The organism is Salinimicrobium maris (assembly GCF_049680855.1).
Classification (GTDB): Bacteria; Bacteroidota; Bacteroidia; order Flavobacteriales; family Flavobacteriaceae; genus Salinimicrobium.
Genome location: NZ_JBMPGS010000007.1, coordinates 1 through 115343, shown reverse-complemented (window position 1 = coordinate 115343; position 115343 = coordinate 1). Strand labels below are relative to the sequence as shown.

94 protein-coding genes, 1 tRNA gene and 1 pseudogene (1 of these 96 running past the window's edge) are annotated in these 115343 nt (G+C 38.6%); 61 read left to right on the top strand and 35 right to left on the bottom strand.

Annotated elements, in window-relative coordinates; genetic code table 11:
* Positions 1-660, bottom strand: the 5' portion of a protein-coding gene (gene acs, locus ACOV1Q_RS15765) for an acetate--CoA ligase (protein ID WP_424495360.1). 1251 nt of this gene lie to the left of the window's left edge; only the first 660 of its 1911 coding nucleotides appear in the window; its start codon is at positions 658-660; its stop codon lies beyond the left edge, outside the window.
* A gap of 213 nt (positions 661-873) precedes the next feature.
* On the opposite strand from acs, the gene ACOV1Q_RS15760 reads away from it, so the two are divergent.
* From ACOV1Q_RS15760 to ACOV1Q_RS15750, 3 genes are read left to right on the top strand one after another with little or no spacing between them, the layout of a single operon-like run.
* A complete protein-coding gene (locus ACOV1Q_RS15760) occupies positions 874-1806 on the top strand; it encodes a DnaJ C-terminal domain-containing protein (RefSeq protein ID WP_424495368.1) in 933 nt (310 codons plus the stop codon).
* Positions 1796-2089 (top strand): chaperone modulator CbpM, encoded by a 294-nt coding sequence (locus ACOV1Q_RS15755; RefSeq protein ID WP_424495359.1) that lies wholly within the window; start codon positions 1796-1798, stop codon positions 2087-2089. The genes ACOV1Q_RS15760 and ACOV1Q_RS15755 overlap by 11 nt, the downstream gene beginning before the upstream one ends.
* A 60-nt stretch (positions 2090-2149) precedes the next feature.
* Positions 2150-2449, top strand: coding sequence for a hypothetical protein (locus ACOV1Q_RS15750; RefSeq protein WP_424495358.1), 300 nt, complete (start codon positions 2150-2152; stop codon positions 2447-2449).
* A gap of 75 nt (positions 2450-2524) precedes the next feature.
* Here the strand turns inward: ACOV1Q_RS15750 and ACOV1Q_RS15745 are convergent, their stop codons facing one another.
* Positions 2525-3472 carry a phosphoribosylaminoimidazolesuccinocarboxamide synthase gene (locus ACOV1Q_RS15745; RefSeq protein ID WP_424495357.1) on the bottom strand — a complete coding sequence of 316 codons (948 nt, stop codon included), beginning with the start codon at positions 3470-3472 and terminating at the stop codon, positions 2525-2527.
* Positions 3473-3572: 100 nt separating this feature from the next.
* Positions 3573-4526: a PhoH family protein gene (locus tag ACOV1Q_RS15740; protein ID WP_424495356.1), complete on the bottom strand. Its 954-nt coding sequence runs from the start codon at positions 4524-4526 to the stop codon at positions 3573-3575.
* A gap of 107 nt (positions 4527-4633) precedes the next feature.
* On the opposite strand from ACOV1Q_RS15740, the gene ACOV1Q_RS15735 reads away from it, so the two are divergent.
* The 5 genes from ACOV1Q_RS15735 (at position 4634) to dnaN (ending at position 9603) form a co-directional block, all read left to right on the top strand.
* Entirely contained in the window at positions 4634-5464 is an 831-nt protein-coding gene (locus ACOV1Q_RS15735; protein ID WP_424495355.1) for an SAM hydrolase/SAM-dependent halogenase family protein, read from the top strand.
* Positions 5465-5475: 11 nt separating this feature from the next.
* Positions 5476-5772 (top strand): putative quinol monooxygenase, encoded by a 297-nt coding sequence (locus tag ACOV1Q_RS15730; protein WP_424495354.1) that lies wholly within the window; start codon positions 5476-5478, stop codon positions 5770-5772.
* Between the two features lie 71 nt (positions 5773-5843).
* Entirely contained in the window at positions 5844-6575 is a 732-nt protein-coding gene (gene gldF / locus ACOV1Q_RS15725) for a gliding motility-associated ABC transporter permease subunit GldF (RefSeq protein WP_424495353.1), read from the top strand.
* Positions 6572-8248, top strand: coding sequence for a gliding motility-associated ABC transporter substrate-binding protein GldG (gldG, locus tag ACOV1Q_RS15720; protein WP_424495352.1), 1677 nt, complete (start codon positions 6572-6574; stop codon positions 8246-8248). Before gldF ends, gldG begins: the two co-directional genes overlap by 4 nt.
* Positions 8249-8484: 236 nt before the next feature.
* Positions 8485-9603, top strand: coding sequence for a DNA polymerase III subunit beta (gene dnaN / locus ACOV1Q_RS15715; RefSeq protein ID WP_424495351.1), 1119 nt, complete (start codon positions 8485-8487; stop codon positions 9601-9603).
* Between the two features lie 192 nt (positions 9604-9795).
* Here the strand turns inward: dnaN and ACOV1Q_RS15710 are convergent, their stop codons facing one another.
* Entirely contained in the window at positions 9796-10134 is a 339-nt protein-coding gene (locus ACOV1Q_RS15710; protein WP_424495367.1) for a DUF4870 domain-containing protein, read from the bottom strand.
* A gap of 220 nt (positions 10135-10354) precedes the next feature.
* Between ACOV1Q_RS15710 and mnmE the strand changes: the two genes are divergently transcribed.
* The 4 genes from mnmE to ACOV1Q_RS15690 all read left to right on the top strand — a co-directional run bounded on the left by mnmE (position 10355) and on the right by ACOV1Q_RS15690 (position 13830).
* Complete coding sequence (mnmE, locus tag ACOV1Q_RS15705) at positions 10355-11758, top strand: tRNA uridine-5-carboxymethylaminomethyl(34) synthesis GTPase MnmE (RefSeq protein ID WP_424495350.1); 1404 nt, start codon at positions 10355-10357, stop codon at positions 11756-11758.
* A gap of 221 nt (positions 11759-11979) precedes the next feature.
* The gene (locus ACOV1Q_RS15700; RefSeq protein ID WP_424495349.1) at positions 11980-12282 is read left to right on the top strand and encodes a hypothetical protein; all 303 of its coding nucleotides are present in this window, start codon (positions 11980-11982) and stop codon (positions 12280-12282) included.
* A complete protein-coding gene (locus ACOV1Q_RS15695) occupies positions 12252-13121 on the top strand; it encodes a tyrosine-type recombinase/integrase (protein ID WP_424495348.1) in 870 nt (289 codons plus the stop codon). The genes ACOV1Q_RS15700 and ACOV1Q_RS15695 overlap by 31 nt, the downstream gene beginning before the upstream one ends.
* Positions 13111-13830, top strand: a complete 720-nt coding sequence (locus tag ACOV1Q_RS15690; RefSeq protein ID WP_424495347.1) for a hypothetical protein — start codon at positions 13111-13113, stop codon at positions 13828-13830. Before ACOV1Q_RS15695 ends, ACOV1Q_RS15690 begins: the two co-directional genes overlap by 11 nt.
* A 599-nt stretch (positions 13831-14429) precedes the next feature.
* Here ACOV1Q_RS15690 and ACOV1Q_RS15685 read toward each other — a convergent pair.
* From ACOV1Q_RS15685 to ACOV1Q_RS15635, 11 genes are all read right to left on the bottom strand, one after another.
* Positions 14430-15770 (bottom strand): NAD(P)/FAD-dependent oxidoreductase, encoded by a 1341-nt coding sequence (locus ACOV1Q_RS15685; protein ID WP_424495346.1) that lies wholly within the window; start codon positions 15768-15770, stop codon positions 14430-14432.
* Complete coding sequence (ggt, locus tag ACOV1Q_RS15680; RefSeq protein ID WP_424495345.1) at positions 15712-17433, bottom strand: gamma-glutamyltransferase; 1722 nt, start codon at positions 17431-17433, stop codon at positions 15712-15714. Before ggt ends, ACOV1Q_RS15685 begins: the two co-directional genes overlap by 59 nt.
* Positions 17433-19022 (bottom strand): N-acyl-D-amino-acid deacylase family protein, encoded by a 1590-nt coding sequence (locus ACOV1Q_RS15675; protein ID WP_424495344.1) that lies wholly within the window; start codon positions 19020-19022, stop codon positions 17433-17435. Before ACOV1Q_RS15675 ends, ggt begins: the two co-directional genes overlap by 1 nt.
* Before the next feature lies 1 nt (position 19023).
* Positions 19024-20574 (bottom strand): glutamate racemase, encoded by a 1551-nt coding sequence (locus ACOV1Q_RS15670; protein ID WP_424495343.1) that lies wholly within the window; start codon positions 20572-20574, stop codon positions 19024-19026.
* 78 nt (positions 20575-20652) lie between these two features.
* Positions 20653-22293, bottom strand: coding sequence for a hypothetical protein (locus ACOV1Q_RS15665; protein ID WP_424495342.1), 1641 nt, complete (start codon positions 22291-22293; stop codon positions 20653-20655).
* Between the two features lie 38 nt (positions 22294-22331).
* Positions 22332-23456: a serine hydrolase domain-containing protein gene (locus ACOV1Q_RS15660; RefSeq protein ID WP_424495341.1), complete on the bottom strand. Its 1125-nt coding sequence runs from the start codon at positions 23454-23456 to the stop codon at positions 22332-22334.
* Positions 23457-23483: 27 nt separating this feature from the next.
* On the bottom strand, positions 23484-23966 hold the full coding sequence (locus ACOV1Q_RS15655) for a hypothetical protein (protein ID WP_424495340.1): 483 nt from the start codon (positions 23964-23966) through the stop codon (positions 23484-23486).
* A gap of 12 nt (positions 23967-23978) precedes the next feature.
* Positions 23979-25463, bottom strand: coding sequence for a SusD/RagB family nutrient-binding outer membrane lipoprotein (locus ACOV1Q_RS15650; RefSeq protein WP_424495339.1), 1485 nt, complete (start codon positions 25461-25463; stop codon positions 23979-23981).
* 10 nt (positions 25464-25473) lie between these two features.
* Entirely contained in the window at positions 25474-28947 is a 3474-nt protein-coding gene (locus ACOV1Q_RS15645; RefSeq protein ID WP_424495338.1) for a SusC/RagA family TonB-linked outer membrane protein, read from the bottom strand.
* A 20-nt stretch (positions 28948-28967) separates the two neighbouring features.
* Positions 28968-30005: a FecR family protein gene (locus tag ACOV1Q_RS15640; RefSeq protein WP_424495337.1), complete on the bottom strand. Its 1038-nt coding sequence runs from the start codon at positions 30003-30005 to the stop codon at positions 28968-28970.
* Between the two features lie 100 nt (positions 30006-30105).
* Positions 30106-30678 carry an RNA polymerase sigma factor gene (locus ACOV1Q_RS15635; protein ID WP_424495336.1) on the bottom strand — a complete coding sequence of 191 codons (573 nt, stop codon included), beginning with the start codon at positions 30676-30678 and terminating at the stop codon, positions 30106-30108.
* A gap of 500 nt (positions 30679-31178) precedes the next feature.
* On the opposite strand from ACOV1Q_RS15635, the gene ACOV1Q_RS15630 reads away from it, so the two are divergent.
* The 8 genes and pseudogenes from ACOV1Q_RS15630 (at position 31179) to ACOV1Q_RS15595 (ending at position 39596) form a co-directional block, all read left to right on the top strand.
* Positions 31179-31472 (top strand): helix-turn-helix domain-containing protein, encoded by a 294-nt coding sequence (locus ACOV1Q_RS15630; RefSeq protein WP_424495335.1) that lies wholly within the window; start codon positions 31179-31181, stop codon positions 31470-31472.
* Between the two features lie 16 nt (positions 31473-31488).
* Positions 31489-32673, top strand: a complete 1185-nt coding sequence (locus ACOV1Q_RS15625; RefSeq protein WP_424495334.1) for a VapE domain-containing protein — start codon at positions 31489-31491, stop codon at positions 32671-32673.
* 205 nt (positions 32674-32878) lie between these two features.
* Entirely contained in the window at positions 32879-33706 is an 828-nt protein-coding gene (locus tag ACOV1Q_RS15620) for a DUF8464 domain-containing protein (protein WP_424495333.1), read from the top strand.
* Between the two features lie 15 nt (positions 33707-33721).
* A complete protein-coding gene (gene mbpA / locus ACOV1Q_RS15615) occupies positions 33722-34234 on the top strand; it encodes a mobilization protein MbpA (protein WP_424495332.1) in 513 nt (170 codons plus the stop codon).
* Positions 34231-35098, top strand: a pseudogene (locus ACOV1Q_RS15610) (relaxase/mobilization nuclease domain-containing protein). The gene mbpA and the pseudogene ACOV1Q_RS15610 overlap by 4 nt, the downstream one beginning before the upstream one ends.
* A gap of 10 nt (positions 35099-35108) precedes the next feature.
* Positions 35109-35408, top strand: coding sequence for a DUF6730 family protein (locus ACOV1Q_RS15605; protein ID WP_424495331.1), 300 nt, complete (start codon positions 35109-35111; stop codon positions 35406-35408).
* 334 nt (positions 35409-35742) lie between these two features.
* Positions 35743-36285, top strand: coding sequence for a Riean_0653 family protein (locus ACOV1Q_RS15600; RefSeq protein WP_424495330.1), 543 nt, complete (start codon positions 35743-35745; stop codon positions 36283-36285).
* Positions 36286-36332: 47 nt separating this feature from the next.
* On the top strand, positions 36333-39596 hold the full coding sequence (locus ACOV1Q_RS15595; protein WP_424495329.1) for a T9SS type A sorting domain-containing protein: 3264 nt from the start codon (positions 36333-36335) through the stop codon (positions 39594-39596).
* Positions 39597-40070: 474 nt separating this feature from the next.
* Here the strand turns inward: ACOV1Q_RS15595 and ACOV1Q_RS15590 are convergent, their stop codons facing one another.
* Both ACOV1Q_RS15590 and ACOV1Q_RS15585 read right to left on the bottom strand, forming a co-directional pair.
* Positions 40071-41168, bottom strand: a complete 1098-nt coding sequence (locus ACOV1Q_RS15590; protein ID WP_424495328.1) for a hypothetical protein — start codon at positions 41166-41168, stop codon at positions 40071-40073.
* Position 41169: 1 nt separating this feature from the next.
* The gene (locus tag ACOV1Q_RS15585) at positions 41170-41955 is read right to left on the bottom strand and encodes an RNA polymerase sigma factor (protein WP_424495327.1); all 786 of its coding nucleotides are present in this window, start codon (positions 41953-41955) and stop codon (positions 41170-41172) included.
* A gap of 413 nt (positions 41956-42368) precedes the next feature.
* Here ACOV1Q_RS15585 and ACOV1Q_RS15580 point away from each other — a divergent pair, with 413 nt between their 5' ends.
* From ACOV1Q_RS15580 to ACOV1Q_RS15545, 8 genes are all read left to right on the top strand, one after another.
* Positions 42369-42608 carry a helix-turn-helix domain-containing protein gene (locus ACOV1Q_RS15580; RefSeq protein WP_424495326.1) on the top strand — a complete coding sequence of 80 codons (240 nt, stop codon included), beginning with the start codon at positions 42369-42371 and terminating at the stop codon, positions 42606-42608.
* A 280-nt stretch (positions 42609-42888) separates the two neighbouring features.
* On the top strand, positions 42889-44469 hold the full coding sequence (locus ACOV1Q_RS15575; protein ID WP_424495325.1) for a type I restriction-modification system subunit M: 1581 nt from the start codon (positions 42889-42891) through the stop codon (positions 44467-44469).
* Between the two features lie 122 nt (positions 44470-44591).
* Positions 44592-46286: a hypothetical protein gene (locus ACOV1Q_RS15570; RefSeq protein WP_424495324.1), complete on the top strand. Its 1695-nt coding sequence runs from the start codon at positions 44592-44594 to the stop codon at positions 46284-46286.
* Between the two features lie 138 nt (positions 46287-46424).
* Positions 46425-46775: a hypothetical protein gene (locus ACOV1Q_RS15565; RefSeq protein WP_424495323.1), complete on the top strand. Its 351-nt coding sequence runs from the start codon at positions 46425-46427 to the stop codon at positions 46773-46775.
* 10 nt (positions 46776-46785) lie between these two features.
* Positions 46786-47664 (top strand): hypothetical protein, encoded by an 879-nt coding sequence (locus ACOV1Q_RS15560; protein WP_424495322.1) that lies wholly within the window; start codon positions 46786-46788, stop codon positions 47662-47664.
* A 182-nt stretch (positions 47665-47846) separates the two neighbouring features.
* Positions 47847-50318, top strand: a complete 2472-nt coding sequence (locus ACOV1Q_RS15555; RefSeq protein WP_424495321.1) for a hypothetical protein — start codon at positions 47847-47849, stop codon at positions 50316-50318.
* Positions 50281-51288, top strand: coding sequence for a hypothetical protein (locus ACOV1Q_RS15550; protein WP_424495320.1), 1008 nt, complete (start codon positions 50281-50283; stop codon positions 51286-51288). The genes ACOV1Q_RS15555 and ACOV1Q_RS15550 overlap by 38 nt, the downstream gene beginning before the upstream one ends.
* A gap of 51 nt (positions 51289-51339) precedes the next feature.
* Positions 51340-53988, top strand: coding sequence for a type I restriction endonuclease subunit R (locus tag ACOV1Q_RS15545; protein ID WP_424495319.1), 2649 nt, complete (start codon positions 51340-51342; stop codon positions 53986-53988).
* A gap of 206 nt (positions 53989-54194) precedes the next feature.
* Here the strand turns inward: ACOV1Q_RS15545 and ACOV1Q_RS15540 are convergent, their stop codons facing one another.
* Entirely contained in the window at positions 54195-54845 is a 651-nt protein-coding gene (locus ACOV1Q_RS15540) for an NAD(P)H-dependent oxidoreductase (protein WP_424495318.1), read from the bottom strand.
* A 54-nt stretch (positions 54846-54899) separates the two neighbouring features.
* Here ACOV1Q_RS15540 and ACOV1Q_RS15535 point away from each other — a divergent pair, with 54 nt between their 5' ends.
* From ACOV1Q_RS15535 to ACOV1Q_RS15520, 4 genes are all read left to right on the top strand, one after another.
* Positions 54900-55304: a winged helix-turn-helix transcriptional regulator gene (locus ACOV1Q_RS15535; RefSeq protein WP_424495317.1), complete on the top strand. Its 405-nt coding sequence runs from the start codon at positions 54900-54902 to the stop codon at positions 55302-55304.
* A gap of 532 nt (positions 55305-55836) precedes the next feature.
* A complete protein-coding gene (locus ACOV1Q_RS15530; RefSeq protein ID WP_424495316.1) occupies positions 55837-56046 on the top strand; it encodes a helix-turn-helix domain-containing protein in 210 nt (69 codons plus the stop codon).
* 5 nt (positions 56047-56051) lie between these two features.
* Positions 56052-56384, top strand: a complete 333-nt coding sequence (locus ACOV1Q_RS15525) for a HipA N-terminal domain-containing protein (protein ID WP_424495315.1) — start codon at positions 56052-56054, stop codon at positions 56382-56384.
* Positions 56381-57364, top strand: coding sequence for a type II toxin-antitoxin system HipA family toxin (locus ACOV1Q_RS15520; protein WP_424495314.1), 984 nt, complete (start codon positions 56381-56383; stop codon positions 57362-57364). Before ACOV1Q_RS15525 ends, ACOV1Q_RS15520 begins: the two co-directional genes overlap by 4 nt.
* 339 nt (positions 57365-57703) lie before the next feature.
* On the opposite strand, the gene ACOV1Q_RS15515 is transcribed toward ACOV1Q_RS15520, so the two are convergent.
* Positions 57704-60052, bottom strand: a complete 2349-nt coding sequence (locus tag ACOV1Q_RS15515) for an ATP-binding protein (protein WP_424495313.1) — start codon at positions 60050-60052, stop codon at positions 57704-57706.
* Positions 60053-60308: 256 nt separating this feature from the next.
* Here ACOV1Q_RS15515 and ACOV1Q_RS15510 point away from each other — a divergent pair, with 256 nt between their 5' ends.
* Positions 60309-60848, top strand: a complete 540-nt coding sequence (locus ACOV1Q_RS15510; RefSeq protein WP_424495312.1) for a hypothetical protein — start codon at positions 60309-60311, stop codon at positions 60846-60848.
* A gap of 77 nt (positions 60849-60925) precedes the next feature.
* On the opposite strand, the gene ACOV1Q_RS15505 is transcribed toward ACOV1Q_RS15510, so the two are convergent.
* Together ACOV1Q_RS15505 and ACOV1Q_RS15500 are read right to left on the bottom strand one after the other, a co-directional pair.
* Complete coding sequence (locus ACOV1Q_RS15505) at positions 60926-65416, bottom strand: AAA family ATPase (protein WP_424495311.1); 4491 nt, start codon at positions 65414-65416, stop codon at positions 60926-60928.
* A gap of 293 nt (positions 65417-65709) precedes the next feature.
* Positions 65710-67842: a catalase gene (locus ACOV1Q_RS15500; protein ID WP_424495310.1), complete on the bottom strand. Its 2133-nt coding sequence runs from the start codon at positions 67840-67842 to the stop codon at positions 65710-65712.
* A gap of 501 nt (positions 67843-68343) precedes the next feature.
* On the opposite strand from ACOV1Q_RS15500, the gene ACOV1Q_RS15495 reads away from it, so the two are divergent.
* From ACOV1Q_RS15495 to ACOV1Q_RS15485, 3 genes are all read left to right on the top strand, one after another.
* The gene (locus tag ACOV1Q_RS15495; RefSeq protein ID WP_424495309.1) at positions 68344-69252 is read left to right on the top strand and encodes a hypothetical protein; all 909 of its coding nucleotides are present in this window, start codon (positions 68344-68346) and stop codon (positions 69250-69252) included.
* Positions 69253-69256: 4 nt separating this feature from the next.
* Positions 69257-69598, top strand: a complete 342-nt coding sequence (locus tag ACOV1Q_RS15490; protein ID WP_424495308.1) for a hypothetical protein — start codon at positions 69257-69259, stop codon at positions 69596-69598.
* A 303-nt stretch (positions 69599-69901) separates the two neighbouring features.
* Positions 69902-71368, top strand: a complete 1467-nt coding sequence (locus ACOV1Q_RS15485; RefSeq protein WP_424495307.1) for a glycosyltransferase family 2 protein — start codon at positions 69902-69904, stop codon at positions 71366-71368.
* Positions 71369-71489: 121 nt separating this feature from the next.
* Here the strand turns inward: ACOV1Q_RS15485 and ACOV1Q_RS15480 are convergent, their stop codons facing one another.
* Positions 71490-72965: an exonuclease domain-containing protein gene (locus ACOV1Q_RS15480; RefSeq protein WP_424495306.1), complete on the bottom strand. Its 1476-nt coding sequence runs from the start codon at positions 72963-72965 to the stop codon at positions 71490-71492.
* Positions 72966-73285: 320 nt separating this feature from the next.
* Between ACOV1Q_RS15480 and ACOV1Q_RS15475 the strand changes: the two genes are divergently transcribed.
* Positions 73286-74758, top strand: a complete 1473-nt coding sequence (locus ACOV1Q_RS15475) for a S41 family peptidase (protein ID WP_424495305.1) — start codon at positions 73286-73288, stop codon at positions 74756-74758.
* 166 nt (positions 74759-74924) lie between these two features.
* Here the strand turns inward: ACOV1Q_RS15475 and ACOV1Q_RS15470 are convergent, their stop codons facing one another.
* Both ACOV1Q_RS15470 and ACOV1Q_RS15465 read right to left on the bottom strand, forming a co-directional pair.
* Entirely contained in the window at positions 74925-76394 is a 1470-nt protein-coding gene (locus tag ACOV1Q_RS15470) for an SLC13 family permease (protein WP_424495304.1), read from the bottom strand.
* 682 nt (positions 76395-77076) lie between these two features.
* On the bottom strand, positions 77077-77430 hold the full coding sequence (locus tag ACOV1Q_RS15465; protein WP_424495303.1) for a hypothetical protein: 354 nt from the start codon (positions 77428-77430) through the stop codon (positions 77077-77079).
* 177 nt (positions 77431-77607) lie between these two features.
* Here ACOV1Q_RS15465 and ACOV1Q_RS15460 point away from each other — a divergent pair, with 177 nt between their 5' ends.
* Both ACOV1Q_RS15460 and ACOV1Q_RS15455 read left to right on the top strand, forming a co-directional pair.
* On the top strand, positions 77608-77805 hold the full coding sequence (locus ACOV1Q_RS15460) for a hypothetical protein (protein WP_424495302.1): 198 nt from the start codon (positions 77608-77610) through the stop codon (positions 77803-77805).
* A 52-nt stretch (positions 77806-77857) separates the two neighbouring features.
* On the top strand, positions 77858-78646 hold the full coding sequence (locus tag ACOV1Q_RS15455; RefSeq protein ID WP_424495301.1) for a PhzF family phenazine biosynthesis protein: 789 nt from the start codon (positions 77858-77860) through the stop codon (positions 78644-78646).
* 77 nt (positions 78647-78723) lie between these two features.
* Here ACOV1Q_RS15455 and ACOV1Q_RS15450 read toward each other — a convergent pair whose 3' ends face one another.
* On the bottom strand, positions 78724-81237 hold the full coding sequence (locus ACOV1Q_RS15450) for a glycogen/starch/alpha-glucan phosphorylase (protein ID WP_424495300.1): 2514 nt from the start codon (positions 81235-81237) through the stop codon (positions 78724-78726).
* A gap of 160 nt (positions 81238-81397) precedes the next feature.
* On the opposite strand from ACOV1Q_RS15450, the gene ACOV1Q_RS15445 reads away from it, so the two are divergent.
* Positions 81398-81877, top strand: coding sequence for a glutathione peroxidase (locus ACOV1Q_RS15445; RefSeq protein ID WP_424495299.1), 480 nt, complete (start codon positions 81398-81400; stop codon positions 81875-81877).
* 80 nt (positions 81878-81957) lie between these two features.
* On the opposite strand, the gene ACOV1Q_RS15440 is transcribed toward ACOV1Q_RS15445, so the two are convergent.
* Complete coding sequence (locus tag ACOV1Q_RS15440) at positions 81958-83517, bottom strand: glycogen synthase (protein ID WP_424495298.1); 1560 nt, start codon at positions 83515-83517, stop codon at positions 81958-81960.
* 393 nt (positions 83518-83910) lie between these two features.
* Between ACOV1Q_RS15440 and ACOV1Q_RS15435 the strand changes: the two genes are divergently transcribed.
* Positions 83911-84795, top strand: a complete 885-nt coding sequence (locus ACOV1Q_RS15435) for an aldose 1-epimerase family protein (protein WP_424495297.1) — start codon at positions 83911-83913, stop codon at positions 84793-84795.
* Positions 84796-85095: 300 nt separating this feature from the next.
* Here the strand turns inward: ACOV1Q_RS15435 and lpdA are convergent, their stop codons facing one another.
* The 3 genes from lpdA to ACOV1Q_RS15420 form a co-directional block, all read right to left on the bottom strand.
* On the bottom strand, positions 85096-86502 hold the full coding sequence (lpdA, locus tag ACOV1Q_RS15430; RefSeq protein WP_424495296.1) for a dihydrolipoyl dehydrogenase: 1407 nt from the start codon (positions 86500-86502) through the stop codon (positions 85096-85098).
* A gap of 128 nt (positions 86503-86630) precedes the next feature.
* The gene (locus ACOV1Q_RS15425; protein ID WP_424495295.1) at positions 86631-87308 is read right to left on the bottom strand and encodes a hypothetical protein; all 678 of its coding nucleotides are present in this window, start codon (positions 87306-87308) and stop codon (positions 86631-86633) included.
* A 306-nt stretch (positions 87309-87614) separates the two neighbouring features.
* The gene (locus tag ACOV1Q_RS15420) at positions 87615-88073 is read right to left on the bottom strand and encodes an Lrp/AsnC family transcriptional regulator (RefSeq protein WP_424495294.1); all 459 of its coding nucleotides are present in this window, start codon (positions 88071-88073) and stop codon (positions 87615-87617) included.
* A 157-nt stretch (positions 88074-88230) separates the two neighbouring features.
* Between ACOV1Q_RS15420 and ACOV1Q_RS15415 the strand changes: the two genes are divergently transcribed.
* The 14 genes from ACOV1Q_RS15415 to ribB all read left to right on the top strand — a co-directional run bounded on the left by ACOV1Q_RS15415 (position 88231) and on the right by ribB (position 101759).
* The gene (locus tag ACOV1Q_RS15415) at positions 88231-89430 is read left to right on the top strand and encodes an aminotransferase class I/II-fold pyridoxal phosphate-dependent enzyme (protein ID WP_424495293.1); all 1200 of its coding nucleotides are present in this window, start codon (positions 88231-88233) and stop codon (positions 89428-89430) included.
* Between the two features lie 191 nt (positions 89431-89621).
* A complete protein-coding gene (gene deoC, locus ACOV1Q_RS15410) occupies positions 89622-90272 on the top strand; it encodes a deoxyribose-phosphate aldolase (RefSeq protein ID WP_424495366.1) in 651 nt (216 codons plus the stop codon).
* Positions 90269-90970, top strand: a complete 702-nt coding sequence (gene deoD, locus ACOV1Q_RS15405) for a purine-nucleoside phosphorylase (RefSeq protein ID WP_424495292.1) — start codon at positions 90269-90271, stop codon at positions 90968-90970. The genes deoC and deoD overlap by 4 nt, the downstream gene beginning before the upstream one ends.
* Before the next feature lie 199 nt (positions 90971-91169).
* Positions 91170-92663 (top strand): Na+/H+ antiporter NhaC, encoded by a 1494-nt coding sequence (nhaC, locus tag ACOV1Q_RS15400; RefSeq protein WP_424495291.1) that lies wholly within the window; start codon positions 91170-91172, stop codon positions 92661-92663.
* A gap of 141 nt (positions 92664-92804) precedes the next feature.
* Positions 92805-93449, top strand: coding sequence for a peroxiredoxin (locus ACOV1Q_RS15395; RefSeq protein ID WP_424495290.1), 645 nt, complete (start codon positions 92805-92807; stop codon positions 93447-93449).
* A gap of 5 nt (positions 93450-93454) precedes the next feature.
* On the top strand, positions 93455-93769 hold the full coding sequence (locus tag ACOV1Q_RS15390; protein ID WP_424495365.1) for a thioredoxin family protein: 315 nt from the start codon (positions 93455-93457) through the stop codon (positions 93767-93769).
* On the top strand, positions 93750-93998 hold the full coding sequence (locus tag ACOV1Q_RS15385) for a DUF6952 family protein (protein ID WP_424495289.1): 249 nt from the start codon (positions 93750-93752) through the stop codon (positions 93996-93998). Before ACOV1Q_RS15390 ends, ACOV1Q_RS15385 begins: the two co-directional genes overlap by 20 nt.
* A gap of 134 nt (positions 93999-94132) precedes the next feature.
* On the top strand, positions 94133-94633 hold the full coding sequence (gene tpx, locus ACOV1Q_RS15380; RefSeq protein ID WP_424495288.1) for a thiol peroxidase: 501 nt from the start codon (positions 94133-94135) through the stop codon (positions 94631-94633).
* Positions 94633-94995, top strand: a complete 363-nt coding sequence (locus ACOV1Q_RS15375; protein ID WP_424495287.1) for a diacylglycerol kinase — start codon at positions 94633-94635, stop codon at positions 94993-94995. The genes tpx and ACOV1Q_RS15375 overlap by 1 nt, the downstream gene beginning before the upstream one ends.
* A gap of 1 nt (position 94996) precedes the next feature.
* The gene (locus tag ACOV1Q_RS15370; protein WP_424495286.1) at positions 94997-95989 is read left to right on the top strand and encodes an alpha/beta fold hydrolase; all 993 of its coding nucleotides are present in this window, start codon (positions 94997-94999) and stop codon (positions 95987-95989) included.
* A gap of 115 nt (positions 95990-96104) precedes the next feature.
* Positions 96105-98477: a DNA translocase FtsK gene (locus ACOV1Q_RS15365; protein WP_424495285.1), complete on the top strand. Its 2373-nt coding sequence runs from the start codon at positions 96105-96107 to the stop codon at positions 98475-98477.
* Between the two features lie 18 nt (positions 98478-98495).
* Positions 98496-99140, top strand: a complete 645-nt coding sequence (gene lolA1 / locus ACOV1Q_RS15360; RefSeq protein WP_424495284.1) for an outer membrane lipoprotein periplasmic chaperone LolA1 — start codon at positions 98496-98498, stop codon at positions 99138-99140.
* 1 nt (position 99141) lies between these two features.
* Positions 99142-100590: an LptF/LptG family permease gene (locus ACOV1Q_RS15355; protein WP_424495283.1), complete on the top strand. Its 1449-nt coding sequence runs from the start codon at positions 99142-99144 to the stop codon at positions 100588-100590.
* Between the two features lie 32 nt (positions 100591-100622).
* The gene (gene ribB / locus ACOV1Q_RS15350; protein WP_424495282.1) at positions 100623-101759 is read left to right on the top strand and encodes a 3,4-dihydroxy-2-butanone-4-phosphate synthase; all 1137 of its coding nucleotides are present in this window, start codon (positions 100623-100625) and stop codon (positions 101757-101759) included.
* A gap of 103 nt (positions 101760-101862) precedes the next feature.
* Here the strand turns inward: ribB and ACOV1Q_RS15345 are convergent, their stop codons facing one another.
* Positions 101863-102492 carry an NAD(P)H-dependent oxidoreductase gene (locus tag ACOV1Q_RS15345; protein WP_424495281.1) on the bottom strand — a complete coding sequence of 210 codons (630 nt, stop codon included), beginning with the start codon at positions 102490-102492 and terminating at the stop codon, positions 101863-101865.
* Between the two features lie 540 nt (positions 102493-103032).
* On the opposite strand from ACOV1Q_RS15345, the gene ACOV1Q_RS15340 reads away from it, so the two are divergent.
* Positions 103033-104079, top strand: coding sequence for a helix-turn-helix domain-containing protein (locus tag ACOV1Q_RS15340; RefSeq protein WP_424495280.1), 1047 nt, complete (start codon positions 103033-103035; stop codon positions 104077-104079).
* Positions 104080-104155: 76 nt separating this feature from the next.
* On the opposite strand, the gene ligD is transcribed toward ACOV1Q_RS15340, so the two are convergent.
* Together ligD and ku are read right to left on the bottom strand one after the other, a co-directional pair.
* Positions 104156-106582 carry a DNA ligase D gene (gene ligD / locus ACOV1Q_RS15335; RefSeq protein ID WP_424495279.1) on the bottom strand — a complete coding sequence of 809 codons (2427 nt, stop codon included), beginning with the start codon at positions 106580-106582 and terminating at the stop codon, positions 104156-104158.
* Positions 106583-106602: 20 nt separating this feature from the next.
* Positions 106603-107382, bottom strand: a complete 780-nt coding sequence (ku, locus tag ACOV1Q_RS15330; RefSeq protein WP_424495278.1) for a non-homologous end joining protein Ku — start codon at positions 107380-107382, stop codon at positions 106603-106605.
* 287 nt (positions 107383-107669) lie between these two features.
* On the opposite strand from ku, the gene ACOV1Q_RS15325 reads away from it, so the two are divergent.
* The 3 genes from ACOV1Q_RS15325 to ACOV1Q_RS15315 are packed head-to-tail and all read left to right on the top strand — an operon-like array spanning position 107670 to position 109586.
* Positions 107670-108527, top strand: a complete 858-nt coding sequence (locus ACOV1Q_RS15325) for an SDR family NAD(P)-dependent oxidoreductase (protein WP_424495277.1) — start codon at positions 107670-107672, stop codon at positions 108525-108527.
* Positions 108528-108554: 27 nt separating this feature from the next.
* Positions 108555-109214, top strand: a complete 660-nt coding sequence (locus tag ACOV1Q_RS15320; protein WP_424495276.1) for a flavodoxin family protein — start codon at positions 108555-108557, stop codon at positions 109212-109214.
* A 15-nt stretch (positions 109215-109229) separates the two neighbouring features.
* A complete protein-coding gene (locus ACOV1Q_RS15315; RefSeq protein ID WP_424495275.1) occupies positions 109230-109586 on the top strand; it encodes a phage holin family protein in 357 nt (118 codons plus the stop codon).
* Between the two features lie 65 nt (positions 109587-109651).
* On the opposite strand, the gene ACOV1Q_RS15310 is transcribed toward ACOV1Q_RS15315, so the two are convergent.
* The 3 genes from ACOV1Q_RS15310 to ACOV1Q_RS15300 all read right to left on the bottom strand — a co-directional run bounded on the left by ACOV1Q_RS15310 (position 109652) and on the right by ACOV1Q_RS15300 (position 112923).
* Positions 109652-111085 (bottom strand): SDR family oxidoreductase, encoded by a 1434-nt coding sequence (locus ACOV1Q_RS15310; protein WP_424495274.1) that lies wholly within the window; start codon positions 111083-111085, stop codon positions 109652-109654.
* Between the two features lie 191 nt (positions 111086-111276).
* Positions 111277-111795: a DUF4494 domain-containing protein gene (locus tag ACOV1Q_RS15305; protein ID WP_424495273.1), complete on the bottom strand. Its 519-nt coding sequence runs from the start codon at positions 111793-111795 to the stop codon at positions 111277-111279.
* Positions 111796-112044: 249 nt separating this feature from the next.
* Complete coding sequence (locus ACOV1Q_RS15300) at positions 112045-112923, bottom strand: DUF808 domain-containing protein (protein ID WP_424495272.1); 879 nt, start codon at positions 112921-112923, stop codon at positions 112045-112047.
* Between the two features lie 188 nt (positions 112924-113111).
* On the opposite strand from ACOV1Q_RS15300, the gene ACOV1Q_RS15295 reads away from it, so the two are divergent.
* Both ACOV1Q_RS15295 and ACOV1Q_RS15290 read left to right on the top strand, forming a co-directional pair.
* Positions 113112-113196 (top strand) — tRNA-Ser (locus tag ACOV1Q_RS15295).
* A 330-nt stretch (positions 113197-113526) separates the two neighbouring features.
* A partial coding sequence (locus tag ACOV1Q_RS15290) for a TonB-dependent receptor (protein ID WP_424495271.1) occupies positions 113527-115343 on the top strand: 1817 nt, incomplete at its 3' end.

The window sequence follows — 115343 nt, the reverse complement described above, 5'->3', positions numbered from 1 at the left end:
TTTATCCCTTCCCTCTTTCATAGCAGTTGGTTCTACCGTCCTTCTATAGACGATCACCGTTTCTATCGAAGAAGTTTTTTCAAGCGCATCATCACAAATACTTTTAAGATTTACTCTTTTTGAGCCTCTGTATACTTCATTGGCCGTGATCAACATCTTGCATTCAGAGTCGTTAATACGATTTGCTATAGCGGTGCTTGAAAAACCTGCAAACACTATAGAATGAACTGCACCAATTCTTGCACAGGCAAGCATGGCAATAGCCAGTTCAGGGATCATGGGCATATAAAGACACACCTTATCTCCTTTTTTAATACCATTGTTTTTAAGTACATTGGCAAACTTGGAAACCTTTACAAAAAGTTGCCTGTAGGTGATATATCGGCTCTCCTCATCCGGGTCATTAGGCTCCCAAATTATAGCGGTCTTGTTGCCAAGAGTTTCCAGATGTCTGTCCAGGCAGTTTTCTGTTATATTCAGTTTTCCTCCCTGGAACCATTTCACTTCAGGTTTGGCAAAATCCCATTCCAGGGTTTTATCCCACTTTTTCTTCCATAGAAAAGTTTCTGCTATTTCATCCCAGAAAGCTTCAGGGTCTTCAGTACTTTTTTTGTAGGCTTTTTTGTAATCGGCGAAGGTTTTGATCTGTAGATTTTTCATATTCTAAAATTAGCAAAACCTTTTTTAAAAACAAATGTAAAAAAATGCGGTCCTATGGAATAGTTAAAAAAGTTTTTTCTCAATTATTTTTGCGTAATAACCCCCGTCACTTATTCTTAAATTCTTAGCAAATCCTTTATATATTTTTAAGTTGAAACTTTTATCTTTAATAGTCAAATATTGAGATACATCAACCTTAATTTTAGCCGTAAAATGGAGTTTATTGACTACTACAAATTTCTTGAACTTGACAAAAGCGCTACAAAAAATGATATCAAGAAGGCTTACCGAAAACTGGCCCGTAAATATCACCCGGATTTAAACCCGAACAATACTGAAGCGCAAAGAAAGTTTCAGCAAATCAACGAGGCACATGAGGTTCTAATAGATCCTGAAAAAAGGAAAAAATATGACCAGTATGGAAAAGACTGGCAACATGCCGAAGAATATGAAAGAGCAAAACAGCAGCAAAACCAATATCAACGGCAATACGCAGGCAGTACAGGAGGATTTGAAGGAAGTGCCGATTTCTCGGGGTTTGAAGATGCGGGGTTTTCTGATTTTTTTGAATCTATGTTTGGTGGAAGGGCATCGGGACCAACAGGACGAGGGGCCGGTACAAAATTTAAAGGACAGGATTTTAATGCTGAATTGCGCCTAAACCTTTCAGATGTTTATCGTTCTCAAAAGCACACGCTCACGGTCAATGGGAAAAATATACGACTTACCATTCCCGCAGGAGTTGAAAACGGCCAGACCATAAAAATTCAGGGGTATGGCGGTGAAGGAATGAATGGCGGCCCTAACGGCAATCTTTTTATCACTTTTGCTATTCTTAATGATACAGCATTTAAAAGAGAGGGTGCTAATCTTTATAAGGACGTTGACCTGGATATTTTTACCGCTACTCTCGGCGGCGAGATCATTGTAGAGACTTTTGACGGAAAAGCCAAATTAAAAGTAAAACCTGAAACTCCGAACGGAACCACGGTAAAATTAAAAGGAAAAGGATTTCCGAGGTATAAAAAAGAAGGACAGTTTGGCGATTTGTTTATAAATTACAAACTGCAAATACCTACCAATCTAAGTGCCAGAGAAAAAGAATTACTTCAGGAACTAAAAAACATCAGAAAAAATGGATCCTAAGCAATACGTCACAATAACAGAATTTTGCGCATGCCATCGCATTGAACCAACTTTCATTGATTCTTTAAATGAATACGGGCTGGTTGAAATCATTACCTTAGACAATCGGCAGGTCCTGCTCCATGAGCAGGTTGGGGAAGTAGAAAAAATGATACGGCTTCATTACGACCTTGAGATCAACCTTGAAGGAATTGATGCCATCTCAAATTTACTGCAGCGCGTTTCCGGGCTTCAGGAGGAAGTAAGACATTTGCAAAACCGGCTGAAACGTTATGAAGAATAAGTATCCAAAAATGACATTTTACAGATTGTTTTTATTTCTGAATTTAAACGGGAGAAATCTATGAAGCTATTTACCTACTTAATTACCGGCACTTTACTACTTTTCTTGACTGCAGCATGCAATCAAAACAAGTCTAAGAACCACCTGGAAATAACCGGTACCATCCAGGAGCAGGGAATTACTTCCTATCAATACGGAACACATACTCTCACCAATTCTGAGACATTTTATGCAGTAAGAAGTGATTCTGTAAACCTCAATGATTACCTGAATGAAGAAGTAACGGTAATGGGCCAAAAGATCTCTGGCTATCCTTTAGATGGAGGCCCGGAGTATCTTGAAATTCTGGAAATAAAATAATTCTTATGCTGAAACAAAAAATCCGCAGAATTTTAAATTCTGCGGACTTTACTAATTAAAAAACTTCTGAAAAAGTTACTTTTTTAAGTAATCTTCTACATTGTTTTTTATTCTTTCTTCAATATTTGAAATATCCGCTTTTATAAATTTGTCACCGGTAATTTGCTCGTAAAGTTCAATATATCTTTCTGAAACTGAATTGATATATTCTTCAGACATATTGGGTATCTCCTGCCCTTCTTTGCCTTGAAAACCATTTTCCATTAGCCATTCCCTTACAAATTCTTTAGAAAGCTGCTTTTGAGGTTTATTTTCAGCCAATCGCTGAAGATAGTTTTCTGCATAGAAATATCGTGAAGAATCAGGCGTGTGAATTTCATCTATAAGCACTATTTTACCGTCTTTCGTTTTTCCGAACTCATATTTTGTGTCTACGAGAATCAAACCATTATCCTTTGCCATTTCACTACCTCTCAAAAAGAGTTGCTTGGTGTAATATTCCAATTCGTTGAAATCTTCTTCGGAAACCAGTCCGCGGGAAAGGATCTCTTCTCTTGAAATATCTTCATCATGAGCGCCATTTTCTGCTTTTGTGGTAGGCGTAATAATGGGAGCACCAAAAGATTCGTTTTCCTTTAATCCGTCGGGCATTTTAATTCCGCAGAGTTTACGTTTCCCATTCTTATACTCACGGGCAGCATGGCCGGCAAGATAACCGCGAATTACCATTTCCACTTTAAAGGGTTCACATTTTTCTCCCACAGCCACATTAGGATCTGGCGTGGCGTGAAGCCAGTTAGGAACAATATCTTCGGTCGCTTTCATCATTTTGGTCGCGAGCTGATTCAGAATTTGTCCTTTGTAAGGAATTCCTTTTGGCATCACCACATCAAAGGCCGAAAGCCTGTCTGTCACCACCATGACCAGCCGGTCGTTTTCCAAAGTATAGACATCCCGAACCTTGCCTTTATACACATTCTTTTGTCCCGAAAAGTTATAATTTGTTCTGGTTAGTGTACTCATATATAGATTTTCTTTTTCAGATTTTAAAGCCACATTTTTATCTTCTAAAACATTCCAACTTCAGAATCTTCCTTCAACAGAAGATTCAAAAATGGCATTTCTATTCATTATTTTCAATTGACTTGTAAGCGGCAATAATTTGTTTAACCAACCTGTGCCGAATCACATCCTTATCGTCCAGGTAAATAATCCCTACGCCGTTTACATCTTTTAGAACCAGGAGGGCCTCTTTTAATCCGGAGATCACGCGCCTTGGCAAATCAATCTGGCCGGGATCACCCGTCACCATAAATTTTGCATTCTTTCCCATTCGCGTTAGGAACATCTTCATTTGTGCATGCGTGGTATTTTGTGCTTCATCAAGAATTACAAAAGCATTGTCTAGCGTTCGACCACGCATAAAAGCAAGCGGCGCAATTTGTATGGTACCATTTTCTATGAAATTTTCAAGTCGCTCTGGCGGAATCATATCCCGAAGGGCATCGTACAAAGGCTGCATATAAGGATCCAGCTTTTCCTTAAGATCTCCGGGCAGGAAACCAAGATTTTCTCCGGCTTCAACTGCAGGTCTCGTCAAAATGATACGTTTTACCTGCTTTTCCTTGAGTGCTTTTACTGCAAGCGCTACGCCGGTATAGGTTTTTCCCGTTCCTGCGGGCCCAATTGCAAAGACCATATCATTTTTCCGCATGAGCTCTACGAGCTTACGCTGGTTTGCGGTTTGAGGTTTGATAAGTCGCCCGCTTACCCCGTGCACAAGCACTTCCCCACTCTCGTTAGAAGTTTCATAATCTTCTTTACTTTCGCTGGTCAAAACCCGTTCAATGGAATTTTCATCAAGTTTGTTGAATTTTCCGAAGTGATCCATCAACATATTGAAACGGCGGTCAAATTCTTCCAGAAGATCCTCATCTCCAAAGACTTTGATCTTATTACCGCGGGCAACAATTTTTAACTTCGGAAAATACTTTTTGAGCAGTTCAATATTTACGTTATGTTGTCCGAAAAATTCCCTGGGATTTATTTCCGAAAGTTCGATAATAAGTTCGTTCAAAAGGCGGTTGATTTTATTTAAATGTTGCGTTATTTATCTTTAGATTTGCATTACAAACTTAGCAAAAATAAAGGTTTAAGTTAATAAAATTATTTCAAGAATTGTCCATGCCCATTATAACTTTAACAACAGATTTTGGAGAAAAAGATCATTTTGCAGGGGCAGTTAAAGGAGCAATCTACAGCGAACTCGATACCGCAAAAATTGTAGACATTTCCCACTCCGTCGCACCCTTTCATATTACTGAAGCTTCCTACATTATAAAAAATGCATATAAAAGCTTTCCGGAGGGTACGATTCACATTATAGGGATAGATTCTGAACTAACGCCGGAGAATCGTCACATCGCTCTAAAACTTGACGGCCATTATTTCATCTGCGCTAATAATGGAATTCTTTCCCTAATTGCTTCAGAATATGTACCCGAAAAGATCGTGGAAATCAATATTCATAACAAGGTTGACACTAACTTTCCTGTGCTTGATGTTTTTGTAAAAGTCGCTGGTCATCTTGCGCGTGGCGGCACATTGGAAGTAATTGGAAAAACGATCACAGATATTAAGCAACTTAAAGAAACTGAGCCTTACTGCAACACAGAATTGAACCAGATCAAAGGAAATGTTCTTTATATTGACAATTATGGGAATGTTATTACAAATATCACCCGTAAATTATTTGATAAGGTGGGGAAAGGAAGAAACTTTGTCATACGCGCTCGCACGGCTACCTTTACTGAAATCTTTGAAACCTATAGTGATGCTATCAATTTCAATGTGGAAAAAGTGAATCGCGAAGATGGTAAGAAACTTGCCATTTTCAATTCAGGAGGTTACATTGAGCTGGCGATCTATAAAAGCAACCCCAGTACAGTGGGCAGCGCCTCAAGTTTGTTTGGCCTAGAGTACAGAGACACAGTAACTATAAATTTTGAATCTTAACTAAAGTAAACATGCTCATAAGAATAGTGAAAATGATCTTTGACCCTAAGGAAACAGAAAGTTTCCTGGAATTATTTGACCGTAATAAAGAGAAGATAAGAGGCTATAAAGGTTGTGATCGCCTGGAGCTGTATAGAGATAAAAATGAGCAAAACATTTTTTTTACTTATAGTTTCTGGCAAGATGAAACTGCTTTGGAAAATTACCGGCATTCTCAACTTTTTAAAGAAGTCTGGCAGGAAACCAAATCTAAATTTGCCGGGAAACCAGAAGCCTGGAGTGTCGACCGACTCGAAAAACTGGATTAATGCAATTTTGGCCTGTTAGTTGAAAGAAAAAGATAAGAAACAAAAAAGAACAACTGCAAAGATCTAAGTAAGTGTACGCCATTTTAAAAAAAGAAATTAATTCCTTTTTCTCTTCACCCATAGGTTACCTGGTAATAGGTTTATTTTTGGTGGTTAGTGGTTTATTTCTATGGGTTTTTCAAGGCAGCTACAATATCCTGGACAGCGGTTTTGCAGATCTTTCACCATTTTTCACTATTGCGCCGTGGATTTTTCTTTTCCTGATCCCGGCGGTAACTATGAAAAGCTTTTCCGAAGAAAAAAGAATGGGAACGCTGGAGCTATTACTAACAAAACCCATTTCAAAATGGCAGTTGGTTTTAGGAAAATATTTCGGAACACTCGTCCTGCTAATTCTCGCATTATTACCAACATTGGTCTATGTTTTCAGCATATATGAACTCGGCAAACCCGAAGGAAATCTGGATGCCGGCGCAACGACAGGATCTTACCTGGGCCTGTTTTTCCTGGGAAGCTGTTATGCCTCCATTGGAATTTTCACTTCCAGTCTTACAGAGAATCAAATCATCGCTTTTATTCTGGGTGTTTTCTTAAGCTTTATTAGCTTCTTTGGTTTTGAAGCGCTTGCAAATATTAATGTTTTTGAAGTTGGCGGCTTCGGAATTTCAGAAGTTGGTATAAGGGCGCATTACGACAGCATAAGCCGCGGAGTCATAGACACGCGAGACCTCATTTACTTTATAAGTTTTATTATTTTTTTTCTTGCCCTCACAAAATTCAGCATTAATAAGTCCGGAAAGTGAAAAAGAAAAGATCAAATATGATCAAGGGAATTGGTCTTTTTGCAGTGCTACTGTTAATAAATGTCATTTCCTACAACTTTTTTGATCGTTATGACCTCACGGAAGATGAGCGCTACACCCTCTCCCCTGCCGCAAAGGAGATTATTGCGGATGTCGAAACTCCCATTATTATTGATGTCTTCCTAAAAGGGGATTTTCCACCCGAATTTCGGAAACTACAAATAGAAACAAGGCAGCTGCTCGAAGAATTTGAAGCCTACAACTCAAGTATACAATTCAATTTTGTCAATCCGCTGGCGGAAGGTGGTGATGCCAATCAAATTGCTACGGAATTTTATGAAATGGGAATGACCCCGGCGCGAATCAACGTGGTGGAAAATGGCCGCTCTTCAGAGGCTATTATTTTTCCCTGGGCGATGGCAAATTATAGAAACCAAACGGTTGCCATCCCTCTTCTGAAGAATAAAATTGGCGCTACGACCGAAGAAAGAGTAGAAAATTCGGTACAACAACTGGAATATGCCTTTGCCGATGCTTTTAGCAAGCTGGTAAACCCAAAGAGAAAAAAAGTGGCTGTGATGCGCGGAAACGGAGAACTGGAAGACGCATTTATCGCAGATTTCATAAAAAGCCTTCAGGATTATTATTTTATTGCACCTTTTACGCTAGATTCTGTGGCCAGTGATCCGCAGAAGACATTGAACGATTTGCAGGAATACGATCTAATCATTGAGGCCAAGCCTACAGAAGCCTACACAGAAGCAGAAAAATTTGTGCTCGACCAGTACACCATGAACGGCGGAAAAGCACTGTGGCTGGTGGACCAGGTGGCTATGGAAACAGACAGTTTATTCTCTCCTTCCGGCGCTGCTTTTGCACTGCCAAGAGATCTCAATCTCGACGATTACTTCTTTAAATATGGAGTAAGAATAAATCCCGTGCTCGTAAAAGATATTTTTTCAGCGCCTATTATTCTGGCGAGCGGCAGCGGAAATAACACCAGTTTCAATCCATATCCGTGGTTTTATTATCCGCTGAGTTCCTCACCAGGTGAGCACTCGATCATTAATAATATTGAAGCAGTTAAATTTGAATATGCAAGTCCCATTGATACGCTTTTTAACAATATCAAAAAAACTGTTTTGCTATCCAGTTCTCCTTCTACACAATTGGAAGGTACACCGGCGCAAATAAGCCTGGAGCAAATTAAAGCAGAACCGCATATTTCAGAATTTACCGCCGGTGAGCAGCCATTTGCAGTTCTTTTAGAAGGAAAATTTAGATCCGTTTATAAAAACCGCATAAAACCTTTTTCAGTTAAAAATCCCGTAGAACAAGGAAAAGAAACCAAGATGCTGATTATTTCCGACGGAAATGTAATTAAGAATGAATTGCAACGCGGAACGCCACTGGAACTCGGTTTTGATCAATATACCGGCAACACCTACGGCAACAAGGAGTTTTTAATGAATGCCGTAAATTACCTGCTTGATGATAATGGGCTGATAGATATTAGGTCAAAACAGGTTTCTATCGCCTTCCTGGATCTTCAAAAAGCCGATAATGAAAGGCTTTTATGGCAAGTGATAAATGTGCTTCTTCCGGTACTTGTTCTGGCAGTTTTCGCGACTGGCTTCCTTTACTTCCGAAAGAGGAAATACATAAAGAAATAAAAGGGTGGCATTTCTTTCCCGGATTGGAAAATTCCCGAAAAGCCTGCTTTTTCTCTCTTCCGCAGCATCTATTTCGGTTTATTAACAATTCTTTAGTTTTATACAATTAACTTGCTGAAATACAGCAACTTCCTGAGCTTGATTTAATTATTTCTGTTAATAAAAAACTACCACTCAAAAAGGCATTTTTGAATGATTAAGATATATTTGTAGTTAGAACAATATACTAAAAGCCAATGAAATTTATTGTATCAAGCACCTATTTGCTGAAACAGCTTCAAATACTTGGAGGGGTCATTAACAACAATAATACGCTTCCAATCCTGGACAATTTTCTTTTCGATCTTGATGAGGATGAACTTACAGTTTCAGCTTCTGATCTGGAAACTACCATGTCTACAAAATTAAAAGTAGAATCAGATTCCCAGGGAAAAATTGCTGTTCCTGCCCGTCTTTTACTGGAAACGTTGAAAACTTTTCCGGAGCAACCGCTCACTTTTGTAGTGGAAGATAACAATACGATCGAGCTGAGTTCAAATCATGGAAAATATGCATTGGCTTATGCCGGTGGCGAAGAATTCCCAAAGGCAGTAAATCTTGAAGATCCAAGCAGTACCCAATTGCAGGGAGATGTTTTGGCGACTGCTATTAGCAAAACGATCTTTGCTTCTGGAAATGATGATCTAAGACCTGTAATGAGCGGAGTATTTTTTCAATTCACTCCAGAGAACCTCACTTTTGTGGCTACAGATGCTCACAAACTCGTAAAATATTCCCGGGAAGATATTGCGGCTTCACAAACTGCGGAATTCATCATGCCTAAAAAACCATTGAACCTTTTAAAAGGAATTCTTTCGGGTGCAGATAGTGACGTATTGATCGAGTACAATGAATCAAATGCAAAATTCAGCTTTGACGATACTACGCTTGTTTGCCGACTTATCGACGGAAAGTATCCTAATTATGAAGCTGTAATTCCGAAGGAAAATCCGAATAAACTGGTGATCGACAGAGGGCAATTTCTAAGTTCGGTTAAAAGGGTATCTATTTTCTCAAACAAAACCACACACCAGGTAAGGTTGAAAATTGCCGGGGCAGAATTGAATATTTCTGCCGAAGATGTTGATTACAGCAACAAAGCCGAAGAACGTTTGACCTGTTCTTACCAGGGTGATGATATGCAAATAGGTTTTAACTCGCGTTTCTTAACTGAAATGCTTTCAAACCTGAACGCAAATGAAGTTCAACTTGAAATGAGTCTGCCAAACCGCGCCGGAATTCTTACTCCTGTAGACGGTCTTGACGAAGGAGAAAAAGTAACCATGCTTGTGATGCCGGTGATGCTGAATTCTTAGGGTTCTTATTTCCGAAGAAAATATATTCATAAGATTAAAAAAGCCCTGTTCAGAATTCTGAACAGGGCTTTTTTATTATAGAGGAATGGAATTCCAAAAACGGCATTTCTCACCTTAATTTTTAAATTTAAAAGAAGGAGCAAAAATGTCATTTTTAAATGCCCTTCCATATTGGCTATTTACCACTCTCTTCTACTTTAGAATTTCTATAGTAAGTGGATAATAGGGTATTTCACCGTTGCTGACTTTGATCGCGTTGATGATAGGGAAGATCAAAACTATAATACCTACCGCTATGAAGATCAAAATTCCCAGACCAAACAATAACATTAACGGTATGGCAATAATGCTGTAAATGAACATGCTTATTTGAAAGTTAATGATCATTTTACCGTGGGCATCCATTCCCAGGATTTTTTCTCTCTGCGTCAACCAAATGACCAGCGGCACGATAAATCCACCAATCCCGGTGACCAAATCCAATAGTTGACTTAAATGGGTGATTATTAGCAATTGTCTGTCTTCTCTCATAGCTGTGTTATTTGTAGTTTCCATAGTTCGATTATTTAAATTTTTATGCTTTTGTATCTTCAAATCTCAGAGTAGTTTGTTTTACATAGTACTAATATGACGAAGATGAGCAAAGTTTGTTACAAGCTTTGTCAATAATTTTCAAAAATGCAATTTCAACATCTCATTTCACAAATTGGCGTTACTTTAAATTTTCCACATTAAAGGCTACCTTTGAAACATGAAATTAAATGACACCATTGTAGCTTTAGCTACACCGGCAGGTGCCGGTGCTATTGCAGTAATTCGGGTTTCCGGACCCGACGCCATTTCTATTGTGGCGCCATTATTTAAGGCAAAAAGTAAAAAAAATATTGCCCAGGAGCCTTCCCACACATTGCACCTGGGTAACATTGTAGACCAGCAAAGGATTATGGACGAGGTGCTAGTTTCAATTTTTCATGGCCCAAAATCATATACCGGAGAAAATACCATAGAGATTTCCTGTCATGGGAGTCCGTACATTCAGCAGGAAATTATACAGTTATTGGTAAGAAAAGGCTGTCGATCTGCAGAAGCGGGAGAATTTACCCTACGCTCCTTTCTCAATGGAAAAATGGATTTAAGTCAGGCAGAAGCCGTAGCCGATCTTATTTCTTCTGAAAACCAGGCTTCCCATCAACTTGCCATGCAACAAATGCGCGGTGGATTTTCAAATGAGATCAAAAAGCTTCGGGAGGAACTGCTAAATTTTGCTTCTCTCATTGAACTGGAACTGGATTTTGCCGAAGAAGATGTGGAATTTGCAAATCGCGATCAATTTCAGGAACTTGTACTAAGAATTCAAAAAGTTCTCCAGAAACTCGTGGATTCATTCTCTGTAGGAAATGTTATTAAAAATGGCATTCCTGTGGCTATTGTGGGTGAGCCTAATGTAGGGAAATCTACCCTCTTAAATGCCCTTTTAAACGAGGAGCGAGCCATTGTAAGTGAAATTGCCGGAACTACAAGAGATACCATTGAAGATGAAATTTCTATTGGCGGAATTGGTTTTCGTTTCATTGATACTGCCGGAATCAGGGAAACGAAAGATGTGGTAGAAAGCATTGGGATCAAAAGGACATTTGAAAAGATTAGTCAAGCGCAGGTTGTGATTTTTCTACTCAATGCAGCAAAATTTACTTCTCAAGGATCCCAATTTAAAGTTGAAATTGCAAAAATAAAGAACCAGTTCCCCCAGAAGCCTCTAATCATTGTAGCCAATAAAACAGATCAACTTTCTGAAAATCAAATTGAACAACTGGAGGATGACCTAGGATCAGTAAAAGGTTCGGATTACCTTCCAATTTCGGCAAAGACGGGAACAGGTGTTGAGGAACTTCAGCAAAAGCTACTTGAATATGTAAATACCGGTGAACTGCGAAACAATAATACCATCGTTACCAATAGCAGGCATTATAATTCATTATTAAAAGCCCTGGAAGAAATTAATAAAGTACAGGAAGGCCTGAATACAAACCTGAGTGGTGACTTACTTGCTATTGATATTCGTCAGGCGCTTTATCATTTTGGCGAGATCACCGGAGAGATTACCAATGATGATTTGCTAGGAAATATTTTTGCTAATTTTTGTATTGGCAAATAAACAGCACATTTTATTTGATATCATTTGATATTAAATGACACTAAAACTCACTGTTATCGGGACTTAACAAGGTTTAAATTAAGTTCTGTATTTTCCTATTATACATCATTGTGCACCCCATTTTGTACCTCAAGTGCACCCCGATGTTAAATTTCACTCTTGAGGTGCATTTTGTGCACCTCATATTTCTTTTTATTTTATCTTTATAAAAAGCTGGAGTTATGAAAATTAATCTTAGAAAAAAGAAGTTGACAACCGGGAAGTATAGTCTTTATATAGATTATTATAAAGGAAAGGTTATTGATCAGAATGGAAAATCGAAAAACAATAGGGAATTTGAATATCTAAAGGAGTACCTATATATTTCACCACAAACACCTTCTGAAAAAAAGGAAAATGCCGAGACACTTTTAAGGCTGAACAAATACTATCTATCCGAAGGGCAGAATACGCCCAGGGAAAGTACGGTATTAAAGACAGATCAAAAGACAAATTGCTTTTCCTCACCTATTATGATAAACTGAAAGAAGAACGTTATGAGAGTAAGGGCAACTATGACAATTGGGATGCAGCTCAAAATCATATAGAAGACTACTGTAAAAAAAGAAAAGTAACCTTTGAGGACATTGATGAAGAATTTGTCATAGGTTTTAAAAAGTATTTAAATACAAAAGCACAGACCAAGTCCAATACGGGGCTATCTCAAAATTCTAAATACACCTACTACAATAAATTTAAAGCAGCATTAAGGCAAGCCTTTGAAGATGGATATACCCGTAGAAACTTCGCTACCACGGTAAAAGGTTTTGCTCAGGGCGAAACCTCAAGAGAGCATCTAACTCTTGAAGAGCTTCAGGCAATGGCAAAAGCGCATTGCAAGCATCCAATTTTGAAATCAGCCTTTATGTTCAGTTGTTTAACAGGTTTAAGATGGAGCGATATAAATAAGCTTACCTGGTCTGAGGTTCGGGATGAAGAAAATGAAACACGTCTGGTTTTTAAGCAGAAAAAGACTTCTGGTCAGGAGTACCAGTTTATTTCCGGACAGGCACGACAACTTTTAGGAAAGAGAAAACGAGAAAATGATCGGGTGTTCCAGGGATTAAAATACGGTGCGCATTTTAATGCAGAAATTCTCAGATGGTGTATGCGTGCCGGTATTACTAAGCACATCACATTCCATAGTGCCCGGCATACTCATGCCGTTCTCCTCCTGGAGAATGGAGCAGACATTTATACTGTTTCTAAGGTTCTTGGGCATAAAGAAATTAGGACTACTCAAGTTTATGCGAAAATTGTAGACAAGAAGAAAAAGGAGGCAGCTTACTTAATTCCAGAGCTGGAAATGGATTATGAAAATTGATCTCATTCAATACCTGGCCAGCCTTTGTTTTATCTACACCTATGGGCGATTAGCAATTCATATTGTTCCAGAGATATTACATCATTTCTTAAATGAGCCTATCCAATGGAACAAGAATTTAGAAAAACCACGTCTACTTTTTCACCTAGTAGGATTGGGTGTAATGCATCTAGTTTTTTATTCCTATAACTCCATTGAGCATAGTAACCTATTCTTCCAGATACTAATACCTGCAGTTTTTATTCCCGGATTTCTTTTTTGTCATTTTTCCTGGACAGAAAAATTCAAAGTTTCCTTTACGGGTACACCAAAAAAAATTATTAAAAGATCTCCTGAAAATTTTAATATCTCAATTTCGGAAAGACAGGCGACTGAACTGTACAATGAATTGGTACGGTATGACCTGATAGATCAGGACAAAACCTCTCTTGAAGATTTTAAAAATGTTTTATTGAAAGATTGGAAAAGCCACCAATCAAAGCTTCATTTAAAAATGGATGGCCCTAGTTGCAGGGAGTTCTATGATTATCTTACCAAAACTTATCCTAATAATAACATGACCCTGAAAAATTTATTCATTACTTCAGGTCTGGTACTCCGCCCTGACGGCAAACCTTATAATTATAACACTATTAAAAATGCACCTACTCGCACACCGGTTTCAAAAGAAAATAAATCTTTAAAGAAAATTTTTAAAAAGCTGGGTTGAATCTACGGAATCATTTTTCGAAGTCAAGGCTTTTAGGTCAGTCTAAATACTATCCACTGTGGCTGCAATTCATTCATTATCTGTCAAATCTCATTTTCCCTGCTATCTTTAAAAGAATTACAATGTCGTGAGGACGCATTCTTCTGTGCTCTTTCATCTTTTTATATCATTGATTAACCAATTATAAGGGAATATTTTACTATTCGCGATTTGCGATTCGCGAATTAATTTAAGTTCTACCTTTGAAAATTTTAAACTCTGAATTGAAATGGAACTTGATTCTCCTTAAGTATGGAATAGTGTTTCTTTTGCCTATATGGGTCCGTGCCAGATGCACGGAAACCTAAACTCAGTTGCATGAAGTCAAAACCAAGAACTAGTCGCTGCTCATCATGATCTCAGGACCTCTTCCTTCATCCCCTCCAAAGATCTTGTTACGTTTTTTTCTGCTGATTATCTGTCTTGGAGAAGTCCGTATCCTTTATATTCCATTCAAGCATTTCCTTTATATGATCAGTGAACTCTTCCCCTTCCACTAAAAAGACCGTTTAATATTGTCCTCAGCATATTTGATGGTCAAGAAACTCCTTTTAATTTTTTCAGAATCTTTCGGGTTTAAATGGATCAAGATTTACTAAAGGCTTTTGGTTTGTAGCAATTTGACTAATTAATTTTCCTGTTATTGCTCCGAGACTCCATCCTATCATAGCATGACCTGCCGCTATAATAAGATTATCATAATGGGAAGTTTTACCAATAAAGGGTAACCCATCAGGAGAAACTGGACGTAAACCTGATCGGGCGCTTTCCATTTCTTTTCCGGTGAGTTCGATATTCTTATAATAATTTTGTGCTGCTCTTGCTATTGCCCTCACTCTCTCTTTTCTAATAATATTATTGTTCCCAGAAAATTCCATGGTACCTGCAAACCGGGTAAATCCGTTCATTGGCGTGACGGCCACTTTCGATTCGGCTAATATGGCCGGTAAAGTTATACCGGTTTCCCTAAAGACATCCAGGCTATAACCTTTTCCTCCCTGAATAGGAATATTTAACCCCAGCTTTTTGGCAAGTTGGGGAGACCAACTGCCAGCCGCTAGCACGAATAAATCGGCTTCGTAATATGTACTATTCGTTTTAACTCCAATTATGTTATTTCCTTCTTTTACCAGCTCTGTGACTTCTTCATTAAAATTTAAATTGACCCCATTCCTTGCCAGCCAATCACCAAAGCGATTTATGAAGTCACCTGGAGTAGAATGGGCATCACATTTATAATAAACTGCACCTAAGATTTTTTCATCAAGAACAGGTTGCATGTCCAAAACTTCATTTTTGGACAGTACTTCCACATCAAGGTTTTCGGATTGGATCTTTTTCCCTTTTTCAATTTCTGTCTTTTTAGCTTTTTCTGTTTGGAATACTGTTAGAAGTCCATCTTTCCTATAATGTGTATCAAAATCCACAGTTTCAAGAATTTCTTCATAAAGTGTATTGCTTTTAAGACTGATTTCTTTCAAAACAGGAATTGATCGCTCCACATGGGCTTTAGTGGACGACTTTTTAAATTTCCATGCCCAATCAAAAAATTCAAGATCCCATCTCGGTTTAATGTAGAATGGACTTGTACTTTTCCACATCCACTTTAATCCCTGGTTTACCATTCCAGGGGCCGCTAGTGGAATTATATGACGGGGTGTGTTATATCCTGCATTAACGACGGAGGCTCCTTCTGATAAATCTTTCTTCTCCAGAAGAGTTACCTCATATCCTTCTTTAACTAAATAGTAGGCGGAACATAAACCAGAAATCCCACCACCAATAATGACAACTTTTTTCAAAATGATGTTTTTTAAATCGGGAAAAATTTTTCTAAAATCATTATAGACCAATAGCCCAATCATCCCCACGAGGATCTGCGGCACCTTCAAAAGAACCATTTGGCCTAATTAAAATGGCATCAACCTTTCCTATAGAGCTTCGCCTTTTTACCTTATGCCCCATACTGTTTAATTCATTGATGACATTTTCTTCTATAGCGCCTTCTTCAATGAAAATTTGATCTGGTTTCCATTGGTGATGGAACCTCTTTTCTGAAACGGCTTCTGTCATACTCATATTATGGTCTATTACATTTACTATAGTTTGATAAACTGAAGTAATAATAGTAGATCCGCCAGGTGTACCAACCACCATATACAACTCCCCATCTTTCTCAACAATGGTTGGTGTCATGGCACTTAACATTCGTTTCCCAGGCTGTATCGAGTTTGCAGCCCCTCCCAATAAACCATATTTATTAGGGACTCCGGGTTTGCTGCTAAAATCGTCCATTTCATTATTCATTAAAAAGCCTGCCCCTTCTACAAAAACTTTAGATCCGTATGCCGAATTTATAGTGGTGGTCAATGATACCGCATTTCCTTCGGTATCAATAATTGAATAATGCGTGGTTTCTTCACTTTCAGTAATATTATCCAATTCCATTGGCCTTACGTTCTCACTGTTAGTTGAACTCTCCAGATTAATTTCATTTACTCTATCTGTTATATAATTATCATTCAAAAGTTCATTAAATGGCACATCCCAAAAATCGGAATCACCTAGATGCTCTGCCCTGTCTGCATAAACCCTTCTTTCCATCTCTGTCATTAGATGAATTGTTGTGGCTGTTTTGGAACCATAATCCCGTAACGGAAAATGTTCCGACATTTTCAGAAGTTGAATCAAGGCAATGCCACCGCTACTGGAAGGTGCCATACTATATACTTTATGACCTCGGTAATTCCCTGTAACAGGTTCCCTCCATACAGATTTATAATTCTTTAGGTCTTCCATAGTGATTATCCCATTCCCTGCCTTCATTTCTGCAACAAGCAGTTCTGCAGTTTCTCCTTCATAAAAACCTGCCCTTCCATTATCTTTTATGCGGGTAAGGGTCCTGGCCAGATCCTCCTGGACCAGAAGATCACCTTCCTGCCACTCTTCGTTTTTGATTAAAGTAACCGTACCAGGATTTCGGTTGTTTTCTAAAAACCTATCCTTTAAATTATTGTAGTTCCCGGCCTGGTGTGCAGTAATTTTAAATCCTTCTTGTGCCAATTGAATGGCGGGGTCTATTAACCTCTCCAGAGGCATTGATCCCAATTTTTCATGTGCTGTAAACATGCCATCCACAGAACCTGGCACCCCGGATGCTTTTTGCCCATATAAACTTTCCCCATCAATTACATTGCCCTGCTCATCCAGATACATATCTTCATGCGCTGCTCCCGGAGCCATTTCCCTAAAATCCAGGGAAGAAATCTCTCCTGTATTTTCCCTGTACATCAAAAAGCCGCCACCACCGAGATTCCCCGCAGATGGATATACCACGGCAAGGGCAAAGTGTACTCCTACCATAGCGTCTATGGCATTACCTCCATCCTTTAAAATTTCATAACCCACCCTGGAAGCTTCTGGATGAGCGGTCACCACCATTCCTTTTTTTGCAATGGCTGTTTTTCCACTGGAATCAGTTTCTTTAAATAATTTAAAATCAGCACACCCCGCTACACTTATCGCAATAAACAAGTAGGTTAGCAATTTGAATTTTTTAATCATTATTTTTTTGTTTGATTTTTCTTATTCTGTTTTTTACGCAAAGATTTTCCAGCAAGTTCTCCTATAAATTCCCCGTCTTTAATGACTACTTTTCCATTCACCACCACCAGGAACATTCCGCTGGAAAGTTGTGATGGCTCGTCAAAAGTAGCACGATCCTTTACCTCTTGCGGTTTAAAAAGAATCAGGTCGGCATAATAACCTTCTTCTATTTTTCCCCTTTTTTCAATTCCGAAGGTCTCTGCCACCAGAGCAGACTGATTGTGGAGTAAAAATGGCAGATCCATAATTTTATCTTCCCCATAGAATTTTCTCATTTTTACAGAGAAAGAACCATATTTCCTGGGGTGTCCGGAAGTGCCGTCAGACCCGGTCATAACCCAATCTTGACGCATGAAGTTTCGGAGATCTTCATCAGTCATGTTATAACTGACGACTCTTATACCTTCATCCTCTCGCAGGGCTTTTATCACGGCTTGAGAAGGATTAATTTGCCAGCTTTCTGCAATTTCTTCGAGGGAACGGCCATTCAGTAAAGAATCTTCAGCAGAAGAAAAGACAAGAGTTTCGGGACCTCCCCTTCTCCTGATATTTTCCTTAATCCCTGCCTGTAAACTGTCCCGAATTGAATTGTCGTCAAATCGTTGTAATAGGGATTTATACCCACCATCTTCTGCCCAACGGGGAATAACTGCCGAAATTAGATTTGTCCTAGATGCAGGGTAAGGATATTGATTGGCAGTTACCTCCAATCCCTGTTGCTGTGCATCTTCTATCATCTTTATTACTTCATCACTTTTGCCCCATACATCTTTTCCTAAGGCTTTTATGTGGGAAATATGTACCGGAATTGAAGCTTTTTCTGCAATTTCGAGAACCTCCTCTATAGATTTTATAAGACCTATAGTATAACTGCTTTCATCCCTCATGTGGGTATCGTAGATCCCTCCGTACTTTGAAGCTACTTTGGAGAGTTCAATAACTTCTTCTGTATTCGAATAACTTCCCGGAGAATAAAACAATCCTGTGGAAATCCCAAAGGCTCCTTCTTCCATTGCGCGGGCAACCAAAGATTTCATTTCCTCCAGCTCCCCTGCGGTAGGTTGTACATCATCAAGTCCCAATACCTCTTTTCTTACCGAACCATGTCCTATAAGTAATGCCGCATTGGTACCTATTCCGTTCTTTTCCCATTCCTGAAGCTTATCACCAATAAAGATCGGGCTGGAACCATCATTCCCTGTTACTATAGTAGTTACCCCCTGCATAAGGTAAGGCAGGTTTTCCTTGCGATCTTCCCTGGAAAGATCATAAGTTAAATGAGTGTGTGGGTCTATAAAACCGGGGGAAAGTATGAAACCACTGCCGTCTACAGAGTGGTTGGCACTCATTTTTTTCTGTGAAACACCTACGTAAACTATTTTCTCTCCCTTTATACCTACATCTAAGTTTTTAAAATCCTTACCAAGGAAAACTTTAGCTCCTGTTATAAGAAGATCCAGGTCATTTTGAGCTTTTAAAGCAGTGCAGAAAAAAAGGGCAAAAGAGGCCACTAAAATATGACGACTATTTCTTTTTATTTTTCTCATTCTATTGAATTCTAGCTGAAGTTTGCAGGTAACCAGCTTTTGGGTTTGAACGGTTAAACTCTTCAATTAAACTATAGGTTTGAGGAATGGAACTTTTAAATCGGTCCAGAGTTTCTTCAGAAATATTATTTTTACTAAAAGGTACCACCTGCACGTATTCCTGAATTTCCCCCTCTGTTCTTCCATACTTGTACTCATAGGGAAAACGCCCTTTTTCATCTACCTTCACATTTGGATTTTTAGTATTGGGTACGCTAATGTAAAATTCAGAGTTATTCATGTCCCCGGCTGGATTAAATAGATCCTGTTCCTTCATATACAAATAAAGCTCGTCTGCCACGTTTACCGCAGGATCTACAATTGAAATATCCTCCTGCATAAACTCACGGTAGATATATTCTCCGTCCTTTTGATAATTGTACAATTCATCCAGTACCTCATCTATTTCAGAAGTAAGATAGGGATAATGTGTACAGCCTAAAACGATGGCTTTTAGAGGCTGGGGATTCTCTGCCGTTCTTATCTTTTCCAGAAGACTAACCAAATGATACCTTACATAATTTTCTGAATCATTGATTTGAAGTATTTGACAATCATCTGTGTTTTTATTGTCGCACAACATTTTCCCATGGTCAAAATCAAAATTATATACGTCCATTAAAGTTTTATCTATTCGGAATTCCGCATTGTCCAATGAAGGTCCACGATAATCCTCCCGGGGCTCATCCAACTCCCGGTTTATAAAGTCGGGTTCTTCGTCCACTGCTTCGGCAATTCCGTGTCCTCCCTGGTTAAAAACCTGAATGTCACCAGTATAACCCAACTCATTCTTCACTTTTAAGAGGGTGTTTTCATATCCCTTGGACGCAATAGTGCCTACAGTGGCCATAACCCCTATGGATCCATTCTCATTCTTCTCAAAAGTAGCGAGGGTACCTCGCGCTCCTGCATCAATAACACCAATTACTTTTAGATCAATACCAGTTTGATCCACGAATTCACGTATAAATTCACTACCATATGCTGTAGCCGTATTACAAGCTATTACTATAGATTTGACAGGTTGTTTATCCTCCTGATAGTCCTGTTCCCCTTCCCTATAGTATTTGTTGGAAAGTAAGAACTGGGTATCTTTAATGATGTGCTCCACTAAAAGTGCTGTTTTTTCTTCACTGGAATAATTCCCGTAGGGCATATTTGCCTGATCTGCGAGATAGATGAATTTTTCTGCAGTAAAATCTGGTAGGTTATCACTTCCTTGCTCTTTGTTGCCATTATTGTATTTATCAAAATTTACAAGGGCGTCTAAAACAGTTAAACCACCAGTACCAGAATCAAAAACCCCTATAGGAAGGCTTTTATCCCTTTCAGGATAATTTTCAAAATTTACATAATAGAAGGATTCCTCATCATTTAAAATACTGGCTACAATTGGCTCCTCCTCCTGCTCGACATTTTGTGCCGTGTTTCTGTTATCACTCTGGGATTCTTTACAAGAAACTCCTAAAATGATTAGGAGAATAAGTAAAAAATTGCTTTTAAAATATTTCATAGTTCAATTTCCTTACATTTTACATAGAAAAGAAGAAGCCTGCGTTGTGGTTTCACAGGCAGGCTTCCTTACTTCTGGCTAATTTACTGTCTTCAATTCGAATACTACAGACCCGGCATTATCGGTAGCTAATTGATTTATCTTCATTACTATTAAAGTGCCGTCCTGTGCCTTGAAGAAGATAACATCATCTACCTCTACCTGCCTAATGCGATCACCTGGTCCGTTTTCATTAGCAACATACCCATCCATATCCTCAACTTCTGCAAGGGCTGTTTCAAAGGCTGCCTGCATTTCTGCTCCTGAAGATATATCTTCAAAAACAGCAGCTGTTCCGGAATTCCCAATATTTAGGAACTGTCCCGAATTTTTGGTCGTCCATCCTGAATATACAGCATCTTCAATCTCTGATCCAAAATATTGCAATCCGCTGCTGGAAGGCGCCAGAAAGTTAACTCCGGTACTTGCCCCTACCAACATTATAAGGTCAATCTCTGATTGATTCGCCGTGGCATCTTGAAGACTGTAAGCAGACTGGCTGGAAATATTAAAATAACTACCAACCTCTGTATGCTCCTGTCCTCCAATTTCGACCGCATCAAAATAAGCGATATCCCCATCTTCATTGTCGTCATCATCATCTCCATCATCCGGGTCCTGGGGTTCAGCATTTGGATCGGCAGCCGTTTTCATTTCGAACTCCACCAATCCTCCTGTATCAGGAAGCATGGAAGTGACCAGAAGTACAGAAATATTTCCAGATTCGCTTCTAAAGAAAATAACATCCCCTACCTGTACCTGTCTAATTCGGTCTCCGGGTCCGTTTTCATTTTCCACGTAGCCCGGTGTATCTCCGATATTTGCTTTCGCAGTTTCAAATGCTTCTATTATTTGTGCAGAATATTCAAGTCCTTCAAAGACTTCTTGAGAATCAATATTTCCTATATTCACGAATTCACCATCATTTTTAGTATCCCAGCCATCATAAACAGCATCTCTTATTTCTGCACCAAAATATTGGAATCCACTGCTTGCCGGAACAAGGAAATTAATTCCTGTGGAAGCTCCGACTAACATGGCAAAATCTATTTGTTCCTGATTACTGCTTGCTTCTGGCAAGGTAAAATCAGTAGCCGTTTCGACATTAAAGAAGCTACCTGTCTGCGTATTGTCCTGCCCGCCCAAAGCAAGTTGAGTGTAATATATAATATCATTGATTTCCTGAATTGGATCTTCCTCCGGTTCTTCTTCCTGAACTTCTATAACTAAAGCTTCAGAAACAGATTCCTCTTCCTGATCAACTATAAATTCCAATGTGATCTTGTCGTTATTTTTTCTTTCGTCAGAAACATGGTACTCTATAAGGATCTCCTCATCATCAGCTCCGCTTAATTGCTGAGTGAAGGCTGAAAGTGGTGTGCGCTCCTGCTCCAGAACTCCGTTAGACATGATCTTTTCATATACCCTGAATTCAGTAGCATTTCTTTCTCCTTTATTGATTTGTACCGTAAAGGTGTGTGTTGAATCTGGCGCAGTATAGAAACTTTGACCAAAAAAGGATGGTTCAAAGCTAATTACAGCATTCTGCCTAAGGTCTTCCTCTACTTCATCCAAAGTGTCATCATCGGAACAGGAAATCACTATTCCCATGCTAAGGATAAACAGAAAGATAGTTTGTAAAGGCAACCTTCTGGTTAAGTTGATATAATTTTTTTTCATCTTTTAAATTTTTCTGGTTAAAAATTGGCAGGCTTAGACTATTCTTCCAACGCACCAAGGATGTAGTCTTCTACCACACTGGCAATACTTGTAAAATGTGCTTCAGGTGTGGTTCCCTGGCTTAGAGATGTAAGAACAATAATAATATCCAGTTCCGGAATAGTCATCATATACTGCCCACCATGTCCAATGGCAGAATAGGTGCTGTATTCATTAGCCTTGACAAGCCACCACAAATAACCATATCCTTCTATTTCAAAAGGTCTTGATATCCCCTGGGGAGTTACCTTGAATGCAATACTCTTTTCTATCCAATCCTCCGAAACAATACGCTTATCCTTGTATACGCCTCCGTTCTTTACCATAATCCCTATTTTTGCCAGGTCATAAGGTTGCACATACACATTGTTCCCTCCTTCATTGTATCCCTGCGGATCTGTAGTCCAGCGGGTCACTTCAATTTCCATAGGTTCATATAAATATTGCTGTGCGAATTCTAGGGAACTCATCCCGGTCGCTTCCGTTAATATTGCAGAAAGCAGATGTGTGTCACCCGTACTATAAGCATACCAGTTGCCTGGATCTGCTTCCATAGGTAATTCAAGGGCATATTCCAGCCAGTTATCACTATTGGTCCAACCTGAATAATTATCCAAACTTGTAGACTCCAATCCGGAGGTCATGGTCATCAAATGCTCTATAGTAATTTCTTTTTTTCTCGGATCCATCTCATCATTGAAGATCCCTGGCACATATTGATAAAGAGTTTCATCCACGCTGTTAATAAAGCCTTCTTCAATAGCTATTCCTATTAGCAGGTTTAAAATACTCTTTGAAGAAGATTTAAGGTTGCTATCCTGTCCTTCAGAAAATCCATTGTAATAGTTTTCAAAGATCAGGGTGTCCCTCCTAATGATTAACAAACTATGAAGCCTGTCCATTAAAGAAGCACGACTGTCAACCTTAAGAAATGCATCAGGATCAAAACCAAAATCCTCTGGTTTACCTTTGGGAATTTCATAACTTACCTCAACAGGATCTGGTTCCGGATCCACTGTGTCGTCTGTAGAATTACCGGAATCGTCCCCTGAGCAGGAATAACTTCCTATCATGATGCCCATGATTAATAATAAGTGTGATAGTATCATTTTATTTTTTTTCATTTTTAAAGTTTTAGGTACAATTAGAAATTAGTCTACCCGGAAATTTATAACACCACCGTCTCTTCCTTCCGGAACTCCTGTAGGACTTTCCCTTACCTCACTTGAGCTTGCAGTAAGTCCATTCTCATTTTTCACCACTACCTGAAATCCGAAGCTTGTACCACTTGGCACATCAGGAATAGTATATGTAATTAAAAGTGAATCTGTCCTGCTCTGCGCGGAATAGGCCTCCTCATAGGGATAGACTCTAAGATCATCCAATTCAGGATGTCCTTGTACCTGTGCAAAAAAATCAACCTGCGCAATTTCATCATTAGACCAGTATCTAAGATCCAGGGTTATTTCATTCCCGGATGAATAATCCTCATCTGACGTGGTGAAACTGGCTATCATTGGAACACTCCTTCCGGTTTCTTCTATGTTCTGTTCAAGCCAGGTATCATCTTCATAGCAAGCGGTTAAACTGACTGAAACTAAGGCTACAAATAATATGGTTCTAATATTTTTCATAAAATTTAATTTTTATTGGTCCCACCATAAACGTGTTGAAACGTCCTTGGTAACTTCCTGTACATTTTCATCATTCCTGCTATATTCAGAGTCCGGATATCTCACTCTTCTCACCCATTTTCCTTCTAAAAACGGATTGTGGGCGACAGGTAAGGAAAGATCTTTGTATACTTCACTACTATAATCATATCGACGCATGTCTGTCCATACCTCCGGATGTAGAAAAAGTGCCAGATATTTTTCTTTCATAATAAGTTCCAGGGTTAAATTTTCAGCTCCTACGGCGATACTGGCATCTGTAAGATATAAGTTCCTTTCTGCCGGAGCCACACCCACTTTTATTAGATTTGCCTCTATACCTTCCAGATAGGCATTGTAGGCCTCCTGGGTTGTGCCCTCACTACGAGCATCCCCTCCATTCAAAAGGAAACGTGCTTCGGCTTCTATAAATTTGCTTTCAGCGTACGTCACCATTTCAATAGGTGCAGTTTGAGAAGTATAGTAACTATCTTCAGCAAAGCGGGCATTTGCACCGCCTTTTCCCGCACCATTTATACCACCTATTAAAGGATTTCCATTAGATTCATTGAAAGCTATATTATCCAGACGCGGATCATTCTCCAGGTCGGCACTGGCAAAAGGATAACTTGTTCCATCCATATACTGCACTACCTGTTCTGAAATTATCAGGTTTGAATTTCCTGTTTGTCCCGCTAAAACTACTCCTGCATACCAGGGGTTAAATGTTCGTGTGGAATAATTCAGGCCAAAATCATCTGCGTTGCTCTCCATGCCATTTTCCAGAGCTTCCAACGCCATTTGAGCTGCCTCAACGGTTCCCTTTTTGGTCAAATGAATGGCGTACCGTGCTTTAAGGGTATGCGCCAACTTAATCCATTTAGAAATATCACCACCATATACAAGGTCATCTTCGGCAGGTTGGTATATACTGTTATCTTCCCGCTTGAGATCTTCTATTGCTTCATCGAGGAGCCGGGGTATTTGGGCATAAATATAACTTTGGTCATTGTAGGAAGGACTAAAATTCTCTTCCTCCATAAGGGCTTCATCAAAAGGAATTGCACCCCAATGATCTGTAGCTATTCCAACGTTCATAACCCGTAAAACTCCGGCAATTCCTCTATAGTGATAAGCTTCAGCGTCTGTGGCTTTGTTCATTATTGTGGCTACCGATGTGAGGCCGTCGAGGTAAATATTTACCCAGGCTGAAGTAAGGGAAAGTTCATTCTGGTTGCTGGGTCCGTTGTTGCCCACAGAAGACGACTGTTGTGTATATTGACTGGTATAATAAGCAATATTAAAATAGGTGTCACCTAAATAATAAATCGAAGTCGGCAACAAAACTTCCATCTCAACTTCTTCCTCACTAATCCGGTTGGGATCATCATTTACATCCAGGTAATCCTCACATGCCGTCATCAGCAATAGCATAGGCATTACCAGTAAAAATTTGCTGTAAAATGTAATTTTTTTCATCCTATTGTTTTTAGAAATTTAGATTTAGTCCAAAAGTGACACTTCTGGTATTGGGGATATTATAACCCGTTAACCCAAAGGCATTACTCCCGGCACTATAGGTAGTTCCTTCAGGATCATATCCTTCAAAAGGAGTGATGAGGAACAAATTATTTCCTGTAGCACTTAATGTAATATCATTAAAAAATGTTCTATCCATTAAAGCTTTTGGTAGCCTGTAAGAAAGCGTAACATTTCTTAGCCGCACCCATGAAGCATCCTGCATAAGGAGTTCAGCAGCCTGGTTGTATCTGGACAACCTGTAGAAATCCTGATCCAGAATAACAGGTTGGGTATTTGGCTGTCCATCAGCTGTAACTCCCTGGAAAATTACTTCTTTATATCTACCGTTGGTTGCTGAAATAGTACCGAATTCCCAGTCGTTAATCCTGCTTTCATCATAAGCATCCCCTCCCTCTTTAACCTCTATGAGAAATGAGAGATTAACATTTTTATATGTGAAGGAGCTGGAAATTCCTCCTGTCCAGTCCGGCATTGCAGAACCTGCATAAATAAGAGAATCAGTAACTACCTGTGGATACCCATTACTGTCAATTAAAAGGTTGTTATTGCTATCACGAGCATAGCCATATCCATACAAATCCCCGGGAGATCCACCTTCGAGTACTCTACTGGTAACGCCCTCACTGGAATTCTGGAATTCAATAACTTCCAAACCTTCGGGAAGACTAATAACTTCGCTCCTTATCCTGGACCAGTTAAGGGTAACATCCCAAGAAAAATCATCGGTTTGAATAGGCTTGAAATCAATCAAGGCTTCTAAACCGGTACTAACGATTTCCCCTGCATTGGTAGTAAACCTTGAAAGTCCACTGGGATTGCTGACAGGAAAGGACACGATTTGATTTTCACTGGCTTGTTGGAAATATGTTAAATCCACACCAACTCTGTTTCCAAGGAATCTCAGGTCTGTCCCAAATTCATAAGAAGTGGTCGTTTCAGGTTTTAAGGAAAGACTTCCTGCAGAATTTGATTTTTTAAATCCACCTACACCATTAAGAGGAAAACCAGGGGTTCCCTCAAAATACTGTCCCACTACATAAGGAGAAGCATCTTTACCAACCTTTGCCCAGGAGGCTCTTAGTTTTCCATAACTAAGAAAATCATCTGCTCCCAGTCCCAGGGTTTCTGTGAATATGTAACTGGTATTAACCGACGGATAAAAGAAAGACCTGTTTTCTTTGGGTAAAGTCGATGACCAGTCATTTCTCGCAGTAACATTTAAAAAGAGCGTTTCCTTATAATCAAATTTTGCATCTGCAAAAAGTCCTACTATTCTCCTTTGGTACGCATTTTTATTAACAAAGAGATTTGTAGTATTGCTCAGGTCTTGAAAATCGGGAAGATTAAAACCTTCTCCCCTAGTATTTAAACGATCATATGTAATATCAGTAATTTGATTTCCTAAAGTCAAAGAACCATTAAAATCCGGATTTAATTGTTTTTGAAGTGTGACTAAAAAATTAGAGTTGATCTCTTTGTAGTTTATGTTTTCCTCTATCATAAATCCGTTTACCGGAACAGCTACTTTTATGTCATTTGCTGCAAACCTTACCCTGCTGTCATTATAGTAATCAATCCCAACTTTATAGTCCACAGTCATCCATGAAAAAGGGGTATAATTAATTCCCATATTCCCGATAATTCGATTGACATCATCTTCAAATGTGCTGTTATAGGCAAGATATAGCGGATTGTTTATAACACCTTCCGTATAATTTTTTTCCGAACCATCGGGCAGTAAATAATCGTTCACATCAATTGTAGGTGACCATCTTCTAAGATTACTAATAACACTTTTATCTCCCCCGTTAGGTCTGCTCCCTCCGGAATTGGAATAATTAGCACTTCCTGAAACCCGAAGCTTATCAGCCAAACTTGTTTCTCCGCTAATCTTGAATGTAGTTCGATCGTAATCGGTATTGGGAACTATCCCTTCCTGCATTAAATTAGATACCGATGTATAAAAATTTGTTTTGCTATTCCCTCCGGAAATACTTGCATAGTTATTATATCGCACCCCTGTTCTAAAAAACTCTTCATGAGGATTAGTAGGGTTGTCCAGCGGACCATTTCGAGGACCCCAGGTGTAATATCCATACGAATAACCAAAAGGACTATCTGGATCTTCATAGGCACGTGCTCTTCCTCTCCAGCCTTCCCTATAATCCATTTGAATATCTGGAGTCTTGTTTACTTCTTCGAAAGTAATGGTACTTTTTACCCTCACCTGTGTGCGTCCTTCTTTTCCCTTTTTGGTTGTAATAATAACAACTCCATTAGCTGCCCTTAGTCCGTACAAAGCAGTAGCTGAGGGACCTTTTAAAATAGAAATAGATTCAATGTCTTCAGGGTTTATATCGGCAGACCTGTTTGTAAAGGAATACTGCTCATTGCTTCCAGAAGCTGCCGATCCTTCACTGGGCAGAACGCTCCCTGAAGTTGTGGAATTAGAAATAGGCATCCCGTCTACAACAAATAATGGCTGGTTATCCCCGGAAGGACTTAACGAGGTAATACCTCGTATTATAATGTTAGAGCCGGCACCGGCAGCCCCACTTGAACTATTAATAGAAACACCGGCAACTTTTCCTCTTAATGCATTAATAAGATTTGGTTCCTCTGTCCGGGTTATTTCTTCTCCCGAAACTTCCTGAACGGCATAACCAAGGGATTTCTTCTCCTGCTTAATTCCAAAAGAGGTAACTACAACCTCATCCAGAGATTCAGAACTTGTACTTAAAGCCAAATCTATCCTCTGTCTGTTATCTATTGGAACTTCAATGGTCTCATAACCAATATAAGAAAACACAAGAACAGCATCGGGGTTAGACACTGATATGGAATATTCCCCATTCATATTCGTTACAGTTCCGTTTGATGTTCCTTTTTCAATAATGGTCACACCCGGGATAGGCATTGCGTCCTGTTCATCAATAACAGATCCTTCAATTGTAAAATCCTGTGCTTCTGAAGTATAAATCCCTCCAATCCTTAAATTTTGGCTTCCTGCAGTAGAAGTATCTACTCTACTCGTGTTTCCATCCTCTGAAGGTTGTTTTCTAACACCTGAACCTGAGAAAATCACATAATTATCTCTTTCAATTTTCTCTATTTTCAGATTTAATCTCTTTAGGGCATTTTGGAGAGAACTATGTATTCGTTCTTCATTTATCTCCACCTCATTTCTTCTGAGGGTTTTATTTTCTATGAGGTTACTTTCATAATTAAAATGAATTTGTAACTCTCCTGATATTTCTTCCAATAATTTTTTTAAAGGAATTTCACGTGAAGAACTGGTTTGATTTTTTTCCTGATGCGTTCCTACAGATGCCAGGAGTTCTTGCGACCCCGCTGCATGGGGGACAAGAGTTATACCCATAAGCATCGCGACAGCCAGAAAAGGTTGTACGAATTTCAACATGTTTTAGATAGTTTTGTTAGTTACTGTTGGAAAATTATTTTCCCGTTTTCTTTTGTAACATTTACATCAAATGAAAGTTCGAGAGTACGTAAAAACTCTTCCATATTATCAGTTTTGATAATACCGGTGAATTTACGTTTAAGCAAGTCCTGATCTTCAAAAATTACTTCCAGACCGAAATTATCCTGCAAAACATGTTTGATTTCTAATAATTCGGCGTTTTCAAAAATCAATTTATTGTTGACCCAGCTTGCATATTTTTTGGTATCAACTTTTGATTTCTTAATTACCTTATCTCCCTTAGAAATTTCCGCATGTTCCCCCGGCTCCAGATAGAGCGGCTCAGCATCCTTATTCAGCTTATTCTCTAGTTTCACCTTTCCTGTTAAAAGGGTAACTTTTGTTTCCCCTCTCCTATCTCCCACATTAAAAGTAGTACCTAAAACCTGTACCTCGAGATTTCCGGAGTGTACAATGAAAGATTTTGGCTGGTGGTCTTTTCCTGTTGCTTTCTCAACATCAAAAAAAGCTTCTCCTTCCAACCAAACCTCACGTACAGACCTGTCTTCCCAATTACTGGCGTAAGAGATTTCAGAATTTGAATTAATTATCACTAAAGAACCATCTGGCAAAACTATTTCTTTCTTTTCCGCAAAATCTGTATCTACAGTAGTTGTGTCAGAAATATTAATGAAGAAATAGCTTAGAAATGCTATAATTACGAGGCTGGCTGCAATTCCACCCAGAAATCGGAATCTACTTTTGAGAGGATGCAAAGCAAAAATCTTCTTTTCCCTATTACCCTCATTCTGGTCAATTCCTGAATTGATCTTCTCAAGCAACCTGGTCTTTTGGAATGAATTCAGGGAAGTTGTTTCCCTAAATTTTAAAGACTTCACAACGGTTATTGCTTTTTTAACCTCCTCTTTTTTATCGGGATGTTGGGTTAACCAATGTTTCCAAAAATCCTTATTCTCAGCGTTAGGTGATAGAACCCAATTCAGAAAATAATCATCCGCAATAAAATCGACAGCCTCAAAGCTTTCGTAATTGTTCATTTGATTTAAATATTTAGATGAAAAACGCGCGAAATTCAACTAGCTTGTTAACAGTAAATGCACAACTTCCAGATTTTACCCCAAATAATTCCTAAAATTTTCAGAAAAACGTAAAAAAAAGTAAAAAGTTTTCTCTTAGCCTTTGTATGGCGCGGGCTTGAAGTTTATAGGTAGCTTTTACGGAAAGCTCCATGACAGCAGCAATCTCCTGAAAATCGAGTTGAGCATAAAACCTCAAATAGACAATTTCCTTTTGACGGTTCGTCAATTTATTAAAACTGTCATTTATCTTCCTAATCGTATGCTCATCCAGCTCTACCCTACCAGGATCGTTTTTAAATGTTGTGGCCAAATAAGGATCGGAAAAATCATAGCGAAAACCTAATCTCTGAGATTCCTTTAATTTTCGGAATATTCTCCGTTTTAAGGATTTAAACAAATAAAATTTAATGGAAGTAGTAGACTGCAGCTTTTTTCTCTTCTCCCAAAGAGTTATAAAAACCTCCTGAATACAATCTTCAACAAGTGCATTATTAGAAGTAATCTTGGCTCCATAACTATACAAAAGATCAATATGACGGTAATAAATTTCTTCCAAAGCACCTCTATCATCGTCACAGAAAGCCATCCATAAATCTGAATCTGCTAAAGTATGATACTCATTCCTACTCATTAAACCACTGTGTTGATCGGTGAAAAATTGCCATTTGGGCTAAGGTAAATTATTTTTTCGTTAAATTATCATCATCTTAAAAAGGGTCAATAACAGATAGATCGTCCTATACAAATTGTAATATCTCACATATAGCACAACAATTCAGTCTGCAGATTTTTCAACGCCGTCACTTCTTTAAGAACCCCAATCCTGTAATAAGATAGCAACAATAGCCGGATTCAGATTTACAATTTATGTCCCCTCTTAATTTACCAATTCCATTAGCTTTTCTTATTTATTACTCGTTTAGCATCAATTTTTTTATGGTAGGATTTACTGCAACCAAATTGAAAAGAAATTCCGCTTTCTGATGTTCTTGAAAGCTCCATACATTATTGGTTATTAGTCATACCTGGTATTTAATGTATTACTTTTTAATCTCTTCCCTTCCTAGTTTAGCTCCAGAATCCGAAAAGCAAAAGCGCTTTTTTTCAGTATCAACTTCAAATAGTTTAATTATGGACACCATCAAAATTCTGGAACAACTGGATCGTATTGAAAATCTTTTACGTGCCAATAAAACGGTCATGTCCTTGGAGGAAGCAAGTGAATACACCGGCATCTCCCGAAGCTATCTTTATAAGCTTACAGCAAAAGGAGAAATTCCCTTTTCCAAACCCAGGGGGAAAATGATCTACTTCTCCCGGGAAAAACTGGATCACTGGCTTCTTTCCAACTCAAAGAAATCAGCCGGTGAACTAAAGACAGAAGCCCTGGACTATACCTTCAGGAATAAGAAAAGATTCTTCTAATCTAAACTCTGATATTATGTCTGGCAATGAGGAAAAGATGTATGGGGCACGGGAGCAGAAGAAAAAAACTGTCTATGACTTTATCTTTGAATATGCTTCAAAGAAATATGAGCTCCGGTACGATGAATTGGGCCATGACTTTCAGATTTCCTTAAAGGGTGAAAATAACTGGGAAATACTGGAGGTCAACTCTTTCCTGATTGAACTGGCTCAGTCCGACATCCAGGTAAACCCTGCCAAACTGGAGATCTATTTAAGATCCCATTTTGTCCCAAAATTTAATCCCATTGAAGACTACTTCAAATCTTTACCTAATTGGCACGGGCAGGATCATATCAAGGCACTCGCATCTTACCTCCCACTAAAGGAACCTGAATTATTTCTTTACCATTTTAGGAAATGGCTTGTCCGCACGGTGAGATGTGCCGTGGAAAAAAATTACTTTAATAAGCAATGCCTGGTTTTAGTTCATCCACAACAGAACTCCGGGAAATCTACCTGGTGCAGGTTCCTCTGCCCTCCTACTCTTTCCAATTATTTTGCAGAAGACATTACTACGGACAAGGATGCACGCATACAGCTAACCCGAAATTTTCTGATCAACCTGGATGAATTATCCGTCCTCGCAAAAAAAGAAATAAATGCCCTGAAAGCTTATTTTTCGAAGACGAGCATTAACGAGCGCTTACCCTATGATAGAAAGAACTCCACGCTGTTCAGGACCTGTAGCTTTATAGGATCTACCAATCGGTCCACATTTCTGAATGATGAAACGGGTTCTGTACGTTGGTTGTGCTTTGAACTGAACAACATCATCAACTTTTCATACTCGCGGGAAATAAATATTGATCAGGTCTGGTCCCAGGCATATTACCTGGCTTACATAGATGAAACGTTCTATCCGGAACTCACCTTAAAAGACATTGCTGAAAACGAAGAAAGAAACAAAACCTACAGGGAAACAACCCTGGAGGAAGAGTTGGTATGCAAATACTATACACAAAGCTGCGATCCAGCGGATTTTAAAACTGCTTCTGACCTGGTCATTCAGCTGGCCTGTATCAATCCCCGCCTCAACATGTACTATATGGGAAGGGCTCTGAAAGCATTGGGTTACGAAAGAATAAAATCATCTCAAAGTCGAAGTTATGGTTACCTGATCAAACAGAAGTTCAAGTCCTCTCCTTTAGAACTTTTATAAAAATTAATTACCCTAATTACCCAAACAGGCTAAGGCACCATGAACAGGGATTTGAGCTGTGGTAATTAGATATGTTAAAGTATCTACCTGGAAACTACCCCGGGGTAATTAGGGTAAATAGAAGGAATAGCAAAAAAGGAAAGGAAATCCAATCTTTTAAAGGGGTTGGGTAAATAGGTAGATAGAAATCAAAAAAATGAATGAAATGAAAAAGCATCAACTATCGTGGAGAAATGCCCGTAATGTTTGCATCGTGAAAACACTCGCAACATTAGGGCACTACCCCACCAGAAAATCGGAAAAAGAAGCTTGGTTTCTGAGTCCCCTGCGGTCAGAAACCCAAGCCTCTTTCAACGTTTCTTTGATCAAAAACCTATGGTTTGACTTCGGACAGGGAAAAGGGGGAAACGTGATAGATCTCATCATGCAACTGAAGAATAGTTCCTTTGAGGAAGCACTGGAATTCTTATCCACTGATACGCTTCCAATCTTCGACTGTCCTAACCCAAAAGTAATTCAGGCCCGGAAAGAAGGGATCGTCGTTATCGAGGTAAATTTTATTACTCATCCTGCCCTGAAAGAATACCTTGACTCCAGGGGAATTCCTTTTCCTGTAGCCCGACAACACTGCAGGGAAGTCCGGTATAGGCTAAAATCAAAAGCCTACTTCGCAATAGGTTTGCTCAATTACCTCGGAGGATGGGAACTACGTAATAAATATCTTAAAAATTCCAGCTCCCCTAAATCCTTTTCCTATCTCCAAAGAAACCATCATACCTTATTAATAACGGAAGGGATGTTTGACTTCCTCTCCCTGTCAGTTATGGAAGAATATCTGGTAAATTCTTCAGATGTCATCATCCTGAATTCCCTTGGCTTTGTACATAAGATTCCGGAGCATATTTCCCCATATGAAAATATCCGGCTATACCTCGATAATGACCCTGCAGGAAATAAAGCAACTGACTTGCTTTTGAACCTTTTTGATCGGCCACAGATGAACGTGGTTTCTACAAAGGATTTAAAGATCTAAATGAAAAATTGTGCCATGAAAACAGAAAGGCAGTTAATTGAAAAGAAGGCGGAAACCAGAATAGAAATTCCTTTACCCGTCGTTCAGCAGGATTCCCAACTACTGGGAAAGTTGAAAAAATCTGATTCGGGTAATGATCATGATTTTTGTGACGATAATTCAAGATGTGTGCCTGTGGGCACAATCTTGATTACTCCCGATGGTCGCAATGAAAAAAAGGAGAGGTTTAAGGGGAAAAGCCAACATATAAAATTCAGGTGTTCCATTTATGAAAAGAAGCTGCTCAAGATAAAAGCAAAACACAGTGGCATTTCATTAAGTGAATTTTGCAGAAGGGCGGCCCATGAAAAAGAGATTAAAGAGCGCCTCTCCGAAGATCATATCGAGATCTATAAAACGCTTTCAAAGTTTCACAACAACTTCAAGTCCATCGGGAATATGTTCCGGAAAAAAGATCCTAAGCTGTCCAGGGAAGTCTATAAACTGGCGGATGAGATCAAAACACACCTTCAAAATGTAAAAAGATGATCGGCAAAGGAAAAGCAATAGCGCATACCCGGGCTTCCATGCAGTATGGCTGGAACCAGGAGAAAGATGCCAGGGTAATCTTCTCCCAAAACCTTTCGGCAGATTCTCCTAAAGAGGTTACTTCGGAATTCAGGTTTATCCAGGAACTGAATGGCAACTGCAAGAACAATACGCTCTCCTTTGTACTGAGTCCCACCATTGAGGATGGTAATCCTGGACAAGAAAACGCTCTCGAAGATATGCACCGAATTTATGAAGGAAATGAACTTAAAGGACCGACAGGCTATCGCTTTTGTACATACGGATAAAAAGCATAAGCATATTCATCTTTATGTAAATCGTATTGACTTTAGGGGACAGGCTTATAATGACAGCTTTATCGGTAAACACAGTCAACAGGCTGCAGAGAAAGTTGCGGAGAGGATGCAACTGACGACCGTAAAACAGGTACAGTGGGAGAAAGAAATGAACCTCTCCTCTATTCGTTCTGAAATCAAAAGAAGGCACGACCTGACTATGAAGCAGTTCAGACCGCAAAACTTTGGGGAATACATCAAAGTTATGGAGACCAATGGAGTAAAGGTTATCCCATCTATTAACAAGTCCAATAAACTTCAGGGCTTCCGGTTCCAATTTGATAATTACAACCTGAAAGGCAGTGAAGTGCACCGCTCCATGACAGGCGGGAATATTGGTAAAAGCCTGGCATCTGGGAAATCCATACCAGCCTTTCTAAAGGAAAATACGCAACTGAACGTTGCAGGAACCACAGTGGAACTTTCCACCGGCATGGTAAAGGCTATAGCCAAACATGTAATCAAGAAAGTCATCTCCAGGGGAATGGATATGGGAATGGGATTTTAAATATAATATCATGGCAAAATTAGACCAACTTAGTGAACTGCTGGTTTCAGAGATCAGCCTGTTTGAACGAACCGTTGAAAAGCTCGAGAAAATACAACAGCAGAAAATTGCTATTGACAGTAGTAGACTCGAATATGCCTTGCTGCAACAGCAGGAAAAAATTGAAAACGCCCTGACCTACCACAGCCAGGAAATGAGCAGTCTTGGACATAAACTTGAGAAGGCAAAGGCTTACCCTGCATGGGCAGTGATTATTTTTAATGTATCTATTATTCTCAATGCTATTCTTATCTATAGCCTATTTTCTTAATCTAGTAAAATCAAGAAATACACAATCACTATTAGTTTTACCTGTAGAGGTATACGATAGGTAGGCAAGGAAAGGATTTATAGGAAAATCTATGCTTGGAGGAAAAATATAATTCACAGATTAAACTTATAGTCTAGTTGAAATAGCAGGCTTACTACTTAATGGGAGGATCTAATATGATAAGATAAAAAAATCCAGAGTGATGTCGATTTGATAAGACTGTCAATAACTGGAATTAGAACAACAAAAAACCCGTACTTTTTTTACGGGAATAAATAACAATTTTTATTAATAATAATATAAGTTTATCCTAATGAATTTCTACTCCCTTATTATGAGACTGACATTAATAAAATTAAGCTTTTTTTTAGCCATTATTACAGCTTCCTGTTCTAAAGAAAAAGAATGTGATGACCCCATAGATTGTTTGCCGCCAATATCGCAAACTGGTGCTAATACAGCGGGTTGTCTTGTTAACGGAAAGGCACTGGTGCCAGGGGGGCGAGGATTAAATACTGGTTCAGTTCTTTTCGTCCAGTATAAATATTCCGATGATGATGATTCTGTTTTTGGATTAAATATAGTGAATAGAACTTCAGGAAAAAGTAAAATGATGTTTATCGAGGTACGGAATGAAAAATTAGTTGAAGGCCAGATGTACGAATTGAAGAGTGAAGATTCACATAGTCTTGCGAGCTATAATGATCTTCATTTGGGGGGATTCGTAACAAGTGATGAACACCGCGGTGAATTACATATCTCAAAACTAGATACTGAGAAACGGATTGTTTCCGGAACATTCTGGTTTGATGCGGTAGATAAAGAGGGAGAAGAAATCGTTGAAATTAGAAATGGCAGGTTTGACGTCATATATTAAAAATAAGCCGTACTACAAACAATTCTTTTTTTACTAAACCTTATCTTATGAAATATAAATTACTTTTCCTGCTGCTGTGGGCAACATTTCCTATGTTTTCTCAGCTCATAATACCACCCGGTCTTCCAGATGAAATTGAAGTAAATACTTCCTTTGCTAATCAGATAAATGACGCATTTTCTAATTTAGACAAATCCAAAATTCCTAATGGATTACTTCAGGATTTTGCTATGGAATATTCTTCTTTAGAAGCATATTCAGGAACTATCTCCGATAGTTCATATGTCCATCCAGGTACTTTAAAACAGTTATACAGTACACTTTTAATGTCCAGAGTTAATCCGGGTGTTAGTGAAGGGTTTGTCTCATATCAAAATTTCGAAAAGAATTGGATGGATGAACGAGAAAAGAATACCATCACGTTAAGTGGGTTATATTTTAAATATTCAAAATTCATTGAAAATGCCTACCCTAATAAAATTACCATTTCAAATAACAAGCTCTACGATAAATACGTGAATGGTGTATGGCAAAACCCTTATGAAGAGGAGAGACTTTTTGCTATTTCGCCTTCAGTAATAAATTACGACGGTTTAAATTTCAATGTTAAATTTCCCTCTGACTTATGGTATACAAATGATTCCAGTTCTGTTCAGGCTGTTCAAATCGATTTTGGTGATGGAAACGGATATGTCAATGTTACTCCCGGGCAGCAATTATCGGTAAGCTATGCAACGGAGGGTATAAAAACCTGGGGCTATAAAATTTCCTTAACTACAGGGGGTGTTTTATTAAGTCATTCAAAATTAAACTTTAACAGTATCCCTTATCATTGTCCTTATGGAACGGGTGGAGCAAATAATTGCAGTATTGAAACGCTTGAGATTTCTTCTTCAAAAGCAATTGAATCCTCTTATGGCAATGTGACATTACAAATAAATTATGGAAATACATATGGAGAAATAAGGCGTCCGTTAATTGTTGCTGAAGGCTTAGACCTTGGGAGGGTAATGGCACCAGAAAATCCATTTGGAGAATCAGACTTGTTGTCCTTTCTTAATGAAGTAAACAGATCTTCAAGCCAGCTCCTAAACACCCAATTATTAGGTAGTGAATTTTTCTTTGATAATGATCAAGAATATGATATCATTTATGTTAACTGGAATGATGGAACTGATTATATCCAGAGAAATGCATATGCCTTGGAAGCAGTTATTGAGTGGGTGAATGATGAGAAAACTACTAACGAACCAAATGTTGTTATTGGACAGAGTATGGGAGGATTAGTCGCCCGATATGCTCTAAAAAATATGGAAGATGATGATGATTTGGAACACGACACCCGTCTTTTTGTAAGTCAGGATTCTCCACATTTAGGGGCAAACGTTCCATTAGGTTATCAATACGCTGCAAGGAATGCGAGAAACCAGTATATTCAATCTCCTGTTCAATTGTTCGGTGGGGATCAGATTTTGCCCATCTTTAATAATGGCGTTGGGCTTTCAGACAATTTAAATCTTTTAGATCAGCCAGCGGTAAAACAGATGTTGGTCCAGTGGGTAAACAGAAACTATCTTATAGATAATTCAGTTCATTCAGACTGGCAAACAGATTTAAAAGAAAAAGGATATCCCCAGCAGACCAGAAATGTGGCTATTTCGAACGGCAGCCAATGTGCCAATACCCAAGGGTTCAGTCCTGGTGATGTTTTGTTTAGCTTAAACGGACAGGTTAAAACGGGATGGCTAACAGATATACTTACTAATTTATACCCCATAGGAAATCTAACAAATAATGCGGTCTTTTTGGCCACCACAATATTTACTTTTGAACCAGGATTTCTATTTGGAGTTTTGCCAGGCAACAGCAGGTTAGATGCAGATATTCGGGTTAACGCCCAACCGAGCCAGGGAAATACAAGGGAAATTTATTCAGCAAATGTATCTTTTACAAAAAAGGTGTTGTGGCTAATTAATATTACTACAACCATAATTAATAAAAATATTAATTCACCTTCCAATTCATTGCCGTATGATTATTATCCTGGAGGTGTGGTATCAACTGGAATCCCTTCTTCCTCTAGTGCGGAATCTAATGCCTGGTATGGATTAAATATGAGTGTTGTAAGTGATCCAGATTTTGTTTTAGTCCCTACTGTTAGTGCTTTGGATATTGGTAAGGGTTTTGTAGAATTAACTGATTCCGATTATAGGGACGTTTATAAAGCAAGTTCACCACCTGTGGCTCCAAAAGATTTCCCATTTGCTAATTTTATAACATCATACGGGGAAGACCCATTTGAAATCGAAAGGATAGCTTCAGAAAACGGTCTCATTTTGATTACTAATTATAATCAAGAGCATCTTGATTTATTCGAAGATAACGGTGATTGGCTGGCGAGGGAAATAGACCCTTCAACCGTGCCTATCGTATACGATTGTTCATTTGTATGTGAAAATATTAGTATAACCGGACCTGAAAATTTATGTAGCTCAGGAACCTATAGTATACCGAATTATGGAGATGCCAATTATTCCTGGAGCATTTCTCCTTCATCGGGAATTACTTTGAACAATGTCAATTCAAATGAAGTGGGTATCTCGTATAATTCAAACGCAACAGGAGAATATGATCTTACTGTCACGATCAATAGTCCTTCATGTGGAAGTGCTTCAATTTCAAAAAGGTTTTCCATTGGTAAACCAGATGTAAAGATTTCTGCATTAGACCCCGATGCTCCCTCTTGGCAGGCATGGGCTTACATAAATGGTGATGGTTCACAATTATCGGAGCAAAATCTGACAGGTCCTGCAACTTTTTCAGTAGTTTCATCTTCTGGCTTTGCCACAGTAAGATTCGAGGGTCCTTACAATAATGGGAATGAATATAAAATTGTTGGTAATGGAAGTAATAATTATTGGAATAGAACGATTGATGTGTTTATAGAAAATGATTGTGGCGTGACCATTATAAGAGTATTCCTAACTCCTCCTCCTGAAGAACCATGTAACTACACTTTACAAGCAACTAGTGTAGATACCTATGCATTCCTCCCTCCCCCGGACCCTTGCGGTAACTCAAGTTCCGTTTCCTCGTCAACATTTGTGTCTCTTGGATCGTTTAATACAACTGAAACGAATTCTCAGGAAGTTAAGAACGTCTTTAACATTAAGATTTTTGATCTTCATGGGGTTCTGAGATTAGAAACGGACGAACAACAAATAAATATTAGCGAACTGCCTAGAGGAATGTATATAATTAAAGGAACCTGGAATGGTATTGAGTATACTACAAAGATTAAAAAGAAATAATAGCAATGTGGAACTTTTGATAATTGAAAATAATAGATAATTTGTAAAAACTTGAACAGTGTATACCAAGAGCCACCAATAAAAAGGTGGCTTTTTTTATAATTTTACAAACCAGTTGAGAAAATACCCTAGGTTATTTATTTCAATTATCTCAACACATGATTCGTTATTCCCGAACTGATAATTCCAGGTTCACTAAAATAAGATGACTCACGCCGTTGTATATGCTATAGGCATTCAGTGAGTGTCTGTGACCTCACCATACGGGTGTACAAGCACCCTCATAATTCTTTCGGTTATATCCAATAATATTGTTACCCGGTGTTATTCTATTTAAATTAGATAAGTATTTCTGATCCTGGTCCTGGCACTTTTTCTTATAAGAACACTCACGCGTTGTATATGCCAAGGGCATTCAGTGAGTGTGATGTTCACCTCACCTTGCGGGTGTACAAGCACCCTCACTTTTATTGTTTAGTCCACTATAAGCTCAATACCGGCTTTCTCGGCTTTGTATTTTATTTTTGTCATTAGGTCATAATAACTCCAGTTCCGCAGCACAAAATCTTCCTCTTTGGCCAGTTCTATTTTCTTCTCCTGATCCAAGAGAATGAGCGTTCCTGCCTGGTGTTTTATACAAAAGTCAATAAGCTTCCTGCTATAGACATGCAGGCGATGGTGAACATAATTACGCTCTTTCTCTCGAAAACTGGCAAGAGCTTTTGTTTTTCTTTTGCGGCCTTTGCCCGATCTCGCATATTTGGCTCCTTCAGCTGTTCTTTTCATCGCGGCCTGTATCGCCAATCTTCGGTATAAAAACTCTTCCCTGCTGCCAATGGTGAGTTTCGCCTTATCAATTTTCACTGCTATGGGATATTCCAGGGACAGCCTGGCTTCCGCGATCACTTCCGGTTTAAGGACATGCTTTTCTTTTTCAAATTCAAACACGGCCAGCAAAAAGATCTTGCCCTCTTTTAACTGGATATGAGAGGTACGCATTCTTATTTCTCCATTTACCAGCTGATGCATCAGATCCCACTTGTCGTTAAAATCCTTTCCCAGGTATGTTTTTACAGGAATGGAAAAAAATTGAAAGCAAAAGGCTTTCTTCTCTGCATTGTATTTCAATCCGCAAACCCCCTCCATGTCAAAGGGAAAAGCCATATTCCTCCTGAAGTTGTTGATGGAGCGTTCTCCACTCCAATACTCCTGCCTTTTTTTCTTAAAAGAACTTAGGATGATACTATTGAGGTTGGTTAAGATGTTGGTGGGCATTTCTCCTTTAAAGCGATCGGAGACCATCCGGTAGGTGCAATTGATCCGGGAACGGTTGAGCATTCCCTTCACATCCTTCTTTTCATCTACCAGTTTATACTTTATTCCTTCTGATAAGTAAAAAAACTCTTCGATCATCTCCTGAACATAGAGATGAGAGACAATAAGATTTGCTGCCCTGTAGCATCTATTGCGCCACAGGTAAAGCTTCTCCATGGCCTCCTTTCGTTCTTCTTTGGTGGGCAGATCGATGAGTAACTGGATCTTGCGAGTGAGTTTGAGCGTATCCGTGGCCATATCACGAGGCTTTTAGTTGTTGCTCATGTTTCTCCTGCATCAGTTTATAGGCCGCCATAAATTCTTTGTGTACTTCCTTTTGTGAGAGGTTGAGCTCTTTGGCTATGGAAGCGAAAGAATACTGCTTTTCCGTACGCAACTGCAATACCTTTTCCTGTTCCTTGGTCATGGTACCCTCTATCTTTACAACCGCTACTGGTTTAAATGGAGTTTCCAGCGCACTGCCTTTATGGATAATATCTTTGATATCCGCAATGGCTCTCTTTACCTCATTGCTGGTATAGGTAATACTGGCTCCCATGGCATTGGCAATCGCTTTATACTGAAAGCCATATTTTAAGCAGAGTTCCATGAGATGGCTTCTTTCGGCGCTGAGCAAAGGAAAAATGCTTTTAATCTTATCAAAGGCTTTCTGATCTGCTTCCTGATCTATTAGGTGCTCATCTTCCTTCTGTGTGTTATAACCATGCATATACTCCTGATAGTTCTCATAAAATTCCAGCCTGTTGATGTTCCTGTAAAAGTCATTTTTGGGCCGACAATAGTAGTAGGTACATTCCCGTTTCATCACATAGCGAAGGAAAAAATAAATATGCTCGGGTCGTTCAATGCCTTCTCTTTTCTCCCAGAGTTTTAAAAAAGTATCTTGAAGGAGGGTTTCAATGACAAACTCATCACGAATCAATTGCTTTCCCAGCCAAAAGATCCTGCGTTGGTATTTGGCATAGATAAGCTCCAAAGCATCGGGATGACCTTGTTGTAATAAATCAAAAATACGCTGTAACATAAGCAGTCGCTTTTAAGCCGGAGGGAATTACCAGCAGAGATTAAACTAATTAGCTTAAGCGAATTCTTATAGGGAATTGAGAGAAGATAGCTTTGAAAACAATTGAGAAGAAGGACCTTTTTAACCAAAAAGGCGTGGATGCTCAACTTATCGATCTAAGGCACTGGTATACCTACACACAACAAGCAAGCCCACGCCCGGGTCGTGAGCATTGTGCTTATCCTCTCGTGTGTTTAAAAATTACCAGTTTTTAGATCGAGATTCAAAGCGAAATGCTTCTAATATTTTACCTTAAGAAGTTTCGCAAATATATTAATATGAGGTAAATATATGAAAAACATTTATTTGTAGTTCGTATTGCCTACATAAATTGTGTTAAAAATCATGAGATTGCTTTATCTAAGGGCTCATAGATGAATCAAGATCAAACTTACCTTGAAAAATTTGGAAAAAATGTACTTAAAAGAAGAACTGAATTAAATTTAAGCTACAGGCAATTGGCACAAAAATGTGATATAGATTTTAGTGCTATTTCAAAGATTGAAAAAGGTCAAAAAAGTCTGGAGTTTCAGACAATTATTGAACTGGCTAAAGGTTTAGAAGTTCATCCCAAAGACCTGTTCGACTTTAGTTTTTCTAAGCAGGAAATATAGAAATGATTACCCACACAGATCTTGCTATTTACAAGTAACTGTTCGCTAATCCTCAGTCCTCGTATTTTTAAATTAAACATACCACTCCAAAATCCCGTAATATCCCTTACGGTTTCCCGTAAAAACACCTCTACCTTTTCATTTATTTTTGACAGGGAAATTCTTTCCCCTACAAAAGGTGTTTAAAACATTTCCTACATGTTAAATATTTTAACTAACTTTCCCACATAAGGATCTATCCCTACAAGATCCTGTTTTTTCACACCCCATATATCTATTAATGGCAAAAGCAGACATTGATTTTGAAAAAGAACTCTGGGATGCGGCGAACGAATTACGCGGCGCGGTATCTGAGAATAACTATAAAAACTACATCTTACCCCTTGTATTTGTAAAGCACCTTAGCGAACGCTATGAAGTGGTGCGCGAAGAATTGAAGGAGCAGCTGAATGATCCGGAATCTGATTATTACACTACAGATAAGGAGGAGATCAATTACGTCCTGGAAGACCGGGATGAATACCGTTCCCGGAATACTTTTAAAATTCCCGAAACCGCTTCCTGGCAGTATTTGAAAGACAATGCAGAGCAGGATGATATCAAGGTGAAGGTGGATGATGCCTTTGATGTGATCCAGGAATTATTAACGGGCTATAACCCTCAGCTGGTGAATATTCTGCCGCGGATCTTTGTGCGGAGTGAACTTTCTCCCAAACAAACCGGCGGAATCATCAACCTCCTCTCCCACCCTAAATTTTCTGAAAAGGAAAATCCCGAAAGCGATATCCTGGGCCGTATCTATGAATATTATATTGGCCGTTTTGCAATGGCCGAAGGTTCGGGTGCGGGACAGTTCTTTACGCCCGGAAGTATTGTAAGGCTGCTGGTGGAACTGCTGGAACCTTACAAAGGTCGCATCTTTGATCCGGCTTGTGGGAGTGGCGGTATGTTTGTGCAAAGTTTGAAGTTCATCAAAGAACACGGGGGAAACAAAAAAGACATCGCGATCTATGGACAGGAAATGACTGCTCAAACCTTGCGGTTGTGCCTTATGAACCTGATGCTGCGGGACCTTTTTTTTGATATTAAACTGGGGAATTCCTTGCTTGATGATAAATTCCCAAACCTGAAAGCCGACTATATCATCGCCAATCCGCCATTTAATGTGAGCAACTGGCACCCGGAAGATCTGCCAGATGGCGATCCCCGGTTATTTGGGCCCAAGGAAGAATTCACTACAGATGGCAGCGCCAATTATATGTGGATGCAAACCTTCTGGCACCATTTGAGCGATACCGGGACTGCCGGAATTGTAATGGCAAACGGTGCGATGACCTCCAACAACAAAGGGGAGAAAAACGTGCGGCAGCATATGGTAGACAATTCTATGATAGACGCCATTGTTCGCCTGCCCGATAAGCTGTTCCTCACCACCGGCATCCCCGCCTGCCTTTTCATCCTCAGCAAAAACCGCGACGGAAAAGACGGCACCCACCGCGAACGAAACAACGAGATCCTGTTCCTTGATGGGTCAAAAATGGGCACTATGGCCAGCAGGAAACTGAGGGTTTTTAGTGATGATGATATTGGTAAAATCGCAGAAACTTACCACAACTGGAGAAACCGCGACGGGAATTATGAAGATGTTGATGGTTTCTCCAAAGCAGCCACAATAGCCGAGGTTCAAAAGCAGGATTACAAACTTACTCCGGGCATCTATGTAGGTACAGAAGCCGAAGAAGATGACGGAATCCCTTTTGAAGAAAAGATGAAAATTTTAAAAGCTGAATTGCTGGAGCAGTTTGAAAAAGGAGAGGAATTAAAAGGTAAAATTAAAGCAAATTTTGAGAAAATATTTTAAGTAAGAAAGTGGATTGATAAAACATCCTCACAATTGCTCGGCTATATAAACTATATAAGGAATAACAAACACAATTAGCGCATTGTTGGCAGCAAGTTTTAAAACTATATACATCTTATTAAATGAAAGATACCCGGATTAGAATTTACACCCTTCTTGATTATGAAACGTTTTATGAAAAAAGAGAACTCCCGAAAATCAATAGTCTGATCCAAAATATTCCTTCACTTACCTTAATAAATTATATTTCAGGTTTTAATTTGAATCTTTATTTAAGAGAAAATGATGAAAATACTGGAAAAATACAATTTACTTTAGCCAATTCACTATTATCCAAATGCTCCAATAGTACTCAGCAGAAATGGGCAACGCAAATTAAAAAACTAGGTAAGAAAGGACATAGTCCATTTTTTATTTATTCCTTATCAAATTTAATTTTCTACGAAAAAATCTTTGAAAATTTTAATGATAAAGATGGTAGAGATTTAACCTCAGAAGAAGCACAAAGAGTCTTTGATATCTATCTTTTAATAAATAGTGGTGTTAATAAAAAAATAGATGCGAAAGCTGATGAAATAAAAAAGCTCGGCCAAAGTGGCTTAATTGAAAAATTTACTCTAACAAATTTTATCTATCAAAAGGATTATGCATCATCGCTAGATTTTTCAAATCAGCTGACTAGAGGAGTTGAATTTTTCAAATATTTGGAAAACAGTAATAGATTCAGTCAAATACTTCAAGATTATTACAAAGAGAAAAAAGTTTCCGACTACAAAGAGATGTTTCAAAACTTACTTTGGATTTTTTCAAATTCTGGAATTGAAAAAGATTGGAGGACACAATTAATTCAGATAAGTGAAGTAGATAAAAATTATTTGAATTTACACTATTTAAAATCCTTATTTATTAATGGCAGTATTTCAAATTACTCTTCGGATAACAGTTTTTCAATATTACGAAACCAGTTTTTATTTACTTTAAACAAAAGCCAGTTTTTCATACTTCATATAGATTTCCTGTTTGATCATTTTTACAAAAGTCAGGTATTCTCATTTAATAAATATCTTCAAGATAAAAGTATTACAAAGGATTTTCTATCCATAAAAGCAAAAGAATTTATGGAAGAAATATATGTTCCAGAAATTTTCAAAAGGTGTTTTCCTCAACATATCCTGTTTTTTGGAGAAGATTGTGTGAATTCTTCGAAGGAAGAATTATGCGATATCTATGTAAGAGAAAAAGACAAAATTCTATTATCCGAATTTAAAGATGTAATGTTGAATGCAAAATCAAAAAACAGTCAAAATGAGAGTTTCCTATTTGAAGAGTTAGAAAAAAAATTTGAAAAAAATCAAAACAACAAACCAAAAGGAATAACTCAATTATTGAATTCAATTCAAACCATAGAAGAAGAATCTATAAATTTTGATCCTAATTTGCCAAATAGTATTTTAAAAATTTATCCAGTTATAATCTATACCGACATTTCATTCAGCCTTGATGGAATTAATAAAACTTTTAAAAATAAGTTCAAAGAAAATCTTCAGAAATTAAAAATCAAAAATATCCAGGTGAACGACATTACGTTTATAAATCTAAGTTTTTTTGAATTCCAAGAAAATAATTTAGCAGCTAACCAAATTGAGGTTTTTGAGTTAATTGATAAATATCACGAATATTGCTTGCAGCCAGAGTTTGCTTTAACTCCTTTTGAAATCTTTGTTAGATACTATTTTGAACAAAATATTAATTCAGAAGAAAATCAGCCTAGCCAGTCTAACTTTTATAAAACAACATTAAAGGAAATTCTAAAATAAAAAACTGCCAATAATGAAAAAACAGATAGCGGAAAACCTCTCTAATTGGCACTTTTGGCTACTTTTTAGAAAAGCAGTTAAAAATTATGTTAGCCGCAACTTTCGTTATGGAGAGTTTAGGCACAAAATGGAAACCGAATGACAGAGAAATTTACTAAAGGAAATATTATTCAAGGAGCGAAAAGGAACAGAGATGAATCCTTTCATCCAATTGTATATTTTGAAGAAATCGACGATATGTTTTTTCTTGGTGGTATGATTACACACTCAAGAGCATTTGGAAATATAGAATTAGAGGATTCTCATTTTGATCAAAAAATTGACAACAATCCGAATCCAAGTTATTTTGTCAAAAATTATTTGATTAAAAGACAAGAATGGGGACCCTACAAAAAAATTGGAAATTTATCTAATAAAGGCGTTCAATTTATCGAAGGAAAATTAAAAAATACGAATCCTGAAGTTTGGGAAAACTATTTAACTAACTGAGCGTAACTGGATGATATTACAGACTGAAACATTAAAAAAACTTCGTGAGTTAATAAACGAAGAAACTCAATATCGCAAAGGACACGAAATAGTAGCCTTTTTTAATGAATTAGGTTTTAGCGATACTTATGGACCAGGATTTCCTTCACGTTGGATTTATACTGATGAGAAACTGAATTTAATTAATGGAACCCCTGAAATTGACAAATGCATCAAAAAATTATTTGCACCTGTAAATTATATTGGTCGCTTTAAAGAATTAGATGCATTTATTGCTGATTTTAACCAATATTTGGCTTTTGACAATTGGAAAGTTATAAGAGACGGAAAGGAAATAAAGTTTACTAAATCTGGCGAAATTGATTTTGAACAAACCCAATCAAATAGTGATTTAAAAGAAGATGAGTTTTTAAATCGTGAGTTTAAAGATGTGAAACTTGAATCTCTAGGTTTAGATGGAATTATAATTGACGTTTTGAATATTAGAATTGAGGAAATCAAAAAATGCCTTAATTCGGATTCGCCTCTTTCTGTTATATTTTTATGTGGTAGTACTTTGGAAGGAATTCTATTGGGAATTGCTTTAAAACAGCCAAGAGAGTTTAATCTTGCTAGGTCAGCCCCAAAAGACCAAGAAGGGAAAGTTAAAAAATTGCATTTATGGACTTTAAATAACCTAATAGATACTTCTTATGAAATTGGCATCTTAAAAGAGGACGTGAGAAAATTTAGTCATTCTTTACGAGATTTTAGAAACTATATTCATCCCTTCGAACAATTAAGCTCAGGATTTAATCCGGACAAGCATACAGCACAAATTTCTTGGCAAGTGTTGAAAGCTGCAATATCCCAATTAGGAAAATTTAAGCTAATGGCTAATAACACATAAAAACAATGCTCATACCTGTCTCAATTCGAAACTTCTTATTCGCTCGCTGGGCGGATTGTCCTGCGGACAATCAAGTTCGCCAATTCGCACTGTTTTAATTAAGGGCCTTGTTCTTAATTCGTAAGAATTGAGTGTTAACGGTTAAATTATATATCAAAAATTTATTCTCTAAAAAGAATCTATTGAACAAAATAAAATTAACAGCTTACGATAAAAGTATACAGTTCAACGATACGAAAGTCTTTTTAAATTTGATGCTAAAGCAGAGCAGCAAAATTTTAATTTTTTCGGCAGGTTATGTTCTAATACTTATTCTAATAGATAGTATAGCAAGGGTTCTATTAGAACATTTGAAATCCTCATATTTCGAACCATTTAATCAAATTCATCTATTAATTGAAATTATCAATAAGAAATTTGGATTGAAATTCATTGATTTTTTTAAAGATGTAATTGTAATTAGCGCAGGGGTTTTAGGAGTTATATTTGGTTTATTCTACACCAGTTTCCTTAATATTATTACTACGAAATATGCAAATATGCATTTTAATATCAGTCTAAAAATGATGGAGCAAAAAACCATAAAAAGATATTTTTCTCTTTTAGCAATTATGGTAATTTCCTCAATACTTTTTCAATTAACATTGGTGTTTGGTTTTAATCCAACTTTTATTAGTGCTTCACTATTCACTTTCACGGTATTATTATGTATAAGTTCCTTTATTTATTTTGGAAGATTATCAATGATATTCTTTAACGAGAGTGTTCTAGTTCAAGAAATCTTAGATGAGGCCTACAAAATTTTAAATAGAACATATACGAATAGACAAATTTTTTATTCCAATAAATCCAATTATGCGCTTTCTTCAATAAAATCAAAATTAGAATTAATCAAATTAATAATTGAAGAATCAGCCCTTACTAGTTATCGAAATACTTCATTAGATGAAATGTCTAAAGGTCTACTGAATTTTTCACTCTTTTACTATAGATTGAAGCAAACGTTTCCTTCAAATAAAAAATGGCACGTTCAGATATATAGACATAAAACTTGGGAAGAAGCATCTAGTAGTGAATATCAAGTTTTTAGCAAATCAAGCAGATCGCTATTTCCAGAAACAATTGAAGATTTTAATCATATTGACAAGCTTGTTATTCAAAACCAATTTATGCTATTTAATTTAATAAAGGATGATAATGCGAAATGGAAAGTTTTAAGCGAACAAGCAAAATTTGTTCAAACATTTTCATATCAAATGGATATTGATTTATTCAATAGTTATTTTGAAAATCTTTACGCTTTTCTAAAAGATAACCTGAAGTCAAATGAAAATGAGGACAATATATCTCACAACCTACAACTAGTTACAAATTTCAGCAATCTATTGATTAACTATTTTATTGGCCTTAATTACAATTCAGGAAATCTTATTATATCCAAAAACGTAAACGATCTTAGTCTTAAAATACATAGTTTTCAAAATTTTGAAAATGTGACGTCTATTCCTTATAAATTAAGAATCTGGATTGATAACCATCAAAGTAGACTCAACAATGAAAAGGAACTATTAGGTAAAATTGTTACACCACTATCCTATACCAGTAACATTTTGAATTTAAAATTTGCAGAAATAATTGTAGAGCATTTTTCTCTTTTAATAGATAAAACAATCGACATAGTTAAGGATATACAAGCCCTTTTACTCAAAGATAAAAAATATGAAATTCAATGTTTATCATTTTTGCTTGATAGTTTGGATATAGAAAATAAATTAAAACACGGGATTGACGTTAGTTCCAATGCAATTCTCATATTAACTGAGAAAGAAATTTTCGAAAAATTCAATACTCAAAAATTCAAAAAAGATGATTTTAGAAATAAAATTGAAAATTTAAATGAAGATTTAATTCAAAGTATTTGGGAAATAGGATATATCAGTGCTGATACAGAAATAAAAAATTTCCCAGATCTTTTTGGAACCGTTTATAATATTTTAGTTAATGATATTATAGAAATAGCAACCTCAAGATCTCCAGACCAATTATATGTATTTACAAAAAGTTTCATACGATACAACTTCTTATACATAAATAAATTAGATAGAAAGATTAATACGGAAAACATTCAATACTTAGGAGCCAAAATATATCCTTTGATTATAGATTTGTTTGAAGTTTGGTCATTTGCCTTCTTTGTTTTACGTGCTGAAAAAAGGAATGACCTTAATAATAAGTTATTAGATTATTGGGATGAACTCTTTACACAACTAAAAATTAATGAGTCCGGATATTGGCTAAAATTAATGGCTATCTATAATTACTTTCAACATTCTTTGATGGGCTTAGGTAATTCTTCATATGTACGGGAGTTTGAAAGAAAAAGAAAATTTGAAGCATATATGAAGGAGAAAAATTTTATAAAAATGAAAATGGTAAAACATCATCATTTTCCTTCTAAAGAATTTTATAGTGAAATCAACGATTATTACTTAGAAACAATTGCAAAAAGCTTCGATGATCATTTTGGATTTAAGGGCAATTTGGATCAATTTTTTATCGAATATTTTCTAAGAACACGTACCGTCTTAAAAGAAGCTAAAATTAAGGAGACTGAATATGGAAAAACTCTCAGAAGAATTGTGGAAAGAAATTAGATTCCATCAAAAATTACCGTTAATAGACCATACGCAAGTACCCGGAAAAGGTAACGGATTTAATGATAGATTAAGTTTTGAAAGTGATCGGGTTTTTGAAAGCAAAGAAGAAGATTTTCTTGAACGTTCAAAATTTAAAACTATCTATTTAAGGAATTTAGCACATAGAGCCGATCCTTCTTTGTCCCAAGAAAGAAATTTTACGGAATCTATAAAGTTTGAGAATTGTACTGATCATTTTATCAAAACTATTCTATTATATTCTCAACCGGGCCATTATAGAAATGACCTTACGGTTATAACAAGGACAATAGGAAACTGGGTTAAGGACTTAGTTTTTAACGGAAAAGTCATTATAGAAATAGTGAGTTGGTATACTAATGAGACCAAACAATTTTATGGGTTTGAACTTATACCTTTAAATATAAATAACTGCAGGATTAAACGCAAGAATATATTTTTCTCAGCGTTGGAAAACGGTAAAAAAGAAAAAATTAAAATTCCGAAATCTAAATGCATAATTATTGAATTTCCTGAGGATTTAGGTGGGTATAAAGAATATTCAAGAAAATCCAAAAAAATAGAAAAACTTGGAAAGGAAAATTTATTCAATCTCGAAAATCCTAAAGAATCCTTAGAATACAGCAAGAATTGGGATAGACAATTTGATAAAATTATATCTGGTTGGGGCTGGATGAATCAACGTGAGAATATTTCTGATTTTTTGTATGCTTACCAGTTATTAAATTTCAATAATTCAGCTCTTCAATGTTGTTATGCCTGCATAGATGCATTTAAGTATTTGTTTTCATTTATAAGCTCAAAACTTAATGAAAATGCCACCTTTGAAATATTAGGATTTTTAGACAGAAACTTTTATAAAGAATTGCTCGAAAAATTTACCAATGATCAAATATCACTAGAAGAGGTTTTTAGTGCCAATAATAAATCTGTTATGTTGGATTATTAATAAAAATTCTTCGATTTAGTTGTTCCACATTTTCATTTTCAGTGTGACATTGTGTGTGCAGATGAAGTAAAGATCATTGGCAAGAACAGCCGGCGCACAGATTTGCTCGTTTTCATTAATGGACTTCCGCTCATCGTTTTTGAATTCAAGAATATGTTTGATCCTGAGCTGGGCGTGGAAAACGCGCACGGGCAAATTGGACATTACATTCAGGATATTCCACAGCTGTTTGATTATAATGCCATCACGGTAGTTTCAGATGGGCTGGAAACCCTGCACGGGATGTACAACTCTTCCCTAAAATGGTTTGCTCCGTGGAAAAGTCTGCACGGGGATGACCTTCAGCAGCAACAGGAACTTCAGCTGGAAACCCTGCTGAAGGGATTATTTCCGAAGAAAACCATCTTAAACTACCTGCAAAACTTCATTTTCCACGAAGACCACAATGGGAAAATAATCAAGAAAGGCGCAAAATATCACCAGTACTGGGGTATCAAAAAAGCGGTGGACTCTGCGGTTTCAACTATAAAACCCAACGGCGACGGCCGGCTGGGAGTGATCTGGCACACGCAAGGATCGGGCAAAAGCATTTCGATGGCCATCCTTACCGGGATCCTGCGGCAAATGCCCGAAATGAAAAATCCCACCATCCTCATCCAGGTAGACCGCAATGACCTGGACCAGCAACTCTATGAGAATTTTGTGCTGTGCAAAGACCTGGTGGGCCACGTACAACACGCCGATACCACCGATGAGCTGCGGGCCCTGCTAAGCACCGATGGCGGCGGGGTGATCTTTACCACCATTGAGAAATTTCGGTTAAAGGAATTGGCTTCGGGAAAAGAGCTCTCCCACCCGGTACTTTCTGAACGTACCAACCTTATCGTGATGGCAGATGAAGCCCACCGCACCCAGTATGGATTCCATAGCGGCGGCTTTGCGCAGAACATAAGACGCGCCCTGCCCAATGCTTCCTTTATAGGCTTCACCGGAACTCCCGTAGATGGCAAGGATGCCGATACCCAACAGGTATTTGGCCCCACCATTCACACTTACGATATCAAACAGGCCGTGGAAGACGGTGCCACGGTGCCCATTTATTACGAGCCAAAAATGGTACCGCTCAACATCAAAGCCAAATATGATAAGGAGCTGGATGAAATGGAAGAAGATGAGGACGAGGAAAACAATGCCGTTTGGGCTGCGATAGAAGATGCCGCCGGGGCCAATGACCGTGTAAATCGTGTGGCTGCAGATATTCTTACCCATTATACCAAAAGAACAGCAACTTTGCCGGGAAAAGCGATGATCGTGTGTATGAGTCGGCGGAACTGCGTAAAAATGTACAATGCGCTAATCGCACTGGAAGGATGCCCTGAGATAGCCGTGATAAAGACAGGGAACATCAGCAAAGATCCTACAGACTGGAATCCACACATACGCACCAAAGAAGCGATGGAAGCCATTAAAAAGCGTTTCCGAACGCCTGAGGATCCGCTAAAGATCGTCATCGTTCGCGATATGTGGCTCACGGGCTTTGATGCCCCCTGCGCCCATACGATGTATGTGAATAAGATATTGAAAGGCCATAACCTGATGCAGGCGATTGCAAGGGTAAACCGGGTTTTCGGAGAAAAACCCAACGGACTGGTGGTAGATTTTATAGGGATCTCCGGCTTTCTGGCCGAAGCCACCAAGAAATACACCGCCGGAGGCGGGGAAGGAAAACCGACTTTGGATCTTGAAGGCGCGGTAGAAGTGTGCCTGGAGCAGTTTGAGAAAGTGAAGGATCTGGTGGGAGAATTTGATGCGGAAACCATCAATGCAATGTCCTCCATGGACCGGATGAAATGGTCAAACACTAAAGTGAACAGCCTTTTAAAATCTGATGCCGTTACCGATGCCTTTTTGCTTGAAGAGCGAAAGCTGGCAGAGCTGGTGGCAATGACCAGTTCCGATCCCCGCATCTGGGACATACAGGAAGAGCTGGCGATCATTCAGAAGATCAGGCAACTCATAAGAAAGATAAAATTCCCTCCCGGCCCCCGCAGGGAGAAGAATGAAAAGATTAAAGACCTGATAAGCAAATCCCTCGAATCGCAAGAAATTGTAGACCTGGCAAAAATGTATAATCTGGACAAGATCGATATTTCCATAGTAGACGATCGGTTCCAGGCCATCGTAAAAGAAAAAGGCGACGAGAACATAAAAGTAGAATTGCTGCGCAGGATCATCAATGACGAGATACGGGTGCGAATGCCAAAGAACATCCGCCGGATGCGCAAACTGAAAGAAGAGCTGGAAAAAGTGCTGAGTAACTACCACAGGAATTCCCTGGATTCCATTGCGGCCATCAAGCACCTGCTGGATATTGCCAATGAATTTCAGCAGGATGACATCAGGACCAAACAACTCGGTTTAACCGAAGACGAACTGGCTTTCTATGACCTTTTATCGGCCAACGAAAAGTTACTCAACCAAAGCGGACCCATACAGGACCTGGTGCATAAAGTGGTATACTCCGTCAAGAAAAACCTCCAACTCGACTGGACCAAAAAAGAAGACGCCCGCGCTGCCATTCGGCTGGCAGTGAAAAGAGAATTACGGGGAAAAGTACCATTTTCTGAACTGGATAATTTACTAAAGGAAGTGATTGAGCAGGCGGAGGGGCAGTATAAGGACTGGCCGTTGGAGGCATAGAGTAATGTCCTTCCTGGATAAGTCATACGACGCTGGAGAAAAAATTTTGAAGCCCTGTGAGACAGCCTGAGCCTTCCTAAACCTGCTTTATTTTTTTTAGGTGCCAATCTTAAAAGAAAAAACCGTCCCTTTTTAAGACGGCTTCCTTCTTATCGTATGAAATTATTCATGAAAATTTCTCCTGTTGTTTTTTTACAGGAGCCTCATTATGAGGCTACGTCCTCTAACGTTAGCTCTGTAACGAAATCTTCTTTTGGGGTACGAACTTTTTTCATGCTTACTAACCAGTCATTCTCATCTTCCCTATAACCTAGGGGCAATAATAAAGTGCTTTTGTACCCACTCCCCGACAATTGTAAAAGCTGGTCTAGTTCTTCAGGAATAAATCCTTCTATAGGAGTAGCATCTACTTTTTGTTCTGCCGCAGCTGCAATTGCCAGACCAAAAGCTATATAGCTTTGTTTAGCGGCATGGTGCGCGTGCCACTCCTGTCCCAAAGGCTCATACAAGCTCCAAAGTCTTTCCTTGTATTCATCCATGGTGCTGTGGGGTAATTTGCGTTGATCCAGGGTGTAGTTAAAAACATTCGTTATCCGTTCATCACTATACCCATCCCAGGCTGCAAAAACCAATAAATGTGAACAATCTGTAATTTGACCCTGGTTCCAGGCAATGCCTTTAATCTTTTCCAACAGGGCCTTATCTGTAATAACGATGATCTTATAAGGTTGTAAACCTGAGGAAGAAGGAGCCAGACGGGCAGCTTCTAAAATATAATCTATTTTTTCCTGAGGCACTTTTTTGCCATTCATTTTTTTGGTGGCATAGCGCCATTGAAGATCTTCTACTAAACTCATATTCGGTATTTTTTTTTGCAAAGGTAAAAGCTATTGATTAAAAAAAGTAACTTTGTGACAAAAAGTAATAGTGACATTTTGGTAACCTTAGGTGATATGGAAGAAAAAGTAGTAGATATGGCAGCTTTTGATAGCTGTTCAATAAAGATAAGAGCCATCCACGATACGATGGATGTTTTAAGCGGAAAGTGGAAAGTATCAATCATAGCCTGCCTTTGCTATCAGCCCATGCGCTATTCAGAATTATTAAAAGAGGTAAATGGTATTTCGGGTAAAATGCTGAGCAGGGAACTGAAGGATTTGGAGATGAACAAGCTGATAATAAGGAAAGTTTTAGACACTAAGCCGGTAACAGTAACCTATCAAATCTCAGAATATGGAAGGACTTTAAAAGAACTAACAAATGTAATTGCTGCCTGGGGAATAAAGCATAGGGAACAAATGGTGAATTCTATTTGATTTTTTAGAGATGAGGAGCAAACCTTTCAGCTTCACCAAACATGAACTTGGGGTCCTGTGACTTCTTGTCTGCCAACAAAAAAATAATCAACCAGCCCGGCCCATTCCAGACCTAGTGCATAAAGCAGTAGACCCCGCAAAGAAGAACCTCCAATTCGACTGAACCAAATAAGAAGACGTCCACGCTGCCATTCGTTTGGCAGTAAAAAAAATAAATAGGCAAAGTGCCATTTTCAGAACTGGATAATCTGCTGAAAGAAGTGATTGAACAGGCCGAGGGGCAGTATGGGGATTGGCCGATGGAAGCCTAAGTACATATTTACTTATGGAAGAATTTCTTACCTCAAAGAATGGAAAGAAAAAAACACCACCTAAACCCTCATTATAATATGGATTATATAGTATTTTCCCGCCATCCTGTAAAAAAGCATCAAATTCCTCATGAAAATGTGGTTTTTAATGTATTTTTGAATCTAGCAATTATTTTGACTCTTGAATCCTCATTATACTATGGATTTTTACCTTATAAAAAATGGAAGCAATCGCACACATCGGAAGGCTTATTCAACAAAGACGTGATCACATGCGTATCACTCAGGAACAATTAGCTGAGATGGCCGATATAGGAATCATTACATTGTACAAGATCGAGACCGGAAAGGCCAATCCTACCTTACAATCCTTGCAAAAGATTACTGATGTGTTAGGGCTGGAGATCACCCTCCAAATTAAAAAGATATAGCCTAAATGAGACAAGCCGCTATTTTATATAAAGGAACAGAGGCCGGTGTGCTCCAACAACATGATGACGGCAGTTTTACCTTCCGTTATCTGGACCGTTGGATGGCCGATCCGGACAATCCTCCTATTAGTCTCACCCTGCCCCGGTCCCAACAGGAATACCATTCCCCATATTTATTTCCGTTTTTTTATAATATGATTCCGGAAGGGACCAATCGACAAGCTGTTTGCAAGGCAGAGCGCCTTGATATCGATGATTATTTTGGAATCCTGATGGCTACAGCCCGATATGATACCGTGGGGGCCATAACCGTTAAAAAGCTTGAAGCCTCCGTATGATAGCAAAGTTTACAAATTGTCCCGGAACTCTGGCCCCGGGTTTTACCACCTATAGCCGAACCAGCCTAAAACGGGTATTCGACGGGCGCAAGGTGTCTCACATCCTTCCCTATGAGGCCCCCAATTCAAATGCTCCAACGGATAAGTTGTTTGAAGAGAATCAAAAACGGATATCCATATCAGGGGTCCAGGAAAAATTCTCAGTATTACTGGAAAAGAACAAGCTACGTTTGATCAAAAAAGGAGAGCGTGGCACCTATATTCTAAAACCTATTCCTAATTTCGGAAAAAAACGGGACCAGATGCCCGCCAATGAGCATCTGACTATGCAGATTGCACGGCAGGTATACGGGATAGAAACCGCAGAAAATGCGCTCATCTTTTTTAAAAACGGGGCCCCGGCCTACATCACCAAACGCTTTGATGTACAGTCGGATGGCAACAAAAAGGCTAAAGAGGATTTTGCCTCACTGGCAGGAAAAACTCCACAGACCCATGGGGACCACTATAAATACGAAGGGAATTACCTGGAGCTATTTGAATTGATGAAGAAATATCTCCCCGCCTACCGCGTGGAAACACCTAAATTGTTTAAACTGCTGTTGTTCAATTACTTGTTTTCTAATGGAGATGCTCACCTGAAGAATTTTGCAATTCTTGAAACACCAATGGGAGATCATCGCTTAAGTCCAGCTTATGACCTGTTAAATACCCGTATCCATATTGAGGATAGTGATTTTGCATTGGATGGTGGTCTATTACCGGCCCACCTGGCCCAAACCCATGTGGCTGGGCAGTTTAAAGTACTGGCGGAAAAGGTAGGCTTATCCTCGAAACTGTTTAATACTACCATGGCTTCCATGATCAACGGTTCCGATCAGGTGGACACCCTGACTCAGGCTTCCTTTTTAGATGAAAAAACCAAAAGAAACTATTTGCAGGCCTATCAGACACGATTAAAAAAACTGACCAAAGAGTAATTATAAGAGATCATTTAAATTCTGGAAGTAGATGAACTGGCTCTCAAAGATTTAAAGGTTAAAATTAGTTATGACGGGCAAGCTATATTCCCTATTTTAATATTGGAGAAATAACTGGTAAAATCATCAAAGACTAAATATTTGATAATATTTTGTGATGTTTTTTCAATATGTTACAATGGCCGTGTACCTGGATTACACCTCGTTTTTCGCTAAGCCCTTTAAAACTGGGAACTGAAAACTTCTGTATTGGCAAATAATTTGATTAAAATGATTGACCCAAAAATTTGGCAAATCCTAAAAGATCAGAGGGCTGTTTTTAATTACCATACCCTCTATTTATAGCCTACCGGTATGCTCAGATTCAGTTAAGGACAATAAAAGCTCTTCAAGGCCCTTTATGATACCATGAAACTCGGCTACGATTTCCCTTTTTTGGTCATGTAGGTTTTCTTGATTATATTTATAAGTTAAGCTACTTCTAAATTTTTCTATTTTCTCCTGTAAACCAACGGCATTAATATAATAGACGTTCATGGTATTGCGATGAATGAGATCAGAGAGTGCTGCCTCATCTTTAACAGCCAAAAAGTTCTCTTTATACTTTTCAAAGGCTTTGACAGAAACACTAATGAATTTCTTCAGCATTTCCGGTTTCCCCTCTGCTATTTTCGTATATCGCCAAATATTAAAAGAAGATAGGTCGGCTACTCCCATTTCGTTGTCTTCCGTGGAACGGCTTAACCTGTCAATATTCTCCGGCGCCATTAGGTGCTTCTGTATCTTATATTTTAGGTCTCCGGGTTCAAAAGGTTTATAAATGATATCATTAAAAAGACCGGAATATTTACGATTGTTCCTTGTATCGGCAGTAAAAGCAAGAATTGGAATTTTCCTATATGAATCGAATTTCCTGATCATTTTAGATGCCTCATACCCGTCCATCACCGGCATACGCAGGTCCATAAGAATGAGGTCGTAATTCTTTTCCTGGATCATCTCTAATGCCTTTGCCCCATTCTCAGCTTCATCCGGCACCACATTCCACCATTTTTTCAGATACTGCAAAATTATATTACGATTTATCTCTACATCCTCAACTAACAGTAAATTTTTTGCATTAAAATCCTCGGTTAGCTCCTGCCCTTCCTTTGGACGAGTTTCCTTTTTAACCCACAAAGAGGCTTCTATTTTAGGCATAGTAAAGGAAAATTTTGAACCCTTTCCGGGGGTGCTGCTTACTTCAATGTTCCCTCCTAATATCTCAACCAGGGCTTTTGTGATGGGAAGACCTAAGCCTGTTCCTTCGTAGTTACCATCTGAAAAACTTCTCTGTTGAGAAAATTTCTCGAATATAAAATCCAGCTTATCAGGTGCTATACCTTTCCCGGTATCCTCCACGCTAATCTTAAGCCACCTCTCCCCCTTTTCTTCTTTAGAGGTTTCTGCTGAAACGCAAATCCTACCTTTATCTGTAAATTTTAATGCATTACCGATAAGGTTATTCAGGATTTGACTAAGGATAAATGGATCTGAACAAATTCTTCCTGGAGTCTTTTGCTCTAGACAGCATACCAGTTCAACATTTTTTGTTGTAGCCTTTGGTTGGTGTATTTTGATTAATTTGTAAATCAGGTTATTCAGATCAAAATCTTCTTTGGTCACATCAATTTTTCCTGCACGGATCTTACTAAAGTCAAGTACGTTGTTAACAAGATGCAATAAATTACTAGCGGCAAAATGAAGAGAATCCAGATTGGATTTTTGATGAGCTGTGAGATGATCATCCAAAAGAAGGTTACTCAAACCAATTACAGCATTTAAAGGCGTCCTGATTTCATGGCTCATTGTAGAGAGGAATTCCTCCTTTGCCATTGCAGCTGATTCTGCCTCTTCTTTTGCTTCTCGCAAGGCTTCTTCCACCAGCCGCTGTTCAGTAACATCTATATTGACTCCTGCTGCTTTACTGGGTTTACCCTTTGAAGTATAATAAACTTTTCCCTTTACTTCCATCCAGTGGATGCTTCCGTCCTCCCATTTGATCCTGACTTCTAAATCAATATATCCGGTCTTCGTTGCTTCGGAAAAAGCCTTATCGTAAACTGGTACATCTTCAGTCAGGATCTTTTGTCTTGCCATCTCATGACTCCAATTTGGCTGTGGTTTCTCATATCCGTAGATCTTGTCGTGACGCAGGTTTCTGTGAATGAAAGAATTCTCTATGAGATCTATTTCCCAAGTTCCCAATTGAGCGGCACCTACAGCTAATTCAAGAGCGGCTTCGGTTTTCACTTGATCGGTCACGTCGGCTACACTGTGGATGATATGCTCGATCTGTTGATCTTCACCAATGACAGGTACATTGACCACTTTCCAAAACTTTTCCTCAAAGGTCCCGTCGAGTCGGGGAACATCATATTTCTGGATCGGCATTTTCTGTGGCTCCCGGGTTTTGAGCACTTCTTTTAAAGAAGCTTTCAAATTTCTTACACCATTAGCCTGTGGATCATCTGGATTGTCGGGAAAGGCTTCAAAAATATTTTTCCCTACTATGTTACGTTTATCAGCCATAGTGGCCTGCAGATAGCTATGACTCGCATGAATAATTTCAAATTCCGGGGTAAGGATCAGCAGAGCACTTGGAGAATGGGTGATTATGTTCAAAAATTTTTCACTGCTTATTTTCATTCGACTCTCTTAAAAGAAAGGGATAAAATACTACATTTATTTCATTAATAGCAAGAGGAAATGTTGGTCTAAAATAGGATAGGAAACAGGTGAATGAAATACTACCAAAAAAGCATTTTTAAATCTTTTTTTGTAGTTTCATTAAACCCATAACAAACTACACACTCTTTTAATACTCAAAAAGGGGGAAAACACCCTTATTTCACTAAAAACAAAGGGGTTACCTTTACAGATGGTTAATTTCAAAATCAAAAAAATGAAAAAGTCCATTTTTTTTATAACCGCCTGTTATTTTGTTCTACTTTCTTTAAATAGCTGTAGTGAGGACGAGGACGTCGTGACCCGGGAAGAATTTCTTAGTGCCCAGATAAATGAAAATAACTTTAACGTTAGCCGGCAAAACGGGATCTTGCGTGCGGAAAAACAATTATCTTCTTATGGCACAATTAATTTGCTTGTAAGTGGTGAAAATTATGAAGGAAAGTCCATAGAGTTCCTTGTTCTCTATTATAACGGTGAAAAGACTTATACTATAGGCAATAGGCCTTTTCTAACACCGGGAAGTTTCCTTAACACCAACTGGTGTAAATATTCGGAACATGATTCGGATGAATTATGGAGTACAATCAATGAATTTTTCTATACAGGCCTACTCTCGAATTACGTAGAAATCACAGAAGATGACGGTTCTTATATAACAGGAAATTTTTCCTTTGAAGGTCATAATTCTGCAGGGAGCAGTTCCAGGCTAATTTCTGACGGTAATTTTCGACTTAAGGTAAAACACGCCTATTAATTTCTTTCATCCACTGGAGCAGTTAAGGAGTGGTTTTTTAATTAAAAGAAGATGTATTAAAATATGGTCTAAAAAAATCATTCTAAAACTATTCCCGTTCTTATTTTTCCTAACAAATAAGGATTGTGATCAATAACTAGAATATCATTATACGCACTTAATTGTTCAAGTATCACAAACAAGCGGTCAAGATCTGCGTAATGTAGTCCCGCGCTGGGCTCATCTAAAATATAAAGGGTATCTTTACTTTCTTCCTGAAGCCAGTTCAATAATAATAGGCGCTGTTTTTCACCTGAAGAAAGCGACTGCACCGGCTGATCTAGACGAAGGTGCTCCAAACCAATTTTCATTAACTTATTCAGGAATTCCAGGTTTTTTATCGGAACTTTTACCTCCTTTAACCACACTTTCAATTCAGCAATATTTAAAGAAAGAACTTCAGAAATGTTTTTAGACCTAACAGTTTGTTCCAGTATGTGTTTCTGATAACGCTGCCCCTTACACTCCACACAAGATTCTATGGCATTAGCGACTACATCAAGACTAATTTCTAAATAGCCTTTGCCTTTGCAGTTGGGGCACTGACTCGATTTTGTTTTGTACAAAAAGTCACGAGGCTTTAAATCGGTTTTACTTGCGAAAATCCTGCTTATATCCTTTAGCAGATCCAAATATGATACCAATAAGGTTTTTGCGTAGGTGCGCAGTTTTTTGATCTCAAAATATTGTGCTCCTCCATATTTTTTTGGGAATATAATGCTTTCACAATTTACCGGCTCACCCTTAAGGATACTTGGAATAAGTATATCCTTTGCCAAAGTAGTCTTTCCTATTCCAGATTTTCCACTGATTGCCGTAATTCCACCGACAGGAACATCCAGTGAGTTCTTTACCAACGTATGTCTGGAGAGATTACGAATGGAAATTGCCTCCTCTCCTTCTATTAAACCCAAGTCCTTGTAAGGCTCCCTTAAAAAAGGATGACAGTCCGCTTGCTTTAGAAAATCCTGAGGTGTGCCTTGATAAGTAATAGAACCGCCCCATCTGCCTGCCTGTGGCCCCAGCTGCACCAGTTTATCTGCCGCCAGGATGATATCTTTATTGTGCTCAACCACCATCACCGTATTGCCTTTTGCTATAAGTTCTTTCAGAATATTGATCAGGTCGGGGATATTATCGGCAGATAATCCTGCAGAAGGTTCATCTAATAAGTAAGTAATACCTTTAAGGGGACTATTTAACTGCGTAATAAGCGCTACCCGCTGATTTTCTCCACCTGAAAGCGTAGCTGATTTACGATTAAGCTGAAGGTGATCTACATGTAATTGTCTTGCTTTTTTAATTGTATTAGTTAGAACCGGCTGGATGTTGGCAATAAGTTTTTGATCGATTTCCAATAGATCATCATTGTAGGAAAGCCAATTTTCCATTCCTTTAAAGTCCATAGATTTTATTTGATCAATGGACTTCCCCCCAATTTTATATTCCAGGCGCTCTGGTTTTAATCCACTCCCCGAACAATGGCTGCATTCTTCCAGGGAAAGAAGCGCTTTTAGTTTGTCTATATTTTTATTTTTCCTAGTTTTATAATAATCTTCTTGTATATAAGAGAAAAGCCCTTCCCACGGCATTCTTACTTCCTGAATACCTTCACGGGTTTTAGTTTGAAATTTCCAGCTGGTTATCCATACTTCTTCGCCTGCTCCGAATAACAGAACATTTTTTTGTTTTTCAGTTAGCTCTTTAAATGGTGTTTCCAGATCAAATCCATAAACTTGGCCTACTTCCCTGGCAATCGCCATGTATTGACCTCCCGCCTGGCCATAATAGGCAAGGGCTTTATTATGTTCAAAGAGTCCATTGGCAATACTTTTTTCCTGATCTGGCACTATTTTATTCAGATCTGGCAGCAATTCCTGGCCCTTCCCGTCGCAAACCGCACATTTTCCTAGTTCATGACTATTAGAAAAATGGCTCGCAGATAATTCTTTACCTTCATACTTTGCTTTTCGGGAGAAAGCAAAACGTAGAATTTTATCTATTCCTGTTTGCTTAGCAATATCTGAACGCTGCGTATAATTTTTCACTTTTCTGGTAATACAAGCTGTTGGACTAAGGCCTTCTATATGGTCCACCTCAAATTGAAAATTCACCCCTACCCGCGATTGTTGATAGCTTGAAAATTGTTTGACCATTTCCTGCAGGCCATAGCCATGAAGCGTATCAATTAATAAGGATGATTTACCCGAACCGGAAATTCCTGTGATTACAGATAATTGGTTTTTAGGAAAAGCTATATCCAGCCCTTTAAGGTAATGCGTTCTGGCCCCTTTTATAAAAATCTTGTCCTTTGGCTCACCTTTCATCTCCTTTTTTTCTGTTTTCCAGCCTTTAGGTGAATTCACCACAAGGCTGTCGCAGGAGTTTTGAAATAGCGGATGATTTTCAAAACAAATAATGCCTCCAGTCTGTTTTTTTAGTTCATGCAAAGCTCTAAGAAGCTGCCTCACATTTTGCTGATGCAATCCAATTGCGGGCTCTTCCAGCACCAAAAGAGTCCTTTTGGATTGTTTTGCAAAATGTTTGGTGAGTTTAATGCGCTGCGCTTCTCCACCAGATAAAGTATTGGAGGGTTGACCAAGTTTAATATACCCCAGTCCAAGCTGAAGCATTAAAGACAGGATTCTTCTGATTTTCTTTTCCTCTGAAAAAAATTCAAATGCTTCAGAAAGGCTTAAATCATATATCTGTACAATATTCTTGTGATTCCAATGTACCTCAAGTACTTTTGGCTTAAAGCGTTTTCCATTGCAATGGGGACAAACCTGATTAATGCTGCCCATAACATTCATGGAAAGCGTAATGACTCCTGCTCCTTCACAGGTTCCACATCTTCCACTTTTATTATTGAAAGAAAAGGCTCCTTTTGATAATTCCAGAGATTTTGCTTCAGGAGATTTCGCTAAAAGATCACGAATTCTATCAGCCAGGCCGGTATAGGTCGCAGGATTACTTCTAGGGGTTTTTCCAATAGGCTGATCGGACACAGCCTGTAAATTCAATCCCTCTTTTTCAACATATTCTGAAATATTTTGTAGTATTTGAGGTGTTTTCCTGCTCACAATAATCAATTCTCCTAACTCAGGTTGAAATGATTCAGCTGAAGCAATTTTCTCTTGTTTTTGAGAATTAAATTTTTCATTTTTTAATTCAGCTAAAGTGGGGCTTATCAGGTCTTTGGAATTCAAAAATTTTTGTATCCTTCCATTAAAAATAACTTCTCCCCCATTTATACCCGCTTTAGGCCCCAGTTCAATAATCCAGTCTGCAGAGCGAATAAAATCCAGATCGTGCTCTACCACCATTACAGTATTTCCACGGCTAATCAATCGACGTAGAATATTGCGTAAATACACCTGATAATTTTCAGATAAACCAATGGAAGGTTCATCAAAAACATAAAGAATTCCCTGCAAACTGCTATTTACCTGCCTAATCAATTTAATGCGCTGGCCATCGCCGGAAGAAATGGCTGTACTGGGTGTGCTTAGCCGGTAATCTTCCATTCCCAAATGTATCAGGTCGAACAATTGGGTGGAAATTTTTTCTACCAATACCTTTTCACCGGTCGTCACCTCCAGACTTTTCAACCTTTCGTACAGTTCATTTAAAGGAAGATCCATCCATTCCTTAAAATTTAACCCTTTCCAAACAAACTTCAGATGTTCCTCTTTAATTCGTGCCCCCTTACAACGCGGACAAATGCTGGAACTGGCAAATTTCAGAATATTAGCATTGCGATCCAGTCTTAATATATTGGACATAATTGGAAGTATTCCTTTATAAAAGCCCTCTTCACGAGGTTTTGCTTTAAGACCTTTCCATCTTAAACGTGATTCTATGCTATGTTTTCCATAAAAAACCTTAATACGATCGCTTCCATTTAAGATCACCTCCTTTTGTTCAGCAGACAGCTCCTTCCACGGGATATCAACATTAAAATTGTGTGCTTCACAAACTTTATTCAATTCTTCTACAGTAATTTGGGAATAGACAATATAGCCATTAGGCAAGGTGGTGGTAATTGCTCCTTCTCTAAGCGTTCTATTTTCATCACCAATTAACTTATCAAGATCGATATATTCCGCCTCCCCAATTCCGCGGCAACGTTCACATGCTCCTTTTGGATGATTGAAAGAAAATAATGATTTGCTCATGGTTTCCTCACCAGAATACCGGGCAAACAGGATTCTAAAAACTGCTGAAAGTTCTGAAAGTGTTCCAAAAGTGGCATTTATGGACTGGAATCTTTTTGACTGCTCCACCTTTATCACAGGGGGAAGACCTTCTATAGCATCCACTTCAGCAGTGGGTATTAACTGCCCGTTTTGTTGATGATATGCCGGCATACTTTCGAGGTAGTAGCGATAGCCTTCATTAGCAATGACATCCATTGCCAGAGATGACTTCCCAGATCCGGATAATCCGGTCACTACAATTAATTGATTGTCAGGAATGTTTAAGCTTATGTTTTTGAGATTATTCTGGTGTGCATTAATGATGCGCATATAGGCTTTTTAAATAATTAAATATAAGCAGATAATAAGGCTTATCCTGGATTTTCAGAAAAGGATGCTCAAAATTCATTTTTAAAAGCGTAGTCCAATACAAGGCTTTCTACAAATCGGAAACAATCTTCCTCATTTTTTTCATAATTCAACTATAACTATTGACCATAGGTTAATTAGCGTTATTATTCATTTTCTGCCAAATTTATATAACCTCTCTCTAAAAAAAGAAGGGTCCAATTTGGTAGAATTGAACCCTTGCTGATTTCTAATGATGTCTCTTAACTTTTTAATTAAGCTGGAATTTCCATAGCGGCTTTTTCTCTTTTCCAGTTACGGTGCTTACTAATGGCATTTATAAACTTCTTTGGATCCTCGTTTATACATACCGCTTCATCATCTTTAAAATCTTTGCCATAAGTTGAGTCAAAAAGTTCTTCGGCTTCAGAATCTAGAGCGATCGCCTTGCAATGTTTTAATGCTTCATTTATAAATTTTTTAGCCTTGGCCTGTTTTTTAAGTGCATCGACACTCTCCTTGCCTCCTGGAATGTATAGAGCGTCAAAAACCACACTTTCTGTCGTCATTAATGCATGTGCCACTTTATGAGAATCTCCTTTATCACATTTTATGGTACCACCATGCACACCCACGATCTGTACCATTGCGCCAGCTTCTTCCAATGGTTTTTCCATTTTGTTGTAATCACTTTCACTAAAACCATCTCCAGCAAGTACAGCAATTTTTCGTGTCGCTATACCTTCTGAAGGGAGAAATTCCTGGCTTAAAGCTTTAGATTTTTCCAGGTAATTCTTTTTAGGACCTGGTTGATGCTTTTGAACATCTGCATCGGCTCCTATTGCTTGATTTATAGGCTGGTCAATTTCTTCCGGAATTTCCATCCCAAGATTTGAAGAAACCTTTGCTGCCAGTGTTTCATCAATTTGAGCAAGAATGTACAGCATTCGCTGTTTTATATGATCATAGGTACATTTACCCAATTCAAAGGAATAAGCCTGTACCACATGCTCCTGTTCATGATCGGTCAAACTGCGATAGAACATTGCCGGTTGAGAAAAGTGGTCATTAAAACTTTCACTCCGCTCCCTTATTTTCCTGGCATCTATTCGCTCTTCATAATGGCTAAATCCACCTTCGGCTATCTTTGCAAGGTGTGGACATCCTCCTCCAATGGAATTAGGAAAATAGGCAGTTTTACCTTTATTCACAGTCATTCGCATATGTGCATCGCGCTGATTGTTGTGTATTTCATTTATTGGACGATTAATTGGAATCTCGTTAAAATTAGGGCTTCCAAGTCTGGATAATTGTGTATCGGTATAAGAAAATAAACGCCCTTGTAACAATGGATCATTCGTAAAGTCAATTCCAGGTACTAAATGTCCGGGATGGAAAGCCACCTGTTCGGTTTCTGCGAAGAAATTATCTGGGTTTCGGTTGAGCGTCATCTTACCTACACGTTTCACCGGTACCATTTCTTCCGGAATCAACTTCGTAGGATCCAAAAGGTCAAAATCAAATTTATGTTCATCTTCTTCAGGAACTATTTGAAAACCTAATTCCCACTCAGGATACTGCCCTGCTTCTATAGCATCCCAAAGGTCTCTCCTGTGGAAATCTGTATCGGCGCCATGAATTTTAACTGCTTCGTCCCAGGTTACAGATTTTACTCCTAACAAAGGTTTCCAATGGAATTTTACAAAATGCGATTTTCCTTCAGCATTTACAAGTCTAAAGGTATGGATACCAAAACCTTCCATCATTCTAAAACTTCTTGGAATAGCGCGGTCACTCATCAACCATATTTGATTATGCATCGTTTCCGGAGTATGCGAAACAAAATCGTAAAAAGTATCATGAGCTGAAGCCGCCTGTGGTATTTCCCTGTCCGGTTCCGGCTTTACAGAATGAATAAGGTCTGGAAATTTCATTGCATCCTGAATAAAAAAGATGGGCATATTGTTACCTACAAGGTCAAAAATGCCTTCTTCTGTATAAAATTTAGTAGAAAAACCTCTTACATCACGGGCAAGATCTGCCGAACCCTTAGAACCTGCAACTGTAGAAAACCTCACGAATACAGGTGTTTTTCTTGAAGTATCGGTAAAGATCCCGGCTTTTGTATATTTCTCCTGGCTCTCATATAACTCGAATATACCATGGGCTCCACTTCCGCGGGCATGTACGATACGTTCTGGAATACGTTCGTGGTCAAAATGTGTTATTTTTTCCCTTAAAATAAAATCTTCTAATAAAGTCGCTCCACGTTCTCCTGCCTTTAAGGAATTATTTGTGTCGTTTACCTTTAACCCCTGATTGGTGGTCATTTTCTTACCCTTAGGATCAGAAGTATTTTTCTTTAAATCTTCTATCTTTTTTGAAGGCTTTTCTCCCTTTTCTTTCATCACTTATTTTGATTAAATTCAACAAGAAAATTAAATTAATCTATCAAAAATTACTGCAAAGGAAGTGTTAAACAAAAACAGAGGATTCATAAAATATTTGACCTTGTAATTTTTGCATTTCGTACCCAACTGTTGGAAAAAGTATTCTCTAAAACTAACAGCTCATAAATTCTTAATAATGCGTGTTGCGCTTGTTCATCTGTAAGTGAATTTATTTCTCCTTTCACGACTGGTATGAATTAGTAACACACGTATAACTATTTGTAAAGCAGAAGGTTATTTAAAGTATTAATTTTATTATATATAATTGTGCAATTGCGAAGACAATTTTTCAAGTTTTTCTCGTGTCCTCCTCTAACAATCCTTGATGAAATATCTTGGAACTGAAAAATTTCAACCTGTCCTCTTCATGAAATAGCGACAAATGTATTAATTTAGAATTCAGTCATTTACAACTAAAGTGCATGTTGCTCATATAACCGGATTGCTTATTATTAAGAAATGAAAAACTTTCTATACATTATTTTTCTCCTGTTCCTGCCTGGAGCATGTTCCACCCTAACAACTTCGCAGATAGCAGCGGTTAATGAATTTGGAAAAACCACGGAAGAATTTTCAGCTTACCCGGCTAAAATTATGACAGAACTTGCAGACATCAGGTTGACACGGGGGCTTTACTACGCCAGTACTTTAGAAGATCCGCAGTTACATATTACCGAATTAGACAATATCTTCAGCCAAAAAGAATATAATTATGCGGTCTCTCAAAAAATTGATGTTACCTTCAGAATAATTGATAGATATGCGCAATCTCTTGTCCTTCTATCTTCTAAAGACCCCATTGAAAGCACAGAAAAGTATGCAGCCGGTTTTGGAACAGGTCTCGATTCTCTCGTAACCCTCTACAATTCTTTAGACCATACTACACAACTTCCCACAGGAATAGGAAATATACTCAACCAATTAATTTTTTCAGGAAGCAGGCAGTACATTAAAAGCAAACAGGCTAAAAATATTAAACGATTTGTTGTCGAGGCAGACAGCCTTGTCGCAGTCATGACTACTAACCTTCTTGATTATTTACAATCTGCCACAATTGAAGAACTTATTGTGCACGAGGAAAGGATGATTCGCAGGGATTACCTCACCTATCTACAACAAACCGAATCTAATACATTTAACTCTCAAAAAGATTATCTCAACTTAAAGGACAAATTAAAGAACACGAAGTTACTACAGGAGCAGACAATAGAAGCAACCAAAGAGCTTCGGGAGACACACAGAAAGCTACTTCAGGTAATTCAGCAAAAACATAGAATTAGGGAGACTATAAAAGAGCTTCAGGATTTTCAACAACAGGTTCTGGCCATCAGAAAGACCATAATGGAAATTGAATCTTTAAATGGATAAGAGAATGAACGATGAAAAAATTAAAACCCTGGACGTGTTAGTGGACGCTATGGAAATTATAGAAAATGCCAGGTCAATAAAAGATCTTTCTCCTGATGAAAGACTGGAACTGGAGAAAACAGCTATTCTGCTTAGAAATATTGAACGATCCATCATTCGCTTAAAAACAGACCAAATGCTTTCTGAAATTGCTAAGGATGCTGTTTTACTCAATGATCTGGCAGAAAAGATAGAGCACAAAGCCCAAAAACTTGCGGGTGTCGCCAGGGCAATTGAAAAGGCTGCTAAAGTGGTGGAATTATTTGTTCAAATAGCTTCTAGAACTATTTCCAGAGGATTGCTATAAAGAAAATTTCTACAACCTTTTTTTGATCTCCATTTCTCTTATTTCTGCAAGAAACTTATATCCTTCTAACCTTTACCTCTAAAGAACTTCTTTTATACTTATTATTGTGGATTAATTCCACAACAATTTTCGCTGCACACAACTGTTTCCCCATTAAAATGTACTAAAAATGCCATTTTAAGTGCTCTATCACTACGGTATAATATTTGGCTTTCCCACTCCCGAAAATAGTCCCAAATTGATATAAGTCTTGAAGGCTTCATCTTGAATATGGGAAATAGTATTATAAATCTCAACCTACATATGACAACAAAAGAATTTCAATTGCACTCCTGCGTTACTGATAAAACATTTAAAGTTGGTAACACGCTAAAATCAGGTGATACAACCTTAGCTGAATATGAAAAAGAACAAGTAGACCGTAATTATAAAAAAGCAACTTTTACAAAGCGGCACTTTTTTACTTTAGCGGCCACGTTTCTTTTACTCCTCGGCGGATCTTTTTCGGTTTACTTGCTACAGGCCGAATTTCAGGAAATGAATCTAAGCAAAATGAACACCTGGACAGGTACAATCCTGCTGATTTTAACCAGCTTTCTACTCATATTCAGGCTAGGATTTTTAACATATATTGCTAGATTGTTCTTTCGATATAAACCGGTTGAATCTGTTTCAGATGATGAATTACCATCCTGTACCGTCATCGTTCCGGCTTATAATGAAGGAAAACAAGTTTATTCTACTTTACTAAGTTTGGTCAACAGTAAATACCCAGAAGAAAAATTACAATTGATCGCCATTGACGATGGTAGTAAGGATGATACCTGGGACTGGATGAAAAAGGCCAAAGAGCAACTTGGCAGCCGGGTTTCTATATATCAGCAACCAGAAAATCAAGGGAAGCGTCATGCCCTCCACCGCGGATTTAAGCTCGCTACAGGAGAAGTTTTTGTAACCGTAGATAGTGATTCAATCGTTGAAAAAGACACTTTGCGCAACCTGGTTTCTCCTTTCGTAACCAATGAAAATTGTGGCGCAGTTGCAGGAAACGTGCGTGTTCTAAATAATCAAAAAGCAATCATTCCCCGAATGCTGAATGTAAGTTTTGTTTTCAGTTTTGAGTTCATACGCTCTGCCCAAAGCGTTTTGGGATCTGTATTATGTACCCCGGGAGCCTTAGCTGCTTATCGCAGTAAAGCGGTAATGAATTGTTTGCCAGAATGGATCAACCAGACCTTTATGGGGCAGCCTACAGATATTGGGGAGGACCGTGCCATGACAAATATGATCTTAAAACAAGGTTACCACGTGTTGTTTCAGCGCAATGCCTTTGTACTCACAAACATTCCTGAGAAATTCAGCAGCCTTCACAAAATGTTTACGCGCTGGGAACGAAGTAACGTGCGTGAAAATCTCATGATGTCTAAGTTTGCTTTTAAACCCTTTAGAAACGGATCTAAATCTGGCACCCGCCTTTTACTACTAAACCAATGGATGCAAATGTTAACAGCCTATCCCCTGTTCCTAATTATGATCATCTTGTTACTTTCACATCCTGTTTTATTTATAAGTTCTACGCTGTTAAGCATTTTAATATTTTCCAGTCTCCCCACCTTTTTTTATGCTAAGAAATACAATATTGCAGAAGCTTTATGGGCATACTCCTATAGTATATTCTACACCTTTGGGTTGTTCTGGATAACTCCATACGCGATGGCCACAGCGAACAGAAGAGGCTGGTTAACTCGTGGTTTACCCGAAAGAAAATAATCCAGTTACATTTTCCCCTTTTTGGAAAACATTGGAAACAGAAAAAGTTACTGAAGCAATTTGGTAACTTTTTCTCTTTCATAGAAGCCTGCAAAATCAGGATATTGTACTGTGGAATTATCTAAAACTCCAAAGCCAGAGTACCATGAGAAGCCAAGATTCGAGCATTTTTATGAGCTCGCACCACCTGCCGCTCCATTTGTTCTTCAGGTTCAACTTCGAAAAATGTCACTTTGGGAGCTCCTTGCTTCCGCAGGTAATTGCTTAGAATCTTATGCGTATGGTAAGTAGCCGTCTGCCTTCTTAAAAAAGATTCAAAGTCTTCCAGCCGGCTCACCTGAACATCTGAATCAATAAATCCGAAGCCTTGATAAGTTCCCTGTTTGATCATGACGAAAGCTTCTTCTTCAAAATGTCTTCCTTTTTCTCTGATAATGAAAGTAGAAGATTCTTCTGAAATACTAGAAATAGCAGTGCGCACTTTTTCATTATAAGATTCAATTTTTTCTTTTCCAGTACAAATGCCTTCACAATTTGCAATACTGTAATGCGAACACTCATCAACATTCTGCTGCAGACTGCAATATTTGGGACAGAGGTTGAACTCTCTGCAAAGATATTCCAGCTTCTCCTGAGCTAGGGCCCGGCTGTAGAAAATGCTGATAGAATCTCTCAATTTACTTGTCTTCTCAAGGGCCAATTGTAAAACGCCCCGCTGATTGGTATAGCTTACGATTTGATAAACAGGTCCAGGTCGTTTTTGAGCTCTGTTAAACTTCGGATAAAATTTCCTGATGCATTCCGCTTCCAGTAATAAAGCAATAAGTTCATTCCCCGTTGTCTCATGATCTATATGAAAGGTTTCCTGCCCTAATTGATATTCTTTGCTCATGCGATCATAAAAATGAGAAACTACCCGTTTTTTTATATCTATCGCTTTACCAGCATAAATAACTTTATGCTTTTGATCTTTGAATAGGTAGATCCCGGGTGTTTCCGGAAGGCTAAGAATTTGTTCGGCGTCAATATGTGGTGGTAAGGTAGCTTGCCTGGAACGGGCGTGCAGGAAAGAATTGACCACTTCAAAATCCTCATCCAGAGATAACAGGCGTTGAAAAAGAATTACGGTAGCATCGGTATCCCCTTCTGCCCGGTGCCGATTGGAAATGGGAATATTAATCGAATCGCATAATCTGCCCAGACTATAAGAAAACAACCCGGGAATAAGTTTTCGGGATAGACGCACCGTACACAATTTTCTACGCGCATAGTCGAAACCCAGTTCCTTAAACTCATTCCGCAGTACATTATAATCGAAATTCACATTATGCGCCACAAAAATCGCATCTCTCGTGAGCTCTTCCACTTTTTTCGCAACCTCATAGAATTTAGGCGCATCGGCAACCATGTGGTTATCAATACCTGTTAATGCAGTGATTGGCAGCGGAATTTCTTTTTCAGGATTTATAAGGCTGGTGAACTTGTCGATGATAGTAGTACCTCGCAAAAGTACGATACATATTTCGGTAAGGCGATTGCCGTTAATTCCTCCACCGGTAGTTTCTACGTCAATAACTGCAAATAACTGGTCTTTCATATTAAGCTTCCAAAAAGGGTAAAATTAGTGATAATTTTTAAGAATTGGAAATTATCCATTACCATGGAAATAATCCATAAAGGATTTAGGATTGAAACAACCAAAATGAGCAACTACATTATCACCGAATTTATAGTTTTGTATATAAGCATGTTAAAAAGAGAATTTATACTCTTTTACGCATTTTTGGTACAATTGCTGCTCCAAAATAAATATCTACCTAATAACCAGACCTTAAGCCTTCTATTTAAATTAAATAAACCCGAATTCCTGTTTTTTACTTTAAAAATGTGCTTTAGGTCAATAAATCTCAATTCCATATGAAGATCAAAAATGCTAGTTTACTTTCATTTTTATTTGTGTTTATAGTTATCTCCTGTTCCAAAGATGATGAAATCCCTGAACAGAATCTTACTCCTACAGGTACAGAAGTGGAAGAACCAATTGCCACTGAAGAACTGGAAGTTAAAAATTTTATCTGGAACGGAATGAATGACATCTATTTATACAAGGCAGATGTGCCCCCTTTAGGTGACACTTATTTCTCCAATAATTCCGAAAAATATAATTTTTTAGAAAGCTTTGATACTCCTGAAAAGCTTTTCGCCGGATTAAAATCTGCAAAGGACCGCTTCAGCTTTATGACTGCAGATTACAGGGAGCTTGAAGAAAGTTTTAGAGGCATCACCAGCAGCACTGCCGGAATGCAGTTTGGACTGGGGCGCATCAGCGGATCAAATAATATTTTCGGATTTCTACAGTATGTTATTCCCGGAACTTCTGCCGCAGAAGCAGGTTTGACGCGAGGAACTATCTTCACCGAAATAAACGGACAAAAAATGACCTTAAATAACTTTCAGGATCTCATGAAAGGATCTTCTTTTACGATCAACATTGCAAAAATAGAGAATTCAACTATTGTACTTACTGATGAAACAGTTACGCTCCACCAGGATAGCTATACCACGAATCCTGTACACGTTGTAAAGACTCTTGACATGCAAGGTAGAAAAATAGGATACCTGATGTACAATAGTTTTATTGCCGATTTTGATGATGAGCTCAACCAGGCCTTTGCCAGGTTCAAAAATGAAGGGATTACAGATTTGGTTCTGGATTTACGCTATAACGGAGGTGGTTCTGTAGAATCTGCCATAGACCTCGCCAGCATGATAACCGGTCAATTTGAAGGAGAAGTTTTTATGAAGGAACAATGGAATAAGAAATACCAGGAGCACTATGAAGCGAACATGCCCGAAAGTCTGGTGAATCGCTTTAACACCAAAATAAGAACCGGCGATATGATTAACAGTCTTAATCTTTCAAAAGTGTATATTCTTACCACCAACAGCAGTGCCTCTGCCAGCGAATTGGTTATAAACGGGCTGGCCCCTTATATTGATGTAGTTCAGGTTGGAGAAAAGACAACTGGAAAGTTCCAGGCTTCGGTTACGTTATATGACAGCCCTAATTTTGGACGGGAAGGTGCCAATGAAAACCATACTTACGCCATTCAGCCACTCGTTTTTAAATCGGCAAATGCCGCCGGAAAATCAGATTATGAAGATGGATTACAACCGGATATCAAATATTCTGAAAGTGTAACGAACTTAGGAATTTTAGGAGATCCTTCAGAACCTTTATTGCAGGCCGCACTTAACAATATCCTCGGAAAAACTCCTGTAATCCAGAAACAAGTGGAAGACAATATCATGAAAGTGGGTGAAAGCAATATGCACCACCCGGCATATCAACGAATGTATATCAAAGAAGTGCCGCAATTATTAGAATAGAACAAAACAAATATACAGAAGTCTTTAAAAGCCTTTAAAAATGGGATTTTTTAAAGGCTTTTTTGTTCGAATTGATGAATGCCCTAAAAATAACTGCTAAACTTCTGAAGAAAAATGATGATAAAAAGAGGCTTTTTTGATGATACTATATTTGGTTTTAAATTAATCAATTGAATACCGAAGGTATTTCATGAACACTAAAATTCCATAGCCAGGGTAAAAAGTAGTAAATGATAAGGCTTATCAAGATAATGGAGAAAGTATTCATCCAGATTCCTGCTTTGGCCATGTCGGGTATATTAAGATGCCCAGATCCCAATACCACAGCATTGGGCGGTGTTGCAACAGGCAACATAAAAGCACAAGACGCTGCAAGAGTGGCAGCTACCAGAAGAAAATAAGGATGAATTCCCATTGCCAGGGCCATTGGAGCCAGGATTGGCAGTAGCATCGCAGTGGTAGCCAAATTAGAAGTCACTTCAGTTAAAAAGTTCACTGCGGCTATAATCACAAGTACCAGGAGATATAGCGGCAGGTTCTCCAGGGCAGTCAACTGCTCTCCCAGCCAGGTTGCCAGACCTGTTTCTCCAAAGGCCTTCGCCAGGGCCATTCCACCTCCAAACAGAATGATTATGCCCCATGGCACTTTTACGGCATCATCCCAATTGAGAATGCGCTCTCCACTTTTGCCGGAAGGAAGCGCAAATAGCACAACCCCTGCAGTCATAGCAATGATCGTATCGTCAATAAAAGGGATTAAGGGCTGGAGTAAAAAGGAACGGGTGATCCATCCAAAAGCTGTTAAAACGAAGACTGTAAGCACCACTTTTTCCTGCCGACTCATCTTCCCCAGGTTTTTCAGAAGAGTATTAATCTTTGCCTTGCCCCCTGGCAGCTTGATTTGTGAAAGATCAAAAGCGAAACGGGTAAGATATTTCCAGCAAATTGCCAACAGTATTATAGAAATGGGGATTCCCAGTTTTGCCCACTGAAAAAAGCTTATTTCTATTCCATAAAGCTTTTGAACTATTCCGGCCAGCACGAGGTTTGGAGGTGTACCAATAAGAGTTCCAATCCCTCCTATGGACGCGCTGTAGGCAATAGCCAGCATAAGAGCTTTTCCGAAGTGTTTATTCTCATTCTCAGGAGTTTCGGGATCATCTTGAAGCTGACTAATGATTGCCGTACCTATAGGAAGCATCATCACTGAAGTAGCGGTATTAGAAATCCACATGGACAGGAAAGCCGTTGCTACCATAAATCCTAAAATGATATACTTTACATCGGTTCCAATCAATTTTATAATAGACAAAGCAATCCGCCTGTGAAGATCCCATTTTTCAATAGCAATGGCCAGTAAAAATCCTCCGAGGTAAAGAAACACGTATTTATCTCCGTAAGCCGAGGTGGTGCTGGCAATATCTAAAGCACCCGTTAATGGAAACAGAATAATGGGGAGCAAAGCTGTAACGGCAATTGGAACCACCTCGGTAACCCACCACAGGGCCATCCATAAGGTTACTGCAACTACGGCCCATGCCGTTTCTGTCATTCCTGCCGGAGCATTTGATAACTGTAACAGAAAAAATAAAACTGGTCCCGCTGCCAGTATCAGAGTTTTAAAGGTAATTTTCATTTAGCCAGTTGTTTCGGCAAGATAGCAAAATGGAGAAAAAACCTATCTCATAAAACAGCTTAATAAACGCCACTATTTCCTACAAATCATTCCTTAAAATCCGAAAAATACCTGATATACTCATGCTTTTATCTGTGGGAAAAATATCCACAATATTTTCTTAAATGAGGAAAATTGCCACAATCTGTTGCCATCTGGTTATTCACCTTTTGGGAAGAAATGAAAGATTATGAAAGCATCCAGATAACAAATGTTAAGACGCCTACAGCAAAAATAAAGGTGAAAATATAGGTACAATGAGCGAATAACCAGTTCCAGTCAATAGAGAAGAGTCTCTCCCACCACTTTAAATCATTTGATTTTTCTTTGACAATCATAATAGGAAGATTAGGTTAAGATTTCTTAAAAGGTTAGTTCTCCCAAATTATTGGCAAGATTAAAGCCAAATTATTTGAGGAACGTTATAAATCACTTGTTAAATGAACTACCTTATTGAAATCTCTTCCAAATATATTCTTCAAATCATAATTGTATATGAAGTAAACATTATCTCTCTATTATTATGAAAGTTGGAAAATAAAATCAAATTCGACAGGAAGGTTTTTCCAATTTAAAAAAGATCCTAAAAGAGAATAACAGAACTTTTTAGAACTGAAAGCAAGAAATAGGAAGATTTTGCATATTAACATACACGTACTTCCATTTCTCCATCGGGCCCTGGAAAGTAATCACTAAGGATCTCTGTTTGTACTTCCATGGTTCTCATGTCAATTTCCAAATCTTCGGGGGAATCTGTTGGACGAAAGCCATTAAAAAATTGATGCGCATAATAAAAAGCTTTATTAAAATCATCAGCCACACGTGGGGTAAACCACGGATTGGGGGCGAAGTGAATTGGCCATTTCCATACCCTACCCACTTTAGTCTCTTCTGTATCCCAAATTTTATCTACACTCAAATAAAGCTCAGGTAAATTTTCGGGTCTTCCAATAAGTCCTAACTTTTCATCAAAGGCCCATATTCCATACTGCACCATCTCCAAATATTTTAAAGGTGAATTTTAAAAGTAATTGAAAATCAGCACCCTCAATATTTCAGAATATTAAATTTTTCCTATATTTTTTAAAATTCTCTCTTAATATTTCTATCTGACCTGAAACTTATCATCAGTACATAAATCATATATCGCAATAATATTTATAAATTTATATCCATGACAGAAATTGAATTTAACCGGGGAATTGGTTTTGCAGTAATTATGGGTATAATTCTGCTCATCGTTATCATTTACACCATCATTAGTCTAAGAAAACAGGTTTCCAAAAGAAAGGCAGCCGAGGATAAAAAACACTCTAAAATAGGCCGCAAAAGAGAAACAAAAAAAGGACAGGAAGAAAACGCTAGGAAATGATGTTTCCAGTTATGAATTTCTATTCTTTTTATAAAACTAGATCAACACATCAATGCAGTTACATCGCTATCAAATAGACGCTTTTACCAATGAAATCTTTGGAGGGAATCCCGCCTGCGTTGTACCGCTCTCGGAATGGCTTCCCGATGATTTATTACTAAAAATAGCCGCAGAAAATGCGGTAGCTGAAACCGCTTTCTTTGTTGATATGGGTTACAAAATCCATTTGCGCTGGTTCACTCCCGAAACCGAAATGGACCTCTGCGGACACGCAACTCTGGCCACAGCTCATGCACTTAAAGAAATAAGAAAATATAGCCGCCAAAACATCATTTTTGATACCCTTAGTGGAGAACTGCAAGTGACGGCAAAAGACAACCTGTACACGCTAGATTTGCCCTCCCTAAATCCAGGCTTAACAGAACTTCCTAATCTTTTAAGAGATTCCTTAAATATTCAACCTAAAGAAGTTCTTAAAGCGCGAGATTATGTACTCGTCTTTTCAAATGAAGAAGAAGTAAGACAAATTGATATTAACCGCTCCCATTTTGATCAATTGGCATTGGGCACAGGTGGAGTGATCATTACTGCGCCAGGGAAAGATTGTGATTTTGTATCGCGGTTCTTTACGCCAAAGGCATCGGTTTTTGAAGATCCTGTGACGGGCTCTGCGCACTGTTCCCTTGTTCCTTACTGGAAAGAAAAATTGGGTAAAAAGATATTTACCGCGAAGCAACTTTCTCAACGTGGCGGTACAATCTACTGCGAAGATGCCGGGGAAAGAGTATTGATCAGCGGATATGCCAAGACATATTCCATAGGTAAATTATTTACTGAATAACACAAAAATATTTCCAAATAGAAAGGATGTGATCATGATTAACCATATCGATTTCTTTGTTCCACATTCTTTGTTCTTTATTGAGAATCCTTCAAACTCTCGATCTTTACCGGTTCTACTTGCCAAATGGTTTTACAATAATCTTCTATAGAGCGATCTGAAGAAAATTTACCCATGTTTGCAACATTCAAAATAGACATTTTCGCCCATTTCTCCTTGTCCTTCCAGGTTTTATGAATCTCTTGCTGCACCAGGGAATAAGATTCAAAGTCTTTTAATAAATGATAAGGATCCTGTTGCAGAAGGTTGTCATAAATAGGCCTGAAAAGTCCGGATTCCCCTTTCGTTAGTTCATCACTAAGCAGAAAATCTATTATTTCACCGAGTTCTTCATTTTCTTCATATAAAGTGTAGGGATGGTAACCTTTAATCCGGGTCTGTTCCACTTCTTCGGCGGTTTGTCCAAAAAGGAAAAAATTCGCTTCACCTACTTCTTCCCTTATTTCCACATTTGCACCATCCAGTGTTCCCACCGTAAGAGCACCATTCAGGGCAAATTTCATATTCCCCGTTCCTGAAGCTTCTTTCCCTGCCAAGGAGATCTGTTCTGAAAGATCGGCTGCAGGGTAAATAGTCTGAGCTTGTTTGACATTAAAATTAGGGATGAAAGCAACTTTTAATTTTTTATTTACTTCAGGATCATTATTGACTAGCTCTCCTACCGCATTGATCAGTTTAATGATCAACTTGGCCATAAAATATCCGGGTGCTGCTTTACCGGCAAATATAAATGCGGTTGGCTGGATATCATTTCCCTTACCTTTTTTTATCCGGAGATACAGCTGCAGGATATGCATTACTTTTAGGTGCTGGCGTTTGTATTCATGTATCCTTTTTACCTGGATGTCAAAAAGCATTGCCGGGTTCACATCAATTCCTGATTGTTCTTTAATATGTTTGCTCAGGACTTCTTTGTTTTTAAACTTAATCCTCATCCATTCCTTTTGGAATCCGCTGTCTCCCGCAAAGTTTTCAATTGCTTTTATCTTGCTTAGGTCATTCAGCCATTCTTTTCCTGTTTTTTCTGAAATTAATTCTGCAAGCAAAGGATTGGCTACTGCCAAAAATCTGCGATGTGCAATCCCGTTGGTAACATTCACAAATTTTTCTGGCCAGAGTTCAGCAAAATCATTCAGCACATTTTTCTTCAGCAGTCCGGAATGTAAAGCCGAAACTCCATTCACTTTGTAACTTCCTACGGTTGCAAGATTTGCCATTCTAATTTTAGCCTCTCCGCCGCCTTCTTCCACAAGTGACATGCGGGAAATTTTTTCACTGCTAAAGTGTTTGTTCTGTAATTCCTGAAGGAACCTTCGGTTAATTTCATATATGATCTCGAGGTGACGCGGCAGAATGTTTCCAAGAATGCTCACCGGCCAGCGCTCCAGGGCTTCAGGCAGCAAAGTATGATTCGTGTAAGCAAAGGTGCGAGTGGTCACCTTCCAGGCCTCTGTCCATTCCATCTGGTGATCATCTACCAGCAGACGCATGAGTTCGGCTACTGATATGGAAGGGTGCGTATCATTAAGTTGTATGGTGAATTTTTCATGTAGGGTGCTCAGTTTTCTTCCCTGAAATAAATGTAAATGAATAATATCCTGAAGCGAACACGATACGAAAAAATATTGCTGTTTCAACCTCAACTCTTTACCCGATAAGTTTTCATCATTAGGATAAAGAACCTTGGTAATATTTTCAGAACGCATCTTCTTCTCTACTGCCCGGTAATAATCCCCCAGGTTGTAAGCAGAAAAATCAAAGGATTCCACAGCCTCCGCTTTCCAAAGCCGCATGATGATGCCGTTACTTTGATATCCTAAAATAGGAGTATCATATGCCGTTCCTTTCACTACAGAATCGGCATGCCAGTTCACTCTGTACTTCTTCTTTTCATCGGTGTAGGCTTCGGTCCTTCCGCCGAATTTAACTTCGTAAGCAATTTCAGGTCGCACGATTTCCCAGGGATTTCCAAAATGCAGCCATTTATCTGTACATTCAGACTGCCACCCGTCTTTGATCTCCTGCTTAAATATTCCGAATTCATACCTAATTCCATAACCAATTGAAGGAATTCCTAAAGTGGCCATTGAATTCATATAGCAGGAAGCAAGCCGTCCAAGTCCGCCATTTCCCAGGCCTGGTTCCACTTCTTCTGCTAAAAGATCATCAAGGTCCAGCTGAAGTTCTGCCAGTGCTTCACTTGTCTCCTTAGTGATTTCAAGATTAAGGAGATTATTACTCAGGTGCGGCCCCGGAAGAAATTCTGCTGAAAAATAAGCTACGGCACGGGCATCTTCTTCATTAAATTGTTGGGTAGATCTAACAAACTGCCGAAGCACCCTGTCACGCACCGTAAGTGCAAGTGCTGTGTAAAGATCATTTTTTGTCGCCAGGGCAGGAATCCTTCCCAGGCCATAAAAAAGTTTTTCCAAAAACGAGTTTTTCAGGTCATCTTTGGAAAGTCCGGTATTACCCAATCCATTCCCATTCTGAGTAAAATAGGTTTCAATTTTTTTGTTGGCTGTCTTCATAACTACTTTTTTTAGAAATTAAGAAAATTTACATCAAAAGAGAAATCTACCTGTAATTTTCAAATACCTTTTATAACTAATAATATAATAATCCCCACAATAACCCCTAATTTTACCCCCTTGTTCAGTAAAAATATAAATCTATTAATTAAGAGAAATTATGAAGGAGGAGTTTTACCAGTTGTCAGCAATAAATCTTCAGGGGCAGGAAGTGAATATGGCAGAATTCAGGAATAAAACAGTTCTTGTTGTCAACACGGCTTCAAAATGTGGTTTTACGCCCCAACTAGAGGGTCTTGAAGCTATTTATAAAAAATATAAAGAAAAAGATTTTGTCATCTTAGGATTTCCCTGTAATCAATTCGGAAACCAGGAGCCTCGCGATGAAAACTCTATAGAAGAGGGTTGTGTTTTAGATTATGGAGTTACTTTTCCAATGTTTTCTAAGGTAGATGTGAACGGAACCCATGCACATCCTATTTTCAAATACCTGAAAAAGGAACTAAAAGGGATTCTTGGCGGCAGAATTAAATGGAACTTCACAAAATTTCTCCTGGACAGCAATGGAAGGCCCATAAAAAGATTTTCTCCCATCACGAAACCGGAAAAGATTGAAAAATATGTAGTTGAGCAACTTTAAATTTCAGTCCATCAGAAAAGAGTCTTAAAACCTCATTTTTGAAACTCTAATTTATAACCTCATTCAAAATCTCTTTGTAATTATGCAATTTTGTATTCCGGACTGCTGAAGCCGTACAATAATTTGTAGTATTCATCCACCGATTTTTTCCAGGTAAACCGCATTTTCCTAGCATTCAGCTGGATTTGTTTCCAGGTGTTTTTCTCATGATGAAAAAGGTATAGTGCTTCTTTGAAGCTCTCTACCATATTGTACACCTTTTCATCATAGGTTTTCCCGTCAAAAGCAAAACCGGTATGAACATGCTGTACGGTATCTTTAAGTCCGCCGGTATGATGCACCAGGCATGGCTGTCCATTTCGCATCGCCAACATTTGACTTATTCCGCAGGGTTCAAAAAGGCTTGGCATAAAGTAAAGATCAGAATCGCGGTAAAGTGAATTTACCACCTCTTCACATTGAGTATTCATGAAAATGAAGTTCTCCTTTTTATAGCTGATGGTTCTTAAAAGTTCTTCATAATCTGGTGCGCCGGTTCCCAGCAGCACGTAGATTCCTCCTACTTCCTCGAGTTTATCCAAAATTTGTAAAAGAGCTTCAGGTGAACGCTTGAAAAAGTAGAACTTTTGCTCTGTCAAACGTGCGACACTTGCGCAAATAAACTTTGGTTTTTTCTTCAGAAAAGGCACTACTTTTTCACCCGTATGAGCAAGAAATTCTGCTTTGTGCCTGTCATTTTCCTTTTGAAGTTGCCTAAAAATAGTAGTCGCTATATTCGGGAAAAGTTTATTTTTCTTCACTTCGGCAATATCATGATAATTTGAGCCGTTCAAAATTCCATGGAAACGGCCATCTTTATCGGCTTTCCGAAGATCTACTTCCAGTCCTTCCCCTCCAATAAATTCAGGAGCTTCACTTGGCAACAACACGTCCTGCTTGTAAGAAGGAGAAACGGTGTGAACAGCATCTGCAAAGCGAATACCCATAGCCATGAGATTAAAACAATCTGGGTAACGAGGGTCTTTTAATTCATCGTAATCGAAATCCAGTGTTGGGAACCAATTCCTCAATGAAGAATAACTGTTCTCAAATGGACGAATTCCCTGTAGAGCGAGGTTATGGATACAATACACAAAACGGCTTTTTTTGAGTTTTGCATAGGCCGGATCATACTTTTTAAGAAAAAGAAGCAGGCTGGAATGCCAGTCATGCAAATGAATGACATCAAGCTTTCCAAACTGTTCCTGTTTAATAGCTTCAGCCACTGCTGTGCAAAAAATTGTATACTTTACTACATCTGTAAAAAAGGGCTCAAAGGGATCGTTATGATATACGCCACCAATGTTCCCGGCCTCTATTTCGGGATGATGGATTACATAATGCTTAATATTTTCATACTCTTCTTTTGCCGGCATTTCATATAATGAAGCAATGTAAGTCACACCACGCAGCTGAAAGCTAAGATTTGACTTAAAAGTTCCATGGTGATGAAGCCTGGAATAAGAAGGAACAACCACATGCACGGTATCTCCCCTTTCAGAGATTTGCCTTGGTACGTCACGAATCACATCACCTACTCCACCCACTTTGCAATTTTTTATGGCATCATTTTCTGAAGCGACAAAAAGAAAATTATTCATACTTAAACACTTTAAAAACAGCTATAAATTTTGAAGCGAAAATAGCTGATTAAATGTTAACTTAAAGTAAATCAGAAAGTTAAAGATATGCCAATTTTTCAAAAATTCATTCTCGACCAACCTATGGGAAAGCTCGATGAATGTTACTTTAATAAAATAATTGAGAGGTTAATGATTCTAATTTCCTTCAAAACAACAACTCAAAGCGAATTCATATTTGTGCTGCAAAAGAATTCACAATACCAAAATGGCTGAAAATTTTTCCAAAAAAGCGGAATTCGATCTTAATCTCAAATCTAACATTTCTCTCTAGTAATATCCCATTGCTAAACCTATGAAACATTCTTCGTATTTTTAGTCAGTAATCAAACCAACCTGTCTAAATAGATCTTCATGGAAAGCGTACATCAAATTAAAAATAAACTGCTCACGGTAGGCATAAAAACTACAGGAGCCGAATTGTGCAGTATTAAAAATAACAAAACAGGAAAGGAATATATTTGGCAGGCCGATCCTGATATATGGGCAAGCCATGCGCCCAATTTATTCCCGGTAATTGGCCTTCTAAAGGATGGGGTCTACTTTTATGATGGAACAAAGTATGAAATGCCAAAACATGGATTTGTAAGGCACAACGGGAACCTTGAGGTGGCGCAAGAAGCACAAGATACCATCACTTTTGAATTAAAATTTTCTGAAGAAAGCCTTAAAATCTATCCCTTCAAGTTCCTTTTTGAAATAAATTTTTCATTATTGGGAAAAACGCTGACGGTATCTCATCAAATTAAAAACCAGGATAATAAACCGCTTTATTTTTCTCTTGGTGGACACCCAGCTTTTAATGCTCCACTTTATAAAGGAGAGGAATACGAGGATTATTACCTTCAGTTTGACCGGAAGCAGGATTTAAAAACACATCTTCTTAACAGCGAAAAACTAGTAAGCAAAGAAACATCAGTAGTCACACAGAGTGATGATAAAATCAATCTACATAAAAAGCTTTTTGATAATGATGCATTGATCTTTAAAGATATACTATCCAAAAAGGTAAGTTTGAAGAGTAAAAAATCTGGAGCCATACTCACTGTTGAATATAAGGATTTCAAAAATTTAGGAATTTGGGCAAAACCCGCCGCTCCCTATGTGTGCATTGAGCCATGGCTTGGAATCGCGGATGTGGAAGGCACAAACCAGGATCTAAAAATCAAAGAAGGCATCATTGAGTTGATGCCTTCTAAAGAGTTTAATGCTTCTTATACTATTAGCATAGAAAACTAGCTTCTATTCTTCTTTTTTGCTGCCTTAGCAGCACGCTTTTCTTTTAAACTCAGTACAGGTTCTTTCTTGGCTGAATTTTTTGAAGGTGATTTTTCTTTTGCCATTGTTCTGTTTATTACAGTTGAATGGGATAAATGTAGTGAAAGTTAAGATGCCGAAACGAAAAACTTTAGCAGCATAATATTGATCAACAACTTCTATAAATTTCTACTTTTAGGATAGTTCCAGCTATTCCTTTACCAAAAAAGCCTCAAAAACATGATATTTGAGGCTTTTTCTATTTTTTCACTACGAAAATTGCTACATATGCAACGGCCTGTTATCGGTCGCGGCAAGGGCGGCTTCTTTTACAGCTTCGGCATAGGTTGGATGCGCATGGCTCATTCTCGAAATATCTTCCGCAGAGGCGCGGAATTCCATTGCGGTAACAGCTTCAGCAATAAGATCGGCTACCCTGGCTCCTACCATATGAACTCCCAGAACCTCATCGGTCTTTTCATCGGCAAGTATTTTTACAAATCCGTCGGTGTCTCCACTTGCTCTTGAGCGTCCTAAAGCTCGCATTGGGAATTTTCCTTCCTTATATTTAACCCCTTCTTCCTTAAGTTGCTCTTCAGTTTTTCCAACTGCTGCAACTTCAGGCCAGGTATAAACCACTCCTGGGATCAAATTGTAATCAATATGCGGCTTTTGCCCGGCAATGGTTTCAGCTACAAAAGTTCCCTCTTCTTCAGCTTTATGTGCGAGCATCGCTCCTTTCACGACATCGCCAATGGCATATATGTTTTTGACGCTGGTTTGCAGGTGTTCGTTCACTTCTACCCTGCCGCGGTCATCGATCTTTACTCCAGCAGCATCAGCATTCAATCCATCGGTATAAGGTTTTCTTCCTACGGAAACGAGACAATAATCTCCTTTAAACTCTACCGATTTACCTTTTTTATCTTCCGCAGTAATAACAACCTCATCTCCTTTACGCTCCACGCCACCCACTTTGTGAGAAGTGTAGAATTTCACACCCTGCTTTTTAAGGACTTTGGTAAGTCCTTTGGAAAGGGCGCTGTCCATCGTAGGTATAATGCGATCCAGATATTCTACTACAGAAACATCTGCACCAAGGCGTTTGTACACCTGTCCTAACTCCAGACCAATAACACCACCTCCAATAACGATCATGTGCTTCGGAATTTCTTTCAGCTTTAAAGCTTCGGTAGAAGTAATGATGCGTTCTTTGTCTATTTCAATAAATGGCAAAGAAGCAGGTTTAGAACCTGTTGCTATAATGGTGTTTTTAGCCTCAATGGTTTCAGAGTCTCCTTCAGATTTATCTATGGTGATATGAGTAGCATCTTTAAAAGACCCTACACCTTCAAAAACATCAATTTTATTTTTATTCATCAGGAACTTAATTCCGTCAATCGTCTGACTCACCACGGCCGATTTACGTTCCATCATTTTCTCGAGATTGATCTTTACATCTCCCGGAATCTCGATCCCGTGCTCTTCAAAATGTTTTACGGCATCGTCATAATGATGAGAAGAATCCAGTAAAGCCTTGCTGGGAATACAGCCCACATTTAAGCAGGTACCGCCCAAAGTTGAATATTTCTCAATGATTGCAGTTTTCATTCCCAGTTGTGCGCAGCGAATGGCAGCCACGTATCCGCCGGGGCCCGATCCTATAACTGCAACATCATATTTACTCATAATTTATGTGTTTTTGTTGTAATTTTTTCTTTGCATAACAAAAGTACGACTATTCTGTACAAAGACCAATTACCAAAAATGGCATTTCTGACAACGAAAGTTGCACTTTCTCTACTTTACATTAAAGATCATTTAATAATTATGTTTGTCTTATCAACTCCCGTGTTCCCGGTCACCGAATCAAACGCATATACGGTAATCTCATAATTTCCTTTAGAGAGATTGACTTTTGCTGAAAATGTACTTGGCTTCTCCTGAATTTCCAGCTCCACCTCCTGAAGATTTTCACCGTCTTTAGAAACCAGCGCCTTTACCTCGTACTGGTTGGAATCCCAAATCCCGCCTTCGGTAATGGGGCAGCCACACATCATTACTATGTTTGCTGAAATGCTTACTTCATTTTCCGAAGCTATTCTTTCATGCGTTTGCGGAGAAAGAATATCCACTACAAATCCTGGCACTTCTAATACGATCCCGTCACCAGTTATATCCTTTCCCGGGATCACCCATAGCTGAGTGCTCGATGTTACGCTTGCTTGTTTCTTATTTATAGGTGCGATCACCTCAACTGTCACAAAAGCAGGTTCTTCAATCTCCAGCTCCGCCAGGAATCCGGCAGTATTGTCATCGGTTAATTGTTTATTCCGTGTTAGCGGTTCCTTCATAATTTTATTTGTATTCCCCGTACTTCCTGTGGTAGTGCCCTGGTCGAGGATTTCTCCCGTAACGGCATCTCTTACGATAACCTTGGCGCCCCCAATAGAACTTCCAATGAACTTTGCATCTTTGCTTTTGGTTCTTATCATTACCGAAGTAGTTTCCTGCCCAAAGNCTGGTCGAGGATTTCTCCCGTAACGGCATCTCTTACGATAACCTTGGCGCCCCCAATAGAACTTCCAATGAACTTTGCATCTTTGCTTTTGGTTCTTATCATTACCGAAGTAGTTTCCTGCCCAAAGCTCATTTGGGGAAACAGCAGAAATACTAAAAATAAAAAGACAATCAATTTTATAGGTTTGTTTTTCATGGTCGTGTGGTTTTTCATACAATATGTAAAAAGGCTCATTACCAAATTATCTTTTGCAAATTCCTTTTAAAAACTACTAATTTTTTTACAAAGATAAAGCCGTAGTGCTCTTCACCGGACTAATTACAAAGGTACTTTGTGTACTTCCGATATGCTTCAGGGCGGTTAACTTATTAAGCATAAATTCCCGGTATTCCTGCATATCCCGCACCATCACCTTAAGAATATAATCATATTCTCCGCTTACATGAAAACATTCGAGCACTTCAGAAAGTTTTGTGACTTCAGATTCAAAATCTACCACATTGGTTTTTGTATGCTGCACAAGCTTAATCTGGCAGAAGGCTAAAAATGATTTTTCAACTTTTTCAGGAGCAACAAGAGCAACGTATTTTGAGATAACTCCTGCCCTTTCCAGTTTCCTGATGCGTTCATAAACAGCCGTTACCGATAAGTTGAGCCTGTTGGCTATATCTTTATTTGTTCTTTTACTGTCTTTTTGCAGCAATTCCAGCAATTTATGATCTTTCTTATCCAGGTTCATCTGTAAAATTTTCTGAAATAAATTAATTTCACAAAATTAATAGAAAATATTTCAGCTTGAAAAGCTTTACATAGTTTAATAAACTGAATTAACTCCATTGCGTTGAAATTTCATCCTGTTTCCTGTTATTTTGATCAAATCAATAAACTACCGTATCATGAAATATAATCCAGCAGATCAAATTCAGGATCTTCAATATTTTGGGGAATTTGGAGGAGTAAATCCAAGTATTTCCGATTCTTCTACTTACACCTTTCTTTCAGCAAAAACCATGTTCGATACCTTTGAAGGCAACGCCGAAGGTTGTTACCTGTATTCACGCCATTCTTCACCTTCCAACCTTTATCTTGGCGAAGCACTGGCAGCAATGGAAGGCACCGAAGCAGCTAATGTTGCAGCCAGCGGAATGGGCGCCATTACTCCCGTTCTCCTCCAATTGTGCCAGGCCGGGGATCACATCGTTTCCAGCAGGACGGTTTATGGCGGGACCTATGCTTTCCTGAAAAATTTCGCTCCGAGATTTAATATAAAGACATCGTTTGTAGACATTACCAATCTTGAAAAGGTAGAAGCAGCTATTACTCCTAATTCCAAGGTGCTTTATTGCGAAGCCGTAAGCAATCCATTACTGGAAGTGGCAGATATTGAAGGACTTTCAAAAATTGCCAAAAAATACAATTTGCAATTGGTGGTGGACAATACCTTTTCCCCGCTGGCGATCTCTCCCGCAAAAATGGGTGCAGACATTGTCATTCACAGTCTTACCAAATTCATAAATGGAAGCAGTGATACCGTGGGAGGCGTCACTTGCGGAAGTCAGGAGTTTATTAATTCCCTGCGAAGTGTGAACGACGGTGCAAGTATGTTGTTGGGACCAACTATGGACAGTCTCAGGGCAGCATCTGTACTTAAAAATCTGCGTACACTTCACATTCGTATCAAGCAGCACAGTAAGAACGCGCTGTATTTAGCCGAAAAATTTGAAGCAGATGGTTTGAAAACCGTCTACCCAGGACTAAAATCTCACCCAAGTCACGAGCTTTATAAAACTATGATGAATGAAGAGTACGGTTACGGCGGAATGTTGACCATAGATGCAGGTTCCCTCGACAAAGCAAATGCGCTAATGGAAAAAATGCAGGGGGAAAATCTTGGTTATCTTGCGGTAAGTCTCGGGTTTTACAAAACCTTATTTAGTGCTCCAGGAAGCTCTACCTCTTCTGAAATTCCTGAGGAAGAACAACGGGAAATGAATCTTAGTGATGGCTTGATTCGCTTCTCCATTGGCCTTGATAATGACATTGAGCGCACCTATCACAAAATGAAGGAATGCATGAAAGAGCTTGAGGTTCTTTAAATCCAAAAGTGGAACGGGCTCTAAAAATGTCATTTTTGAAGTCCGTTCTTTCTATTCTTTACACCAATGTTTCCTTATATTTGTAATACAAAAGCTGTTTTCCTGAACAGCTTTTTTTATCCCCGCTCTTATGATTAAGGTCATTGTAGGGGAAAAACGAGTGTCTAAACTTTGCAAATAGCCATTTTATGATAGAAATAAATAAATATATAGACCACACGTTTCTCAATGCGACCGCTTCTGAAAATGATATTAAAGATTTGTGCAAAGAAGCTATAGAAAACAAATTCTTTTCGGTTTGCGTAAACAGCAGTTATGTCTCACTTGCAAAAAAAGAACTTTCAGAAACTAAAGTTGCAGTTTGTTCGGTTGTAGGTTTTCCTTTGGGCGCAATGTCTTCCGAAGCCAAAATTTTTGAAGCTGAAAATGCTATAACAGATGGCGCTTCAGAAATTGATATGGTCATCAATATTGGATTTCTGAAAGACCGAAAGTTCAACGAACTGGAACAGGAAATTAAGAGTATAAAAAAAGCCATTGGTGCTAATGTTCTCAAAGTAATCATAGAAACCTGTTATCTTACACGAGAAGAAATTAATATCGCCTGTAATCTTGCCGTAAAAGCCAACGCAGATTTTGTCAAAACTTCTACGGGATTTGGCACCGGCGGCGCCGAAATGAACGATGTTAAGATTATGAAGGAAGCAGTGGAAGGTAAGGCGAAGATCAAAGCTTCTGGCGGAATTAAAAACCTCGATACGGCTCTAAGTTATATAGAAATGGGAGTTGATCGAATAGGAACTTCTTCAGGAGTATCAATTGTAAAAGAACTAAAACGATGAGCATTCATATTGAAGCTAAAAAAGGAGAAATTGCAGAAACTGTTTTACTTCCGGGGGATCCTTTGAGAGCGAAATGGATTGCAGAAACATACCTCGAAAATGCCTTTTGTTATAATCAAGTCCGCAACATGTTTGGGTATACCGGAACTTATAAAGGAAAAAGAATTTCGGTACAGGGAACCGGGATGGGTGTTCCTTCCATTTCGATCTATACGCACGAGCTAATTACAGATTATAATGTCAAAAACCTGATTCGGGTTGGAAGTGCCGGCTCTTACCAAAAACATATCAAATTACGAGATATTGTCATAGCCATGGCTGCTTCCTCCACTTCCGCAATTAATCAGGCGCGGTTTGAGGGTGCAGATTTTGCCCCCACTGCAAATTATGACCTTTTTATAAAAGCTGTGGAAACCGCAAAAAAGAAGAACATTCCTATACAGGCCGGAAATGTACTTACCAGCGATGAATTCTATGAAGATGAGTTTGAATCATACCAAAAATGGTCAAACTTTGGTGTTCTTTGTGTAGAAATGGAAACCTCGGGACTTTATACTATGGCTGCAAAACATGGGGTAAATGCACTTTCACTTCTAACTATTTCAGATTCTCTGGTTACAGGGAAAAAAACTACTTCCAAGGAAAGGGAAACTACTTTTAAGGAAATGATGGAAATAGCGCTCGAGCTGGCAATTTAGAAAATTCAGTTTTCGATAAGGTTCTGAAAATTTCTGAAAAAGGAACTGGAAAGCACATTTTTGGATCTATAATAGTATTTTTTTTATTCTACGCCTCTTTTAATGCGACTCATTATCAACACCTTCTGCTGAAACTTTCATTACAGACTTTTAACTCTTCCTGAAAAATCGTAACATTACAGCACAAAAACTGCCACGAATGGAAGATGAGAAGTTCATCAAGGACACAGAAAAAATTGTTGAAAATAAAGAATTAAGCATTTGGGAAGCACTGCTTCCGGTTTTCGCCCTTGTAGGAATGCTGGCTTATAACGTCTTCGTTTATGGAGATTCGGCTTTAGATGGTTCCAATCAGTTCATTCTTCTGCTAGGTGGCGCCATAGCAGCAATTGTAGGAGTTTTCAATAAAGTTTCTTTTGACTTCATGGTCGAGGAGGTGGCCTCTAACATAAAAGCAACCACTGGTGCCATATTAATACTGCTGCTGGTGGGATCCCTCGCCGGCACCTGGCTTATTAGCGGTATTATTCCCACGATGATCTATTATGGACTTCAAATTTTGAATCCTACCATTTTCTTAGCCGCGTGTGTAATTATTTGTGCAGTGATTTCTGTAGCCACGGGAAGTAGCTGGACGACTTCGGCTACCGTGGGTATCGCTCTCATTGGAATTGCCGAAGCGCTTGGAATTTCAGTAGGCATGACGGCAGGAGCCATCTTATCTGGCGCATATTTTGGCGATAAGCTTTCTCCTCTCAGTGACACTACTAACCTTGCACCTGCCATGGCAGGAACAGATCTTTTTACGCATATAAGGTACATGACGTACACTACAGTACCCACTATTGTTATCACCATACTGGTTTTTGTCATTTTAGGGTTCACGATTGACACCTCCGGAACTGCAGATACCGCTTCTATACTTAATTCCATTGAGGCCGTTTTTACGATAAGTCCTTGGTTGTTTATAGTTCCTCTTCTTGTAATCGTGCTCATTATTAAGAAAACACCACCGCTTATTGCACTTTTGCTGGGAACTCTTTTAGGCGCTGTAGCTGCCCTTTTTTTCCAGCCGGGGATAGTTGCTGAAGTTGCCGGAGCTGAAACCTTGAACTTTGAAAGCGCTTATGTGGGACTCATGAATGCCATTACAATTGAGACAAATATTACTACTTCAAATGCCGACCTGAATGATCTATTTTCTTCGGGTGGAATGGAGGGAATGTTAGGCACCATCTGGTTAATTATTTGTGCCATGGTCTTTGGCGGCATTATGGATGCCATAGGTGCTCTTGCAGCCATTAGTCGTGCATTGTTAAACCTCTTTCACACCACCTTTGGACTTTTCACCAGTACAGTAGTGAGTTGCCTGGCGCTTAACGCTACCGCATCAGACCAATACCTGGCAATTGTTGTACCTGGAAAGATGTTTGCAAAAGCATATCGCGACAAGGGCCTTGCCCCTGAGAATCTGAGTCGTTCTTTGGAAGATTCTGGTACAGTGACTTCAGTATTGATTCCCTGGAATACCTGCGGAGCATATCACAGCGGGGTTTTAGGAGTACCTGTAGCCTCTTATTTTGTATACGCCATCTTTAATTATTTGAGTCCGTTCATGACCCTTTTATTTGCTGCTTTTAACATAAAGATCAGGCAACTTGCAGAAAGCAAGAGTACTGCAACTCCAGCATAAGCCGATTTTATAAATCATTTTATAATCAATAAGCAAATTCTATTTTACAATAGGAAATTAAAATTTGATGCGTACGCCAACTCCTACTTAAAATTTATCTTTGCAGCCAAATTAAACTACAAATTTTAAATAAAAAGTAATATGGCTTTAGTAGGAAAAAAATTCCCAAATTTAGAGGTGAACGCAATGAATGACATGGGTGACACCTTCAAATTAAATATCTTTGAAGAAGCAAAAAACAATGGTAAAAAAGTATTGTTGTTTTGGTACCCAAAAGATTTCACTTTTGTATGCCCAACAGAACTTCATGCATTTCAGGAAGCTCTTGAAGAGTTTGAAAAAAGAAATGTAATGGTTGTTGGTGCTTCTTGTGACACTCCTGAAGTTCATTTCGCATGGTTGAATACTCCAAAAGATGATGGAGGAATTGAAGGTATAACTTACCCAATACTTGCAGATTCTAACAGAAACCTAAGTAACCAGCTTGGAATTCTTGACATTAGCAATGAAAACTATAACGAAGAAACAGGTGTTTATACTGTAGAAGGTGACAACGTAACATACCGGGCAACTTACCTCATCGATGAGGAAGGAACAGTATTCCATGAAGGAATCAACCATATGCCACTTGGTAGAAATGTAAAAGAATTTTTAAGATTAATTGATGCTTATTCTCACGTACAGGAAAAAGGAGAAGTATGTCCTGCAAACTGGGAAGAAGGAAAAGAAGCTATGAATGCTAACCGCGAAGGTGTTGCTTCTTACCTAAGCACAAGCAGAAACTAAGATATATCATGAAAGAACTTACAGACGATAATTTAGCAGAATTAATTGCGGACAATGAGACAGTGGTCGTACAGTATATGGCCGGCTGGTGTGGAAATTGCCGTCTAATGAAACCTAAGTTCAAGAAACTGGCCGCTGAAAATGAAGATGCAACTTTTCTTTTAGTGGATGCCGAAAAAAATCCTGAGTCAAGAAAACTCGCAAAAGTAGACAACCTGCCTACCTTTGCAGCTTTTAAAAACGGGCAGTTGGTAAACCAGGTACAAACAAACAAATTTGAACTTTTAAAAGGACTTGTAGATGAAGTTACCAGTAATTAGACATCTCCAAAAGAACAATGATGTTCAAAAGCTTGAGAGCACCCTTGATGTTCTGGAAAGCTTTTGCGAGCATCGCTCCGTAAGCGAACAGGAGATGGATGTAATTGGAGAACTTGTAACCAATGTTTGTGGGGCTATTGAAGTTCACAAAATGGTAGAAGACGGTGTGCCGGAACGTGATGCGGCAAACAACTTTGTAAAAAAAGTGCTTGGTTCCATAGACAAATAGAACCATTTGAATATCAAGTAAAAAGGGCTACTCATAAATATGGGTAGCCTTTCATGTTTTATGATATTTTTAGTAAAAGCCAACGACATATATTTTAAATTTAGTGGCTTAATCAATCTATAACAGAAATATTTATGTCACAAATAACCTTTAAGAACAAACCTGTTACGACATACGGTCGACTTCCGGAAACAGGTGAAAAGGCACCCCATTTCGAATTGATAAAAACCGACCTTACCACAGCCACATTACAGGATTACAAAGGACAGCGGGTTATCATGAACATCTTTCCCAGTATTGATACCGGAGTTTGTGCCACTTCAGTTAGAAATTTTAACAAACGTGCCACCGATCTCAAAAATACTGTAGTTTTGTGCATCTCTAGAGATTTACCTTTTGCGCAAAAAAGATTTGTCAACGATGAAGGGCTCGAAAATGTCATCAATCTATCCGATTTTAAAGAGAGAAACTTCGGAAAAGATTACGGCCTTGAGATGATAGACGGGCCTTTAGAAGGTTTACTATCCCGCGTGGTAATTGTTCTTGATGAAAACGGAAAAATAATACACAGTCAGCAGGTAAAAGACATAGGAGATGAACCGGATTATCTAGCGGCCCTAAAAACACTGTTATAATGTACAAATTTATCACCGGCCGAATTCGCGGAGGTGGTTATGCAATTAAAGGAGCCTGGCTTCTGTTAAAACATGAGCCAAGTTTCCAGGTACAATTTGTAATTGCAATTGGGGTTACTATTGCCGGAATTTATTTTGACATCACTGCAACCGAATGGATGTTCCAAATTTTTGCCATTGGCCTCATCATGTGTGCAGAAGGTTTGAATACTGCCATTGAAGCGATCGCAGATTTTGTACATCCAGATTTTCACGCCAAGATTGGTCACATTAAAGATGTAGCTGCAGGTGCCGTTTTTGTTGCCGCCATTACGGCTGTGGTCATTGCTGCTTTTATTTATTTTCCTTATATCTTTTCATAGTATGAGAATATTCTTTTTTCTGGTACAGCTTTTTATTGCTTTACCGCTCATCGCACAAGAAGACGTAACAGAACGTGACATACATCTCGAAAATTATGAGTACCCTTACCCTGTGGAATTCTTCAATGTAAAAGCCCAGGAGCAAAATTTAAAGATGGCTTATCTCTCTGTTGAACCTACCAATTTCAACGGAAAAACGGTTGTGCTCTTACATGGAAAAAATTTTAATGCTGCCTATTGGGAAACCACCATTGAAGCGCTTACAGCAGAAGGTTTTAAAGTCATTGCCCCCGATCAAATTGGCTTTGGAAAATCATCCAAACCTGAATATTTCCAGTACACTTTTCAGCAACTGGCTTTAAATACAAAAAAGCTACTTGATAGTTTAAATATTCAGAAGGTCTCCGTATTAGGACATTCTATGGGAGGAATGCTCGCCACTAGATTTGCTCTCATGTATCCTGAATTCACTGAAAATCTCATTCTGGTAAATCCCATAGGCCTTGAGGACTGGAAGTTGAAGATTCCATACCAGAGCGTGAGCGACTGGTATGAAAATCAACTGCAAAGTGATTACAAGTCAATTAAAGCCTACCAAAAACAAAATTATTATGACGGTGCTTGGAACGAAGATTATGCCCAATGGGCTAAACTTTTGGCTGGCTGGACTTTAAACGAAAATTACCCGTTAATTGCGTGGAATGCTGCACTTACCTACGACATGATACTTACTCAACCCGTTGTCTATGAATTCGATAACCTAGAAGTACCTGCGCTTCTTATTATTGGTACCCGGGACAGGACAGCCCTGGGAAAAAATCTAGTTTCAGAAGAAGTAAGAGCCACAATGGGCTTATATGAAAAGTTGGGAAAAGAAACCCGGAACAAGATCCCTAATGCACAGTTGGTCGAATTAGAAGATGTTGGGCACCTGCCACATATTGAAGCCTTTGATCGATATATTTCCCCTCTTCTTCAATTTATTAAAGGATAAAAATCTAACCTTAAGCCATTTAAAACTTAATTTCAAGCTTTCCTTATTGTATTTCTATTTTCTTTACTTTAGATGAGGCTAATTTGTATTTTTGCCAAAATCCTTTACAGCATCTATGGCCAAAAAGAAAGCTACTAAAAATAAAACCCCGAAAAAAGCTAAAAACTTCTCCCTCAAGCTTAATCGCCAGCAAAAGGTGGTTTTAGGAAGTTTTTTAATGCTGTTCGGGCTTGCACTGCTCGTGGCTTTTATGTCGTACCTGTTTAACTGGAAGGCTGACCAAAGCACTTTATATCAATTTTCTGACAGGCAGGTAGAGCCAAAAAACTGGTTAAGCAAGTTTGGCGCCGGGGTAAGTGATTTTTTCATATTTCGCGGTTTTGGTGTGGCCTCTTTTGCCATTGCCATCTTAACGGCACTTACAGGCATTTATCTTTTCTTTGGAGTTAATAAAAAGCCACTTGCCACTTTCTGGTTTTGGGGAATTTTGGTCATGTTATGGCTCTCGATATTTTTTGGTTTTTTTGCAACAAATAATCCCCTTCTGGGAGGTACTGTGGGCTTTGAAATAAATGATTATTTACAGGACTACATAGGTTTTACAGGTACCATTCTTCTGCTCACCTTTCTATTGATCACTTATCTGGTGATACGACTCAAGATTACTCCTGAAAAGGTAACGGCTCTTTTTGCCCGTACAAAAAGTGAGATCTCAGAAGATTTCACAAGCGCTACTACCTCGGAAAATTCTATCTACTCAAAAGAGAAAATCCCCGAAGTTAAAAAAGATCCTGAACCGCAGGAACCTGTTACCCCAGTGGAAAAAGAGGCATTGAAAAATGACATTTCTGAAGAGAAATCTAAGCCAGAACCTCTGGTTATAAAATCTGAAGAAAATCCAGATGATGTGGAAATGGAAGTTTCCACCGCAGTTGAAGAAGAGGAAGAAGAAGGTTTAAGTAAAAAACTGGTGGCAGATTTTGGAGAATTTGATCCTACGCTGGAATTAAAGAATTATAAATATCCTGTTCTCGAACTACTCAAAGATTACAATGCAAATGGCGGCGGAATTACGATTGACCAGGAAGAGCTCGAGGAAAACAAGAACCGCATTGTAGATACCCTTAAGAATTATAAAATTGAGATTGCGCAGATAAAAGCAACAGTTGGTCCTACGGTCACTTTGTACGAGATCATTCCCGAAGCAGGAATTCGTATCTCCAAGATCAAGAGCCTGGAAGATGATATTGCGCTTTCACTTTCGGCACTGGGAATTAGAATTATTGCTCCTATTCCCGGGAAAGGAACCATAGGTATTGAAGTTCCGAATAAAAAATCAAGCATTGTTTCCATGCGTTCGGTCATTGCTTCGCCGCGTTTCCAAAATGCCGAAATGGAGTTGCCTTTGGCGCTTGGAAAAACCATTTCCAATGAAACTTTTGTGGTCGATCTCGCAAAAATGCCACACTTATTAATGGCCGGTGCCACCGGTCAGGGAAAATCTGTTGGACTTAATGCAATTCTCACTTCCCTCCTCTACTCCAAACATCCTGCAGAGGTGAAGTTCATTCTTGTAGATCCAAAAAAGGTAGAACTTACGCTGTTTAATAAGATTGAACGACACTATCTTGCCAAACTTCCGGACACAGAGGAAGCGATTATTACAGATAATACCAAGGTGATCAACACCCTCAACTCCCTTTGTATTGAGATGGACGAGCGGTATGAACTGCTCAAAAATGCCATGGTACGAAACATAAAGGAATATAATGTAAAGTTCAAAGCACGGAAACTTAACCCTGAAAATGGACATAAATTTCTGCCATACATTGTACTTGTGGTAGATGAATTTGCAGATCTTATTATGACCGCAGGCAAAGAAGTAGAAGCACCTATTGCACGTCTTGCGCAGCTGGCAAGAGCCATAGGAATTCACCTTATCATTGCCACACAAAGACCTTCGGTAAATGTAATTACTGGTATCATCAAAGCAAATTTCCCTGCCCGAATAGCTTTTAGAGTAACTTCTAAAATCGATTCTCGTACCATTCTTGACAGCCAGGGCGCAGACCAACTTATAGGAAAAGGAGATATGCTTTTCACCCAGGGGAATACCTTGATCAGGCTGCAGTGTGCATTCGTAGATACTCCCGAAGTCGAAAAGATCACCGAATTCATTGGTTCTCAAAAAGCCTATCCTAATGCGCACCTTCTGCCCGAGTATAGCGGGGAGGAAAGTGGCACAGGTATTGATATTGATGAGAGCGAAAGAGATAAACTGTTTCGGGAAGCTGCCGAAGTGATTGTGATAGCCCAGCAAGGCTCGGCTTCTCTTCTGCAGCGAAAATTGAAACTGGGATACAACAGGGCCGGTAGAATTATTGACCAGCTTGAAGCCGCCGGTGTGGTAGGTCCTTTTGAAGGAAGTAAAGCCCGGCAGGTCCTGGTACAGGATATGGCCGGACTGGACCAGTTATTGAACGAATAAATTTTTAGAAAAAGAAAAATGAAAAAGTTAGGATTACTAGTGATCGCTTTGCTAACGGTGGTGATGAGCAGGGCCCAAAATGATGAAAAAGCACTTCAATTATTGGACGAAGTTTCTTCAAAAGTGGAAAGCTATGACAACATTTTAATAGATTTTAAATACGCTCTTGAAAATACCAATGAGAACGTACAACAGGAAACCCGTGGTGACGTAAGTCTGGAAGGTGAAAAGTACGTACTTAACATCATGGGAACTACCCGAATCTTCGATGGGGAGAAAATATATACCATCATTCCAGAGGATGAAGAAGTGAATATCTCTACCTATAACCCAGCTGAGGATGCAAGTATCACTCCTTCAAAAATGCTAACTTTTTATAACGAAGGCTATAATGCAAAGTGGGATATCATGCAGGATATCAAAGGAAGAAAAATCCAGTATATAAAATTGACTCCCAAAGATTCTAAAGCAGAAATTAAAAATATTCTTTTAGGGATTGACAGGCAAACGAAGCACATTTACAATCTTATTCAAACTCAGGACAACGGTACAAAGATTACGATTACGGTTAAAGCTTTTAAGACCAATCAGCCTTTACCAGAATCTTTGTTTAGGTTCAATGAGAGCAGGTATGAAGACTACTACATAAACCGCCTGGATTAAATTGAAGATTCTTGACCGGTACATATTAACAAGCTACTTAAAAACATTTTTTTCGGTTTTTGTAATACTCATGTTCATCTTTGTATTGCAAACCATCTGGTTGTACATAGGGGAACTGGCAGGAAAGGATCTGGATTTTATGATCATCATGAAATTCCTGCTATATTTTTCTCCCAAGCTCGTTCCGCTGGTATTACCGCTGAGTATTCTCCTCACTTCCATTATGACCTTTGGAAGTTTTGCTGAAAATTATGAGTTTGCTGCTATGAAATCTTCAGGGATCTCACTTCAGCGGGCAATGCGATCGCTTACGGTTTTTATTTTACTGGTGAGTGTTATAGCTTTCTTCTTCGCCAATAATGTTATCCCTGCATCAGAATATAAGTCAATTAATCTTCGGAAGAATATTGCACAGCTAAAACCGGCCATGGCCATTTCTGAAGGGGTTTTCAACGAGGTTGGTGATATAAATATTAAAGTAGACGAAAAATCGGGCGATAAGGATCAATATCTTACAGATGTTATCATCCACAAGAAATCCCCGCGTCGAAGCGGTAATTTCACGGTTATTAAAGCCACCGAAGGGGAATTGGTAGGAAGTACAGATTCAAATATTCTTTCTCTCATTCTTACCGATGGAAATTACTACGACGAAATCCAGGCTACTTCGCCGGCCAGCCGAAATAAAAAACCTTTTGCAAAATCCTATTTTGAAGAATATGTGATCAACATAGATCTTTCCAATTTCAATGACGTAGATCTTGACGAGGAGCGCTACAGCAATTCGCACAACATGCTCAAGATTTCAGAATTGAACGAAACTATAGATTCTTTTTCTACTGCCTATAACCAGGATATGGAGCGGTTTTCCCGAACCATGTACAGTAGATCTGGGATTAATAATCTTTCTGTAAATATTGAGCCTAAAGATTCTTTAATTCCGGTGGAGAAAACTATTTTGGAGGCCTTTGACAATTACCGGTCATCACAAATCGTGAATCTTGCCATTGGTAATATTAATGGAGCTGTAGTGAGCCTTCAGGCAAAAAGAAATGAATTCAAACAGGCCGAAAAGCGCCTTAACAAATTTGAAATTGCGCTTCACGAGAAGTATGTTCTGGGAGTGGCATGTATCGTGCTCTTCTTTGTAGGAGCTCCACTAGGTGCCATTATCAGAAAAGGAGGAATGGGATTACCTATGGTAATGGCAATTCTTTTGTTCCTCACCTACCACTTCATAGGAATATTCGCAAAGAACAGTGCCGAAGAAGGTTCTATGAGTCCTTTTCTTGCAACCTGGCTCTCTACTATAATAATGTTACCCATTGGAATCCTGCTTACCTACAGAGCAACGACAGATCAGGGATTGTTTACTTTCAGCTCGTTTTTTGAACCCATAAAGAAGTTGTTCAAAAGAAACGGGATTATGAATAAAAACCCAAAAGAATAAAATACCTTTGCTTTCCAGAAATAGCACGTTTGATGGAAAACCAACAACCTTTGAAATTACACAGCATAAAAGAGGCTATCGATGACATTCGGGCCGGAAAAGTGATCATTGTAGTTGATGATCAGGATCGCGAAAATGAAGGAGATTTTCTTGCAGCTGCAGAGAAGGTTACTCCCGAAATGATCAACTTTATGGCATCGCACGGCCGCGGACTCATTTGCGCTCCCATAACCGAAAAGCGCTGCGAAGAACTGAAGCTTGAAATGATGGTAGGAAACAATACCGATCCTATGGAAACCGCCTTCACCATTTCTGTAGATCTTAAAGGCCAGGGAGTGACTACCGGAATATCTGCTTCAGACAGGGCTAAAACCGTTCGCTCTCTCATTGATCCTCAAACGCGGCCACACGATCTTAGCCGTCCCGGGCATATATTTCCGCTGAAAGCAAAAGAAGGAGGTGTTTTACGCCGAACAGGCCATACCGAGGCGGCAATTGATTTTGCACGGCTTGCGGGTTTTGAACCTGCCGGTGTGATCGTAGAGATCATGAACGAAGATGGAACAATGGCCCGGCTTCCGCAGTTGCAAAAAGTAGCCGAAAAATTTGATCTTAAGCTCGTTTCTATAGAAGATCTTGTGGCTTACAGAATGCAACATGATTCCCTTATCGTTAAAAAAGAGGATTTTGAGGTAAATACTCGTTTTGGAAGTTTTCGATTAAGAGCATATCAACAAACCACCAACAACCAGGTGCATATTGCCTTATGCAAAGGCGCATGGAAGAGCGATGAACCGGTACTGGTTCGGGTAAATTCAACACTGGTCAATAATGACATTTTAGGCACTCTTACCAATAACGCCGATAAAAAGCTTGACTATATGTTCAAAGCTATTAATGATGAAGGTAAAGGCGCAATTGTATTTATTAATCAGGAAAGTCAATCCTTAAACCTTTTGAACCGACTTACAGAATTAAAAGCGCTTCAGAAAAAAGGTGTAATGAAAGCTCCGCCCATAGTTATGGATACAAAAGACTTTGGAATTGGCGCACAAATACTTCACGATCTCGAAATTCACAAACTAAAATTGCTCTCCAATTCCGGGGAAACAAAACGCGTAGGAATGATTGGTTACGGCCTCGAAATTACCGAATACGTCAATTACTAATCGAAAGATATTTTTATAAAAACTGAGGTCTCAAAAATGGAATTTAAAATGCCACTTTTGAGACCTCTGCTTTTTAGCTCTTCCGAAGAAAATGGTGCAGGAGTTATATTTCTATCACGGTTTCTTCCAACGGGCGACGTACTTTTTTGAATCCGGCGAATTGATCATCTGTAGCCCGATAACCTACTGGCAAAACAAGGACAGATTGTAAATTTCTTTCGTCTAATCCCAGTAGTTTATCATATTTTTCAGATTCGAAACCTTCCATAGGACAAGAATCAATCTCTTCTACAGCACAAACGGTAAGTAAGGTTCCCATCACTAGATATGCCTGGTTGGTCGCCCACTTTTTGATTTCCTGTAAAGGTTTTCCTTCAAAATCTTCTATTAAAAAGTTTTTGAACGGGTTCAGAACCTCTTCAGGAGTATTTCTAATGCGTCTTACGTAGTTAAAATAATTCTCTATAAAGGTTTTGTCTATTTGTTTCTCTATACAAATCACAAAAACCTGAGAAGCTGTCCCTATTTGCTTTTGATTGTTGGAAGCTTTCATCATCTCTTCCTGCAATTCTTTATTTTCGACGACCACAAGCTTAAGAGGTTGCAATCCGTAAGAAGTAGCCGTAAGATTAAAAGCCTTTTTCAAGATTTCCACCTTTTCCTGTGGCAACATTTTTTCAGAATCAAATTTTTTGGTAGCATAGCGCCATTGCAATGCCTTTATACTTTTCATTCTTCTCTATTTTCAATGAAAGGCAAAGATAAGGATTCTAATTTGCAGAAAATAAAGCAGTATCACTCTTTTCCAATACTGAAAAACATAACCAAAGAAGAAACAATAAGAGAAACGCAGGGAGAATCTTCTATAAGAAGTTAAAAGGAACCGTCTTTTCGGTTTTTTCGCTCCTTCATAACTCCCCTGATTTTTTTGATCAAAAAGAAAGTTACTAAAAGAACTACCAGGATTTCCAGTCCCAACATAAAATAAAAAAAGGTCATATGTGTTTTATCTGGATTTCATAATTGAATCATTATGAAAACATTTGTAAAATTCGCAAATAGTTAGTACAGGGATTACCGTTATTCAACTTAACATTAAAACAAATAGCACAGTTTTATGATCCATCTTTTGTCAAAAACCCGTAAATTGAATAAAAATTGACGTTATCAGAATAAGTGTTAATCGTTTTAACACAAAAGATGTCCCGCTTCTCCATCTAAACCTGACAAATACTAATTTAGCCTTGAAAACCCGCCGACACAAAATCTATTAATGAAGATAATTACGAAAGCATTACCTGTTGAGGATATTCTTGTAGATCTTTCTAAACAATTCAAAGCGCCTCTGGAAGAAGATAGTGGCGAATTTATGTTTTACATTCCCGAAAAATACGGCGAAGGTTATATTCGCGGTACCAGCTTTGACTCTGGAATAGGAATCATTGAATACCGATGTACTTTTTATAATGACCTGAAACTAATATTTGCCATAAATCAAACACACCCCTTAAAGTTTATTTTTTGTTCCAAGGGAAAAATTGATCATGCTTTTGAGGACGATAAAGACATACATACTATAGACACCTATCAAAATATCATTGTATCCAGCAGCGGACAAAAAGGCCATGTTTTGTTCTTTAAGGCAAATGAAACTGTCCATATTTCCAGTTTAGAAATTGTGCGCAAGGATTTTAGCTCTAGAAATAATTATTGTTTTGAAGGTCTTGATGACAAGCTGAAACTGCTTTTTAAAGATTCACAGGCACAGGAAAAATTCTTTTATCATGGCAACTACAGTATAAAAGCAGCAGATATCGTTGAGGAAATCAATGAAAAAGAATTCAATGGCTTTGTTAGGTCTATTTTTCTAGAAGGAAAGTTATTTGAAATGCTTGCATTGCAAATCAATCAATATCATGATGATAATCAATTAGAAGGATCCTCCCAAATCTTAAGACGATCGGATGTTGAAAAGGTTAAAAAGACGATAGATTTTATTAAGAAAGATCTCAGCCAGAATTACTCAGTAGATTTCCTGGCAAAAGAAGCCGGGACAAATGTCAATAAATTACAGGACGGTTTCAAACATCTTTACGGTCTTACGGTCAACAAATTTATGCAGCAGGAAAAGCTGGAAGCTGCAAAAGGTATGCTCAGCAATTCGGAATATAATATTTCACAAATCGTCCAGCTCATAGGGCTGAATAATCGCAGTTATTTTTCTAAAATTTTTAAAGAAAAATACGGTGTAAATCCGAAGCATTTCTTAAACACCAGATCCAATCGCCCTGAAGAAGAAAAAGATATTGACGAATCTTAGGCTGTTTCCCTTCTAAAAAAACGCTTCGAAAAAGCACATTTTTGGAGTATTAGAAATTTCTTTGTTTGGCAGGCTTTTAGGATGATAATGCCTCGATAGCCTGTTCCAGATCAATTCCCTTTCCTAGCACATCGGTAAAAAGATCAGGGTATTTTTCTAGGCGTTCGGGTACTGTTTTTATGGTAAACTCGTGCATATCAAGTTTGGAATTCACCTCGCGCCATTTTAGAGGCGTTGAAACCGTAGCACCGGGTTTTGGTCTTGCACAATAAGGCGCTGCAAGTGTTTGTCCTTTCCTGTTCTGTAAAAAATCGAGGTATATTTTCCCTTTTCGCTTCTTCACATTACGTTCCATACTGGTAAGCTGGGGAAGTTGCTCATGAATGAAGTAACAAAGAATCTTGGTGAAATCACGCGCCTGGTCATAATCATATTCTGCCCCCAGCGGTATGTAAATATGTAACCCGCTGGAACCGGAAGTTTTTACATAACCCTCGATTTTTGCACGATCCAGCACATCTTTCGCCACGAGAGCCACTTCCACCACTTCCTGAAAAGTATTTTTTTCTGTAGGGTCTATATCAATGACGGTAAAATCTGGGCGCAGCAGACTATCCTTTCTGGAATTCCAGGGATTGATCTCAATGCATCCAAGGTTTGCCATATAGATCAAACTGGCTTCATTCTGGCACATTATGTATTCAATATCCTTGTTATTTGATTTGGAATGCACCTTTAACGTCTCCAGCCAATGCGGAAAGATTCCTGCAGTATCTTTTTGGTAAAAACTTCCCTGTTTAATCCCGTTTGGATGCCGGTGAAGGTTCTGCGGGCGATCTTTAAGGAAGGGAAGCATATAATCTGAAACCTTTAAATAATAATCGATGAGGTCGTACTTTCTTAAACCAGAATCTGGCCAGTAAATTTTCTCAAGATTACTGATAGGAACAGAAATTCCGTCAATTTCCAGGTTTTCTGAAATTCCTTTGGAGGCTGGCTTTTGCTTTGGCACCTTCACCTCCTTTTCCTTATCAATTTCTGAAGGAATTTTATCATTTCTTAAGCCTTTGAAAACGGGATGCCTCATGTGTCCACTTTTGGTCCATTCAGAAAATGTCGCTTCGCAAATAAGCTCAGGGCTAAGCCATGTGGGTTTTCTGCCTTTCAGATTGATTTTTTTATCAAAAGGAGATTTTTCAGTAATAAGCGGTTCAAATTTTTTAAAAAGATCTTTCCTCGCCTGGTCATCAAAGCCGGTACCGCAATTACCTATGTAAATCAATTTGTCTTCCCTGAACATTCCAAGAATCAGAGATCCGAAGGGCAAACTGCTTTCTTTAGGTTCTGTAAATCCGCAGATAATCGCCTCCTGACTTTCAAAAGCCTTAATTTTCAGCCAGTTTGCACTACGCGAACCGGGAATATATTCAGAATCGCCTTTCTTGGCAATAACCCCTTCCATTCCCGCATCTACCGTCTTTTCATAAAAAGATTTTCCCATGGTATCTATGTGATCGCAGTAGTACACCTGTGGCACATCCTCTATTACGTCTTCAATTAAACTCTTTCGTTCCAGCAATGGGAGGTGCATAATGTTATGCCCGTTCAGAAAAAGCAGGTCAAACACATAATACCGCAATTCCCCCACCGGATTGGTTTGATAGTTTTGCAGGCTCTGGAAATTTGGTAATCCATCTTCATTCAAAGCCACTATTTCCCCATCTAAAATCACGTCATGAGGAATGGATTTCAGGTTTTCATATATTGAAGCAAATTTTTGCTTAAAAGAAATTCCGTTGCGGGAATAAAGGTCCACCTTCCCTTCTGAAACATTTGCGAGGGCCCGATACCCGTCCCATTTTAATTCATAGATCCAGTCGGCTTTATTAAAAATATCCGAAGCTTTTGTAGCCAGCATCGGTTTAATAAAATCGGTGTTCTGAAGTTGTTTTACTTCCTTTTCTTCTGAAATGCTATCATTGAAATTCTCTGCATCATAATGAAGATCTGTAGAAAATTCATCTTCCTTTTTTATTAACAGCCATTGGTTCTGCTCCTTTCCCCTATTCGTGTGCACCAGCGCAAAAACTCCTTTCACCTTCGCCCCAAAAAACCTGATCTTTAAATTGCCTTTTTGAAGCTGCTGTGGCAGGGAAAGTTCATCTTCCTCTAATGAAGATTCATAAGTGCCTTCATCCCAAATCACCATTTCTCCCGCGCCATAATTTCCTTTAGGAATGGTGCCGTGGAAAGTGAGATATTTGATAGGGTGATCTTCGGTTTGAATTGAAAGGCGCTTATCACCGGGATTCATCGACGGACCTTTGGGAACCGCCCAGCTCTTAAGCACCCCTTCCATTTCCAGCCTAAGATCGTAATGCAAACGTGTTGCCTTGTGCCGCTGAATGACGAACCTCGGTTTTCCTTTATTCTTGTGGTACTGCCCTTCGGGCTCGGGTGTCTTTGAAAAATTCCTTTTCCTAATGTACTCTTCAAGTCCCATTTTTGGTGCTTATTTGCTGTTTAAGAAGCTTTGTTCTTCTTTTTCTTATCAAGGCTGGCTTTAAGTTGTGCCATAAGATCTTTTGCCGGAGTTGGTTTGGATTCAAACTTCTCTATCTTGGTTTTCTTGCCAGATGATTTTGCCTTAATGATCTTTAGCAGCTGTTCATTGTAAACGTTCTTATACTTATCAAAATCAAACTCTTCGGTATATTGTTCAATAAGAGATTTCGCCATATCTACTTCTTTCTTGGAAACCTTCACATCTGTCGGCAGTTTAAGATCTGCGGGATTTCTTATTTCATCTGCAAATCTAATGACATGCAATACCAGTGCGTCTTCATAGACGCCAACAAGACTTAGGTTCTCTTTTTGCCGCATCACAAAAGTCGCAACGCCAAGTTTCCCGGTATCTTTTAGTGCATTCTTTAAAAGGTTATATGATTTTTCCCCGTCTTTTTGAGGCTCCAGGAAATAAGGTTTTTTAAAAAGCACATCGGCTACGTCTTCTTCCTTGATGAACTCTTCAATATCAATCGTTCGGCTTTTCTTTGCGTTAGCCTGCTCAAAATCTTCATCAGAAAGAACTGTGTATGAATCATCCTGCTTGTAACCTTTTACAATATTTTTCCACTCCACCTCTTCCCCGGTCTTTTCATTGACCCTTTTATACCTTATACGGGAGTGGTCGCTTTTATCCAGCATATCCAAATCCAGCTTTCGGTCTTCAGAAGCTGAATAAATTTTTACGGGAATACTAACCAGGCCAAAACTGATAGATCCATTCCAAATTGATCTCATAACCACCTTTTTTAAGTATGTATTTCACAAGTTAATTTATAATTGGTTGCTATCCGAAGGGATTAGGAAAGCCTTAACGCTCCTTCGTTTATTCTTTATAAGAAGGTCTCCTACATTTAATTATCGTAGTGAAAAATGGCGTTAATCTTTCAGGAAACTCTTTTAATTGTTTCTTAAATCAATTTGAATCGGGCTTTAAACCTGCTAACTTAGGAATAAATGGCTTCTAAAAATGCCATTTTCAGAAGTTAAATGAGTAGAAATGAATCCTTAAATTCAGAATGAACATGAAAAGATTAGATGAAAAAGTAGCAATAGTAACAGGTGGTGCCACAGGAATTGGAGAAGCAATTTCAAAAAAATTTGCACTGGAAGGCGCAAAAGTCCTGGTGGTGGGAATGCCGCAGGATCCTGTAAAAGAAGTTATAGACGATATAAAAAATGCGAATGGGGAAGCTTTAGGCTTTTCAGCCGATATTTCCTCAGAAGATAATGCGAAAGAAGCTATAGAAACCGCTGTGAAGAGATGGGGAAAACTGGATATTCTTATAAATAACGCCGGCGTTTATCCCGAAGTAGATACCGTAGATGCTTTTTCTCCAGATGCGTTCGACAATCTGCTGAAAAACAATCTTAGAACCACATTTTTAATGACCAAATATGCAATTCCACATTTAAAGAAATCAAGAGGAAATATAGTTGCGGCAGGATCTGAAGCCGGAAAAATAGGAATTCCGAAGGTGACCCCGTATGGCGGCACAAAAGGTTTCATACATTCTTTTATTAAAGGAGTTGCGGTAGAGCAGGCCAAAAACGGCATTCGTGCAAATTGTGTCGCACCTGGGCCAATCGATACTGCATGGACGCATAAGGAAACCAGCGATTTGGACAAAAAGACCGAAAAAACGATGATCAAAGCCACCCCATTGGGACGCCGTGGTACTCCCGAAGAAATCGCCAATGTATATCTCTTCCTGGCCTCAGATGAAGCTTCTTACATTACAGGAGCGATCTATTCGGTTGATGGTGGAATCACAATTTCTAAAGGACCGGTAGGATCTGAAGTTCCTTCTAAACTGAAGAAAAAGCCTAAAGGCAGCATCAATTTAAAACATAAAAAAGAAGGCGCTACCGAGAAGCGCTAAAAACTAACCTAAAATAACTATTTAAAAATGGCATTAAAAGCACTCTTTTTAAACTGTACCTTAAAAAAATCACCCGAGACTTCTAACACAGCGGCCTACATAAGCAACGCTGAAAAGATCTTCAAGGAACTCGATGTAGAAACCGAAAGCATTCGTGTAGTAGATCATGATGTGAAAGTGGGAAACACTTCTGATGAAGGCGAAGGCGACGGCTGGCCAAAAATCCTCAAAAAAGTCAAAGAAAGCGATATTATGATCATCGCTACTCCTATTTGGCGCGGCGACCGTAGTTCTATTGCTAAAATTGTCGCAGAACGCTTTGACGGGATATGGAATGAAGCCGATGAAGAAACAGGCCAGTACCCTACTTTTAATAAAGTCGCAGGGGTTATGGTAGATGGAAATGAAGATGGTGCAAAAAAGGCGATTTCAAGCATACTTTTTGATCTTCAGGAGCATGGTTTTAGCATTCCAGTGAATTCCTTTAGTTATTACGTTGGAAAAGCCGGTCCTGGCCCTGCGTATATTGAAGCTAATGGAGACAAGCACTTTTTCACAAACAAGACATTGTATATGATGGTTTATAACCTCGTACACCTTGCCACAACCTTAAAAGAAAATCCGTATCCCGCCAATGTGAATGAACTCCAGGAAAAGGCGAAAAAAATAAGTAATACCGAAGAGTAATTAAATCCAATTTATATGATTGAATGGTTGATCCATATCGTAATAGATGCAGCGGTACTTTTAATTGCTGCCAAATATATGCCCAAAGTAGAATTACAGGGGTTTAAAACTGCGCTTATTGTGGCACTAATGATTGGGGTTCTCAGTTTCTTTTTGAGTTGGATTCTAACCCTCGTGCTTGACATAGCAACCCTTGGAATATTCTATTTTCTCGGGCTGGGGTTCGTCACCCGAATTATAGCATACGCTCTTATCATAGAATTGGCAGACAAGTTTAGCACAGACTTCACTACAAGAGGCTTTGCTCCTTCCCTGTGGCTTGCTATTCTTTTAGCGGTGGTGGGAGCCATTACCGATGCTATAATTATTTAAACCCGATTTTCAAAAGAACATCAGCTAAAAATCCTTTTTAAAAATGACATTTTTGAAAGGGATTTCTAATTTCGTTTCTCTTCATGGGCTGTTAATTGAGTGATCAAACCTTTAAAGATGAACCCATGGAACGGGTAAACAGAATACCAGTAAAGCCTTCCTGCCAGTCCTAAAGGCCTGAAAGTAGCCGTCTGGATCAAATTCTCTCCTTCGATTTTAAATTCCAGCCAGGCTTCTCCCGGTAATTTCATTTCGGCAAATAATAAGAGTCTGCCCTCTTCCCTATTCGCATATAAAACTCTCCAAAAATCTAGTGTATCGCCCGCTTCTATCTTATGTTGATTCGTGCGCCCTCTGCGCAATCCCACACCACCGGCCATTTTATCCAAAACCCCGCGAATCTCCCACAGCCAGTTTCCGTAGTACCAGCCGTTTTTTCCACCGATGCCCCAAATCTGTTTCAGGGAATGTTCCATATTATTGATCTTCATCACACGGCGGTCGCGAAAGCAGCCATACTCCGGCACCTGGATAAAATCTGATATTTTCATATCAAGATCACTGCTCACATTTGAATCTTTCCAACTAGATTCAATTTCAGCAGATTCAATTTTGGCAAATGCTTTTTCTATCGCCTTGTGATAACCTATTGGAGTGATGCCTAAAATATCTTTAATCCCTGTGTGTTGGCAAACCACTTCTACTTTCATACTATCCACCAGGTTTTGTGCGAGTTTGAAAGATGTAGAGGTCACAAAGTACAGCCAGTAGGAAGACAATCGCGGAGACATGACAGGAACCGTTATGATGCGGCGTTGAAGATTTCTTACCTGCGCATAACCCAGAAGCATTTGCTTATAAGTGAGAATATCTGGACCGCAGATGTCAAAAATGCGATCAAAAGTTTCTTTGAGAAAGATGGAGCCTGAAAGAATACGAATTACATCTGCAATCCCAATTGGTTGGCATTTTGTTTTCAACCATTTTGGAGCCACCATTACAGGTAGTTTCTCAACCAGGTCACGAATGATCTCAAAAGAAGCACTTCCCGAGCCAATTATTATTCCCGCTCTTAGAGAAGTGAAGTGATAATCACCTTTTTCCAACTGGGTTTCCACATTTTTTCGGGAGGAAAGATGTTCAGAAAGGTTTTCCTTATTCACAATTCCCCCGAGGTAAACAACATGCTGAACATTAGTAGCATTTAAGGCATTTCTGAAATTAACAGCAGAATCCTCTTCTGTTTGCTTATAATCATCTGATGATGACATGGAATGTACCAGGTAATAAGCGCCGTTAATATCTTTTGGAATCTTTTTGAGAGAATTTCTGTCCAGAAGATCTGCTTCAATAACAGAGATCTTTCTGCTAAGGGATTCAGGAGGATTAAACCTATTAACATCCCGCACGCAACAAACAACTTCATGACCCTTGTTTACCAGTACCGGGAGCAGGCGTTTACCAATATATCCAGTGGCTCCTGTAAGAAGTATTTTCATAGTATAATGCCCGGGCGGTTAATAGTGAAAGCTAGGCTTAAGATAAGGATTTTGTCCTGAAAAGAAGCCGCATAGCCCAAGTTCTCCTGAAAATAATCCATAATTGCCATCTAAAACATCAAAACCAGACAAAAAAAAAGAGGTTGTTTGTACGATTAAACAACCTCTTTAAAATTTCGGCTTAGAAAATATCAGGCAGTAGCCGTCTCTTCTATCACTTCTTCCTCTACCGTTTCCTGTTTATCTATCATATTAAATTTTTCCAGTTGCTCTTCTTCTCCTGAAAAATATGGAAAAACATCCAGAATAGGAGATTCGGTAATAGCTGGAATTGTGTAATCCCCCATTGTATCCTGCATCGCTTTAGTAGTATTCTCAAAAGCTTCCTTTACATCGTTTGCCTGCACCAAAAGATAAATATTAGTTTTCTTTTCTTTTCCACTTTCTTCATCAAGTGCCACCAGGGACACTTTAGATTTGAACCAGCGATCGGAATTTTCAAATGGGTGCACTTCAGAGAAGTTGGCAACTTTGATGTTCATGATCCTGAATTCCTCGCTGGTGTAAGCAGCCATTTCTTCGGTTATTCTGGTTTCTGCTTCCGTATAAGAAACAGCATCCAGCAAATAAGTATCTGTTGTGACCTTCTGTTCTCCGGTTTCGTGTGTTTTTCTGTATTTCACCTTACATTCATACCAGGTTACGCTCATAGTTTTCATTTTTAGGGTGCCAAATATAGATTTTTCAGCAGGCGGGCATAAACTTATCGCTCAAGAGATATTCACAATTTTAAGTTTTGATCTTAGCGTACTGATTTTCAATAATTCAGAAGAAGTTAAAATCCACTTTAAAGAGTCAAATATAATACCTGTCAAAAATGGCATTTCTAGAAGGTATTCTTCCAGATCATTTTTTAAACTGAAACCTTGAGAAAACTATATCATCTTTGAACCAGATAATTATTTGCTCTTTATTTGTATCCAGATCCTGCTGATTCCTTTAATAACCAGGAGAACTAGAGCTCCAACCACCAGACCGGTTAAAAATTCCACGAGAAGTCCCGGAAGATTTTCGAAAAGATCGTGCAAAAAATGAATGTTATGAACAAAAATTCCTCCGGAAACCAGCAACAAAGCTATAGTTCCAATTACAGAAAGCCCTTTGATCACTTTGGGCAGAGCATTAATCAGGAAATTCCCAATTTTATCAGAAATGCTGTTTTTCCTATCATTTAGTTCGATAAGTTTTGCACCAAATTCATCCATTCTTACAATAAGTGCCACAATACCATAAACTCCCACTGTGGCCAGCAGCGCGATAAAGCTTACCACAAGAATTTGGTTGAGGATTGGCTCACCGGTAACAGTTCCCAGGGCGATGATGATAATCTCTACAGAAAGTATAAAATCTGTTACAATAGCCGATTTTATTTTCTCCTTTTCCCTACGTAACACCTCCTCTTTTGAAATTTTCTCAAGTTTTGGAGCTTCCTCTTTATGAGCATGAGGAAAGAAAAATTCATTTATCTTTTCTGCACCCTCGTAGGCCAGATATAGTCCGCCAAAAATGAGAATAAGGGTAATTACCGAAGGTACATAGGCACTTAGTAAAAATGCCAGCGGCAATATGATGAGCTTGTTTAGAAAAGAGCCCTTTGTAATTGCCCAAAGTACCGGTAATTCCCTTGAAGACATGAATCCGGAGGCTTTTTCGGCATTTACGGCAAGATCATCTCCTAAAATTCCGGCGGTTTTCTTTCCGGCGAGCTTTCCCAAAACAGCCACGTCATCCATTAGAGTTGCAATGTCATCCAAAAGCGCAAAAAATCCTGAGGCCATAGTATCTTTTTTAAGTAGCAAGATAAGTGTATTTTGAAATATCACACAGGTTTTTTATAAATCGCTGAATTGACAAAAATGAAATGAAATGTAATTACCTGTTTTTCAGAACCTATAAAATTATCTTTTAAAAAAGGAAAAAATTCCTTTTTAGAAATGAAAAAGCTTTCTATATTTGCATCCGCTAAGGAGAAATGGCAGAGTGGTCGAATGCGGCAGTCTTGAAAACTGTTGAGGGTCACACCTCCGGGGGTTCGAATCCCTCTTTCTCCGCAGAAAAGCCCGTAAATTTAATATTTACGGGCTTTTTCAATTTCAGGGGCATATTCATATGAAATAATTTATTTTAAACATGAAGAGTCTAATTTTCGCAACAATTTCAACTTACTTCCGCCACAGCCTACGTAGTTTTTACAGCGTAAGTCTAACATTTTATTTAAAAACTTCTATAAATACCATTTTAAAATATCCGAAGTTAATTTTAAAGACTTCTTGAAGATCTTGGTGAAGATAAACCGGGAATGAAGCAAAACCTCCAACATTTTTTAGCTGATTACTGAAAAGAATGTTATAAAATTGCAGTGCGAATAAAATCACTCTTTCATGCACTTTTCGATCCTCTACAAGATTTTTTTACTCTCCTTTATTGTATTCAGTTTTTCACCTGTTAATGCGCAAAATATTCAGGGAATCATCCTAAACAACAAAAAATTTCCTGTTTCAGGAGCTTACGTTCATAATCTTAATAATGATAATCACACGCACACTTCTTCCTTGGGACATTTCTCCATCACGGGAGCTACGGGAGATTCCATTCAGGTAAGTCATATTGGTTATAAAACCCGCACATTTATTGCCCGCGCCAACGATAATCGTATTGAGATCCAGGAAAAACTCAACCTTATTAATGAAGTGGTCATCGCGCCGGGAATCAACTCCCTGGAGCTCTTCAGCAAAGTAAATACCAATATAAACCCCGTTACTTCTTCGCAGGATCTTCTTCGGAAGGTTCCGGGCATGATCATTGGGCAACATGCAGGGGGCGGGAAAGCCGAACAAATCTTTTTGCGAGGCTTTGATATCGATCACGGGACAGATGTAAGTATAGATGTAGATGGAATGCCAGCGAACATGGTTTCTCATGCACACGGGCAGGGATATAGCGATTTGCACTTCCTTATACCGGAGGCAATTCAGGGTATTTCCTTTGGAAAAGGCCCTTATAATACCGAAAAAGGAAATTTTGCTACCGCAGGTTTTGTTTCATTTAGGACCAAAAACAGGCTGGAAAATAGTTTTATTAAAGCTGAAGCAGGACAGTTTGATACAAAACGACTGCTAGGGATGTTCAGCATTCTTGACAACTACAACCACAGCGCATATATAGCTACAGAATACCTCGCTACAGATGGCCCTTTTGAAAGCTCACAGAATTTCAACCGCATTAACCTTATGGCAAAATACGCAGGGAAGGTAGGAGCTAACAATTCTTTAACAGCCAGCCTTTCCAGGTTTACCAGCAAATGGGACGCTTCGGGACAAATTCCGGTGCGGGCGGTGGAAAGTGGTTTGATTTCAAGATTTGGTGCCATAGATGACACCGAGGGAGGCGAAACCTCACGCACTAATTTAATTCTGGAATATGACCATCAAATAGATGAAAATTCTTCTGTTCAAAGTAATGCCTATTATTCTGAATATGATTTTCTGCTGTTTTCAAATTTCACCTTTTTCCTTGAAGATCCTGTATATGGAGACCTGATAAAACAGAAGGAAACCAGGACAATGTTTGGGTTAAATTCTGAATATAATCACAGGTTTAGCCTTAAAGACTGGTATGGAGACCTGCAAGCCGGTATTTCCTTAAGAAATGATCAAAGTGATGAGAATGAATTGTCTCATACCTATGAGCGTCTCACCACCCTCTCTTACTTTAGCCTGGGAGACATTAATGAGACGAACCTTGCCGGTTATTTTAATGCTGCATTGCATTCAGGGAAATGGATCATAAATCCGGGAATTCGTCTAGATCATTTCAATTTTCAGTACTACGACCGGCTCGCTGCGGAATATTCTACGCTTTCTCAAGAAAAGACAATCCTGAGTCCAAAGCTTAATTTTCTTTACAATGCAAAAAATAATTTACAGCTCTACCTCAAATCTGGTAAAGGCTTTCATTCAAATGACACGAGGGTGGTAGTGCGAAGGGCTTCAGAAAATATATTACCGGCAGCTTATGGCAGCGATCTTGGGATGATCTGGAAGCCGATTTCTGAAATGACCATAAATACTGCTTTTTGGTACCTTTTCCTCGAACAGGAATTTGTGTATGTTGGAGATGCAGGCATTGTGGAACCCAGCGGTAAAACCGAACGTAAAGGAATTGACCTAAGTCTGCAATACCAACCTTTGAGCTGGTT

What these genes read in the sequence shown, in the direction of transcription:
- ACOV1Q_RS15760 (WP_424495368.1), top strand. Translation starts at nt 874, where the DNA reads ATGGAGTTTATTGACTACTACAAATTTCTTGAACTTGACAAAAGCGCT.
- ACOV1Q_RS15755 (WP_424495359.1), top strand. Translation starts at nt 1,796, where the DNA reads ATGGATCCTAAGCAATACGTCACAATAACAGAATTTTGCGCATGCCAT.
- ACOV1Q_RS15750 (WP_424495358.1), top strand. Translation starts at nt 2,150, where the DNA reads ATGAAGCTATTTACCTACTTAATTACCGGCACTTTACTACTTTTCTTG.
- ACOV1Q_RS15745 (WP_424495357.1), bottom strand. Translation starts at nt 3,472, where the DNA reads ATGAGTACACTAACCAGAACAAATTATAACTTTTCGGGACAAAAGAAT.
- ACOV1Q_RS15735 (WP_424495355.1), top strand. Translation starts at nt 4,634, where the DNA reads ATGCCCATTATAACTTTAACAACAGATTTTGGAGAAAAAGATCATTTT.
- ACOV1Q_RS15730 (WP_424495354.1), top strand. Translation starts at nt 5,476, where the DNA reads ATGCTCATAAGAATAGTGAAAATGATCTTTGACCCTAAGGAAACAGAA.
- dnaN (WP_424495351.1), top strand. Translation starts at nt 8,485, where the DNA reads ATGAAATTTATTGTATCAAGCACCTATTTGCTGAAACAGCTTCAAATA.
- ACOV1Q_RS15710 (WP_424495367.1), bottom strand. Translation starts at nt 10,134, where the DNA reads ATGAGAGAAGACAGACAATTGCTAATAATCACCCATTTAAGTCAACTA.
- mnmE (WP_424495350.1), top strand. Translation starts at nt 10,355, where the DNA reads ATGAAATTAAATGACACCATTGTAGCTTTAGCTACACCGGCAGGTGCC.
- ACOV1Q_RS15700 (WP_424495349.1), top strand. Translation starts at nt 11,980, where the DNA reads ATGAAAATTAATCTTAGAAAAAAGAAGTTGACAACCGGGAAGTATAGT.
- ACOV1Q_RS15690 (WP_424495347.1), top strand. Translation starts at nt 13,111, where the DNA reads ATGAAAATTGATCTCATTCAATACCTGGCCAGCCTTTGTTTTATCTAC.
- ACOV1Q_RS15685 (WP_424495346.1), bottom strand. Translation starts at nt 15,770, where the DNA reads ATGGTTCTTTTGAAGGTGCCGCAGATCCTCGTGGGGATGATTGGGCTA.
- ggt (WP_424495345.1), bottom strand. Translation starts at nt 17,433, where the DNA reads ATGATTAAAAAATTCAAATTGCTAACCTACTTGTTTATTGCGATAAGT.
- ACOV1Q_RS15675 (WP_424495344.1), bottom strand. Translation starts at nt 19,022, where the DNA reads ATGAGAAAAATAAAAAGAAATAGTCGTCATATTTTAGTGGCCTCTTTT.
- ACOV1Q_RS15670 (WP_424495343.1), bottom strand. Translation starts at nt 20,574, where the DNA reads ATGAAATATTTTAAAAGCAATTTTTTACTTATTCTCCTAATCATTTTA.
- ACOV1Q_RS15665 (WP_424495342.1), bottom strand. Translation starts at nt 22,293, where the DNA reads ATGAAAAAAAATTATATCAACTTAACCAGAAGGTTGCCTTTACAAACT.
- ACOV1Q_RS15660 (WP_424495341.1), bottom strand. Translation starts at nt 23,456, where the DNA reads ATGAAAAAAAATAAAATGATACTATCACACTTATTATTAATCATGGGC.
- ACOV1Q_RS15655 (WP_424495340.1), bottom strand. Translation starts at nt 23,966, where the DNA reads ATGAAAAATATTAGAACCATATTATTTGTAGCCTTAGTTTCAGTCAGT.
- ACOV1Q_RS15650 (WP_424495339.1), bottom strand. Translation starts at nt 25,463, where the DNA reads ATGAAAAAAATTACATTTTACAGCAAATTTTTACTGGTAATGCCTATG.
- ACOV1Q_RS15645 (WP_424495338.1), bottom strand. Translation starts at nt 28,947, where the DNA reads ATGTTGAAATTCGTACAACCTTTTCTGGCTGTCGCGATGCTTATGGGT.
- ACOV1Q_RS15640 (WP_424495337.1), bottom strand. Translation starts at nt 30,005, where the DNA reads ATGAACAATTACGAAAGCTTTGAGGCTGTCGATTTTATTGCGGATGAT.
- ACOV1Q_RS15635 (WP_424495336.1), bottom strand. Translation starts at nt 30,678, where the DNA reads ATGAGTAGGAATGAGTATCATACTTTAGCAGATTCAGATTTATGGATG.
- ACOV1Q_RS15630 (WP_424495335.1), top strand. Translation starts at nt 31,179, where the DNA reads ATGGACACCATCAAAATTCTGGAACAACTGGATCGTATTGAAAATCTT.
- ACOV1Q_RS15625 (WP_424495334.1), top strand. Translation starts at nt 31,489, where the DNA reads ATGTCTGGCAATGAGGAAAAGATGTATGGGGCACGGGAGCAGAAGAAA.
- ACOV1Q_RS15620 (WP_424495333.1), top strand. Translation starts at nt 32,879, where the DNA reads ATGAAAAAGCATCAACTATCGTGGAGAAATGCCCGTAATGTTTGCATC.
- mbpA (WP_424495332.1), top strand. Translation starts at nt 33,722, where the DNA reads ATGAAAACAGAAAGGCAGTTAATTGAAAAGAAGGCGGAAACCAGAATA.
- ACOV1Q_RS15605 (WP_424495331.1), top strand. Translation starts at nt 35,109, where the DNA reads ATGGCAAAATTAGACCAACTTAGTGAACTGCTGGTTTCAGAGATCAGC.
- ACOV1Q_RS15600 (WP_424495330.1), top strand. Translation starts at nt 35,743, where the DNA reads ATGAGACTGACATTAATAAAATTAAGCTTTTTTTTAGCCATTATTACA.
- ACOV1Q_RS15595 (WP_424495329.1), top strand. Translation starts at nt 36,333, where the DNA reads ATGAAATATAAATTACTTTTCCTGCTGCTGTGGGCAACATTTCCTATG.
- ACOV1Q_RS15590 (WP_424495328.1), bottom strand. Translation starts at nt 41,168, where the DNA reads ATGGCCACGGATACGCTCAAACTCACTCGCAAGATCCAGTTACTCATC.
- ACOV1Q_RS15585 (WP_424495327.1), bottom strand. Translation starts at nt 41,955, where the DNA reads ATGTTACAGCGTATTTTTGATTTATTACAACAAGGTCATCCCGATGCT.
- ACOV1Q_RS15580 (WP_424495326.1), top strand. Translation starts at nt 42,369, where the DNA reads ATGAATCAAGATCAAACTTACCTTGAAAAATTTGGAAAAAATGTACTT.
- ACOV1Q_RS15575 (WP_424495325.1), top strand. Translation starts at nt 42,889, where the DNA reads ATGGCAAAAGCAGACATTGATTTTGAAAAAGAACTCTGGGATGCGGCG.
- ACOV1Q_RS15570 (WP_424495324.1), top strand. Translation starts at nt 44,592, where the DNA reads ATGAAAGATACCCGGATTAGAATTTACACCCTTCTTGATTATGAAACG.
- ACOV1Q_RS15565 (WP_424495323.1), top strand. Translation starts at nt 46,425, where the DNA reads ATGACAGAGAAATTTACTAAAGGAAATATTATTCAAGGAGCGAAAAGG.
- ACOV1Q_RS15560 (WP_424495322.1), top strand. Translation starts at nt 46,786, where the DNA reads ATGATATTACAGACTGAAACATTAAAAAAACTTCGTGAGTTAATAAAC.
- ACOV1Q_RS15550 (WP_424495320.1), top strand. Translation starts at nt 50,281, where the DNA reads ATGGAAAAACTCTCAGAAGAATTGTGGAAAGAAATTAGATTCCATCAA.
- ACOV1Q_RS15540 (WP_424495318.1), bottom strand. Translation starts at nt 54,845, where the DNA reads ATGAGTTTAGTAGAAGATCTTCAATGGCGCTATGCCACCAAAAAAATG.
- ACOV1Q_RS15530 (WP_424495316.1), top strand. Translation starts at nt 55,837, where the DNA reads ATGGAAGCAATCGCACACATCGGAAGGCTTATTCAACAAAGACGTGAT.
- ACOV1Q_RS15525 (WP_424495315.1), top strand. Translation starts at nt 56,052, where the DNA reads ATGAGACAAGCCGCTATTTTATATAAAGGAACAGAGGCCGGTGTGCTC.
- ACOV1Q_RS15520 (WP_424495314.1), top strand. Translation starts at nt 56,381, where the DNA reads ATGATAGCAAAGTTTACAAATTGTCCCGGAACTCTGGCCCCGGGTTTT.
- ACOV1Q_RS15515 (WP_424495313.1), bottom strand. Translation starts at nt 60,052, where the DNA reads ATGAAAATAAGCAGTGAAAAATTTTTGAACATAATCACCCATTCTCCA.
- ACOV1Q_RS15510 (WP_424495312.1), top strand. Translation starts at nt 60,309, where the DNA reads ATGAAAAAGTCCATTTTTTTTATAACCGCCTGTTATTTTGTTCTACTT.
- ACOV1Q_RS15505 (WP_424495311.1), bottom strand. Translation starts at nt 65,416, where the DNA reads ATGCGCATCATTAATGCACACCAGAATAATCTCAAAAACATAAGCTTA.
- ACOV1Q_RS15500 (WP_424495310.1), bottom strand. Translation starts at nt 67,842, where the DNA reads ATGAAAGAAAAGGGAGAAAAGCCTTCAAAAAAGATAGAAGATTTAAAG.
- ACOV1Q_RS15495 (WP_424495309.1), top strand. Translation starts at nt 68,344, where the DNA reads ATGAAAAACTTTCTATACATTATTTTTCTCCTGTTCCTGCCTGGAGCA.
- ACOV1Q_RS15490 (WP_424495308.1), top strand. Translation starts at nt 69,257, where the DNA reads ATGAACGATGAAAAAATTAAAACCCTGGACGTGTTAGTGGACGCTATG.
- ACOV1Q_RS15485 (WP_424495307.1), top strand. Translation starts at nt 69,902, where the DNA reads ATGACAACAAAAGAATTTCAATTGCACTCCTGCGTTACTGATAAAACA.
- ACOV1Q_RS15480 (WP_424495306.1), bottom strand. Translation starts at nt 72,965, where the DNA reads ATGAAAGACCAGTTATTTGCAGTTATTGACGTAGAAACTACCGGTGGA.
- ACOV1Q_RS15475 (WP_424495305.1), top strand. Translation starts at nt 73,286, where the DNA reads ATGAAGATCAAAAATGCTAGTTTACTTTCATTTTTATTTGTGTTTATA.
- ACOV1Q_RS15470 (WP_424495304.1), bottom strand. Translation starts at nt 76,394, where the DNA reads ATGAAAATTACCTTTAAAACTCTGATACTGGCAGCGGGACCAGTTTTA.
- ACOV1Q_RS15465 (WP_424495303.1), bottom strand. Translation starts at nt 77,430, where the DNA reads ATGGTGCAGTATGGAATATGGGCCTTTGATGAAAAGTTAGGACTTATT.
- ACOV1Q_RS15460 (WP_424495302.1), top strand. Translation starts at nt 77,608, where the DNA reads ATGACAGAAATTGAATTTAACCGGGGAATTGGTTTTGCAGTAATTATG.
- ACOV1Q_RS15455 (WP_424495301.1), top strand. Translation starts at nt 77,858, where the DNA reads ATGCAGTTACATCGCTATCAAATAGACGCTTTTACCAATGAAATCTTT.
- ACOV1Q_RS15450 (WP_424495300.1), bottom strand. Translation starts at nt 81,237, where the DNA reads ATGAAGACAGCCAACAAAAAAATTGAAACCTATTTTACTCAGAATGGG.
- ACOV1Q_RS15445 (WP_424495299.1), top strand. Translation starts at nt 81,398, where the DNA reads ATGAAGGAGGAGTTTTACCAGTTGTCAGCAATAAATCTTCAGGGGCAG.
- ACOV1Q_RS15440 (WP_424495298.1), bottom strand. Translation starts at nt 83,517, where the DNA reads ATGAATAATTTTCTTTTTGTCGCTTCAGAAAATGATGCCATAAAAAAT.
- ACOV1Q_RS15435 (WP_424495297.1), top strand. Translation starts at nt 83,911, where the DNA reads ATGGAAAGCGTACATCAAATTAAAAATAAACTGCTCACGGTAGGCATA.
- lpdA (WP_424495296.1), bottom strand. Translation starts at nt 86,502, where the DNA reads ATGAGTAAATATGATGTTGCAGTTATAGGATCGGGCCCCGGCGGATAC.
- ACOV1Q_RS15425 (WP_424495295.1), bottom strand. Translation starts at nt 87,308, where the DNA reads ATGATAAGAACCAAAAGCAAAGATGCAAAGTTCATTGGAAGTTCTATT.
- ACOV1Q_RS15420 (WP_424495294.1), bottom strand. Translation starts at nt 88,073, where the DNA reads ATGAACCTGGATAAGAAAGATCATAAATTGCTGGAATTGCTGCAAAAA.
- ACOV1Q_RS15415 (WP_424495293.1), top strand. Translation starts at nt 88,231, where the DNA reads ATGAAATATAATCCAGCAGATCAAATTCAGGATCTTCAATATTTTGGG.
- deoD (WP_424495292.1), top strand. Translation starts at nt 90,269, where the DNA reads ATGAGCATTCATATTGAAGCTAAAAAAGGAGAAATTGCAGAAACTGTT.
- nhaC (WP_424495291.1), top strand. Translation starts at nt 91,170, where the DNA reads ATGGAAGATGAGAAGTTCATCAAGGACACAGAAAAAATTGTTGAAAAT.
- ACOV1Q_RS15395 (WP_424495290.1), top strand. Translation starts at nt 92,805, where the DNA reads ATGGCTTTAGTAGGAAAAAAATTCCCAAATTTAGAGGTGAACGCAATG.
- ACOV1Q_RS15385 (WP_424495289.1), top strand. Translation starts at nt 93,750, where the DNA reads ATGAAGTTACCAGTAATTAGACATCTCCAAAAGAACAATGATGTTCAA.
- tpx (WP_424495288.1), top strand. Translation starts at nt 94,133, where the DNA reads ATGTCACAAATAACCTTTAAGAACAAACCTGTTACGACATACGGTCGA.
- ACOV1Q_RS15375 (WP_424495287.1), top strand. Translation starts at nt 94,633, where the DNA reads ATGTACAAATTTATCACCGGCCGAATTCGCGGAGGTGGTTATGCAATT.
- ACOV1Q_RS15370 (WP_424495286.1), top strand. Translation starts at nt 94,997, where the DNA reads ATGAGAATATTCTTTTTTCTGGTACAGCTTTTTATTGCTTTACCGCTC.
- ACOV1Q_RS15365 (WP_424495285.1), top strand. Translation starts at nt 96,105, where the DNA reads ATGGCCAAAAAGAAAGCTACTAAAAATAAAACCCCGAAAAAAGCTAAA.
- lolA1 (WP_424495284.1), top strand. Translation starts at nt 98,496, where the DNA reads ATGAAAAAGTTAGGATTACTAGTGATCGCTTTGCTAACGGTGGTGATG.
- ribB (WP_424495282.1), top strand. Translation starts at nt 100,623, where the DNA reads ATGGAAAACCAACAACCTTTGAAATTACACAGCATAAAAGAGGCTATC.
- ACOV1Q_RS15345 (WP_424495281.1), bottom strand. Translation starts at nt 102,492, where the DNA reads ATGAAAAGTATAAAGGCATTGCAATGGCGCTATGCTACCAAAAAATTT.
- ACOV1Q_RS15340 (WP_424495280.1), top strand. Translation starts at nt 103,033, where the DNA reads ATGAAGATAATTACGAAAGCATTACCTGTTGAGGATATTCTTGTAGAT.
- ligD (WP_424495279.1), bottom strand. Translation starts at nt 106,582, where the DNA reads ATGGGACTTGAAGAGTACATTAGGAAAAGGAATTTTTCAAAGACACCC.
- ku (WP_424495278.1), bottom strand. Translation starts at nt 107,382, where the DNA reads ATGAGATCAATTTGGAATGGATCTATCAGTTTTGGCCTGGTTAGTATT.
- ACOV1Q_RS15325 (WP_424495277.1), top strand. Translation starts at nt 107,670, where the DNA reads ATGAAAAGATTAGATGAAAAAGTAGCAATAGTAACAGGTGGTGCCACA.
- ACOV1Q_RS15320 (WP_424495276.1), top strand. Translation starts at nt 108,555, where the DNA reads ATGGCATTAAAAGCACTCTTTTTAAACTGTACCTTAAAAAAATCACCC.
- ACOV1Q_RS15315 (WP_424495275.1), top strand. Translation starts at nt 109,230, where the DNA reads ATGATTGAATGGTTGATCCATATCGTAATAGATGCAGCGGTACTTTTA.
- ACOV1Q_RS15310 (WP_424495274.1), bottom strand. Translation starts at nt 111,085, where the DNA reads ATGAAAATACTTCTTACAGGAGCCACTGGATATATTGGTAAACGCCTG.
- ACOV1Q_RS15305 (WP_424495273.1), bottom strand. Translation starts at nt 111,795, where the DNA reads ATGAGCGTAACCTGGTATGAATGTAAGGTGAAATACAGAAAAACACAC.
- ACOV1Q_RS15300 (WP_424495272.1), bottom strand. Translation starts at nt 112,923, where the DNA reads ATGGCCTCAGGATTTTTTGCGCTTTTGGATGACATTGCAACTCTAATG.